The organism is Paenarthrobacter sp. 10L420 (genome assembly GCF_056395385.1).
Genome location: NZ_JBFTJK010000001.1, coordinates 113881 through 228429, shown reverse-complemented (window position 1 = coordinate 228429; position 114549 = coordinate 113881). Strand labels below are relative to the sequence as shown.

Below are 114549 nucleotides of genomic sequence, written 5' to 3'. Positions count from 1 at the left end.
TACCTGGAAATACTCGACGACCAGCCAAATCCTGCCTTCATGGGCATCATCGAACGGAACGCTGAACGTCTGCTGACCCTCGTCAATGATCTGCTTCTTGTCGCTTCCGAAGACCTCGAACTGCGCCGCCGGCCCACCAACGTTTCGGAACTGCTCCAGGAGTCAGTCAAGAACGCCAGGCTTGCGGCAGCCGCAAGAGGTATCACCATTGCACTGCAAATCCACGGAGATGTAGCGGCAGATGTGGACCCTGGCCAATTCGCCAAAGCCATTGACCAATTGCTGTCGAACGCCATCAAGTTCTCGCCCGAAGGCACCCAGGTAGTCATCGGCCTCCGGGGAAATAACGGCGAAGTGGAACTCTCCGTCCGCGATCACGGGATCGGTATGACCGAACAAGAACAAGACGAAGCCTTCACCAAATTCTTCAGGGCCGATCAGGCAATGGAATCGGCAATACCCGGGGCGGGTCTGGGGTTACCCCTCAGCAAAGCCATCATCGAAGCCCACGGTGGAACCATCGGATTGAACAGCCGGCCAGGCTCCGGCACGACTGTCACCGTCACGGTTCCGCGTTAGCCCCAGAGTTGCGCCTGCTCCGCGGGCGCCGGGTGCAGAGGACGTCGGTTGCCGCCAAAGTAGAGGCATGCCTACTACTGAATGATGCTCACCCAGACTGATTGCTTGTTGGATAATCGAGTATGGGCGCTGAGTTGCTGACAATTCCTGAATGTCCCCATACCGCGGCCGCTCAGGAACTCTTCGAGCGGGCACTGGCGCTGGCCGGGATTTCCGGCATGGTGCACGTGGTGGTGGACTCCGACGAGGAAGCAGCCTCGCTCGGATTCCACGGCTCCCCCACGTTCCAGATCGACGGACTGGACCTCTTTCCGGTCCTGGGAGACCCCGCGCTGAGCTGCCGGATCTATCCGACGACGGACGGGCCCCGGAGCCTGCCGTCTCTGGAATCGCTCCGAACAGCGATTCAAGACAAGCTGAAGGGCATTTAGCTTAGGGACGGGTCAGGAACGATTCCACTTTCCCCGGATCCCGCTCGATCACCGGCTCCAAAACCTGGTCAATCCTGCTGAGCAGTTCAGCATCAAGTTTCACTCCCGACGCCGTGGCGTTGTCCACCAATTGCTCTGGCTTGGACGCCCCCACGATCGCTGCCGAGACGTTGCTGTTCTGCAAAACCCAAGCCACCGCCAGCGCGGCCATGGACAGTCCTGCTTCCTTGGCAATGGGCTGCAATTCCTGGACCTTCTCCAACACCTCGGGACGCATGAACTTGTGGTCGTCTTTCAGAGTTCCGTCATCGGTGGTGAAGCGCGAATCGGTTGGCGCCCCCTTGCCGGGAATGTACTTGCCTGTCAGGACGCCCTGGGCCAAAGGGGACCAGCAGATCTGTCCCAGTCCCAGCTCCTCGCTGGTGGGAACGACTTCCTCCTCGATAACCCGCCACAGCATTGAGTATTGGGGTTGGTTCGAAATCAGGCTGATTCCAAGGTCCTTGGCGAGTTTGGCGCCAGCCCGGATCTCGTCCGGAGTCCATTCCGAAACACCGATGTAAAGTGCCTTGCCGGCCCGGACAATGTCCGCAAAAGCCTGCATCGTCTCCTCAAGAGGCGTTTCATAGTCGTAGCGGTGGGCTTGGTAGAGGTCGACGTAATCCGTGCCGAGCCTGCGCAATGAGCCGTTGATCGACTCCATCATGTGTTTTCGCGAGAGCCCGCGATCATTCTTTCCTTCACCGGTGGGAAAGTAGACCTTGGTGAAAATCTCAAGGCCTTCACGCCGAACCCCCTTGAGAGCTTCGCCCAAGGCCGTTTCTGCACGGGTTCCCGCGTAAGCGTCGGCAGTGTCGAAAGTGGTGATTCCAAGATCCAGTGCTTGCCGTACGCAGGATGTTGCCGCCTCCTGGTCGATCTGTTCGCCGTGGGTGACCCAGTTGCCGTAGGCCAGTTCGCTGATGTACATGCCGGAGGCGCCGAGCTTGCGATATTCCATGGGTTAAGTCCCTTTCATACGTGTGGTTGTTAGCTACAAGGTGTGGTTCTTAGGTGCGTGGCGTGGCAGGTCGCCTGCCTCGCAAGGGAAATGGCGGCGCTGTAGTGCCGCGAATAACCAGCTGGGCGGACAGCACCAAATCCGGCTCCGCACCGGCGTCGGGCGTGATCAAAGCAAGCAACCGGCGCGCGGTTTCGGATCCCTGCAGGGCGACCGAGTGGTCCATGGTAGTCAGGTCGAGGATCTCGGAGAGTTCGTGGTTATCGAAGCCAACCACCGACATGTCGCCCGGAACATCAATTCCGCCCGCTTTCAGGGTGCGCAGCACGCCGAAAGCCATCTCGTCGGAGGCCACAAAGACCGCAGTAGGAGCTACTTCCGCACACAACAACCGGGACATGGCCCTTGATCCGCCAGCCGTTGAATTCTCCTCGTGGACCTCAAGGTCTTGACTGGGCTCCAACCCTGCTTCAGTCAGGGCCTCGCGGTAGCCCTTCAAACGGTTGGCCGGCGGGACCCCGCCCAGCGTGCTGTCTGCAGCCTCGCGGATTCCGATGAAGGCGATGCGTTCGTGCCCCAAATTGATGAGGTGCCGTGCTGCTGCCCGCCCGGCCGCGTGGTCGTCCACCCGAACACCAGGCCTGCCAGGCGTTCCCGACCCCAAAAACGCAACAGGTAAGTTCTGGGCTTCGAGCGCGGCTAGTTCCTCCGGAGTCGGTTGCAAGGCAAAGACCAATACTCCGTCGGCTCGACCGGTCAGGCTCGACCCAGCGAAGAAGCGCTCCCGCGCGGCAGTGTCCGCGAGTTCGTACAACAGGACGTCAAAGCCTGCTTGGCGAAGCACACGCCCCGCCGATGCCAGCACCTGCCCGAAGAACCATCTGGAGAGGTTGGGAGTGACAATCGCGATGGCTCCCGTCCGGCCAGTTGCCAAGCGGGAACCAGCCAGCGATGGAACATAGCCCAGCTCTTGCGCAATCCGTTGCACGCGCTTGCGAGTCTCCAACGAAACGCCCGGCATATCCCGCAAGGCACGCGAGACTGTTGACACCGAGACATTCGCGCGTTCCGCGACTGCATCCACTGTTGACGACATGGGAATGACAGTAACGACAACCAAGGATTGACGCAAGCGCTTGCGAAACGAACCAACTGAAGCGGTCTATCGAGATGGGCTTACTGACGGTGAGGAAGTATCACTGCCCTCCGAGGAACTCATGGTTGGTGTGGATGTCGACGTTGACGACGACGGCAAGCTGCTCTTGCTGCTCGGCGAACTGGTCATGCTGCTGGACGAACTGGTCATCATTGAACTGGGAGATTCGCTACCGCCCTTGGCTTTCTCAAGCACCTTGTTGATCAAGTCTTGGAGTTCCTTCTGGTCAGGATCGCCCAGGTTTGGCCCACTCTTCGTGGCGACCACCAGCAACCTCCCGTCGGCCGCGGAGACCTGCATGAGCTTCTTCTGGGTTTCACCGGAACGTGTACTGACGGTTCCGAATGTTTCCTTTGCCTTCGTCTTAGCGTCTAACTTCTCACTGGAGACTTCATACGTCTGACCCACGGCTTTCACGGTGAACTTGGCGCATTTGTCCATTTTGCCGCTGATGTCCTTGAGAACTTTCTCCTCGTCCGGACCCTCTTTACCAGATTGCGCGGACAAGGACCGGGGCTGATCACTGTCAGACAGGGCGACGGCAACATCTCCGTGTTCAACCTTGTCTACCAGCCCCGCCGTGGCGATGTCCTTGCAATCCTGAGGATCGACGCTTGCCGTATTCAAAAGGAGATCGGCGATCTTGCCGCCTTGGCCTACCTGCTCCTTGGAATAGAGCTTGAGCTCGTTGCCATCTCCATCCTTCATACCGGAGATCAGGTCCCGCAATTCGTCCTCGGTGTAGACCTTGTCCTGAGCCGGCATCGAGGTGGAGGCTGACGAGGTGGTGGCAGAAGAAGGACTTGCCGTGCTGCCCCCACCGCCGCTACACGCCGCCAAAGCCACTGCTGCAACTGCAAAAACTGCAAGCGCTGGAACTTTTCGCATCAGATAATGCCTTCCGGTGAACGTCGGGATTTTCTAAAGCTGCCCGCCAGGACCTGTGTCCTCAACTTCACCGCGCCAAGCACCTGTTTCCGTTCCACGGGATTCGATAAAGTCCTTGAATTTCCGTAGATCGGCTTTGACCTGCATCTCGTCGATCTTCAGTGCCGCACCAGCCTTCTCGGTTGCAGTTTCCGGTGCCCACTCGAAATGGACGTTGACTTTGGTGTGGTTATCATCCATCCGGGTGAACCGCACGACGCCGGCATGGGACTTCCCGTCGGTACTGCGCCAGGCGATCCGATCATCAGGCTGTTGGTCGACGATTTCGGTATCGAATTCGCGCTCCACTCCAGCGATTTTGGTGACCCAGTGGTTGGTGGTGTCACTCAGCTGGGTTACGGCCTCCACGCCGGACATGAACTCCGGAAAGGACTCAAACTGGGTCCACTGGTTATAGGCAGTGTGGACTGGGACAGCGACATCAATGGTTTCTTCAACGGTTTCCATTTTTCCTCCTATTGTTGAAGCGGCCCGCAAACAGCGGACAGCGGTAGACCCCCGAGGCGCGCTGGAGTACGCGTCGGTTCAATAGTTGTGATCTCCGGGAAGTGGAGCACCTGAGGATAGTCGAATGGACTTCGTCCGGGCGATGGACAGTCGCCGGGGAGGTAGGGATCAGAGATGATCGACATCGACTGTTTCCTCAAGAAAGGGAGGCTGCTGCCCACCTCTGGACCTGCTCCCGCTCTTAGGCTAGACCTCGATATGTTGTGGGGCAAGCATCCGAGGAGCCCCGGGACGTGGAGGCAAAAGTGCCTTCTTCGGCAGCAATTTTCAGTTGTTTCCGGAGACAGCACTACCAACGTTGTACCGTCTTGCTTCCAACGTTGTACCCTGTGATCAGGGCGATTCCGGCCCTTTGCGCAGGGAAGGGAGCGGCCATGTCTGTCACAATCCGGGACGTCGCCAGGGTCAGCGGTTTTTCCATCAAGACGGTATCGAACGTCATTAATGGCCATCCGCAGCTGCGCGCGGAAACGCGGGCACGGGTCCAGGAAGCCATTGACCAGCTGGGGTACAGGCCCAACCTCTCTGCGAGGAACCTGAGGTCCGGGCGTACTGGAGTCATCGGCCTCATCATTCCGGATCTCACCACGGCCTATTTTGCTGAACTTGCCGACGCCGTCATGCGTGCCGCTGCCGCCAAGGGAATCGCTGTCCTTATTGAACCGATCGGCAGCGGTCGTGAAAATGAGCTGGCCGCACTTCGTGGCCAACACCGGCACATGGTGGACGGCATTATCTATAGCTCGCTTACTTTGGGATCTGCTGACACGGAAATTCTGAAGGGAGTGGACACTCCGCTGGTTGTCCTCGGTGATACATCCTTCGAAGGTCGAGTGGATCGGGTCACGATGGCGAACACGGCCGGAGCAAAGTCCGCCACCGAGCACCTATTGGCAATCGGCCGACGCAAGGTTGTGGCGCTGGGTGCCCATGAGGGCGACATCGTCGCGTCCGCAGAACTTCGCCTGGACGGATACAAGGCCGCACTCGAAGAAGCCGGGCTGCCCTTCGATCCTAAGCTGGTTCGCTACGCGGATTCCTGGCACCGCAGAGGCGGTGCCGCCGCAATGACCCGGATGCTCGCTGACGGACTGGACTTTGACGCGGTGTTCGCCTTCAATGACACCTTGGCGCTGGGCGCCATGCGCGTCCTTCAAGAGGCCGGGCTGCACATCCCGGAAGACGTTGCGATTGTCGGCTTTGATGACCTGGATGAAACGCAATACTCCTTGCCAACTTTGTCCACCATCAATCCACGGCGGGACCAGATCGCCGAGGCAGCCGTTGAGATGCTCCTGCGTCGCATAGAGAGCGGCGACGAGCCGGAGGCGAACGAGATCGAAACGGGCTTCTCCCTCCAAATCCGCGAGTCTTCCGGCGGATCTCAGGACAGCGCATCCTTGGCAACATCTGCCGCTTGAAATAAAAATGCACTGAGGTCTTGACCCCTCTCGAAGCACGGCGCATGCTTGATACAACGTTTACGTACAACGTTTACCTAAATCGTTGACAGCAGGTTTTGGGGACATGGCTGTCCCATTCACGAAAGGGCTGACATGAAAAGGTCGCTCACATTGCTCACCGTCGTCGCAGCAGCGTCGTTAGCGCTAACGTCCTGTTCGGGCGGGGGCGCAAGCGGGGAAAGCAAAGACGGCGCCAAAGCGGAACTCACGTTCTGGCACGGTTACACCGAGGCTGACGGGAAGGTCCTGAACAAGATCGTGGACGACTTCAACGCCTCACAGAATGAAGTCAGCATCAAGGTCCAGACCAATCCCTGGTCGGTCATTGATGACACACTCTTGCCGGCACTCTCCTCCGGGAAGGGCCCGGACATCGTGGCGATGCCGGCCGAACGGCTCCCCGTCTACGCTGACAAAGGGGCCTTCGTTCAACTGGACGACTTCTACAAGAATCCCTCCAGCAACCTCGACAAGCTGATTCCCGCCGCCGCGGACATGGAAACCGTCAACGGCCACAAATACGGCGTTCCATCCGGCTTCGTTCCCTTGGCGATGTTCTACAACAAGTCCCTGTTCGCCAAGGCTGGAATCACTACCCCGCCCACCACCTGGGACGAATGGATCGCCGCCGCCAAGAAGCTGACCGTGGATGAAAACAACGACGGAACTCCAGAACAGTACGGGCTGGGCTTGCCTGACCACGCAACTGTAGCCAACGGCGTCTGGCCTTCCCTCTTCTACGGCAACGGCGGAAACGTCGTCAAGGATGGCAAAGCTGTAGTGGACTCGCCGGAGAATGCCCAGACGCTCAAGACATGGGTGGACGCCATCCGGAACGACAAGATCTCACCAGCCGGCCTGGACGGTATCGCCGGTGACAAGCTCTTCAGCAGCGGCAAGGCAGCGATGTACCTTGGCGGGCCGTGGATGTCTTCCATCGCCACTGAAAACAAGATCGACTACGGCATTGCCGCCGTCCCTGCCGGTCCCAAGGAGCAGGCAGCGTCCGCCATCGGTATTTCGATGGGCATCACAACGCAGAAGGACGAGGCGAAAGCCGCGGCAGCACAGAAGTTCTTCACGTACTTCCTGCAAAAGGAACAAGCCACGGCCTGGTCCCTGGGTTCGGGTTGGCCGCCGCTGCGCTCGGACATCCCCGCATCTGATGTCGCTGCCAACCCCGTAGTAGAAGCCTTGACCAAGCAGTCTGAGTTCGGCCGCCCGCTCCTGCCCGGCGTCGTGAACAGCACGGACGTTCTGACCGCCGTCGACAAGCTCACACAGCGCGCTGTGGCTGGCGAGAACATTCAGGATCTGCTCAAGGAAACCCAGGCGTCAGTCCAGAAGATCGTCGACGCCAAATAGTTGAACGGAACAGGTGCGGCGCCTAATGGGCGCCGCACCCTCCGGAAAGAAGCTCCCAAATGAGCACCACCATGCACAAGAAAACGACGGCGGCACCCCGGTACCGTGCGCCAGCCCCCTTGGGCGGGCGACGCAACCCGGCTATCGGGCAGCGCCGCAAGAACTTCCAGGCCCTGGCCTTCCTGATCCCAGCACTCTTGGTCCTTGGCGCGTTCACCGCGTGGCCCATGGTCTCGGCCCTGCGGCTGTCCTTTACGGACGCCAGCGGCTTCGGCAAGGAAAAGTGGGTGGGCTTCGAGAACTACGCCCGCATCTTCACCGATCCGGTCATCCTCAATGCAGTACTCAACACTGCCCTGTACGCACTGTTGTTTACGCCAATGGCGGTGGCTCTTGCGCTCGTCCTGGCGCTGCTGCTGAACGATCCCCGGCTGCCATTTCGCGGATTCTTCCGAACAGCCTTGTTCCTGCCGTTCATTATCAGCCTCGCTGTTGCCGCGATCGCTTGGTCCTACCTGATCGACCCCCAGGTTGGTTTGTTGAACTACTGGCTGGGGAACGCCGGGATCCGCATCGGAAACGTCCTGCAGGATCCCGTCCTGGCCATGCCCGCGGTTGCCTTCGTTGCCGTGTGGAAAAGCTTCGGCTTCTACATGGTCATCTTTCTCGCCGGGCTGCAGGAAATCCCAGGATCTCTCTACGAGGCCGCCAAGGTTGATGGCGCCGGGCCCTTCATGCGGTTCCGCCATGTCACCATGCCGATGTTGTCCAACACCACGGCTTTCGTCCTCATCTTCGCCCTGATCGCCGCCCTCCAGGCTTTCGACCAGATCTATGTAATGACTGGCGGAGGACCTTACGGCCACACCGAAACCGTGGTCATGCAGATCTACAAGTCCGGGTTCCAGAAACTCGACGTCGGTTTCGCCTCCGCACTCTCCTATGTCCTGCTGGCCGCCACGCTGCTGCTCAGCGTTGTCCAGTTTGTTTTCTTCGGAAAACGAGAACGGGAAGGTGACTGATGTCCACCACGTTAGAACGGCAGCCCACCCCTGCCCGGGCAGGTTCCACATCCCGCAACGCCACGAGATCAAGGCTGAACCGCGCTTTAGTGGTGGTTCTCCTGGGCCTTGCGACGGCCGTGATTCTCTTGCCCATCGCCATCATTATCTTCACGGCCTTCAAACCGGTGGCCGAGGTTAACGCTTTTCCGCCGACCCTCACCCCGGGCACGTGGACCTTGGACAATTTCACCAGGATCTTCCAGGACCTCCCCTTCATCCGGCTGATCGCCAACAGCTTCGTCTTTGCTGGTGGAGTAACACTCTTTGCCCTCCTGTTCGACTCGTTGGCTGCCTATGCACTGGCCAGAATCGATTTCACCGGCAAGAAGTTCCTGCTGATTGCGATCATTGCCAGCCTCATGATTCCCTTCCAAGCCACCCTTGTTCCGGTCTACCAACTGGCAAGCGACCTGGGCTGGGTCAACACCTTCTCTGCGCTGATCATCCCCCGCGCCGCAGACGCTTTCGGAATCTTCTTCCTGCGGCAGTTCTTCCTGTCCCTCCCCAGGGACCTGGACAACGCAGCCCGGATCGACGGCGCCTCAGAGTGGCGCGTTTATTGGAACGTTGTCCTTCCGAATGCCATGCCCGCGATCCTGACGCTGGGAGTGTTCGTCTTCGTGAACAACTGGAACGACCTGCTCTGGCCACTGATCTTCACCACCGACAAGGACATGGGCACTCTGACCTCAGGGCTGACCCTCTTGACGGGACCGGGCGGAATCGTCCCCTACGGCGTGATGATGGCAGGCGCTCTGGTAGCCATCCTGCCCCTCGCCGCCATCTTTATGTTTGTCCAACGCCGCTTCATCGAGAGCGTCGCCACCACAGGATTGAAGTGAGGAAAAATTTGAACTGGCACGAAGACGGGCGCCTGCATTTCGGCCTCGGGATTGAAGACACCTTCATTCCCCAGGAACGCGCCGGAGAGCGGTCCCTGGACGAATACGAACTCACCCAGCACTACCGCTTCTGGCATCAGGATCTGGGGCTTGCCAAGGAGGCGGGCGCAGAGTTCCTGCGTTGGGGTATTCCCTGGTACAAGATCAATCCCGAGCGTGATGTCTGGAAGTGGGACTGGCTGGACCAGGTGATGGAACGGTTCCAGGAACTTGGGCTGAAGCCCTTGGTGGACCTGATGCACTACGGAACCCCCACGTGGCTGGACAACCAGTTCCTGAACTCCAGTTATCCGGAACGCGTGGCTGACTACTCCGCCCGGGTCGCGGCACGCTACGCCGATACGGTGGTGGACTACACACCGGTTAACGAGCCCATGATCCACACCCTGTTTGCCGGAAAGTTTGGGCACTGGCCACCCTACCTGGCGGGCGACGACGGCCTCGTCGCCTTGGTTCGCAACCTCTCCAAGGGATTTGTCCTCGCCCAGCAAAACATGGCTGAGGTGCTTGGTGAGCGGGCCATCTTCACTCACGTCGATGCTGGTTTCCGGTTCGTCAGTGACTCCAACAACGGCGAACACGATGATGAACTCCGTCACCTCAAGGCGCGCTCGTATCTGGTGGAGGACCTGGTGACGGGCAAAGTGGATGCCAATCACGAGCTCACGCCCTGGCTCTCCCGGCACGGAATGACCGACCACGATCTGGCATGGCACCAAGAGAACATCGTGCTCCCTGATGTGATGGGCGTTAACTACTACCCCCTGCACTCCACCGAGCTCCTGGAATCTGCGCGTCCCGTCCGTGGTGACATCAACGATCCCCGTGCTGTCCGCAACGACTGGACGGAGGGATTGGCCGACGTTCTGACCACCTACGGCAAGCGCTATGGTGCTCCGGTTGCGCTCACCGAAACCTGCCTCACAGGCTCCTATGAGAGGCGGATCGAGTGGCTTGATGCCTCCGTACGATGCGTCCAGGAACTCCGCGCGGCAGGGCAGGACATCGTGGGATACACGTGGTGGCCAGTAACGGACATGTACGAGTGGACCTACCGCTACGGGACCGAACCGCTTGAACATTACCGACTCACCATGGGCCTTTGGGATCTCGTCCCGGACGAAATCGGCACCCTGCATCGAGTCAAGAACCCCGTCGCTGATAGGTTCCAGCATTACGCCGACGCAGCTGTGACCCAGCCGGCCGCTGCTGACATAACCAAAGAACCCGCATTCGTCTCCGAACAAGGAAGAAGCCCGTGGCCACAGCACGCCTGACTCTCGACCCACGACGCACCATCGGCACAGTTAACCGCAGGATGTTCGGTTCATTCGTTGAACACCTCGGCCGCTGCGTCTATGACGGCATCTACGAACCCGGCCACCCACTCGCCGACTCCGCCGGATTCCGGAACGACGTCAAGGAACTCGTCAAGGAACTGGGAGTATCGGCAATCCGGTATCCCGGCGGGAACTTCGTCTCCGGATTCAAATGGGAAGACAGCGTTGGCCCGGTGGAACAGCGGCCCAAACGGCTTGACCTCGCATGGCACTCCACCGAAACCAACCAGGTGGGACTCCACGAATTCGCAGGATGGCTGGAGGAAATCGGCAGCGAGCTCATGCTCGCCGTCAATCTCGGAACACGCGGCACGGAAGAGGCCTTGGATCTGCTGGAATACTGCAACCTCCCGTTCGGTACCGCCCTGGCCGAGAAACGGGCAGCCAATGGCCACGACAAAGCGTTCAACATCAAAATGTGGTGTTTGGGCAACGAAATGGACGGTCCATGGCAGATTGGGCATCGCAGCGCTGACGACTACGGCAAGATTGCCTCCCAGACGGCGAAAGCCATGCGCCAACTGGATCCTTCCATCGAACTTGTCGCCTGCGGTTCCTCAAGTGCGGCCATGCCCACTTTCGGCGAATGGGAACGAGTGGTGCTCGGGCATACCTACGACGACGTCGACTTCATCTCCTGCCATGCCTACTACGAGATCAAAGACGGCGACCTGGGAAGCTTCCTGGCCTCGGCGGCAAACATGGACCGGTTCATCGACTCCGTCACCGCAACGGCAGACCACATCAAGGCAGTGAAGGGAAGCGACAAGACCCTGAACATCTCCTTCGATGAGTGGAACGTCTGGTACAACGAACGTTTCGAGACAGTCGATAAGATCACGGGCATAGACAACTGGCCCATCGCGCCCCGGCTTCTCGAGGACAGCTATACCGTGGCGGACGCCGTTGTGGTGGGAAACCTCCTCATTTCGCTGCTCAACCACGCGGACAGGGTCACCTCCGCTTCCCTTGCCCAACTGGTCAACGTCATTGCCCCCATCATGACCGAACCCGGCGGACTTGCCTGGAGGCAGACTACCTTTTTCCCCTTTGCCCTGACCTCCCACAACGCAAACGGCGCTGCTCTGGACACCGGACTCGAAAGCGAAAAATACGACACTGCCGCCCACGGCACCGTCAGGATCGTCGACGCCGCCGCCACCCATAATCCCGACGACGGATCCGCCTCGGTCTTCCTCGTCAACCGCAGCTCAGACCAGGAATCTACCGTCACTATCGACACCAGCCATCTCCGGGACGTGCAAATACTTAGCGCCCTGACGCTGACCGATACCGACGTCTTCGCCGCCAACACCCTGGCCGATCCACACCGCGTTCAGCTCCGTGACCTCGAGGGAACGGAGCAGGGCCCCGGCACCATCACACTTACGCTGCCACCTGTCTCCTGGACAGCGTTGTTCCTGGCCAGCACCCCCGAAAAGGCCTGATACACAGCCAACAAGAAATGGGAGATCCAATGCACGAACAATCTGTGCCTTCAGCCATGCCCAAATTCAGGAGCAGCCCTCCACGCACCAGACCGATCGTCGCCGCCGTCGTGCTTGTCATGCTGGCAGTACTGGCGGGCCAGTTCACTGCGATAGCGCCAGCCGTAGCAGTGACCACCGGGAACGGTTCGCTGGTGTACTCACCGCCGGCGGGATCCTCGTTCAATCCGGAAGGCGGGCGCGCTGCAGGCACCACCTACGCCAAAGTCATCACACTCAAGAACAACGGGACGTCGAACGGCACGCTGCTGGCCACCTTCGACAAATTGGTGCTGACAAACGGCGTCCAGAGCTATCCGATCCACCGCAGCACAGATAACGGCGCAACGTGGACCAAGGTCTCCGAAGTGAATCCGAGCATTGACTTCCCTGCCCTGACGCGGACGGCCCAGCCTTTCCTCTTCGAGCTCCCCCAGCAGGTTGGCAACCTGCCCGCTGGTACCGTTCTGCTCACGGGCATGGTTATGCCCGAAGACCGTTCCAGCAGCAGGCTTGTTGTGTACAAGAGCCTCGACAAGGGCGTTACCTGGTCATACCAGAGCACTATCGACTCCGGTGGGCCCGCAGTCTACGATCCCAGCCCCACCTCCACCACGAGCACTGTTTGGGAACCCTCCCTCGCAATCGACGGCAACGGCGGACTCGCGGCCTATTTCTCCGACGAGCGGCAAAAAGCAAACGGCGTGCTCCAAGCTGTGTCTTACCGACGCTCAACTGATGGCGGCCTCACCTGGGGTGCTCTGGGCAACGTTTCTGCGCCGACAAACAACAGTGACCGCCCGGGCATGATCACAGTGACCAAGATGCAGGATGGCCGCTATCTGGCCACTTTCGAAGTGGTCAACCGGCCCAGCCAGTCGCAGAACACAGCGCCGGTCTACTTCAAGATCTCGCCCGATGGCCTGAACTGGTCGCCCGAAGCGAGCATCGGCACAAAAGTAGCCCTCAAGGACGGCCGAGGCATTGGATCCTCCCCCTTCGTCAAATGGGTTCCCACGGGCGGACCTAAAGGCATGGTCGTCATCGCGTCGAAATGGTCACTTGACACTGCCGGAAACATCGACGGCGGCCAGAACTTCTACGTCAACTACAACCTTGGCGACGGTCCCTGGGAAAGGCTCCCCTACGCCGTCACATATGACGCCTCCGACACTCAAGGCGGATCCTTTACCGGCTTCGCACAAGGCTTCGACACCAGCGTTGACGGCAGGACTCTCTACCAGGCCACCAACGTTGAAAATGCTGCTACTACCTACAACGACGTTCGAGTCGGCTCAATCCCCTTGGACGCCCAACAGTACGAAGCCGAACGCGCAGTCCGGCAGGATGCAGCCCTGGTGAACGATCCGGATGCCTCCAATGGCTCAAAAGTAGGCAACATCAACAATGCCGGCAGCTCGGTCACCTTCACCGTGAGGGTGCCAACTGCAGGAACCTACACACTGAATATGCGGTACGCCAACGGAACCGGAGCTAACAGCTCGCATTCCGTCAAAGTCAACGGGGGCACATCGACTACGTTGAATTACCCGGCGACCGACGACTGGGGACGCTACGGTTGGGTGCAGATGACGGCTACCCTGGCGGCCGGAGCCAACACGGTGTCCTTTACCAAGGGAACCTCCTTCGCCGAACTTGATGTCCTCCAGGTCTTCAACCCTTCCAGCAGCCTGGATCCGCAATTCCGGGTTACCAACCGCAACAGCGGCAAATCTCTGGAAATACTCAGCGCCCTAACCACCGATGGCGCGGGAGCCGGACAATGGGGAGATACTGGCAATGCCACACAGCTGTGGAGCATCAAACAAGCCAGCGGTGGAATCCAGCTCACCAACGTCAACAGTGGCAAGCTCCTCGAAATTGGTTCGGCAGCTACTGCCGATGGAGTCCAGGCGAGCCAGTGGGGACCCACGGGTAGCCCTACACAAGTCTGGTCACCGAGCGTCAGCGGCGGCTGGTGGAAACTCGCCAATGCCAACAGCGGGAAATTGCTGGAAATAGCTGGTGCTTCCACAGCTGATGGCGCCCATGCCCAGCAATACACGGCCAACGGCTTTACCTGCCAGGAATGGAAGCTGAACCGAGAAGGAATTCAGTAACTCAATGAAGGACCCTCTGCCAGCAAAACCGGCAGAGGGTCCTTCATTGCGTGCCGCCGACGCTACCTCAGGGTTGGATGTGACGCTTCAATGCATCCAAAGTCGTCTCTGGCGAGGTGTTGAAGCAGAACGTGATCCCCGGCGATTCGGCGTTGCATGCGTTGAGAACCCGTTCGAAGAGTTCCGTGTACTCCGGGACCATCCTGATGCCACCACCAATCATCACCAGGCCGAATTGATCACGGGCGAACGCTTCACGAACGTCTGATTCGGCCTCGTCAGGCGAGGTGCCGATCAGGCAGGACACTGCATCAAAACCGGCAGCGATGGTCGCCCCGAAGCCAGCCTCGATCCGCTCGGTCATGGTTGCCTCATCGAGTCCCGGCGGCAGTTTGCTGTAGTCAAGCGCCCGGGCATGGATACCGATCATCAGAATTCGAGTCATGGTGCTTACTGTGCCACGCAGTGAAAAATTTGTCTGCTGACTATGACAGGTTTGGATGGCCCCGGTGGGACGGTTATATCTGGCCCCACTTTATGACTCGCCGGGCACCTTGTGACGGTTATTTGTGGCCCCACCTTCAACGTTGGATTCATCAGTGGATGGATGCGGCGAAAGGTTGGTCTGGATGGAGTCGAGAGTGGAGTTGTTCGCGCGGATCCGAAGGGACGCCCGAGTTGAGGGCTTGTCGGTTCGTGCGTTGGCGGTCCTGTACGGGGTTCACAGGCGAACGGTGAGGCAGGCACTGGATTCAGCTGCGCCTCCGGAGCGCAAACCAAGGCAAAGGGTGGCTTGGCGGCTGGAGCCGTTCAAGGGTGCGATCTACGCGATGCTGATCGAGGATACAACCGCGCCGCGGAAGCAGCGTCATACCGCAGGATCCTGGCCCGGCTCATCGAAGAGCACGGTGCGCAGGAGCTCTCGTATTCCACGGTGCGTGATTACGTCAGGGTCCGCCGGGCCCAGATTGACCTAGAGGCAGGACGCCACGTTGAGGTGTTCGTTCCGCAGGAACACGCGCCGGGCGCCGAAGCCGAGGTGGACTTCCGCGAGATCTACGTCGTGCTGAACGGGCTGCCGTGGTGTTCGGGCAAGGCCGGCAGCGCCATGAGAAAGACCGCTGGGTGTTATTCCGTTCGCACTACGGCTTCGATCCCTTTTGATCCGGGACTGGTGCTGAACCCCAGGGTTGATAGGTCCTCGATGGTCACGGTCCGAATGGTGAAGTACTCCGTCCCAGCCCGGCTCATCGGCCGAAGGGTGGTCTCACTGCGGGCCTCCGAGCTCGCGGTCTTCGACGGCCGCACCATGGCCGCCAGACACCAGCGGGTCCCCGCCCGGTCCGGTCCTGGCCCAGGGCATCGCGCGTAAGAGTTCGGAACAGGTGAACATCCCCGATGCAGGAACCCAAGGTCCCCGCGGAGGTGAATCCGACCTCATGCCACGGGCGCCGGCAGGCACTGGGGTAACTCCCCTCGAAACTTTCCCCAAAAATGTCCGATACGGCATCCGCGTGGGGTAATTTGATCGCTATGTTGACCGGATTCAAGAATTTCATCATGAAGGGCAACGTCGTAGACCTTGCCGTCGCCGTCGTGATTGGTGCCGCCTTCGGTGCCGTAGTCACGGCCCTAGTCCAAAGCGTTCTCATGCCGTTCATCGCGGCCTTGGTCGGATCTCCGAACTTCGATAGCTTCGCCGTCGTGACCCTCAACGGAAACGACATCAAATTCGGTGTCCTGCTCACGGCAATTGTTAACTTCGTGCTCGTGGCGGCAGCCATTTACTTCGTCATCGTCGTGCCCATGAACCACATGGTCGAGCGCCGCAACCGGCGCCTCGGCATCAACCCGGACGTCAAGGAAGAAGCTGCCGAAGACCCCCAGATTGCCCTGCTCACGGAAATCAGGGATTCCCTACAGCAAGGCCGCATGCCCTAATCAAGTCGGCGGACCCAAAGCCCACCAAAAATCAGCTGTCAGGCTGAACCGCGGCCCAATTGCTTCGGCACGCTTACGTTTCCACAGACCGACGCTGCGATAGCGTGTCTCTCAGCGGCGCAGGGATAAATCCCGGCGTTCGTGCAGCCGCAGGCTGGCTGTGCTTGTTTTCCGTCATCGATGAAAGGACATGAAAGTGGCTGTTTCGATTGAATTGGGCAAGGCATTGGACAAGGCCTACGAGAACTCGACTCTGGACGAAGTCCTGTCGGCCCCGCCCTCGGCTCTTGCCGGCCTGACCGAAAAGCACGACGAACTGCTTGCCGGTATGGGAATCAAAACCATCCGCGATCTGGGAAGCAACAAATACTTCGCTACGGCCGGTGTTCTGGTCGCACTCTCCGGCAAGGTCGGGTAGTCGGTCTGGACTGTTAGCGCGTCTCACTGAAAAGGTCCGGCCCGGCGCACGCCAAGTCGGACCTTTTCCATTCCAGAATGGATTTCTCCCCACTCAAGAGATCTGACATGCTACCAACGACGGCGCCCCGACTCCATACCCCCGGGCGGCATCTGCCGTTCCCTAGCGGGATACAGGAACCCTTTACCCAACCGGTGCGAAAAGCCCCGAGGTGCCGTGTTGCCGCAGGATCAACAGCCGCGCCCATCCTCATCTGAACCCATAGAACGCCGGCCTCCGACGACCCAGACGCCCCCCGCGCACGAGACCTACGCACCGTACCGCGAGCCCAAGACCCACAACAAGGCTCCGTGAACCTGGGGCCACTTTCAACCGCCCCTTTGGGGCCAAAAATACTTGACACAATCAGTCTGCCTAGTGCATAAAGCCGCGCCCTACGTTCCGCAGAATGTCCGGTAGGGGCCGAAGCTCTCTGGCGCAGGCCCGACAAACTTTTCCAAGCCCGAGCGCTCACTGAATGGCGAAGTTACCGCCGCGAGCAACTGTTCGGTGGGGACCATGTTCCCCTCTGTTGCCGCGGAAAGCGCCTCTTCCACCAAGTGGTTTCGGGGAATGTAGACCGGGTTGACCCGGTCCATGGCATCAGCATCCGGCGTCACAGCCCGCCAGCGTTCCAGCCAGGCATCGAACGCTGCCAGGTCCAGGATCTGGCCACGCGCGGGTTCAACCTCCCCGCAGGCTGCCTTCCCGAGGTTGCGGAAAAACGAGGTGTAGTCCGCGCGTGACTCCTGGACCAGCTCAAGCAGGTCATCCACCAAAGGTGAGGCAACGTCGTCGTCAATTCCCTCAGGCAGCCCAAGTTTGGCCTTCATGCCGTTGAACCAGGTAGCGCTGTATTGCTGGCGGAATCCATTAAGGGCCTCAACGGCAAGGGCGACCGCCTGCTCCTCATCCTCGTGGATCAGGGGTGCGATCGATTCGGCGAAACGTGCAAGGTTCCACTCTGCAACCAACGGCTGGTTGCGATAGGCATACCGTCCGGTTTCATCAATGGAGCTGTAGACCGCTCCGGGATCGAACCCTTCCATGAAGGCGCACGGACCGTAATCGATGGTTTCGCCGGACACAGTCATGTTGTCGGTGTTCATGACACCGTGCACGAATCCGACGAGCATCCACTGGGCCACCAGCTTCGCTTGGACCGCAATGACGCCCTTTAGGAGACCGAGGTAGCGGTTGGCTTCCCCAGCAGCGGACGGGTGGTGGCGTTCGATCGCGTGATCAGCAAGGCGGCGCAACAGATCCATGTCGTTGGTGGCTCTGGCGTATTGGAAACTGCCTACCCGCAGGTGACTGCTGGCAACCCGGGTCAGGACGGCGCCCGGCAGGAGAGTTTCACGCTGAACGGGACGGCCCGTCGCGACCACTGCCAAGGACCTCGTGGTGGGAATGTTCAGAGCATGCATGGCCTCGCTCACGATGTATTCGCGAAGCATGGGACCAACCACCGCCTGGCCGTCACCGTTCCGGGCAAAGGGCGTCCGCCCCGAGCCCTTGAGGTGGACGTCGAGGAGCTTCCCGTCAGCGCCGGCGATCTCACCCAACAGGAGGGCGCGCCCATCCCCCAAACGCGGTGAGTACCAGCCAAACTGGTGACCGGAGTATGCCATCGCCACCGGGGTTGCGTCCTCCGGGAGGGAATTACCGATGAGCAGCCGCACGCCCTCCGGGCTGCGGAGAAAACCGGGATCAAAACCGAGCTCGACGGCGAGCGCCTCGTTGAGAACAAGAAGCTGGGGATCAGGGGCTTCCTCCGCCCGCCAAGGAATAACCATCTCAGGGAAGTCCCGCGCGAAATGGCCCTCAAAGGCGACGGTGGTATGCGCAATTTCGCTCATCATTCAAGGATAGCGATGCGGGAAGGGCCGCCGCAGGCGATGCCTAGATCATTCCACCGCGCGCGCCGATGATGAGTTCCAAGGATCGGAGCACAGCGAACGGGACAACGCCGCTGGTGCGCGGGTTTTGGGGCGATACTTTGTTGCAGATTTCAAAGCGGTAATTCCCGCTGTTTCCTGAAGCCTCAATCAAGTGCGTCGTAAGCTCGGCCGCGGGGTCGGCCCTTACGGAAACGGCCACAGTGTCCCAGTCCTCTACTGCAAGGGCGACGGCGGCTGCCACGTTGAGCGACTTCGGGAACAATTGAGTGGCTCGGGCGGCGGACCCTGCAAAGATCTCAATGGGGCCGGCAGTATTCCGAATGCGATCAACCTCAACCTCGTCCATCCAGGGCTGAATCAGGGAACCCGGGAGCTTGGTTGTGGTTATCCTGACGGCGTCATAGCCCGTTGCGCGGGCGCCCGACGCCAACAGGTCCAGGCCACCAATGGAACCCGGCGTCAAGAAAAGCCTGCCAGGGCCCGCGGCGGACAAGCGTTGGGAGAGGTGTGGGTCCGCAAGCGCCCCAAGCGATGTCGCGAGCAGGTCTACACCCGCAGAAAGCACTGCCTCGCCATGCTCAACCAAGACCTCCTGCCCAGCACATTCAACCAGCAGGTCACAGAGCTCCAACGCTTGGTCCATCTCAAGCTGGGGTGCTGGCGCGTTGTCTACGGCGCTGCGGCAAATGATTCCCTCAAGGATGGCCCCCTTGACTTTTCCAGCGGCAATGTCAGCAGCAACACGAGCCCCAATGGCTCCGTGTCCGATGATTCCGATCCTGCGGGCTCCTGGCTTCATTCGATTCCTTGCTTGATGGAGTGGATGGACGAACCCGCGCCGTGATCGTCTAGACGTTCAGGGTAAGTTCGTCCGCGGAGGAAGCCTTCGGGTCATAGGCGACGATGGAGGCTTCAGTTTTTTTCAGTAGCAGCGCCAGTTGTTCGATCTCCTTGGCGGTCAGGCCGGCGAGCATATTGCGCTGAGTTTCCAGATGTTTTGAAATGACCTCGTCAATGAGCTTCTTGCCGTGGTCCGTCATCTGGGCGTAGACAACACGACGATCCTCCTTCGACCGAACCCGCTCAATAAGGTTTTGTTCCTCCATGCGGTCCAGCCGGAAGGTGATGCCGCCCGTGGTCAGCATGGATGAACTCGCCAATTCACCAGCCGTCTTCCGGTGCGGAGGGCCGGATCGACGCAAGTTCGCCAAAACATCAAAGGATGCCAACGAGAGCCCGTACTTCTCATAGTTCGCATCCTGCACAGCTCGCTGCCGCGCCACCAGGCTCTGCAACCGGCCAAAGACGCCGATGGTCTTGGGATCAAGGTCCGGGCGTTCGCGATGCCAGTCTTCAATAATGGCGTCCACGGCGTCCGTGTCTGTGTTCCGCGATTCGGTGGTCATGCGCACTCTCTCCTTCATTCGGTCTAAGCATCTTAACACTGAGCTTCCCAACGAAGGCAGCAATCGTGAGCACTTTCCACCAGCATCTTGCAGCGTCTCCCATTATATCTTAGTCTTGAGATAGTTAGAGTCGAGGGAGATCGAATCCATGATGACTCTTGCGAAATTTGGCAATTACCAATCCGAGAGAGGTCCATCATGCGCGACGTTATCGAAAGCAAGTTACCGGAACTTGAGGAGCTGATTGATTCGGCCATCGCCTCCCGTGAGAGCCGGGTTGTTGACTTCAATACCCTGAAGTTCCAGACCAAAATGGGTGAAAAGTTCCGCCGGGGTCAGGTCCGCTACATCGGTTCCGGAGCTACCGGAGACCACTCGGACGATGGCAACATCCTCCAGGCGGAACACTTCACCTTCTCCAACATGGTGCTGCCCGCCGGATGCGTAGGTCCTGAGCACACGCACCCGGACGTCGAAGAGGTGTTCTTTGTCCTCGAAGGAGAGGTGGAGTTCAGTGTCCACGACGTCGAAGACGGCAACAAGAAAGCGAGCCGCGTGCTGGGCTACCGCGATCTGATCCGGGTCCCGGCCGGCGTTCCCCGGAGCTTGCGCACTGTCAGCGAAGAAGACGCAATTATTTGCGTGATCATCGGCGCCAAGAAACCGGAGATCCCGTTCTATCCGCCGACGTCGGAGATGTACGGCGTAACCCGCTAAATCTTCAACAACCCGGGTACCGGCCGCTGTGGCCGGTACCCGGGTTTTTATTGTGCCGAATTGTTTGGGACACAACGGAAAGAGCCTGCAGCTCGGAGAGTTTCGAGCTGCAGGCTCTTCAACAGGCTAAGCGGTTCCTTCTGAGAGAATTGCGGCCTGCTTCTGCGCATCGGCATCATGCACCCGGCGGATTCTGGCTACTCCAAGATCGTGCTGATACAAGTGCTCGTCCTTATCTGCATCGGCAGCCAGGGCCTCCAACAGTTCGCGGTCCTGTTCCAGGACCACCCAGTGTTTTTCCTCGAGAGTTGTCTTGTACATGAATCGCCAAACGTCCCGCTCCCAGTCAGAAACGGTACGGGTACGCCAGTGGAACACGGCGGAGGTATGTGCATCGATAGGAGTGGACATTCCTACGATCCCGAACGAACCCCCGGGACCTGCTGAATCGGCGTACGGGATCTCCAGATCCACGTAGTCCATGGATTCACGGCAGTACTCCACCCAGTCAAAGTTCTTGCCGCGCTGATCCGTTTTCTCAAAGAAGAATCCGCGGTCCGTCTCACGGATGCGGAAGCGGGCACTCGTATCACCGCCAAACATCGAATGCGAGTCACGGTGGAGGAACGCACCGTGCATCGGATCCAGCACGTTGTCCATGTAGAAGCGCCACGGACTGTTCCATTCCGCGTAGTTGGAAAACCAGGAAACCTCGGGGTTGTCCAGGCGGTCCGGCAGTTTGAACTCCGTCACCTCTGAGTCCTCCGTCAAAGGCATGAAGGCAAAGATCATGTCAGCGCCTTCCTCCACAGCCAGCGACGCCGTCACCGTCTTGCCCTCAAGCGCGCAGCCCGGCATGCCTGGAACCGAAATCACGGTGCCATCACCGTTGACCTGAACGCCGTGGTACTTGCACGCCACCCGGTCCCCTAGGTGTTGGCCCACGGACAAAGGGGCGCTGCGGTGGGGACAGCGATCCTCCAACATCCGGATTTGCCCCCTGGCATCACGGAAGAGGAGCCAATCCACGCCTAGGCGCCGGACTTTGACCATGTCGCCGGGACCTACAAATCGGGAAGGGTAAATGGGATACCACCGATCCCTCAGACCCGTCGCGGCCAGTTCCGCGGCGTCGAGTTGGCGGCGCGTGCCGACGACAGTTTTGACCTTGGCCCTGCCGGCCCTGGCTCCGGCTGGAGCGCTTGCAGTTGCAGTTGCAGTTGTCATGTCCTACTCTCCCAGTCGTCGCATTTCGGAACGGAATCGGGTTTCATCCCAGGGTTCACCGTCCGGGGCGTTCAGGCCCAAATTGTTCAGGCCCGAGACGATTGCCGGCAGTTCGTGGCTACCACTGGCAAAAATCTCGGACAGGGCTCCGGCGAGCTTGAGCTCATAAGGATTGGGCGGACCCACCCGGGACTGGTTGGCTTCAAGATATTGTTCAGGCACTGTGTTCCTCCGGTGTTTGGGTGACAGTGTGCAGACCTTCAGCGATATTCATGAATGACCTGCTCCACTCGTTAAATGAATGAGATCGGCTCTGGTGTGCTGGAACGGCGGTGTTGTCGATGATGACAAAAACCCCGTTACTGATGCCGCCGGCGATGCTTTGCGGTATGGAGATATCGGTATGGATATCAGGCGCAGCGGCGATGACCAACGACGGCGCTCGCACCCGCCGGAGCGTGGCGACAAATCCCTCAAGAGACATGTCCACCAACGGGTCACCAAGGATGAGGCTCTTGACCTGCTCCGGGTGCAGCGCAGCGAGCATTATTGCGCCGTACGCGGCTGTTCCGCTGGCCAGAATGTGCGCAGGACCTGCCGTTGAGTCGTAAAGCGCGGACGAGGCTGCTTCAACCCACTCATCCATCTGTCCAGGCGGTCCGGCGACGTCCGACGCAACGCCGATTCCGGGTTCCCAGGCACGGGCTCCCAAAGCATCAAGCTGATGGTCAAACCATTCGCCGGCTCCCTCGCCACCGTGCAAGCACACGACGTCATGCTGTGGCATGACATCGCGGAGTGGCATGATGTCGCCGGGCGCATGGCCAAGGCGCGGATCTACTTCCGTACTTGAATTCATGTGCTCTCCTGCTCCTCTACTGATGTGGGGTTGGAATATGCACCGGCGGCACGAAAGCTCCCGGCACGGGGTCCAATGCGGTGACGTCGATCTCGATCACCGCTGGTCCACGCACCGCGAGCGCTTCCACCAAAGCCCCATCAAAGGACCCGGGCCCGTGCACCCGCCAGAATGGCAATTTCAGCGACTGGGCCAGCAAGGCAAAGTCCGGTGTGTGCAAGTTGACTCCTGCCTCCGCAAAGCCGTTGGCCTTCTGCATGTTGCGCAGGACCCCGTAGCCGCCGTCGTTGAAAACGAGCACCACGCACCAGACCCCTGAGCCGGCAAGGGAGGCGAGTTCACCAAGATGAACGGCAAGGCCGCCGTCGCCGGCAATCACTACCGTGGGAACGTCCGGGCGGGCGCAGGCTGCCCCGATGCCCATGGCCAAACCTTGGCCGATGCCGCCTCCCAGCGGAAAGATATTGGTTTCGCGGGAGTACATTTCCAGCAGGCGGTTACCCCACTGGCTGGAGGGTATGGTCACATCACGGGCAACAACGGATTCCCGATCCAGGCGGTCCCTGAGGCTGTGACAGATTTCCGCATAGCCACCGATGTACTCAGTCAGCCCGGCCCGTACCTCAAGGCGTACATTGTGCACCTGTTGCGACCAGCCGGGGTCCACGGAAGGGCTACCCAACTGGCTGACCATCGCCTCCAGAATCGCACGGGAGTCACCCACCAGACCCACAGTGGCCGGATACACCCGGCCCACGGCTTCAGGGTTGAGATCCAGCTGGATGTGGGTGCCGGGCAGTTTGAGTGAATAGTGCTGCGTCTCGTTGGAACGGAAGTGCGTGCCAACACTCAACAACACATCAGACTGTTCGATCAGCCGGACGGCGGCGGGAGTGGTAGCAAAGTTGCCGATGACAAGATGGTCATCTTCCGGAACCACGCCCCGGCCAGAGTTGCTGGTCAGCAGTCCCGCGCCCAGCCCGTGCAGCAGAGCCGCAAGTTCCTTTCCCGCGCCCGCCGCTCCTCCGCCGGCCCAGATCAGGGGTCGCTTGGCACCTGCCAGGAGCAGAACGGCTTCGGCGACAGCATCGGCGTCGTAATCGGGTAAAGGCTTCACCTGCGCATCGATCGGGCGCTGATCCTCCGGGTGGGCAAGGTACTGCAAATCTGTAGGCCATTCGATGCTGGCCGGTGTGTGAGGCGAGGAGAGCAGGTGTGCGATTGCCTCCTCCAGGTCCGCCTCCGCATCCTTGCCATTGAAAATGGTGCGGGCATAGCCAGAGACCGCGTGGAGCATCTGCAACTGGCGCGGGACCTCATGGATCACGCCACGGTTGCTGCCCATGAATTCGCTGTCGATCTGGCCGGTAATGTGCAGCACACGGCTTCCCGCGGTGAGTGCCTCCACCATGGAACCCGCGGCGTTGCCGGCTCCCGTACCGGTGCTCGTCAGGGCAATTCCGACTTTGCCGGAGGCGCGCGCATAAGCGTCAGCCGCGTTGACTGCGGCTGCCTCGTGGCGGACGGCAACAAAGTTCAGCTCCCTGTCCACTGCCTCGACGAGAGGAAGATTGTGGATGCTGATGACCCCGAAAGCCGTATCGATGCCGTGGCGACGCATTACACGGACCAGGACGTCACCGCCGGTTGGCCCCCTTGGGACCGTTGCTTCTTGTGTCACTGACATATCTGGATCTCTTTCGTAATGAAGTTCCGCTGGCTAGACATAGCGCCCAACGCCACCGCCGACGTCGATTGTTGCTCCTGTGGTGTATCCGCTGAGGGGCGAGAGCAGGGAGACAATATGGAAAGCCACCTCCTCAGCCGTGCCGAAACGGCCCAGCTTGATGCCGCGGGTGGCGGCGATTTCTGCACTCCAGGCCTCGTAGTCGAGTTCAGAGCCGGCTTCCTCGAAGCGTCGCCGCCACTGGCCGGTGTCCACCAGGCCGAGCAGGACCGAATTCACCCGGGTTCCCTCTGTTGCCAAATCTTCGGCAAGGGAATGCGTGAGGTTCAGCAGCGCGGCGCGGGCAGCCGAGGTGGCAGCCAGGCGCAACTCAGGTTGCCGGGCGAGGATTGCGTTGACGTTGACCACTGAGCCATGGGCCGATGCAGTCAGGGCTGACCTGGCGGAACGAACCATGTTCAGGACGCCGAAGATCTTCAGGCTGAACTCATCACGCAGCTGCTGGTCCGTGGTGTCCTGAAGTGTGGCCATCAAGGATCGGCCGGCGTTACAGACCAGACCATCGACGGCGCCAAACCGGTCCAAAGTGCCCGCGATAAACCTGTTCGTGGCATGTTGGTCCGTGACGTCGCACGACGCAAGGTAAATCGAGTCCTTGTCCGCCCAGGAAAACTCCTCGAATGCTGCCTCCAAGCGGCCGGTGTCGCGCGCACAGGCAGCAACCTGCGCACCTTCGCTCAGCAAATAGCGGGCGGTGGCAAGCCCGACGCCGGAACTCGCCCCGGTGACAACCACCGTGCGGTCCTTCAATTGCAGGTCCATATGTGGGACTCCTTATTAGTGGTCTTCCGCTGCAGGCGGTTCAGTAATCCATGGCTTCGTTGGCCTGTGGCTCCAATGGCCTGTGACTTCAGTGGCTCATGACGAAGCCGCCGTCCACCACGATCGTCTGGCCAGTGATGAAGCCTGCAGCATCGGACAGCAGGAACTGGACGACGCCGGATACGTCCTTGGGTTGTTGGTCCCTGGGCAGCACGCGGTTCTCTTCGTAGAGACGGTAACGGGAGGCCGGCACTGACTCGGTGGCCTCCACCCGGGTCAGCCCCGGGGCGACGGCGTTGACGCGGACTCCGGCTGGTCCCGCGTCGCGGGCCATTGTTCGGGTCATCGCCAGGACAGCCCCCTTTGATCCGACATAGTGGACCAGCCGTGGAGAGCCGTAGAGCGCTGCGTCTGATGCGATGTTGACAATGGAGCCAGCCTTGCTTTGGGCCAGCTGGGCGTAAAGGTGTTTGCTGACCAGCCAGGTCCCGTAGGCATTGATAGTCATCACCCTTTGGAAGAACTCTTCTTCCAGTTCCCAAAAGGCGTCGCCGCCTACGCCGTCGGCCAATGCCGCGTTGTTGACCAGTGCATCAGCGCCGCCCAGCTGCTGGACCGCCGCGGCCAGATCCGCAACCGAGGTTTTGTCAGCGATGTCAGTGATGATCGCCGTCGCGTCAAGGCCCCGTCCGCGGAGTGTTGCGGCAGCATGCTCAGCGAGGTCTGCGTTCTTCTCGGCAATGACTATTCGGTCTCCGCTGCTTGCCAATCGATCCGCGATGTCGAAGCCAAGTCCCCGCCCGGATCCAGTAACCACTACGAGGCGCGTCACTGGATGCCCTCCCAGAAAGCGAGGATGGCAGCGGACATCTCCATCGGCTTTTCCTGCACTGCGGCGTGCCCTGCACCGGGAATGATGCCCAGCGTGGCACCGGGAATGTTCTCGGCCAAGACCTTGGATTCCGCGACGCCAGTGATCACGTCGTCCTGGCCCACCAAGACCAGTGCCGGGATCCGCAGCCGAGGCAGCAGTTCCGTGGTGTCGCACTGCGCCATCATGGTGGCGGCCGACGAAAAGCCGGACAAGCGGACGGCGGCCATGTCCGCGCGAACAGCTTCGGCCACCCAGGCCGGGGCGGACGGGGAGACAAGTCTTGCCGACCGTCGGGCCGCGAGTATTTCGGGCCCGACGGCGGCCAGTTCCGGAACGCGGGCCAGCATGCGTTGCGCCGCTGTCTTGGTAATTCCCGAACCCCGGGTGCTGTCCGCCAGCACAATGGACCGCACTGCCTCCGGTGCTTGAGCGGCAACCCGGGTGGCAATGACGCCTCCCCATGATGTGCCGATCAGGTGGGCGGGGCCCACATTCAGTGTGGCCAGGATGTCCAGCACTAAAGCAGGATGATCCAAACCTTCCGGTGGTGCTGCCGATTCGCCGTAGCCGGGAGCATCCCAGCAAAACGTCTGGTATCCGTGGGCGCTCAGCAACTGAGCCAGGGCACCACAGGATGATGCGGCTCCCCCGATGCCGTGCATGAGGAAGACCGGGATACCTTCCCCGCGAATAACAAGGGAGACCCCGTGGAGAAATTTCCGGCGTTCGGCAATGGTGCCAGTCAACGCGGTGTCAGTCGGGGCGGTATCACTGGATGCTGTGCCAGTCGACGCGGTTTCCGTGGCGGTCGGCAAGGAGCTGCTACGCATGGGCTTTTTCTGCGGCAGGAGCTTCCAGCATGGAGAAGTAATCATCGCGTCCAGGGACCACCAGGGACCTGTACCCGCTATCCGGAACGCCGGCCATGGCGCTTCGGACCGCGGACGTGGGCGGACCCGCGGTTCCCCATTGGTCGGAGAGTTCCGGTGTCCGCTCCCACGTGCGGCACAGCCAACTGTCCTCGTCCACCTGAGCTACTTCGGAGGTGTATTCGCAAACCAGGCCTGAGGGGTCTGTGAAATACGAAAACGTATTGTCCCCGGGCCCGTGACGGCCCGGCCCCCACTGAGGAGCGATGTTGTGCCGCTTCAGGTTGCCGATGCCGCGCATGAAGTGATCAATGCTCTGCATCTCGTAAGCCACGTGATTGACCGAGGTCCAGGGAGCCTGGTTGAACGCGATGGCATGGTGCTCGCTGTTACACCGCAGGAAGGCCATCTGGTGCTCGGACCAATCCGAAATCCGCATCCCCAGCACCTGCGTATAGAAGGCCGTGGCGCGGTCAATATCCACGGTGTTGAGCACAACGTGGGCGATCTTGCGTGGAAGTGCCCGCCGACCGGCCGGCTCCTGGCTGACTACGGCGTGGACATTGGCGGAGAGTTCCACCAGCCTGCCTTCGGGATCCACCAACTGAAGACCGTAGCCGCCGGCAGCATCATCCAAAGGACCGGGCTCACGGAAAAGCGGTATCCCCAAGGCAGTGAGTTTAGTAGCTGCACGGTCAACGTCCTGCGGTGTGGCCAGGGCGAAGGAGACCCCGCCCAGGGCATTCTGCTCGCCCCTTTCGAGCCTCAGGATGTGATGTTCGGACCCGGTTCCGCGGAGCCAAAATTTATCAGTGTCCTCCTCCACAGTGGAAAGGCCCCAGACTTCATGGTAGAAATCCCTGGCTGGCCGCGTATCGGGCACTTTCAGGGACACAGAACGCAGCGACCGCAGATTGCAGACAGGCTCTGCTGAGAAATAGTTCATGGGAATCAACCTTCAGTCGAGTGGTGTTCGTGCTAGAGATCCAAAATCAGTTCGCGGGACCGGCAACGTGAGACGCAAACAAACATTGATTTGTTCTCTGCCCGTTCGGCCGGGGAGAGGAGGAAATCACGGTGCTCAACGTCCCCCTCTATAACCCCCGTTTCACAGGTTCCGCAGATGCCCTCTGCACATGAGCTGGGAACGTTGATGCCGGCGTCGTTCAGGGCGTCCAGAACTGAAACATCGGGCCCAACGGCGATCCGCTGGCCAGTGCTGTGGCAGATGACATCGAAACTTGTCTCGTCGAGTTCCGGTCCGGGCACGATGTCCGGCGCTTTGAACCGCTCAATCCTCAATCGCGATTCGTCTGCCATGGCGCCGGCCACAGCTTGCATCAAAGACTCAGGGCCGCAGGCATATACCAAGGTTTCAGGCGGGAGCGAGCCGACTGCCTCCGACAGATCCGCGTAGTTGCCGTCGGCTTCGTCGGCAGCGTGGATGCTGATCCTATGCCGGGGCAGGTCTGAAATCTCTGACAGGAAGGCCATGGTGGATCGCGAACGCCCGGTATACAGCAGGGACCAGTCAGCTCCGACTGCTTCCAAGCGCCGCACCATGGAAATGATCGGGGTGATGCCGATGCCGCCAGCTACCAACGCATACCGTTCGGCGTGATCAAGCTCGAAGTTGTTGCGCGGGCCCTCAACCTTGATAAGCGTTCCCACCGGCAGTTCATCATGGATCAGCCTGCTGCCACCGCGGGAATCAGGGGTTCGCAGCACGGCCACAGTCCAACTGGTCGAGTCTTCCGGGTCCGAACACAAAGAGTATTCGCGAGTGAGCCCATTGGGCAGGTGCAGGCTCAAGTGGGCACCTGGAAGCCACTGCGGGAGCGCCGCTCCGGCGGGATCAACAAACATAATCCGGATGACGCCGTCGGCTTCCCAGGTTTTCTGCTGCACCCTGAGCGTCAGCACCTTCGGTTCGGGGACATCAGGGGTCACCGCCGCACGGTTCTGGATTTCCACACTCATGGGTATTCACCTCCTCCGATGCGCGATTGCTTCGATTTCCACCGTGGCTCCATAGGGCAGGGCGGCCACCTCCACAAACGAACGTGCCGGGCGCGGCGAGTCGAACAGCTGTTCGTAGTGCATGTTGGCTTCGTCCCGCAGCGTCACGTCGGTGACGAAGTAGGTGGTTTTTACGACGTCCGCCAAGGACATACCGACGGATCCCAGTCGCTCGGAGAGCCTCGCGGCCGCGGCTACCAGCGCTTCGGAGCGGCCGGGTACGGCATTTCCACTTTCATCCACCGACAATGCGCCGGAGATAAAGCCGAATCCCCCGGCTACAAAGGCGGGGCTGTAGGGGTGAGCATTCATTGACGTACCTTTCGAACGCAAGATGGTGGTGGTCGGTCCAGCTAGTTGCCGGCCCATGGGATGGATGCACCCGAGAGGTCGATGTAGATGCTCTTCTGGTGCATATAGGAGCGAATGCCGTCCCGGCCCTTTTCAGTGCCCAGACCGCTTTCCTTATGCCCGCTGAACGGGGTGGAGATACTGAACTGCTTGTAGGTGTTGACCCACACGGTGCCAGCCGAAACGGCTCGCGCAATTCTCCAGGCGAGGCGGTAGTCAGCTGTCCAGATGCCGCAGGCCAAGCCAAAAACGCTGTCGTTGGCTTGAAGGATGAGATCGGCTTCATCGTCAAACGGCAGGACGACGGCCACCGGCCCGAAAATTTCCTCCTGGCAAATGACGTCCGAGTTGCTCACGCCAGCAATGATGGTGGGCTCGTAGAACGCACCAGCCTGAAGCCGGGGGTCCTTGGGGGCAGTGCCACCGCAGAGGATCTGCGCACCAGCCAGCCGCGCGTCTTCAACCATCCCGGCGACGGCGTCACGGTGGGCATGGGCCACCAGCGGCCCTACCTGGGTGCTTGGGTCCGTTCCTGGTCCGACCCGAAGGGCTTCGGCACCCTTGACGAGTCTTTCGACAACGGCGTCATAGACCGATCGCTGGATGAACACGCGCGAGCCGGCAATGCAGCTCTGACCGCTCGAAGAGAAGATGCCATAAAGCACGCCCGCCACGGCCTGGTCCAGGTCGGCATCAGCAAAAATAATGGTGGGCGATTTTCCGCCCAGCTCCAAGGTGATGGGCATGATCTTCTCGGCGGCGATATGGCCCAGTTGGCGCCCCGTGGAAGTGCCGCCCGTGAAGGAAATCTTGCCTACGTCAGGGTGTCGCGCGATCGCATCACCTACGACGCGGCCGGGGCCTGGAAGTACAGAGAGCAGACCTGCAGGTAGGCCCGCCTCCTCGCAAAGCCGTGCCAACAGCAGCGAAACCCAGGGAGCCCAGACCGGCGGCTTCACCACGACGGCGTTCCCTGCGGCAAGTGCCGGAGCCACCTTTTGTGCGTCGCTGGCAATCGGCGAGTTCCAGGGCGTGATGGCACCCACCACTCCGATCGCTTCATAGGTGGACATGCTGAGGTAGTTCCCGCGAGGGGACGTCAGCGCATCCTCCATGGTCTCCAGAGCAGACGCGGTGAACCGGAAGGTTGCTGCCGCGCTCATGGCGAGCGCCCTGGTTTCCACGAGTGTCTTACCTGTGTCCAGCGTCTGCAGTTCGGCAATGCGATCAGCGTTGATCTCGATGGCTGAGCTGATGCGGTGCAGGACAGCAGCGCGTTCGTGGGGGAGCTTCTTTGCCCATCCGGACTCTTCCACGGCTTTCAGGCCGGCAGCCACCGCGGCGTCCACATCCGCCGTCGTTGCTCCGTGGAGGGTGGCGAAAACCTCAGAGGTAGCGGGATTGACCGATTCGATCAGCGCACCGCTGCCTCGGGTCCAGACGCCGCCCACGTAGATCTCATCCCGCGTATCAGGAGCGACCACCATCTGGGCGTCCAGCTGGGCGTCCGCAGGGCTGGGCCGGGAAGTGTTTCCTACAAGGCTGTCCGTACTCATCTTCAGCTTCCGTTCATCTCTCTGTCATGCCCACGCCGTGAATTCATGTGAACTACGTCATAGGAAAAGAATATCAGCACTAAGATACTTCCTGTCAAGATATTTAGGTTCAAAGTTAATTTGCTGCTTGCAGGCTCCCAGCGTTTGGAGGACTGCTTCAACCGCAGTACGACGGCGGCCGGCCGGCTGGGCGCAGCTGGTAACCTGCCCGCTCCAGCACACCCTTGTGGATCGGTTCGCTGGTGTGCGCCAAGGGCAAACCAGAGGTCTGATTCTTGGCAGCGATAATCTCCGCCATGATGGAAACCGCCGTTTCAGCGGGCGTGGAAGCGGAAAGGTCCAAGCCGATCGGCGAGCGGAGCGGTGCCAGCGACTGGTCGGTGTGGCCCAAACCCATTAGCCTCTCCCGGCGGTCAGCGGCAGTTCGACGTGACCCCATCGCGCCTATGTACGCGAAACCGTGCCTCAGGGCTACATCGAGGACTGGAACATCGAATTTGGCATCATGCGTCAACACACAGATAGCGGCATCAGGGGCAAGCTTTCCCAGAGCGAGTTCTTTCTGCAGGTAGCGCGCCGGTTGATCGATCACGATCTCATGGGCTGAGGGAATTCGCTTGGCCGTCGCGAAGACAGCGCGCGCATCGCAAACAGTGACATGAAAACCAAGGAAAGCCCCCAGTTGGGCCAACGACGCGGAGAAATCGATCGCCCCGAAGACGATCAGCCTGCGGGCCGGACGGTAAACATCGATCAGCAAGGACAGTGGCTTGTCAGTACCCGTGGCCGCCGGAAGAGTGACCGACGTCGTGGTTCCGGAGGCTATTGCCTCCTGGACCGCATCCCCGGCGGCGCGGAGTGCATCGGGAGCAAGGACTATATCTGCAAACATCTCGTCGATTTCCGCATTCTGCATGACCAGTTCGGAGCGACCCACCAGGCTAGGTGCGCCGCCGAAGATGGTGACCAGGGCGCAGGGCAGATTCTCATCCAAGGCCCTCTGCAGTGATGCAAAATCCGGGCAGGAAGCCGGACCGTAGGTTTGGATGAAGATCTCAACGCTGCCGCCGCAGGTCAGCCCGATGCCGAAACCGTCGTCGTCTGAAATGCCAAAACGGTGCAGCTCCGGCACACCACTGGCGAGGACGCCGGCCGCTGCTTCCATCACACTTGCCTCTACGCACCCACCCGAAACTGAGCCGACCGGCAATCCGTCTTCGGTGACCAGCATGGACGTTCCGACTGTTCGTGGTGCGGATCCTTCCGTGCGGACCACCGTAGCCAAGGCGACGCGTCGTTCGGTCAGCAACGACGCCTCCAGCGCCCCCATCACCTCACGCATTGCTGTCAGCCTTGCCTTGGCGCGCACGCGCATGGAGGATGCCGTTGTAAACGCGTTCAGGCGTCATGGGCAACGACGTGAGCTGTGCCCCGGTGGCGTCAGCGATGGCCTGGGCAATCGCTGGCGCAATGGGAAGCATGCCGCCCTCGCCCATCCCCTTGCTCCCAAAAGGTCCGGCGCCATGGCCCTGTTCCTGGGTGATGGAGGAAAAGCGCCGGGGAATGTCCTCAGCCAAAGGCACCCGATAGAGGAGCGCCTCGCCATTAAGCAGCTCACCGTCGTCGTACCGCAGTTCCTCGAAGAGTGCCTGGGCCAATCCGAAGACGGCGGCGCCCTCGTCCTGGCCGCGGCAGCCCAGCTTGTTCACCGCCTTGCCGGCGTCGCCACTGACAACCAGCTGCAAAAGCTCCACCCGGCCGGTTTCCGGATCCACCTCCACTTCCGCAGCTGCCCAACCGATCTCCCAAAACATGCAGGGCGCTTCCAGGGGTGCGCTGCTGGAGGAACGGACCTTAAAGTAGCCGTCCCCGGTGAACTCGAAACCTGTTCCGCCGAATCTGTCCATAATCAACGGCGGGAGCTCATAGGTGGTGCCTTCAGCGTCAACGATGTGCCAGTTGTCCAGACGGATCGATTGGCGGTCCAGTATCAGGTGTTCAGCAGCCATGTCCAACACCGAGCACTTCACTCGCTCAGCCGCCTGAAGGACTGCATGACCCATGACCGCGATGCCCGAAGAGGCGTTGGTGCCTTGGTCGAAGGGGGTGTTGTCTGTGTCAATTGCGGCATACTTCACCCGGCCCGGATCGCAGGCCAGTGTCTCTGCCACAATTTGGCACAGCGCCGAATGACCTCCTTGGCCCATTTCCACCAGGCCACAATTCAGGAAGACATCGCCGTTTGTGGTCACCTTGACCCGGGCTTGGGCAGGTTTGTTGACGCCACCACCATCCTTGATGCCGATGGCAACCCCCATGCCACGGTTACCTGAGCGCTGCCGGTCGCGATAACCGATGGCATCCGCCACCAGGTTCAGGCCGTGCTTGAGATCCGAATCGATGGGAGTTTCTCCTGGAACGAACTCCTCGCCCAAATCCTTGGCGTTCTTGAGCCGAAGCTCCAGGGGATCGAAACCCAGCCGCTCGGCGATCAGATCCACTTGGCGCTCGCTGGCCCAGGTGGCCTGGGTTGCTCCGAAGCCACGGTAGGCGCCGGCAGGGACGGTGTTGGTGATCACCGCTTGGCAGACCGAATCTATCCGTTTCCAGCGGTAGGCTCCGGGCATCCGATACCCGGCTTTCTCCGCCACCAAGGGACTGGCATCGGCATAAGCGCCACCGTTGAGCAGCACACGGGACTGACGCGCCATGAACTCGCCGTCTGCCTTGAGCCCGGATTTAACCGTGAGGATGGCGTCATGCTGGCTCAGCGTCAGGAAGACTTCTTCTGTGCTCATGCAGTAGCGAACCGGTCGCCCAGCCGACAACTGTGAGAGCCGAATGGCGATCGCCTCCGTTTTTGGGCCGTTCTTGGCGCCAAATCCTCCGCCCAGGAGCAGGACGTTGACCCGGATGTCGTTTTCAGGCAGCCCAAACACCCTGGCCAGTTCCTTGCGCATTGGGAAAGGGCTCTGGGTTGAGGTCCACACTTCGATTTCATTCGCCGTGGCCTCGGCAACGGTGGCAAACGGCTCCAGGTGCATGTGGTTCATCCGGGAGAAGGTAAAGGTGTCCTCGAAGATGTGGTCGCAATCGGCCCAGACGCTCTCCTCTCCCGTTTCGTAGCGGAATTCGTAGCTGACGTTGTGTGCGGTGTGTGCCGCTCCCGAGGCGCCATCGCCGTACTCCGGATAGGCGGCGAAGGGCTGGTCGGGAAAAATGGCAGGTGCTGACGGATCCATTGCTGCTCTTGAATCAAAGACCGCTGGCAGCGGTTCGTACTCAACCCGAATCAAATCCAAGGCGGCAAAAGCGGTGCGTTCATCCACGGCAGCCACAGCAGCAACGACGTCGCCGACGTAGCGAACCGCGTCCGTGGCAACGATCGGCTGGTCTTTGACGTAGGTGCCATAGGAATGCAGCCCACGGATTTCCTCGCGGGTGACTACGGCAGTGACTCCTGCCAGGGAGCGGGCGGCCGAAGCATCCACGCTGAGAATCCGGGCGTGCGCGTGTGGGCTGCGCAGGACCTTCGCGTGAAGCATCCCGGGCTTCTGGATGTCCACTGTGTAGAGGGCGCGGCCGGTGACCTTGGCGGTGCTGTCCAGGCGTGGGCGGTCGCGTCCGACGATGGGCGAATCGTGCGGAGTGAAAGGAATCACGATCCCGGTCATTCGGATGCCTGATCCTGCTGCTTGGCCCCAGCCAGTTCTGCGGCGCGCTCCACGGATTCCAGGATCATCTCGTAGCCCGTGCACCGGCAGGTGTTCGAACTTATCCAGTCCCGGATCTCTTCCCTGTTCGGTTGCGGATTTTGCCGCAGCAGCCCTGTGGTCAACATCAGCATGCCGGAGGTGCAGAAGCCGCATTGGAAGCCGCCACATTCCCTGAATGCCTGCTGCTGGGCACTCAAAGTGCCGTCTTGGGCAGCCAAGCCCTCAACCGTTTCAACACGCGCACCCTCAATGTCGAAGGCAAACGTGGAACAGGCAGCTACAGGAAGGTCATCAACCAAAACAGTGCAGGCACCGCAGACACTACGCTCACACGAGGCCCGGACCCCTTGCGTGCCGCAGCTGTTGCGCAGCAAATCCAAGACCGTAGCACTCGTGGGGACACAATGCCGTTCCGGGCTTCCGTTCAGCTCAAATTCAACCTTGTGGGTGAACGTTTCCTGGCTTGATTCCGGTGATTCAAGGCTCATGGCTGCCTATCCTTTCCTTTGGTTACCGGTTGCTTCGGCAAGAAGACGGCGGCAGAGAACGCCCACCAGGTGTCGTCGGTAGTCGATGGACCCCGCGTAGTCGCCCGCCTCATCCGGAAGCTGAGCCGCCAGAACTTCGCCCACAAAGGCCGGGTCTAGCTCGGTGATGGCAGTTGCCTCCGCAGTATGTGACAGCACAAAAGGCTGCCGGTATTCACTGCCACAGACGGCCGAGACCGTAAGGCCGGCCACCGTGTTCTTTCGCACCGCGAGGGACACGGTGCTGAGTGGCCGCATCGACCGCTCGTAACCGAACCACAGCAGCGAGGCAGTGTCGACGGTGACGGCGGTCAGAATACCTGCGTTCCCAAGGGTGCGATCCCACAGCGAGTCCCGATCCCAGAGCGATGAAACTGGCAGGACTGCAATGTCTCCACCTTCAAACTGCATCTGTGCACCGAGTGCCGACAGAATGACAGGCATTTCGTATCGATATCTACGGGCAAGGAGATTGCCTCCGAGGGTGCCGCGATAGCGGATTCGAACTGTGGCAATTGATCCCCAGGCTGCAGCGAGGGCCGGGACCGATGACAGGATTTCCGGGCTTCTGCTGCCTTCAGTGTGGCTAACCAAGGAGCCAATGCGCAGAATCCCGGCCTCATTGGATACTTCACGCAATTCCTTGATTCGCTGCACGGAAATCAGAACCTCCGGCTCCAACCCTTCGCGAAATTGCGCCACCAGATCTGAACAACCCGCCGCAATCACAGCTTTTGGATGGTGCCGGGTAAGAGCTACAGCCTCTCCCAGCGAAGCAGGCCGATGCAAAATAAATGGTGGAAGGGCGGACTGGCTCTGGGCTATCAGCCCCGCCCCTAGTTTCTGGCCTCGCATTGGTCAGCCTTCTTTCGCTTTGGCCCGGCTTTTGTCACGGCACCTTCGCCGGACAAAACGTGAGTTCCATATCACCTGGGCCGGGCGGCCCACACACAAGGGCCACCCGGCAAGGCTCCAACAACCCTTACGCCGGGCGATCGCCCTTCAGCGTGACCCGGTGCATCAGCCTGTAGTGCGGGTGGTAGTCCCCCACCGCGTAATGTTGGGTCGATCGGTTGTCCCAGATCACCAGGGAGTTCGGCTCCCAACGGAAACGAACCTGGTATTCCGGCGTTCTGGCGAGATCGGTGAGCATGTTCCTCAGCGCGTCCCCCAACTGGGTGGAAATGCCCGTGAGCCGGGTGGTGAACAACGCGTTGACGTACACGAGCTTGCGGCCGGTTTCGGGATGCTTACGCACTACAGGGTGGGTCATGGGTGGATATTTACGGCGGGTCTCCTCGTAGCGCGCCTCACCATCGGGACCCTGACGGACAACGCCGGTCAGTTCCTTTTCCCAGTCGTGCACTCCCTCCAGACCGTCAATGACGCTTTTCACGTTCTCCGGCAGGGCGTCATATGCGGCGGTCATACTCGCCCAGAGCGTGTCGCCGCCGCACGGGGGTATTTGCTGGGCGTGGAGGCAAGTAGCCGAATTCGGCGTTGCCTGCCAGGTCAAGTCAGAGTGCCAGACGTCGGTCCCAGCAGCCCGGCCACGTGACTCCAGCACCTCAATGTGCGGATATTCGGGGAGCGAGGGGAAAAACGCACTTACTTCCTGGGGGTCGCCAAACACCTTGGCGAATTTGATCTGATCATCCGGCGTAATGTGCTGATCGCGGAGAAACAGTACTTGGTACTCCAGGAAAGCTTCCCGTAGTTCCTCCCGGCATTCGGGGGTGATCTCTTCTCGTAGGTCCAGTCCATGGATATACGCCCCAATGGTGGGTGTTGCTTGTTCCAGAGTAAATGTCTTGAACTGTTGATCGTTGCCGCTCATGGTAGTTCCTTCCTTTGTTGGCGTGTAATACTGCGCCCGTCTCTGTCATCGGTGACTGATCCAGACGAGCTGTTCCTGTTGGGGAATGCTTGTGTCAACTCACTCCGAGTACGTGGGTGTGGCGACTTCATCAATGCCCGTCGCAGCGCTGGCTTCGCGGGCTCGCGATGCCTTGTTTTGGATGACCCGTCCAAGCGAAAGAGCGCAAATGATTGACACGGTTCCGGCGACGAAGACGTAAAGCGATGTTGAGACAGACGCATTTGTCGCAGCAAACAACGCACCGGCAATAAGGGGTGCAATGGCGCTGCCGAAGAGATTGCCGAGCGTAGTAGCCAAGGACAGTCCGCTATAACGCACCTTTGCGTCAAAGGCGGTGGAGAAGTATGCCGGCGTCAGAGCCCATGGGATGTATACGGCTACCGTTGCCGCAAAGTAGCACACGGCGATGAGGCCATAGGTGCCCCCGTCCAGCGCAAAATACAGCGGGAAGGCAACGATGACGATGAGCGCAAGACCCCACAGGTACACCCGTTGGCCGCCGAATTTGTCCGAGAGAGCACCTGCGAGCGGCGTAACCACGAAGCCAATAGCAGAAGTTACGATCACCAGGACCAACATCGACGTCGAATCCAGCTCGCCTGACTTCCCCGCGTAGACAAAGTTGTACACGGTGATCAGGTAGAAGAAGATTCCCGGTGCCAGGCTGGCGCCAGCCACAAGGAACACTTGTTTGGGGTGTGTCCGGAGTACTTCGACTACAGGTAGACGCACAACGCCGTGGTCAGCCTTGACTCGATTAAACTCCGGACTCTCCGCGACCTTCATGCGAATAACCAGGCCAGTGATAACCAGTACGGCACTGAGGAGGAACGGAACCCGCCACCCCCAGGCCATGAACAGGTCTTCGGACATCGACTCCAGGGGTATGTACAACGTCATGGCCAGGATCAGCCCGACTGCAACGCCTGCCTGCGGCCAGCTACCGAAATAGCCCCGCCGACCCTTGGGTGAATGTTCGGTAGCCATCAGCACGGCGCCACCCCACTCGCCGCCGAGTGCGAACCCTTGAGTCAGCCGCAGCACCACCAGTAGAACGGGGGCGAACACGCCTATCGCGTCATATGTGGGCAACAGTCCAATCGCTACCGTGGCGATGCCCATGATCAGGATGGTGAGGACCATCATTGGCTTTCGGCCCGCCCTGTCACCGAAGTGACCGAAGACGATGGCCCCAATAGGACGGGCGACGAAACCGGCCGCGAAAGTAGAGAACGCAAGCAGGGTCCCGGTTGTAGGGTCGAAGCCAGGGAAGAAGAGCTGGTTGAAAACGAGCACCGCCGCGGTGCTGTAGATAAAGAAGTCGTACCACTCGATAGTCGTGCCGATGAGGCTCGCGAATGCGACCTTCCTCGGAGAACTCGCGCCCGATGGTTGTGCGACCACTGCACTCATATTGTGCCTCCAGGTAATTTTGCGAACATTCGGCCCCGCTGTGCGTGGACCGTGGTGATCAGGGCTGCCTAAGGCACCTGTCTCAGAATGAGCTTTGAAGTGATGCAGATTACTTCAGTAGTAATTATCTTATTACTGAGATGCTTTGTGCGCAAGATCTCATTTTTGATGGATCGATGCGGCTGTGGGTGCCATCAGGCCCCTTGCAATGTGTTCGAGAATTTCCTGGATGCCTCGGATGTCCCGAAGGAATGGAGTGCGGACAACGCTGCTGATCACGTGCAGGGCCGCTTTCACCCTCGTCCTGACCACCTCTTGATCTGCTCCCGGGTAAACGTCCTCCACCAGCGAGGCCAGATCGGTGACGTAGTCGCCCTGCGCCTCCATCAAGTTCTGCAAGTCCCGTTCGGGAAGGTGCGGACGTTCGGACACGGCCAATTGCAGGAATTCCGGGCTGCCCAACGAGAACGAAATGTACGAGGAAACGGTGCGCTGGAGTGCCTCAGCTGCGTCAGCGGCTTCGGAGAGAGCCCGCCACATGTCCATCCACCGCACTTCTTTGGCACGATGCAGTGCTGCGGCAAGCATTTCCGCCTTGCTGTCGAAGTGGCGGTAAATGCTGGGACCTGCGACTCCAATTTCGGCGCCGATGTCGTCAAGACTCACGGCTTCAAACCCAAACGCGGCGAACTGTCGGATTGAGGCAGCCAGCAGTGCCTCACGGCGGCTTCGGGGCATGGCAATCGACGCGCGCCGGTGATTCCCGGACGCTTCAATCGGGGGCAAGGGCATGACGAGTACTGTGCGGGCGAGCGTGGCCAACTCGAATTCTTCATCCACCCGCGAGAGCCGGTTAGGGTTCAACGAAACGCTGATCATCACAGCAAACATGGCCCAAGCCCTCAGGTCGGCCTCGGAAGTGGGCACTGCATCGCTGCCGGACTGCAGTTTGCTGCTGATGGCGAACTTGATGCCGCTGGCAATATCGAAGCGGATGGCAGGCGGGAGATGGCGGGATTCACGCTCCCACAGCACGCCGTTTTCCCGGTGCTCCAGAAGTGCCCGACCCAGAGCCGTGATCAACTGTTCGAGGTCGCCGTCGGGAGTCTGGGTAATGCTATCCAAAAAGGGCTGGAGGCTGGCCACCACTGCCTCGCGAAGCAGCTCGCCCTTGCTCGGGAAATGTCGGTAGAGGGCGGATGGCTGAACCGCCATGGCTTTAGCCACATCGGTCATGCTGACTTGCGCGTATCCCTTCTGCGCGAAGAGGTCACCCGCCGCAGCAAGTATGAGCGCGCGCCGGTTCCTCGGCCTGGTGCCGCGCTCCGGGGCGGTGGAGGACTTATTCATGTTCTTAAGATTAGTCAGATTCACTTATTGCGCAATAGCCCGCGGCGTGCCAGAGTTTAAGAACAACCTGCGAAACACTGCGCTTCACTTACCCATAAGCCAGTTGCCGCAAGATAGCAGTGCCTCACCCTAGCGGGAAACGTGATGGTTCCCGCAAATGCGAGCACCGGCCGGAGCATCCCGGCGGCCGATGCGTATTCACTTACGGGACGCCAACTGTGTGTTAGACCCAGAGAAAATCGGCGCTGGGCCCAGAGAAACACTTCCCGTAACCCAGAGCACCGTCCCTACCAATGCACCGTCCCGTGACAAAGGAGTCCCACATGAAACGACGTGCAATAGTCGCTGTTGCTGCACTTTGCAGCTTCGCAGCCCTGACTGGCTGCAGCACCGGGAATGACGCCCCCAATGCCTACGCCGTTAAGACGGACATTCCGACGGCAGCAGCGATGGATCCGGCAATCCTCGACGCCGCCGTCAAGGAAGGCTCGCTGCTGGTTTACGGCGAGGCGAATGAGGCGTCCATGAAGCCGGTCCTGACTGCTTTCCAAAACCAGTATCCGGATATCAAGACCAGCTACATAAGCCTGGGTGGAACCGAAAGCTTCCAGCGGTACCTCAACGAGAAGGCCACTGGCGGAAAGACCGCGGACGTCATCGTCAGCCTCCAAGGCGCGAACTTCCTGGATCTGGTGAAGCGTGGTGACATCCAGGACTTCACACCACCCGCCGCCGCGCCGCTGCCGGCCTTCGCGAAACTCGCCCCCGGGGTCTTCGCAATGGAACTGAACCCGGTCATGGCACTGATTAACACCACCCTCCTGCCAGAATCGGAACAACCCGATTCCCTTGAAGCACTCGCCAAGATGTCCAGTGACCCTAAACTCACAGGGAAGATCGTCACGTATGACGGCACTACGGAGTTTGGCTACACGGTTAATCACGCCTACATAGCCAAGGCGGGAGAGGCCGGATGGAAAGTCCTGGAGCAACTCGGACAAAACACCAAGGTCGAAGCCAGTGCAGGGCCCATGTACAACAAACTCCTGCAGGGCGAGTACACCATGTCCTATTTCCAGTCCGGCGCGACCCGGCCACTCATCACAGGCGCTGCCGCGAAAGTGCTGAACTATAAGTTCTTCGCAGACGGAACACCCTTCATGCCCCGCGGTGCCGGAGCGACCACCGGAGGCAAGTCACCCAACGCGGCCAAAGTGTTTGTGAATTTCCTGATTGACAAGGCGGGCCAAACGGCCGGTTGCGCCGGCGGGTTCGCACCCTACCTGGACGGGGTGGACTGCCCGGTGAACCTGGCCAAGGTAACTGCGCAGTTGGGTGCGGAGAACATCAACATTGCCAAGTGGGATGAGGCCCTGGTGAACGATGCACCGGCCTTCAAAAATCGCTGGAAAGAAGCATTCGGGCGATGAGCAGCTCCACACTTACCCACCCCAAAACCCCGTCACCGCCGCCCGGTACAGGCAACCTCAAGCGGGCATGGCTGCCGGAGAAAGTCATCCACTACGGTGTCTGGATCCTCGCAGTCCTGCTGATCCTCGGCCCGATCGTGCCGATCCTCTGGTCATCAATCTGGTCCACGCCGCTATACGAGAGCGACGGCAGCGCCACCCTGGACAACTTCCAAAAACTGGCGACTGATCCCCTCTGGTGGTCCGCTGTCGCCAACAGCCTGCAGTTCGCACTTTTCGCCACCCTCGGCTCTGTTGTGGTTGGAACCACGGTGGCCTTGCTGGTAGCCCGCACCGACCTCCCGTTGCGGAGGATCTATTCAGCCTTGATTGTCCTGCCCTTGGTCCTGCCTGGGCTGGTGCTCATCGTTGGGTGGCAGTCGATGTGGTCAAAGAACGGATATGCCACCCATTTGCTTGAAGAGTACTCGCCGTTCACTGTTCCCTTTGACCTCTACAGTGTTGCGGGAATGGTGGTCATGGGTACGGTCCTTGGCTCGCCGGTGGTCTACCTTTTTGCCCGCGGGACGCTGTCCTCAGGCGATTCGACACTCGAGGAAGCCGCACGCTGCGCTGGCGCCAGTCCACTCCGCGCCTTGCTCTCGGTGACTCTGCCGTTGCTGCGCCCGGCATTGCTGAACTCCGGATTGTTGGTCTTCGCGTTGGCGCTGGAAACACTGGGGATCCCCCTCATCCTTGGTACTTCAAAGAACATCAACATGATGTCCACCTACCTGTACAGGCAGTGGACCGGAAGCGCCGACGCCGGTGGAGGAGTCCTGCCCGCTGGCGCCGTCATGTTGTTGCTCGCCGTCACTCTGCTGCTGTTGCTGCGCAATCGCCTGGCCGGCGACCTCGCCGCTTTACCACCACCGGTGGAAAGTCATCCAGACCGGCGAACGTTGTTAAATTGGGCCCCCTCGGCTGGCTGCTCTCCGCTGTCATAGGAGTTGTCCTGGGCTGTGCAACCCTGGTGCCGCTCAGCGGGGTGGTTCTCGCCTCTGTCACCGCCCTTCTGACGCCGGCAATCAACCCGTTCAGCGTTCTGACACTGGACAACTTCTCAGCGATCTTAACCAACCCGCTCTACACCGGAGCGATCGGCAACAGCTTGTTGATTGCCACAGTTGGCGCCGCCATTGCCACCGCTTGCATCGCGGTCATCGCATTGGTTGCCCACCGTTCCAACTTTCGGTTCCGCGGATCCTTGGAGCACATCGTGCTGTATCCCCGGGCCGTCCCGGGCTTGATCACCGGCATGGCCTTCTTCTGGACGTTTGCCATCCTGGACCGCTCCGGAACCTTCAGAGCTACACTTTGGGCGGTCGGAATCGCCTTCGGGGTCCGCGCACTCGCCATGGGCTATGCCGCGTTCTATCCATCGCTTGCCGCGCTGGGTGCGGACCTGGACCGCGCCGCACGCTCGGCCGGGGCGGATTGGTGGACGGCGATGCGCACCATCATTCTCAGCCTGCTGAGGCCTGCCATGGGCATCTCATTCGTCCTGTTGTTTGTAGCAATGCTCAATGAGGCCGACGCCGCAGTTTTCCTGGTAACCCCCGAAACCCAGGTCTTGGGACTGGCAATGCTTCAAATTGCAGCAAATGGCCTCGGCGGCACCGTCGCCGCCCTCGGAGTCATCCAACTCGTCATCACCGCAGCTGTCCTGGGCGCAGGACGCATTCTGTTTGGAGTTCGCCCTCATGCCTGATCTGGTCATTACCAATCTCACCAAGAAGTTTGGCCGTCTGACGGTCCTGGACAACGTGTCGGTGACCGCTTCCGACGGGCAGATCCTGACGTTGCTTGGCCCAAGCGGCTGCGGCAAGTCCACAACGCTTTGGTCCATCGCAGGACTGCTGAAGCCCGACGGCGGCAGCATCGTTGTGGGCGAGCAGACCTTGTTCAACCATGATTCCTCCGCATTCCTGCCGCCGGAACGCCGTGATTGCGGCGTTGTTTTCCAGTCCTACGCTGTGTGGCCGCACATGAAGGTCCGCGACAACGTGGGCTATCCGCTGCGGCTCCGACGCTACAAGTCCGAGGCACTCCGCCGACGTGTGGACGAAGTGCTTGAGCTGGTTGACCTTTCCGATCAGGCAGACCGCTATCCACATCAGCTCTCCGGTGGCCAGCAGCAACGAGTGGCGCTGGCGCGCGCGTTGGCATTCCCTCCGCGCCTGCTGCTCCTGGACGAGCCGTTTTCCAATCTTGATGCCAAGCTGCGCGAACGTACGCGCGACTGGTTGCTTCAGTTACAACGCAAAATCGGCGTCACCACGGTTTTCGTAACGCACGATCAAGACGAAGCACTGGCAATGAGCGACAAGATTGCGGTCATGTCAGCCGGAGCCGTGCGCCAAATTGGTACGCCGGAGCAGATCTACAATGATCCCGCCGATCTCTTCGTTGCTGACTTCGTTGGCACCAGCAACTTGCTGGAGGGGACAGTCATTGGCCGCTCAAAGGGGATCCTGACGATCAAGATCGACGGGTTGGACCAAGCGATCCACGTACCATCCTCAATTACTTCCGACGGCGTCGTGGTTGCCGTTCGTCCTGAAGCGCTGGCGTTGTTGCCTGATGATGCGTCCTCTGACGGCTACGAGATGACTGTCAACGGACCCGTCCTTGAGCGGTCCTATCATGGCCATCACTTCCGCTACACGGTGGGCGTCGGCGAGCAGGCCCTGGTGGTCGAAACCCGCGAGCGCACGGATTCCTCCCATGTACGTGTGGGCATTCCACGGGACGGCTACAAGTTGTTCCAACCCCGGACTGCTACGGCACCCAAGGCCGAACATTGATTCCGGTCGGGTCCAGCTACCCCATCAGGATCGATCTGTTCAGCGACACTATTACCCGGCCAACGGAGGCCATGCGGCAGGCCGTGGCAAACGCCGAGGTTGGGGATGAACAAAAGGGTGAAGACCCCTCCACCAACGAACTGATTGCCCTGACGCGGGAGCTTCTGGGCAAGGAGGAAGCGGTTTTCCTGCCATCAGGAACGATGTGCAACCAGATCGCCTATGCACTGCACTGCCGGCCCGGCGATGCGATTCTTGTTGATGACAGCGCCCATTCGCTGCGCCATGAGGAAACCGGGGCTCCCGCCTTGGCCGGAGCTATGTACAGGCCCATCAAGGCAGATCGTGGCGTCTTCTCTGTTGCCCAGCTTGAAGCGGCGCTCGGCCCGGAGGGAAGGTCATCGGCCCGGAATGCGGTGCTCTCCATTGAACAGCCATCCAACCTCGGAGGTGGCACGTGCTGGTCGCTGGAGGGCATCACATCAGTGACGAAGGTGGCGCGGGCTCATCGGATCAAAACCCACATGGATGGCGCCCGTCTGCTCAATGCGGTGGTGTCCACCGGCGTATCCGCCCACGATTTTTGTGCCCCGTTTGACTCAGTCTGGCTGGACCTCAGCAAAGGCCTGGGCGCTCCCATGGGAGCGGTGCTGGCCGGCGACGCTGATTTCATCAATGAGGCGTGGCGGCTCAAGCAACGGTGGGGTGGTTCCATGCGTCAATCAGGCATTGTGGCAGCAGCGGGTACTTTTGCCCTCCGCAATAACGTGGACAGGCTGGCAGATGATCATGCGAATGCCCGCCTGCTGGCCGAGTTGCTTGCCGTCCACCCTCACATTTCGATCGACCCACTGGCAGTTCAGACAAATATTGTCCTCTTTGACCTGGTCGACTTCCCCGTCACGGCTGCGGTGCTGGTGGACCGCCTGCTTCAGGAGAGCGGGATCCGGATGGGCGCTTTTGGCCCGTCCACGATTCGTGCCGTCACGCATCTCGACGTTGACATGGAAGACGTACGCCTCGCCGCTGGCGCGCTCAGGGAGTTGCTGGACGAAACCTACTCGATGCACGTAAGCACAAGGAGCAACTAACATGACCATCACTTTTGATGTGACGGACCGTCCCGTACCGTACAGCGTCAGCCGGGCCGCCCGGACAGGTGACGACGTCACCGTGCTTCTCAATGCGCGTGTTGTTGATCCCGAGTCGGGTACCTCTGGTTCCCTGAGCGATGTGTGGCTCCAGGCAGGGCAAATCTCCCGTATTAGTCCTGCCGGCAGTGAGCCCGGCATGGGCAGCGTCCTGGATCTTAAGGGCAGCTTTGTGGCTCCCGGGCTGATGGATGCCCATGTTCACCTGGCCTTCGATGGTGGCGATGACCCGAGGGGAACCTATCAGGGCAGCAGCGATGAAGAGATCATTGCGCAGGTTGTGGCGAATGCGCGGATTGCGCTTCGTGCCGGGACAACCACTGTGCGGGACTGTGGGACACCCCGGCACCTGCTGGCCCCCATGAGGGCAGCTCTCGGTATGGTGTCGGACGTCGCCACGGTGGTTCATTGCGGTGCGCCAATCTGCCGAGTGGGCGGGCACGGTCACGACATGGGCGCAGAGGTACGAACCCGTGAGGACATCGAGACCATCATCGCCGAACAGCACGCGGCCGGCGCCACGTGGATCAAGGTCATGGCCAGCGGCGGCGGCTTTACTCCCGGAACCAGTCCGAGCGTCTTTGAATTCGACCCCACGCTGCTCCGTGAAGCAGTGGCCATCGCCGGCTCGTACGGCATGAGGACTGCAGCCCATGCCCATGCCAGTTCCTCGATGGCCGCGTGCATCAAGGCGGGCGTGCACTCGTTGGAACACGCCTCCATGCTGGGGCCGGATGAGCAGTGTGCGCCCGATCGCGAGCTGTTGCACAGGGCGGCCGATGCCGGGATCCACATTGTGCCGACCGTCGTCGTAGCGGACATCGTCTCCCGGCAATTGCGGGAGGGTCACCAAGTCCTGTCCAACCCGCAGGATCGCAATGTGGTGGCGCGATTGGAATCGCGGTTCACAAACGTGACTGAGTTCCTCCACTCCGGCGTGTCGATCGTGGCGGGGACGGACGCAGGCCCTGCGCACGTCACCTTTGATCTCATTGCCCGCGAGTTGGAACGCTATGTCGACGCCGGACTGGCAGCACAGCATGCACTGCAGTCTGCAACGTGTGAAGCCGCCGACATGCTCGGGTTGGAGGCGCAAGCGGGTCGCATCCGGCCCGGCCTGTGGGCCGACCTCATCGTCACGGCGGCGGACCCCATGCAGGACATCAGCACTCTCGCAACGCCGCTTGGAGTCCTCAAGCGCGGACTACTGATCACACAGTAGCCACCCGACACTGACCAACCAACACTCTCCCTAAGGCATGCAATGAACCTGATCCATGTCAGCGATAACCTGGAGGCGAAGACCGCCTCGACCTTCGAAGACCACCCCCAACTGGACGCACTTGCTGCGATCGAACGCCGCGTTCTGTGGCTTGCGACATCCATGATCCACCACGCAAACAAGGTGCGGCCGAACCCGTCCGGCATCAAGGTAGGCGGGCATCAGGCCTCGAGTGCCTCCATTGCCACGATCATGACCTCGCTCTGGTTCGGGCAGCTTCGCGCCGAAGACCGCGTCTCGGTGAAGCCCCACGCCTCGCCGGTGCTCCACAGCATCAACTATCTGCTGGGTAGCCTGGATGAAAAGTACCTCACAACGCTGCGCGAGTTCGGTGGGCTGCAGAGCTACCCCAGCCGCGCAAAGGACCCGGATCCCGTTGACTACTCCACCGGCTCCGTCGGCATCGGGGCCACCGCGCCAATCTGGGGTGCCATTTCGCGGCGATACATCGAGACCGTGAGCGGTACACCGAACCGTGGGCGCCAGTACTCGCTCGTCGGCGACGCTGAACTGGACGAGGGCGCCATCTGGGAGGCCGTGCTGGACTCGAACGTTGCGGATCTTGGTGAGATCGTCTGGATCGTGGACCTGAACAGGCAGTCCCTTGACCGGGTGGTGCCAAACATTGCCGCGGGCAAGATTGAACGTCTCTTCGAGGCAGCTGGCTGGCAGGTCATCACCGTACGGTTTGGGCATCTCCTGGAGAGCCTCATGGCCAGGACAGGAGGCGCCGCGCTCCGGAAGCGCATTGTTGAGATGTCCAACCCGGAATACCAACGGCTGCTGCGCTGCTCCGCCGAAGAACTGCGCAACAGGCTCCCTGGTGAGGGCGCAAGGGGTGCGGCCATCGCGGAACTTATTGCCGGCGTCGAGGACCAGACCCTGACCCGGGCCATCAGGAACCTGGGCGGGCACGATCTTGCCGCGTTGCGCGAGGCCTACTCCCGGATCGATGACACCCGTCCCACGGTCATCATTGCTTACACCGTCAAGGGCAACGGACTGCCCACCGAGGGCCATCCGCAGAACCACTCTTCGCTCCTCACTGTCGATCAATACCGCCAGCTGGCAGAAAAACTGGACGAGAACCCGGACGCACCATGGGCGCGGTTCGATCCCGTAAGCAGCGAGGGTCAGCTGGTACGGACCACAGCGGAAACCCTGCGCCGCACGGTTGAACCTGCGGTTGCCCCGCCCGCAGTACCGGCAGATTTCGGCAGAACGCCCTCGGGAACAGGCACCACACAGGCAGCCCTGGGCCGCACTTTGCTGGACGTCACCCGTGCGGCGCCCGCCGTCGCCCGTCGATTGGTGACGGTCAGCCCGGACGTGAGTTCCAGCACCAACCTCGCCGGTTGGCTGAACAAGGTGGGTGTGTGGTCAGTGGAAGAGCGCCCCGACTGGTTCAGCGACGACACCGAGACCGTCATGCACTGGCGGGAAAAGCCCACGGGGCAGCACATCGAACTTGGCATAGCCGAGGTAAACCTTGTCAGCCTCCTCGGCGAGCTCGGCGCAACCTGGAGCCGCTGGGGCCAGCCGCTGTTCCCGATCGGAGTGCTCTATGACCCGTTCGTTGAGCGAGCCTTGGAACCATGGTCCTACGGCATCTACGCCGGCGGCCAGTCGATCCTGGTAGGTACGCCGTCGGGCGTTACGCTTGCCCCCGAAGGCGGTGCGCACCAGTCCATCAAGACGCCGTCCATCGGCCTGGAACAGCCCGGCTGCACCAGCTACGAACCAGCCTTCGCCATCGACGTCGAGTGGACGCTGCTCGCCTCCGTGTCCCAACTCGGGAGACCGGGCGGCAAATCCGCCTACCTGCGGCTCTCCACAAAACCCATCGACCAACAACTGGCTGCCGTCCCGGAAGATCCAGCCGCGCGTGAGCGTCGCCGTCGCCAAGTGGTCGCGGGTGGCTACATGCTCCGCGCGGCGGCGACACCGTGCGCGACAATCGTCGCCATGGGCGCCATGGTCCCGGAAGCGGTTGTGGCCTCCGAGCGACTCGCCGCCCAAGGCACCCCCGTGGACGTCATATGCGTCACGAGCCCAGGCCTGCTCTACGACGCCCTGCAAGGCCGCAATGGGCAGAACCCGGACGCGCCGTCCTGGATCCTGGACCAAATCCTGCCGTCAGGGCGCGCCGTCCCCATGGTCACCGTGCTCGACGGCCACCCCCACACACTCGCGTTCCTCGCCGGTGTGCATCAAGTCAAAAGCCGCAACCTCGGCGTAGACACTTTCGGCCAGGCTGGAGGCCTCGAGGACGTCTACCGCTACCACGGGATCGACACCGACAGCATCGTCCGCGCTGTCCTGGATTTGGTCCAATGACAGGGGCTCGGGATCACCCCTTGAAAACCGGCGCCCGCTTCTCCTGGAAAGCCCGGAAACCCTCGGCGTAATCCTCGGTCTTGCAGAGGCGGGCCTGCTCAGTGTTTTCCTCGGCCATGGATGCCCAGAGGCCAAGTCGCTGATCGCGGATGTGGGCCACGAGTTCCTTGGAGGCCTTGAAAGCCTCAGTGGCTCCGGTAGCCACCCGTTCGACGATCGCTCGCGTCATGGCAAGCAACGCATCATCGGGCATCGCACGGCTGAACATTCCCCGTTCAACGGCCTCGGAGCCAGAGATCAGATCGGCTGTGTAGATCAGATCCAGTGTGCGATGCATGCCCAGACGCTCAGTGAAGTACCAGTGCCCGCCGGAATCCAGGGTGGCGCCCAGCTTGGCGAAAGGTGAACCAAATTTGGCATTCTCCCCCACGTACACCACGTCCGTGGCCAACAGCAGTCCGAGACCGACACCCAGGCAGGCACCATGCGCAGCGGCAAAAGTGGGTGCCGGGAATGCGGCCATCTTCTTCAGGAGCGGCTCCACCAGCCCACCGAGATACGCCTGCGCGTCATCGGTTTCGGGGGTAACGCCGGCAATGTCGCGGCCGGCGCAGAAGGCTCGCCCCTCTCCGCGAAGCAGCAGCGCCCGCACCTCACCCCGTGAGCCGGCGGCAGCGGCGTCGTCGTACGCCTTATCCAGTTCCGCGAGCGCGTCCTCGTTGAGCGAGTTCAGCTTTTCGGGGGCATTGAGGACAATTTCGGCAATGCCGTTGGCAATGGAGAGCTCGATCATGGGGACTCCTTAGACGTCGAAGTCGACGGTAACTTCTTCGCTCGTGGGGTGGGACTGGCAGGTGAGGACGTAGCCCTTATCCAGCTCGTCCTGCTCGAGGGCGTAGTTCTCATCCATGGACACCGTACCCGTCACCAGCTTGGCGCGGCAGGTGCCGCAGACCCCGCCCGCACACGCGAACGGAACATCGGGGCGGACACGAAGGGCAGCGTTGAGGATGGACTCGCGGGCATGCGTGGGACTCGCCACCTCGCCCGTCAAGCCGTCCAGCTTGAACGTGATCTTGTAGGTTTCCTTCGACTCGTCCTCCACAACGGGACGGCCGGCATTGCCCTCAGGGCGGTCAGGACGACCAGTGGTGAACAGCTCGAAACGAACGTGCTCGGGCTTCACACCACGGGCAGCGAGTGTGTCGCGGCACAGTTGGACCAGCTCGAACGGCCCACACAGGAACCACTCGTCCACATCCTCGGAATGGATGGCACTGCTCAGCAACGCCTGCAGCTTCTCGGAATCGATGCGGCCGGTCATCAGCGGCGCGATCCGCTGCTCGCGGGACAACACGTGGTGCAGCGCCAGGCGCGAAGGGTACTTGTCCTTCAGGTCCGCCAGTTCCTCCAGGAACATGACGTCCATGGCGGCTTTGTTGGCGTAGATCAGGTCAAAAGTGGTCTCAGGGTTGGCGGCCAGCAGTGTCCGGGCAATCGCGATCACGGGCGTGATGCCCGAGCCTGCAGCGATCGCAACGAAGTTCCCGGGCTCTCCCGCCAACTCCTCGGGGTGGTTCATGGAGTTCATGACGTTGTGCTGGACCGCCGAGCCGTCCTTGCCGTGCCGCGAAATGAACGCACCCTGTGGGCTCATCACGTCCAGGATGTCGCCGGCTTTTAGCTCGGCGTTGGCCCACGTGGAGAAAGTGCCGCCAAGGTCCTTTTTGATGGCCACCCGGATCTCGCTGCTGCCGTCCGCGAAACTGCGCGGCTCTGCGCAGATCGAGTAGCTGCGGCGGACCTCGTGCTGCTCACCATTCTCGTCCGGCAGCGTGGTGCGGAGCGCGACGTACTGGCCAGGAAGGTAGTCGTACTGACCGGCCAGCTCGGCGGGAACAGCGAACGTCACCTCGATTGCGTCGTCCGTAAGGCGCCGGACTTCCGAGACGGTCAGGGAATGGAAAGACGCACGACGGCGGCTGGCCGTCTGGGTTTCGGTGGTCATGGAATTCCTTAGAGGACTTTGAAGTAGTCGAACGGTTCCTTGCAGTCCTGGCAGACGAACAACGCCTTGCAGGACGTGGAACCAAAGCGGGTCAGCTCCTTGGTGTTCAACGACGAACACTGCGGGCATTTCACAGCCAGATTCAAACGAACGGGACCGGAGTGGCCGCCGGCTTTTGAATGGCCACTTGGAGGGGCGATCCCGTACTCCTGCAGCTTGGCCTTGCCGGACTCGGTCATCCAGTCCGTAGTCCAGGCCGGGGAGAGCACCAGGTTGACGTGCACACTCGCGTAGCCCTCCTTTTCGAAGGCCTTCCGCACGTCGTCAGCAATCGCGTCCATCGCCGGGCAGCCCGAGTACGTGGGCGTGATGGTGACCTCGACGGCGGTACGTGAGGTGCCGCCGTCGTCCGCCTTGACTGTGTGCTGCTGCGTATCAGTCGCCTCGACGACGTGGACGCCGCGAAGAATGCCGAGGTCCTCGATGGTGAGGACCGGGATCTCCGGATCGCAGACCGTGGACGCAATGTCCCAGGCCCGCTGCTCTTGTGTCCGCATCTGCGTCCCTGACAGGCTCGTCATGGTGGTCACCAGCTCGCGCCGGGGTGTTCGCGGGCCAGGACCTGCATCTCAGCGAGGATGTAACCCAGGAACTCGGAGTGCTTGCCGCGACGGCCGCCACCGAGTGCTTGCGGTACGGCGGGGATGTCCAATTCGGCTTCGGCCATGATCTCGCCGGTGAGCCGATCGAACGCAGCGCGCAGGCTAGAGGGCTGAACAGTCACGCCAGCCTCACCCAGGCGTGTAGTGAGCTCATCGTCCTCGAAGAGTTCGTCCACATAGGGCCATACGAGCGTGAAGCCCTGGATGATGCGGGCGCGGGATTCGTCCGTTCCGCCAGCCAGGCGCAGTACCCACTGGGCGCTGTGGTCGCGGTGGTAATCCACTTCCTTCACGGCCTTCGCGGAGATGGCAGCGAGGGTGGGATCAGTGGACTCCATGAGCTGCGTGTAGAGCTCGTACTGGTAGTAGCTGACGATGAACTGGCGAGCGATGGTCACCGCGAAGTCCCCGTTGGGCTGCTCGAAAAGGTGTGCAGAACGGAATTCGTGCTCGCGGCGGAAGTACGCGAGATCGTCCTCGGACTTGTCCCAGGCGGCACCGGCGTAGGTCAGGAACGAGCGCGCGTGGCCCAACTGGTCCAGCGCAATGTTGCCGAGTGCTATGTCTTCCTCGAGCTCCGGAGCACGGGAAATCCAGTGGCCCAGGCGCTGGGCCAGGATCAGTCCGTCGTCGCCGATCCTCAGGGCAAACTCGGCAACGTCCTCGCTCGGCTTGACCTGTCCACGCCGTACTTCAAGGGCGATGTCCTCCGGACGGAGGGCGTTGCCCGGCGTGATGCGGGTGGCGCTGGCTGAACCGTCGCCGGAAGCTCCCGCTCCGCGGACGCCCACGGAGATATCGCCGTGGCCTTCAATAGCGAAGTCAGTGTCTTTATCAGTCATCACAGGTGCTTCACGCCTTCGCTCTTGGTGTAATACGTTGCGTGGCGGTAGTCCTTGCCCTGCGGCGATTCGAAGAAGGCACCCTTGGAATCCGGATCGCTGGAGGTGATGGCATCGGCTGGGACAACCCAGATGGAGACCCCTTCGTTGCGGCGCGTGTAAAGATCGCGTGCATTCCTGAGGGCCATGGCGGCATCAGGAGCATGCAAAGATCCTGCGTGTACGTGCGACAGGCCCCGACTGGAGCGCACGAACACTTCCCAGAGGGACCACGGGGTCTCGTGGTGCTGTTCAGTGGCGGCTGCGACTTTGGGCGCCTCGCGCTTGATCTCGCTGGCCGAGCTTGCCGGTTCTTCCGGGTTACCGTGGGGAGCCATTATGCTGCGTTCACTTTCTCTGCTTGCTTGCGGGCGTAGGCAACGGCGGCTTCGCGAACCCAGGCACCGTTTTCGTGTGCCTCGCGGCGGCGCTCGACGCGCTGCGAGTTGCAGGGGCCGCGGCCGGCCAGGACTTCCTTGAACTCGTTCCAGTCCAGGGGTCCGTGCTCCCACTTCTTGGTTTCTTCGTTGAAACGGATGTCCTTGTCAGGCAGGGCCAGGCCGAGGACCTTGACCTGCTCCACCATCATGCCGACGAACCGGCTGCGCAGTTCATCGTTGCTGAACCGCTTGATGTTCCAGGCCATGGACTGCTTGGAGTTGGGTGAGTCATCATCCGGCGGGCCGAACATCATCAGCGATGGCGCGTACCACCGGTTCACTGCTTCCTGGGCCATCTGCTTCTGCGCAGGCGTGCCGTTGGAAAGTTCCAGCAGGATCTCAAAACCCTGGCGCTGGTGGAAGGACTCTTCCTTGCAGATGCGCACCATTGCGCGCCCGTAAGGACCGTAGGAGGCGCGGCACAGGGGCACCTGGTTGCAAATGGCGGCGCCATCCACAAGCCAACCGATGGCTCCCATATCCGCCCAGGAAATCGCCGGGTAGTTGAAGATCGACGAGTACCGGGCTTTGCCGGCAATGAGGTCTTCCATCATCTTGTCCCGGGTCTGCCCCAGGGTCTCAGCTGCCGAGTAGAGGTACAGGCCGTGGCCTGCCTCGTCCTGGACCTTGGCCATGAGGATGGACTTGCGCTTCAGGCTCGGAGCGCGGGTGATCCAGTTGGCTTCCGGCTGCATGCCGATGATTTCCGAGTGCGCGTGCTGCGAGATCTGACGCAGCAAAGTCTTGCGGTAAGCCTCCGGCATCCAGTCGCGCGGTTCGATGCGCGAGTCTTCCGAGATGATGCGATCAAAGTATGCCTTCCCGGCTGCCTCCCGCTCCTGCTCTTCCGGGGACAGCTCAGCGGGCACTGATTGCAGATTCTGCGATGCCATGGTTGCTCCTAATAAATTACCGACCGTTCGTTCAGAATATGCGGAGCGGGCGTTTTCAGTCAAGCGTTCGGTTCTCGTTGAAGACCCGTTGAGCAGCATGGGTGCAGCTGGGCGTTGTGACAAGGTGGTCTTTGCTGCCCGTGTTAACTTGGGATGGGACCTGAGCCGTCCAAAGCCCCCGCAAGAAAAGAGCCTCACGTGGAATCGCCCCAGCCCTTTAGGATCCTCACCGTCTGCACAGGGAACATTTGCCGCTCCCCTGTGGCAGAACGGCTGCTGCAGGCGGGGCTGAACCACGCAAGCCCAGGATCATTCGAGGTTCGCAGCGCCGGCACCCGCGCCATGGTCGGAGAGCCGATTCAGCCCCTGTCGGCCAAGATGATCAGCACCTTCCGTGGCAGCCCCGACAACTTCGCTGCCAGGCAGCTCAACCAGAAGATCCTGCGGGAAACCGACCTCGTGCTTGCCATGACGTCCAGGCACCGGGGCGAAGTTCTTCAGCTGGATGCTTCTCTGCTAAAGCGAACGTTCACTATCCGTGAATTTGCCAGGATGCTTGCCGTCCTGGAGGCCCGTGGCGATCTTGTTCCGGAGGGCGACATCGTGGAATTCTGGCGGGCTCTTCCGGCCCGGGCCGCTTCCGTACGCCATCTGGCCCTGCCAGCCGATCCCACCGATAACGACGTCGTAGACCCCTACCGACGAGCGGAAGAGGTCTACAACCAGATGGAGGATGAGCTGGCCCCGGCCATCCTGGGCATACTCCGGTTTGCGCGTCTGACGGCCCCGGCCTAGTTAGCTGTCTTTCCAGTTAGGTCGGACTAGTTAAGCCCAATCACTAACATCTGGCTCGTGCCGGGGATGCACGTCTGCAGGACAACTGCCGGGAAGCCGCCGAAGACAGCCGCTACGTTGTTGGTTGTTCCGGGATTGGGCACTTGTCCCCTTCCGGTCACTGTGTACGTGCCGTAGCCCGGGATGTTAACCGTTTGTCCCACACCGATGCCGGAGAAGCGTGCCCAACCTCCACAGAAGTCGTGCTCGGTGATGAACAATGCGTAGCCATCCGTGGGAGTGAAGTGGATGGGCCCAATGCAAGCGTCCACCAGGCTCTGGCCTCCGGATCCAGCCACGTAGATCGTCCAACCTGCGGCTACTGGAGCAGCAGCTTGCGCTGGAGCAGCCTGCGCAGGGGCCGCCTGGGCGGGGGCGGCAGCGGGTGCTGGTGCCGGCGCCGGATTGATGAGCGGAACAGCTGGTCCAGTAAGTTTCAGCACTTGCCCGGGCACGATGACCGAGTAGCCGCTCAGGCCATTGGCAGCCAGCATGTCATTCATGTTCACGCCGAACCGTGCAGCTATGGAGCCCACGGTATCTCCGCTGGCAACCGTATAAAGGTTGGTATCCACAGCTGGCGGCGCTGGTTCGGCCGGCGCAGCCGGTGCAGGTTCTGCAGGCGGCGCCGCCGCTGGCACCGCCGGTTCGACGGCGGGAACCTTGGCTTCGGCTGCAGGCGCCACTGCTGCTTCACTCGCGGCGGCCGTGGCCGGGTTGGAGTCTGTGGCCTGGTTGGAGTCAGTGGCCTGGGGAGCCGCCAGTTGTTCATTGGACACCGTTTGGCCCATATCAGCGGCGGGGTTGTTTGCCTGTGAAAGAACCCCAAAAATCAAAGGGATTAGCCCTATGACAACAATGATGGCAATTGCGATCAGAAGGACTTTATTCTTGCGAGACCCAAGCAGCAGGGTACCGCCGGGCGCGCTCTTTGACAGAGTCGTTTGAAGCTCGTCATGATAAATGTTCATTGGGTATCCCAGAATCCAAGGCGTCGGTCTGAGCACGCAGAAGTCCCATGGGAGGGGCGTATGCGATAGCGCAGAAATGTTGTGGGGAGCACCACTCGTCACGTGCGAGGGAGCGAACCACCGCTGAGCCGGCGGAACAGAATTTCAGAAACCCTAGGGAACTTAATGCTAGGAATTGGCCATTGGCACCGCACGAGTAACAGATACTCGTCTTTTTCTCCGGAGTCCGGGAATTGCACTAAGTAGTACGCATCTTTTCCGGAACACACCACTTGCCTTGATCTTTTCCTGAGCAAGTGCTGATGGATTGCAGGAGTGGTTCTTGATCCTGGCCCGGCACAGTGTTTCTTGTCAGCCACTCAGGGCCGGCACATGAAACGGCCGGCCGGCAGCGGTGGCCTCCCGAAAGGACACCGATTCCCATGGCCATCAGCCTCAAGACCACCTCCGGCAAGGTCCTCGCTTCCGTCGCACTGCTCGGCACCGCAGCCGCGGTCGCCGGCATGGGAACCTACGGCGCGTTCACTTCCTCCACCTCGGCCAGCCAGCAAGTCACCGCCGGCACCGTCACCATCGCCCTGGGCACCGGAGCGAACAACACCCTCAACGTCCCCGTCGCGGGCCTGCTGCCCGGAGACAAAGTCGAAAAGCTCGTCACCTTGGCAAACACCGGCAACTCGGACCTGAACAACGTCACCCTCACCACCTCCGCCGGGGCCACCGCCTCACTGCTCACCACAGATGTGACCAACGGCCTGCAGCTGACCATCGAGAACTGCTCGGTCGCCTGGACCGGCGCCGCAGCCCCCTACACCTGCTCCGGGACCAAGACCACGGTCATGGCCGCCGCCCCGGTGATCACCGCGAACAAGGTCCTGAACAACCTGACCGCCCTCACCTCGGCCAAAACCGACTACCTCAAGGTCACCACCGCGTTCCCCACCACGGCCAACGACACCTTCCAAGGCGCCACCAGCACCATCGCCTTCGCCTTCACCGGCACCCAGCGCACCGAAACCATCAAGTAGCACCAGGCCTTGTAACACGAGGCCTGTAACACCAGAGCAAGCATCACCACCTCAAGCACCACCACAGAGCCCCGCCGGGCCTGGTCGGGCGCCCCCCTGCCCGATCAGGCCCGCCGGCATGCCTGGCTCGTCTGCTGCTCAAATTGTGTTGGATCATTCGAACCTTGATCAGCAGCCAGTCCGCGCCGTACCGGGGCGGGAGTTGTGTGGACTTGTCTGCCAGTCGGGATGATCCAGCAGAATCCTTCACCTCAGGCTCACCCGCTGTTCACGACGCCCCGAAACAGTGGAACCATGACTGATCTCTCGCGCCGCACCCTCGTCAAAACATCTTTAACCGGCTTGGCATTGGCTGGCCTCGCAACCGGTACCGCTGCACCTGCACCCGCCGCCATCCCCCTGGTCCGCAAACGCCTCACACTCCCCACAGGAATCGCCACCGGCGATGTCACCGCGGATTCGGCAGTCCTCTGGTCACGCGCCTCGGGCCCAGGGCGACTCACCGCCCGCCTGCAAGCAGTGGACAGCGCGGGCGAAATCCTGCGGGGACGATATGGATTCAGCCGAACCATCCAGGGACCGCTCGCTACTGAAGCCAGCGACTTCACCGCCAAGATCCACGCCAAAGGACTTCCTGCGGGAACCCGCTTCGCCCTTGAACTTAACTTCGAGGACGAGAACGGACTTGGCGAGGCAGTCACGGGGACGTTCACCACAGCGCCCGGCTCATCGGTAAACAACAGTGCCGGGAACGGCGATCCTGAAGACGAGCGCGAAGGCCGCAAGCCGTCGTCGTCATCGCAGTCCTTCGTGTGGACCGGCGACACCGCCGGGCAGGGCTGGGGCATCAATGAGGAAATCGGCGGCATGCGCGGCTACAAAGCAATGCACGCAACGCGCCCGGACTTCTTCATCCACTCGGGGGACACCATCTACGCCGACGGCCCCATCGCCACCACGGTCACCGAGAAGGACGGTCACGTATGGCGGAATATCGTCACCGAAGAAGTCTCCAAGGTTGCCGAAACCCTTAAGGAATACCGGGGCCGGCACCGTTACAACTCCCTGGATGCCAACATGCGGGCCATGTTCGCCGAGGTCCCCGTGATCGCCCAATGGGATGACCACGAGACACACAACAACTGGTATCCCGGCCAGATCCTGGACGACGCCCGCTACACCGAACGCAACGTCAACGTCCTCGCCGCCCGCGGCCGGCAGGCCTGGCAGGAGAACATGCCGATCTCAGACTCCGCGGCGTTATGGCGCCCGGGAACGTTCGACGCCGGCCAGTACCAACCTGCGCGCATCTACCGGAAGATTTCGCGCGGCCCGCAGCTGGACATCTTCTGCCTGGACATGAGGACCTACAAGTCCCCCAACACCGATGGCAAAGAACCGTACGACACCAACATCCTCGGCCAGGAGCAGGTGGATTGGCTGATCAAGGAAGTACGCCAGTCAAAGGCAACGTGGAAGGTGATCGCAGCTGACCTGCCACTGGGCATCATCGTGCCCGATGGTCCGGTGAACCAAGAGAGCCTCTCCAACCGGGATAACGGTGCTCCGCTGGGACGCGAACTGGAAATCGCCGGCGTGCTGAGCGCTTTCAAGCGGGACGGCGTCAAGAACACTGTGTGGCTGACGGCGGACGTGCACTACTGCGCAGCCCATCACTACTCCCCCGAACGAGCGTCTTTCACCGATTTCGATCCCTTCTGGGAGTTCGTGGCTGGCCCCATCAACGCTGGCTCGTTCGGACCCAACGACATGGATGGAACGTTTGGGCCGGAAGTGGTGTTCGCCAAGGCTGGTCGCTTCCCGGGCGAATCTCCGCGCGATGGCGAGAACCAATATTTCGGGCACGTGGATCTTGCCGCCGACAGCACCTTCACCGTAAGCCTCCGCAACGCCAATGGGGCTGTGCTGTTCTCGAAGACCCTCATCCCTCAGCGCTGACCCATGTGAGTCGCAGCAGAGCGCGTTATGAGCTCTCAAAACGCGCACTGCTGCGACTTAGATGGGGTCTCACAGGACGATAGAGTCTCACGGGACGTCACCTTTGTGTGTTGCCGGTCACTTTAGCACACTTTCGGCGTATGCTCTCCTCAGCGCAAAGGCAAGATGCGTTGTTCGCTTTTGGTGGGGCCACTTTCGAAGGCAGGGGTTCAGTGGCAGGAGTGAAGCACGAGGTTCTTCCGGTGCGCTCGTGGGCGCGCCAGGGCATGCCGCTTTACCTGGTTGCAGTCGGATTGTGCACCGTCCTTTTGGCCGTGGGGTTCGGAAGCGGTATCGGCACACCCACAGCTCAGCTGGCAGGCGACTTTGCGATCCTTATCGCCGCCCTGACTGCGCTGATGACACACACACGCGCGGCTCTACAGGGACACGGCAATACAAAAGCCCGTTGGTTCGTGGTTGCCGGTTTGGCTCTCTGGTCCTGCGGGCAAGCACTCTGGACCTTCAACGGCATAGTGCTGGACCACGCCTACCCCTTCCCCTCGGCCTCGGACATCGGATTCGTCGGCTATGCGCTGCCGGTCGCCGTCGGGCTTGTCCTGCTTTCCAAGGGCGACAGTGTCCGCATGTCGGTTGTGCGCACTGTCCTGGATGTCGGAACGGTGGCCAGCGCGGTTCTCTTCATGGCTTGGGGTGCAGTCCTGGGGCCACTGATTCAGACAGGCAATGAGGACGCCCTGGCTTTCCTCACCACGCTGGCCTACCCTTTCGCGGACGTGGTAATGGTCTCGCTGGTGATCGTGCTGACCATGCGTGCCGCCCGTGGGCGGCGCCTTCCGTGGCTGTGCCTGGGCTTGGGCTTCCTGGTGCTCGCGTTGACTGACCTGACCTACGTCCGGCTTACCGCCGAAGGCGTCACAGGTGTGACCGGATCCCCCTTGGCACTTGGCTGGGTAGCAGCTTTCCTGCTCGTCGGGTTCAGCCCCCTGGCTCCAGAGGCCAGCAGCAGCAAAAAAGACGGACGCACATACGCTGCGGCCTTGGAACTCCTCCCCTATATTCCCGTTTTCTCCGCCGTCCTTTTCAACCGCAGCCGGGCCGTCAACCTGGGAGACCCGATCCTGCTGATCACGGGCATTTTGGTCCTGGTGTTTGTCATCGTGCGGCAGGTACTGATCGTCGTCGAGAATGTGAGCCTTACGCGGGACCTGGAGTCCAAGGTGGCTGCCCGTACAGCCGAGCTTGAGGGCTTGGGAGCGATCGTGAACTCCTCCGGTGACGCCATCATTGGCAAGACGCCTGAGGGCGAGATCCTCAGTTGGAACCCGGGGGCTGAGCGGATTTTCGGCTACACGGCAGAGCAGGCCATAGGCAAGAACAGCGACTTCTTTATCCCCGGGGAATTGCGGGAAGCAGAACACGAGGCCCTGCGGACAACTGCCGAAAGCGGTGCAGTTCAGAACTTTGAGACGCTCCGCAAGCGAGGTGACGGCGCCATCATTCCCGTTTCCGTGACGCTCTCCCCTGTACGCAACGAGTCCGGTATCTGGGGCGTGGCCACTATTTCCCGGGACATCACGGAACGGAAAGCTGCTGAAGCCGAGCTCCTGGCTGCCCGGGAAGCGGCCTTGGAATCGAGCAGGCTCAAGTCCGAGTTCCTGGCCACCATGAGCCACGAGATCAGGACTCCCCTGAACGCCGTGATCGGCCTGACGTCGCTCATGTTGGACACGCGCCTGAACGAGGTCCAACGGCAGTACGCCCAGGGAGTTAAAGGCGCCGGCGAGGTTCTGCTGACGCTGATCAATGACATCCTGGACTTCTCCAAGCTGGAAGCCGGGAAGGTGGATCTGGACATCACGGCCTTCGATCCGCGGGCGTTGGTGGAGGAGGTTGCCGGGCTGGTTGCCGAACAAGCCCAAAGCAAGGATCTTGAGCTGATCTCCTACTGCCACCCCAACGTGCCGGAACGGCTCATGGGCGACTCCGGGCGGATCCGCCAGATCCTGCTGAATCTGTCATCCAACGCAGTCAAGTTCACCCCATCCGGCGAGGTGGAGATCCAGGTCTCCGTGGTCAACCAGGATTCAAACAAAGCCTCCCTGCGGTTTGAAGTCCGCGACACGGGAATCGGCATCAGCGCCGAAGACCACCACCGGTTGTTCGAATCCTTCGCCCAGGCAGATGCCTCCACCACCCGCCGTTACGGCGGCACGGGCCTCGGCTTGGCCATCTCGCGGCGACTGACCGAAGTCATGGGCGGCGAAATCGGACTCGACAGCGAAATGGGAGTAGGCAGCAAATTCTGGTTTGTCCTGGAACTGCCTGTCGGCCCACCCGCCACGGACACCGGGCTCCTGCCCGCCTCGCTCGCGGGCCAAAAGGTCCTGGTGGTGGACGACAACGCCACCAACCGCTTGGTACTGGAGACACAGCTCGCAAGCTGGGGAATGCAGCCGGTGGCAGTCGCAGATGCGCGCACCGCCATGGACGAATACCGGCTGGCTGTTTCCGACCACCACCCTTACGACATCGCCGTCGTGGACATGTGCATGCCCGACGTCGACGGCCTGGAACTGGCCCGCCAAATCAAGGAAGAAAGCAACGGCTCGGGCGGCCCGGGGATCATTCTCCTGACCTCCACCATGCAAGTGGACAAGGCCGATCTCACGTCCGCGGGAATCCGCGAGTACCTCACCAAGCCCGTACGGAGCTCCGAGTTCTACAACCGGCTCCTGCGGCTCCTGGCCACGAAAACAATGGGCAAGCCAGCGCCCCTTGGAACGCAGCCCGAGCTGCCGCCCCGGGACCCGGAACTCCGCCTCGGCAAACTCCTGGTGGCTGAAGACAATGAGGTCAATCAGCTGGTGGCCCGCGGGATGGCGAACAGGCTCGGCTACGAAGTAGACATCGTCGACGACGGCGCGCAAGCCGTTGCTGCGACACTCACCGGAAACTACGCTGCCGTTCTTATGGACTGCCACATGCCGGTGATGGATGGTTTTGAGGCGACAAAGACGATTCGTTCCCGGGATGCCAAAACCGTGAGGATCCCCATCATTGCCATGACGGCCGGGGCCCTGAACGAGGACCGCGAGCGCTGTTTTGCCGCCGGCATGGACGATTACATCAGTAAACCTGTGGATCTGGACAAGCTCCGCGACATCTTGGCCCGGTGGGTGCCGCAGGAACGGTTGGAGCCCCAGCTGCAGGTGGCGGAAGCACCGCCGTCGACCGCTGTTGTTTTGGACGCTTCCGAGTCCGGCCACGCTGCCGAGCCCGACGACGCCGGCAGTACCGTCCTGGACGAGGACAGGCTGCAGATTCTGCGTGAACTTGGGCCGGCGGACGGTATGGGCCTGCTGCCCGAAGCCATCAGGGCCTTCCGCGAGGAAGCCCAGCGTTCCCAGGAGACGCTGCGTTCGGCCTTGGAGAGCGGGCAGGCCAACGCGGTGGAGGCCGCAGCCCACAAACTCGCGGGGGCCGCGGCCAACATCGGCGCTACAGGCGCCGCCACCTTGGCCAAGGACTTGGAACGGCTGGGCCGTGAGGCGGGCCCGGATGTTGCAGCAGATGGAACGCCCGTACTTGATCAACTGAATTCGGAACTCGCACGGGTGGATGGGGCACTCGCGCGCACACTATTGGGAGCCCCATGAAAGTATTAATCGCCGACGACGACCAGATTTCCCGGATGATCACCAAGGCCGCCGTCGAGCAATCCGGTCATGACTGCATCGTGGCAGTGGATGGCGACTCGGCCTGGGATCTTTACCAAGCCCATGCTCCCTCGGCCGTGGTGACGGACCTGATGATGCCGGGCCTGAACGGCTTGGATCTTTGCCGGGCGATCCGCGAGCGCGAGCAGGACACCTACACGTACGTGATCCTGGTGACCTCCCATGGTTCGCGAAAGGACGTCCTCGCGGGCATGGAGGCCGGCGCAGACGATTACGTCACCAAACCGCTGGACCCCTTCAACCTGCACATTCGTCTGCTTGCCGCGCAACGCATCACCTCGCTGCACGCAGACCTCGCAAAGTATCGAACGGCGCTGACAAAACAGGCCCGCACCGACCCCCTGACCAAGCTGAACAACAGGCTCAAGCTGACCGAAGACCTGGGACAACTGCACAGCAGAAGTGACCGCTACTCGCGGGATTATTGTCTGGCGATGGTGGATGTGGACAACTTCAAGAGCTACAACGATATTTACGGCCACCAGGCAGGAGACGCCGCACTGGTGGCCATCGCTTCGACCCTTGCTGGCGAGGTCCGTCAGTCCGACGGCGTGTACAGGTTCGGCGGCGAGGAGTTCCTCCTGGTCCTTCGGGAGCAGACGGCCACTGGCGCCGAAGTGGTCATGGAGCGGATTCGGGCAGCTGTTCATGCGCTTCAGATCGAGCACTCCGGGGACCCCGACGGCATACTCACCATCAGCGCGGGTGTCTCGGCATTCGCTGATGGGCACCGCGCCGGGACGGAGCAGTTGCTGCGCGAAGCGGACCTTGCTCTGTACGCGGCAAAGGCATCCGGCCGGAACCGCGTCACGTTGGCCAGCACGCTTTCGCAGGGCGTGGACTAAGCATCTGGGCGCTCTGAGCGAAATCGCTGGTTCCTTGTCAGAGGCCGTCTATAGAGTTGCCGTATGAGCCACACTTCCTCCGCGCCTGCCGCTGTCCCTGCCTACGGTTCAGCGCCGCAGCCGCCTGTTGCCAAACGTGTCCCCAGCCGCCGCGAACATCACGGCGACGTCTTTGTGGACAACTACGAGTGGCTCCGGGACAAGGAATCTGCCGAGGTAGTGGAGCACCTCAAGGCAGAGAACGCCTATCAGGAGGCTGTCACCGCGCATCAGGCACCGCTCCGGGAAGCAATCTTCCAGGAGATCAAGGGCCGCACCCAGGAAACTGATCTGTCCGTACCCAGCCGCAAGGATGGCTGGTGGTATTACAGCCGTTCAGTGGAGGGCAAGGAATACAGCATCCATTGCCGCGTGGTGGCGCGGAACACTGGTGACCCCGTAACTGACTGGACTCCGCCATCCGTTGAGCCGGGCGTGGAGATCCCGGGCGAGCAGGTGCTTTTGGACGGAAACGTGGAAGCCGAGGGCCAGCCTTTCTTCAGCATCGGTGGCGCTGCCGTGACCATCGACGGCAACCTTTACGCATACGCGGTGGATAACTCCGGCGACGAACGATTCACACTGCGGATCAAGGACCTCCGGACGGGCGAACTCCTGCCGGACGTCATCGAGAACATCTTCTATGGCGTGGCGTTCTCCCCCGACGGCACCCGTATCTTCTACACCGTGGTGGACGATTCCTGGCGTCCCTACCAGGTCAAGTCACACGTCTTGGGCACGCCGGTTGCCGAAGATGAGGTTCTTTACCAGGAGGACGACGCCGCGATGTGGTTGGGCTTCGATCTCGCCTCTGACCGCCGCCACCTTGTGCTGAGCATCGGCTGCTCCGAGTTCAGCGAGACCCGGCTGCTCCGTTTTGATGATTACGACGCCGGGCTCAGCACGGTCATTCCCCGCGAGGAACACATTCTTTATGAGGCCGAGCCCTTCCTCCTGGCTGGCAAGGAGACCCTGCTCCTGACCCACAACAAGGACGCCATCAACTCGATGGTGAGCCTGGTTGACCCGTTCGAGCTCACCAAGCCGCTGGCAGAGCAGCACTGGCGGACAGTCGTCGAGCATTCCGACGACGTCCGCGTCAACGGCGCGGGCGTCACGTCCACGCACCTCGTGCTGTCCATCCGGAAGGACACCATTGAGCGTGTTCAGGTGCTGCCACTCGCAGGCCTGGGCACCCCGGAGCAGGCCGCGCCCGTGGAGCCGGCCTTCGACGAAGAGCTCTATACGGCCGGCGTTTCCAGCTCCGACTACGAGGCCCCCGTGATCCGCATGGGCTACACCTCCTACTTCACACCGTCGCGCGTCTATGACTTCGTTCTGCCCACTCCTGAGCTGTCATCAGGCCAGCTGCTGCTGCGCAAGGAAAGTCCCGTCCTGGGCGGTTACTCCGGCGAGGATTACGTGGCCACCCGTGAGTGGGCAACCGCCGACGACGGCACCCGGATTCCGCTGTCAGTGCTGCGCCACAGTTCGGTACAGCAGGACGGCACGGCGGCTGGCTTGGTGTACGGCTATGGCTCCTATGAGATGAGCATGGACCCGGGCTTCGGCGTTGCCCGTTTGTCACTGTTGGACCGCGGGATCGTCATGGTCATTGCGCACATCCGCGGCGGTGGTGAGCTGGGCCGTCACTGGTACGACGACGGGAAGAAGTTCAGCAAGAAGAACACTTTCACGGACTTCATCGCGGCCACCGACTGGCTGGCTGGCTCCGGCTGGGTGGACCCCTCCCGGATTGCTGCCATGGGTGGTTCCGCCGGCGGCCTGCTCATGGGTGCCATCGCCAACATGGCTCCGGAAAAGTACGCGGCAGTGGTGGCTCAGGTGCCGTTTGTGGATCCATTGACCAGCATCCTGGATCCCGAGCTTCCCTTGTCGGCCTTGGAATGGGAAGAGTGGGGCAACCCCATCACCGATCCCGCGGCCTATGCCTACATGAAGTCCTACACTCCATACGAGAACGTACGGAGCGTGCCCTACCCCAAGATCGCAGCCGTGACTTCCTTCAACGACACCCGGGTTCTGTACGTGGAACCGGCCAAGTGGGTGCAGGCACTGCGTTCGGCAACCACGGGCTCCGAACCGATCGTCATGAAGATCGAGATGGACGGCGGCCACGGCGGAGCGTCCGGTCGGTACGTGCAGTGGCGCGAGAGGGCTTGGGACTACGCGTTTGTTGCCGACTCGCTGGGTGCCACGGAATTGCTTCCAGGAGCGGGGCTCAAGTAGCGGTGGAACGGGAACATGAGGCGCTGCGCTTGGCCGCGGGTCTCGTTGCCGCATCGCTTGCTCCTGGCGCTTTGAGTTTCGCTGAAAGGCTTCTCGTTCCGTTCCCTTGGCTGGGTTTCCTTCCGCATAGCCGCTTCCGGATACACACCCGATGACCAGCTTGACTGGCTGGACGAGACAGAAGCCGTCGACGATCCCCGAGCCAGCGAGTGACGCCGAGGAAGGAAGCAGTCCCTCGCCCACTGCGCCGCTCCGAACAAGAAATCATCTTTGGAACGACAAACGCCCGAAAGGGCTGGATTGACGTTCTCGCTGTGCAACGAAACATCGTCGCACAGGCTTGGGAACGGCTTACTTCCGACCGCGTGAATCGTTTGCTGCTGAGGATGGAGTAGGCGTCGAGGTAGTCACGGGCGTAGCCGCGGGAGTAGACGGCGAGCAGTTTCGATGCGACTGAATCTTTCAGTGACAGCACGGGTCCGACGTCCACGATTGCGGGTTTGTTCTCCCACCAGTCCAAACCGAGATCAATCACGACCGTCGCATCGTCCTTGGCCACCGTCAGGCTGGCGAACTCCTCGTATTGGCGGGTGATCTCCACTGAGTATCCAGCACCGACAAGTGCGTAGGTGATTTTGTCCACGGCGGCCGCGAAGGTCTCGGGAGTATGCCAGCGGTGCTGGGCGAACAGTCAATGTCCTCTGACATTCTGTCGATCACGCCGTGTTCGACAAGTGCCTGTGCACCGGCGAGGATGAACCCGTCCGTGGCAAGAACAGAGAAGGCTATTTCCGTTGCTACGCGTTGAGCGTCGTCCATCCAGGATGTTCCTTGCTTTCGCGGTGTATGGGCAGCTGGGGAAAGGCGTCATTCCATAGCTGCCGGCACCGAGCGGGCAATCGCATGGAAGGCCACAAAGCAACCAGCCTGTCGGGGTTGATGATCCGGGCCATCTCTTCAGCGGATCCTGAGTTCTGCAGTGTCAGCTGGTAGAGCGTCCTGCAGCTGGCGTCATCGCCGACGTCATAGCGACGCTCTGGGCCCCAGTCCAAGTGGATGGGCAGTACCACATCACCGGATGCTGGCCCTTTCAGGTCTTCCAGTGAATCAGGGACGAGGTAGACCAGGGAGTCGGCGATAGTGTGTCTGACCTCCGGTCCATATACGTACTCTCGCAGTCCGGCACGGACACGTTCAGCGACTGTGGTCCCTTCCCGGGCCGCTTTGGCGTGTGCCTGGTTCCATAGCTCGTCCTCAACACGGACCGAACGCCTGGGCGTGCCTGCCGACATTGTTGACCTTCTTCCAAGGGGCTTCCGTCCCATCTTACAAGGTGTCATGACACCTTGTAAGCCCATGAGCCCTCCAACGTTGTGCAGATAGCTGGCATAGTTGGCCGGGCTCAAGTAGCGGTTAGTGCCGGACGAGCATGCTGATCCACATCCCGGCGAGCCAGTCCGAGAACCGTTCGTCGCTCCATCCGCGCTGGCCCACGAACCGGGTCCAGAGTGTGCCGTCCATGGTCGCGAACAGCACGTCGCGACATTCCTCCTCTGTGACGCCAAGCTGCCCGGTGGCGCCGGCGGCCTGTGCGTAACGCGTCGCCACATCCAAACGACGGTCGGCCCATTCGTTGAGCATGGCGACGGCGTCGGGCTCGCTCGCGGCTGCTCCTGTGAGCGCCTCAAGGAGAGGGGCAATCCGCCGATTGCTCGCGCTCACGAATGCGGCGTGGCGTCGGATCCTGGCTGGCAGGTCCGGTTCGGTCAGGATGGCCTGCATTTCGGCCCTGTCATAGAGGGTCACGTCCGCCTCGTCGCCGCGGAAATCGACATACCAAACGTGCCGGAGCAGCGCGGCTTTCGTGCGGAACGTCGCGTAGACAGTTTCGACGGCGACGCCGGCCCGTTCAGCGACCTGCTTGACCGTGGTTTGCCCGTATCCCTGCGAGATAAACAGCTCGTTCGCCGCCGCGATGATGCTTCGCCGTGTTTCCGCAGCCTGCTGTTGGCGGCGGGTGGAATCGTACGACCTCTTGATTTTTGCGCCCATTGGGTACAGTATAACAGTATTCAAAACAGTCTCACTGTAATGGAGTTGGTCATGTCTACTGAGACCGATGCTTTCCTCACTGAAATAGTTCCCCAACAACAGGCCGCGGACAGTGCAATCCACGACGGCGACGCCGGCCCGCGCCTCGCGCTGTGGTCCAAGAAGGACCCGCTGACGCTCTTCGGTGCGAGCCTCAGCGGCAGCGGCCGGGCAGAGCTTGAGCCCATGTTCCACAACGTCGCCTCGTGGTTTTCGCACTCGGATTCGTTCGATCTTGAGATCATCGCGGCCGGAGTAAGCGAGGACCTCGCCTACACGGTCGGCTACGAGCACAGCATCACCACCGTTGAGGGCACTCCCCGGAAATACAGTTTGCGGGTGACCCACGTCTACCGTCGTGAAGACGGCGCCTGGCGGATAGTGCATCGTCACGCGGATTTTCCAACGGCAGAGGCCAGCGTTCCGTTGCCCCTTGGTCGGGCTGATCCAATGACGGGCGAGCGGCCGGTCATGGTTAAGGAGACCGAGGCCTTCCTCGCAGAGATCCTGCCGAAGCAGCGGGACATGACTGTGGCCCTGCACAAGGGCGACGTAACATCCCGCATCGCTTTGTGGTCGCACACTGACCCCACCACCCTGTTCGGTGCGCACATCTCCGGAGTGGGTTGGAACGATCTGGAGCCCAAGTTTCGCCAGGAAGCCCGACGGTTCGAAGGCGCCACCGGGTTCGAGTTCGAGGTTGTCGCGGCCGCTGCCAGCGGAAGCCTCGCATACATCGTTGGGTTGGAGCACAGCCACGCCGTTGTTGATGGGGTCCCGGCCGACTACACGATGCGAACAACGCACGTCTACCGCCGCGAGGACGGCGCCTGGCGGATCGTTCACCGGCACTCGGACCTTATCCCAGTTCAACGGTCCCGGTGACCACAGTGCCACTCCTGGTGTTCACGGGCGCGGAACCTGGTGCTGGCGGCGCGGACCTTAGTCCTGGCTGGCGCTGACCTTAGAGTTAGCGGGCGCGGAGCAAGGCGAAGTATCCCGGAATGAGATCCGGGTCGGACGGGTTGCTCAGCGGCCGGGTCTCGATACTCGTCGCACCCTCCTCCAAAAGGTTCCACTCCGCCGTCGGGAACGCCTTGGCGCGCTGGGCGGCGCCGAAGCGGCCCGGCATCGGCAAGCCCTTGATGGCCCACTCCAACGGGGCAGGAATGGAGTCGCGGGTGGCTCCGAGGTGGCTGACGTAATCCACGGGGGTGCCCGGAAAGTTGGTTTCGGCCAGGAAAACGCTGCCGCGGGTCCCGACGACGGGCAGCAGGTTTGCGGCCAGAGCTGCCCTTCCTTTGGAATCGAGGACGTGCAGTACGCCCCGGATGAACACGTTGGCATCGCCTGCCCAGCCCGCAGCTTCAAGGGCCGTCACGACAGTCCGCGCGGCGTCAGGTGCCGTCATATCGCACACGGCGAATGACGCCGTCGTGACGTCCGCTGACTCTTGCCGGGCGCGATCTACGGCGTTCGCGGAGTAATCGAGCCCTAGCGCGTGCGGGAAATGATCGGCCAGCAGACGGGTGAAGCTGCCGTTGCCACACCCCACGTCCACCACGGGAAGGGACTGATCCATCCGGGCGAATTTGGGCAGGTAACCCTCAAGTTCATGAGAGCTGCCCGAATCCCACAACACATCCCCGGCGGCCCCGGTGGTCCGGACGCTGCCCCAATAGCGATCCCACGCCGTAAGCGGGTCCTTGGGCGCGGCCGAGGAAAGCCTGATCAGGCGGGGAATCAGCAGATATTTCCGGAGCGCGGAGAGCATGCTCCAAATATATGTGGCGCTATTGCTCTTTCAGCCAAAGCAGGGCTTCTGTTTCTGAAGTAAAGAACCTCGTGGGGCATGGGGGTTTCATGATGCCAATGAAGAAGTTGGCGATGACCCGGTCCACGGGGGACGAACCCCAGAGGGCGATACTTGAGGCCTGGCAGGGTTTGGCGAACACTGAACGGGCGCCCCGGGTGACGTCAGCCGTGGTAGCCATATCCACGATCATCGGGTGGCGCGCTTCGCCGCAGATCTCGTTGACCCGATCCATCGCCCTTTGCGCGTCCGCCTCCTGGATCCTGGATCCGCGCGGCCACGTTAGCCGTAGGATTCCTGTGTCTTCGAGTTCCAGCTCGAACGTCACCTCTTGGTGGTCCTGCGGTGTGGCTGGCTGGTTCACAGATCTCCTTGGCATTTCCATACGGACGGCAGGAGGACCAAGCCTCCCCCTGGGCTTTCACCCTCTAGGCTGTCGAATCGGGCGCCGAATGTAAAGGCTATCTTCCCCGACGCAATGCCTTCCCCGGCGACGCAAATGAGCATCAAATGCCCCTGCAGGGCCGAAGCCCGCGGTGGCGCTGATAGTGTGTTGCCAAATCTGGAATTACGGTGGAACGAACGTTGTAACGGAGGGGGCTCAGTGGGTAAGAACGGGGCCGATGTGCAGCACGTTTCCCGCTCCGCCTTCGTGGCGGATTCAGACGCTGATCGTTTGGCCTTAACAAAGGCTGCGCTCAAGGCCGCAGGGTTCGAAGTTTTCGCCGCTGCAGACACCGCTTCCATGGCCGCGCGGCTGGAAGCCGGTATTCCCGCTGTAGTGGTGTTGGAAAACTCCCTGGCACATGGTCTTCGCAGTCCTGGTGTTCCTGTGTTGCTGCTCCTCAACGCCGGTGAATCCGTGGACCTGGAAGAAGCCCAAGCGTGGGGCGTCGTGGACTATGTGATCAACCCGGTGCGTGCCGATGAACTTGTTTACCGCGTTGAAACCTTGATCGGCAGGTCCCGGGAGCGTGCACGGTCCCGGGGAGAGGTAGAAGCCCTCAGGGAGAGCCTCCGGAACGTCTCATCCGCCATCCGGCAAACCAACGATCCCCAACTGATTGCCGACCACGTGGTGAGAGGTTTCGGCGAAGCCCTCGGCATGGACCACGTTTGGTTTGCTACCTTCCGGGACGAACGCGTTCCCTCAATCCGTGCCCAATGGAACCGCCCGGGCACGCCGATGCTTCCCGCCAGGTTGGGCGAGAGCGAGAACCTGATCGTAGAGGCAGCCAACAGGCTATGGGCCGAAGCTGACGTTCTTGCTGTGACCGATCACCGAACGCAACCGGAATCCAGGATTACCCAAGCGCTGAAGGACTGGTCCTGCGAGCTCAACCCGGTCTCGTCAGTTTTGCTGCCTGTCGGCGAAGGTGGTGCGGCCTTAGGCATCATCCTCCTCAGCACGGTGGAGGAACGGCACGATTGGACCCGGCCTGAGATCGCATTGATGCAGCACGTGGCCGGCAATGTGGCGCACGGACTCATTCAGGGCCACCTCATCAGCGCCCAGCAACGGGTACTGCACCAGCTCAGGCAGTTGGACAAGGCCAAAACTGACTTCCTGGCAACCGTCAACCATGAACTCCGGACCCCCCTGACCTCGATCACGGCCTACCTGGACATGATCAGGGATGGTTCGGGCGGCCCGGTTCCTGAGGGCATCAGCAAGATGCTGGACGTGATCGCAAGGAACTCCGACAGGCTCCGCCGGCTCATCGAGGACATGTTGACGGTGTCCATGCAGGACGGAAGCAACCTGGACCTCAAACCTGTGGACATCGCCAAGCTTCTCCAAGTAGTGGTGGCCACGCTGCGGCCTTTGGCCGAGTCACGGCACGTCGCTGTGTCCTTCACTGAGGGAACCGAGGACGTGGAGGTCACCGCCGATGAAGCCAAGCTGGAACAGGTCTTCACCAACATCGTGGCCAATGCCATCAAGTTCACCCCGGCAGGTGGACGGGTGGGCATCACGAGTTCGATGTTCGCATCGGCAGACGGTGGCCGTGCAGCACTGGTCAAAGTGGCGGACACAGGCTTGGGCATCCCCGAACACGATCTTCCCCACATCTTCACGCGGTTCTACCGTGCCTCCAACGCCACGGCAGCTGCTGTTCCCGGAAGCGGTCTGGGGCTGGCGATCGCCCAGGACATCATCAGCCGCCATATGGGACGGATGATCTTCGACTCAAAGCTGGGGTCCGGGACTACGGTGTCCGTTGAATTGCCGGTTGGTGGTCCGTAACGGCGGCTTTGGTGGCCCCCGAAGGGCCCCGTTTAGTGGTCGGTAGCGGCCACTTGACGCCCCCAAATAATCAGTTGACTGCCCCCTCCTTGGCACTTGACGCCCTCATGGCGTCCTGTCCCCGTCCATGACACGCTGGTCAATGGCTGCCCTGAAAGCTGACCCGCAAAGTCACTAATCTGCGACACAATCCGCAACAAAACTGATGCCCCGAGCAAAAGCCCAGGGCATCAGTTTGAGTCATCTGGCCTTGAGAGGCGCTCCCCCAATTTAGTTCGGCCACCAACCTATGGTGGTGGTATTCGTTTTGGTGGTTGTGCTGTTCGGCCACCAGCCGATTGCCGTACTGTTGGTATCCTGCGAAGGCTCGGCGTTAGCCGGAGCAGCCAGCCCCGTTACTGCCAGAACTGCTGCCATGAGCAGTGTTGCCGCAAATTTCTTCATCCGCTGTGCCCTTTCATACTGATGCGAATTACCGGTGTGACTTGAAAAAGGTCACGAGGCAAACTATACGAGCTTTTCTTCGCTATGGACATGGATAATGGGCACATGCAGAGTCCACAATTAACGCCTCATCTTGTAGCCGGACTCAATGCGCGCGCCAAATGGAAAGAACGTCACTTTGACGAGGCCTTTCGGTTAGCCGGTGAAGCTGCACATCTTGCCATTGATGCCGGCGATGAACTGTCTTGGTGGAACATGCGTTACTTGCAGGCGGAATGCCTCCGGGACCAAGGCCGGATCGAGGAATATCTGGCATTGGCACGGGAACTGAATGATCACGAACTCACGGCCTCCTCGCCTGAGCTTGGCGCCAAAGCCGGGACCATGGTTGCCGTTGCCCTCCAGGGTCTGGGGCGTCTGGCCGAGGCCGCCGCCATGGCTGCGGATGCCGCCAAACTGGCTGCCCGGGACGCGGACTTGGTGTATGTGCAGATCCTGGCGCAGCGTGCGCTCATTGCCTCCCTTGCCGAAAGCCGGCTGCTGGACGATGCCTGGCGTGAATGCTTGGAGCTGGAATCCCTGCTTACCGAAGACATCGACGAAGACACAGCGGGCAAGGGCTATTGGGTGATCGGGAACGTTGCCTTCCTGGCAAACCGGGTTGAAGATGGCAGCCGGTACCACGATCTTGCTTCCGAACGGCTGTCCCCATCCAAGGACGTGGACTTGTGGGCACGCTTCAATCGCGCCTCGGCGGAAATGCGGCTTCAGGCCCGGCTGAGTGATGCCGCTACCCTGCGATGCATCGAGAGGGCCGAGCTCGCCACAGACATCGTGGGCGGTTCCGAGCGGGACCATTTGGAAATGTCCCTGGTCCGCGCCCACTGGAACTATCTCAACGGCGATATGCAGGAAGCCCTCACCATCCTTGAGCCCTTGTGTGCCCGGTCTTCCATCCTCGCCACCCAAACCTCTGCAGAGTCGCACTTCCTCTTGGCCAGGACTTTGCTCGCACTGGGCCGGCGGGAAGAAGCCGTCGCGACTTTCAGCGAAACCGCAAACCTTTTCGATCAGGCCGCCCTCCCTGATCGCAGCTCGGCCGTTCGTGCGTACCTCCGGGATATGGTTGATCAGCGAGGCGAACCGCACGGGGAGTGACCATGTCCGAGGAAAACTCGAATGCCGCACCAGATCCACGTCTGGGATTGCTGCTGGACGGCATCGTCAGGCTTGCCGCGGGAGACCTGAACACCAGGATTGAAATCTCCGATGCCCGCGACGAGATCGACGCCGTGATCATGGGCACCAACCTCCTTGCCGAGGACCTCCAGATTATCTATGAAGAGCTGGAGCAGCGCGTGGCAGACCGCACACGGCAGCTGCACGAGGCCCACCGCGAAATGCAGCACATGGCCATGACGGATCCCCTCACAGGCCTTCACAACCGCTCTGCCTTCTCCACCGCGCTCGCGGAATCCCAGGCCAGGGGCCCCAATGGCAATCAACGGCCGGCCATCCTGCTGATGGACATGAACGGCTTCAAGGGCGTCAATGACTCCCTGGGCCACACCATCGGAGACAAAGTGCTGGAAACGGTGGCAGCCCGCATCAGTGCTGCCGTCCGCGAGGAGGACATGGTTGCCCGCATGGGCGGCGACGAATTCGCAATCCTGCTGCAGGAAGTTACCCCGGCGAAGGCGGCGTCCATCGGTAATCGGATCCTGGCTGCATTGGACGGGACCATGGAGATCGACGGCCAACACGTACGGTGCGGCGCCAGCATGGGCCTTCGGATGGCAGATCCCGGCAAGAGTGCCGAGGAACTGATGATGGAAGCGGACATCGCCATGTACGAATCCAAGGCTGATGGTCGCGGCAAATTGAAGGTCTTTGATACCGACATGCTCCTTGCCCGGCAGTTGCGCAACCAACTCGTGGGTGAGCTCAAAGAAGCGATCGCCGGTTCGCAGCTGGTGCTCTACTACCAGCCCATCATTCGCTTGGACACCCGCGGAATTGAAGGCGTCGAGGCCCTGGTCCGTTGGAAACACCCCACCCGCGGCATGATCATGCCGGATGAGTTCATTCCCATTGCCGAGGAAACGGGAATGATCTCCGATCTGGGCGGGTGGGTGCTGCGCACCGCCGTCGAGCAATTGCAGCGATGGCGCAGCGACCCCCTCACGGGGCGCCACGACTTCAACATGCGCATCAACGTGTCCGCCGCTGACCTCCAGCGTTTGGAGTTCGTGGAGGACGTACGCGAAGCCCTGACTTCGGCCGGGCTGGACCCGTCGCTGCTGGTTCTGGAGCTGACCGAAAGCGCCGTCATTCAAGGGAACGACCTTGACCGGTACACGCTGAACAGTCTTCGGCGGCTGGGTGTCGAGATGGAGATCGACGATTTCGGCACCGGATACTCCTCCATCGATTACCTCCGCCGCTTGCCCGTGCACGCCGTCAAGGTGGACAGAACGCTCCTCACGGCCCTCGGCAGCGATCCCGCACAGCCCGCCCTCCTCGCGGCAGTCCTGCAGCTCATACGTGCGTGCGGCCTCGGTGCTGTGTGGGAGGGAATCGAAACAGCGGAGCAGGCAGACTTCCTGCTCAGCATTGGGTGCACCAGCGGGCAGGGCTACTACTTCAGCCGGCCACTGCCGGAGGCACAACTGACCGAACAGCTGAGGCACCACAAGACCTGGCCGATCCAGGATTAAACGCGCGACGGCGGTGGGCTGGCTTTGGCGTGCACCACGAGTTGGCCGGGACGTCAAGATCCCGCTTGGCGCGCCCGCCATTCGGAGTCGAGGATCGCATAAATGTTCTCGGTGGCCCACTGGCCTTTGTAGTGCCAGTTGTCCACCAGGGTAGCCTCCAAGCGCATGCCTAGGCGTTTGCATATACCGGCGGAGCCAGTGTTGAGCGCATCGAGTTTCGCGTCTATGCGGTGGAAGTTCAACTGGCCGAATGCCAATTTCATGACAGCCTCAGCCGCCTCCGTCGCTATTCCCTGGCCCCTGCCCTCGGGGTGGAGGATCCAGCCAAGCTCAGCCTGGCCTGTTCCCTCCAGCCATTTCAGGACGATCTCACCCATAAGTCCCGGACGGTCCTGGCGTTCAATGGCGAGGCAGGCCCAGTCGCCTTCATGCTTGAAGTGTGCATTCGCATAGCGGCCCAGAACCTCCATGGACTGCGTCTTGGTCAGTTCATTGCGGAACAGATATCGGGCGGTCTCCGGCAGCGACTGATAAGCGTGGAACCGGTCCAGGTCCTCGGCCTCGAAACGCCGCAGTATGAGTCGTTCGGTCATGATCGGAAGCTCAATTTCGGGCATGTCTTCGAGGCTACTAGGCGCGTCCAAATCCTCGCCCAAGCTTTGTCCAGTCTTGACAGTTGGCCCGATCTGGGATTACCTAATGAACATTCGGTAAATAAAGCTGGAGGCAATGACGCATGGTTGAAACAACCCTCTCCGGTGCAACGCACCACATCCTGACGAACGACTACGCGTCTGAATGGATGGGCATTGAGGTCCTTAAGATCGACGACGGCCATGCCACCATCCGCATGCACCTCCGCCAGGAAATGCTCAATGGATTCGGAATGGCCCATGGCGGAATGATCTTCGCCTTCGCGGACACCGCCTTCGCACTGGCCTGCAACCCGGCCAACCCCACGCCAAAGCAAGCTGCCAACATCACGGTGGCGTCCGGCGTCGACATCAACTTCATCAAGCCGGCGTTCGAAGGCCAGGTGATTACCGCCGTCGCAAACCGTCGCGCGAGTACCGGCCGCAGCGGCCTCTACGACATCCAGATCTACGCGGCTTCACCAGGCGCCGCGGGCGCCACCCCCGATCCAGATCCCGGAGAACTCATTGCAGAGTTCCGGGGCCGCAGCCGCACCATCTCCAAGAAGTAGGAACTCCAGATGACCCAGAACACCGTCGCCGCGCCCGCGTCGTCCACCTCCGAGGCAACCGCGCCCGTCCTGGACCGCGAAGAAACGATGTCCCGCGACGAGCTTGAAGCACTCCAGCTCAACCGTCTGCAGCACACCGTGGCTTATGCCTACGATCGCGTGCCGCTGTACAAGCGCAAGTTCGATGAAGCAGGCGTGCACCCGACCGACCTCCGCGAGTTGAGCGACCTCGGCAAGTTCCCGTACACCACCAAGGAAGACCTCCGGCTGGAGTATCCGTTTGGCATGTTCGCGGTCCCGCAGCACGAGGTTGCCCGCATCCACGCGAGCTCCGGCACCACCGGCCGCCCCACCGTGGTGGGCTACACCAAGAACGACCTCGCCAACTGGGCAACCCTGGTGGCCCGTTGCCTGCGCGCCTCCGGCGTCCGTCCTGGAATGAAGGTCCACAACGCCTATGGTTATGGTCTCTTTACCGGCGGCCTCGGCGCCCATGCCGGCGCCGAAGCGCTGGGCTGCACGGTCATCCCGATGTCCGGCGGCCAGACCGAACGCCAGATCCAGCTCATCCAGGACTTCAAGCCGGACGCCATCCTGGCCACGCCCACGTACCTGCTGACGATCGCCGACGCCATGGCCCACCAGGGCATCGACCCCACGTCCACCTCGCTGAAGTACGCCGTGCTTGGCGCCGAGCCGTGGACCGAAGAGATGCGCCACGAACTCGAAACCACCATGAACATCAAGGCCTGCGACATCTACGGGCTCTCCGAAGTCATGGGCCCGGGCGTCGCTGGCGAAGCTGTTGAAACGCAAGACGGCTGCCACATCTGGGAAGACCATTTCCGGCCCGAAATCATCGATCCCTTTGATCACTCGACAGTCCTCGGCGACGGTGAACCGGGTGAATTGGTCTTCACGTCGCTGACCAAGGAAGCACTGCCGATCATCCGCTACCGCACCAAGGACCTGACCCGCCTGCTCCCTGGAACCGCTCGCCCGGCACACCGCCGGATGGGCCGCATCACCGGCCGAAGCGACGACATGATCATCCTGCGCGGCGTCAACCTCTTCCCCTCCCAGATCGAGGAAATCGCCCTGCGCATCCCCGAACTCAGCCCGCACTTCCAGCTCGAAATCACCCGCCCCGAGGGCAAGCGCATGGATTCGCTGACCGTGAAAATCGAACGGCGGGAAAACGTCCCCGCAGAGTCAAGCACGACGGCGGCCCGTACTTTGCGCGAGCAGATCAAGATTCACGTGGGGTCTTCTTGCGTAGTTGACGTTGTGGAGCCCGGTTCCCTCGAGCGTTCCAACGGGAAGCTCCGCCGGATCTACGACATGCGGCCGAAGGGCTGACATGCGGCGTCGCTGAACGGCAGCCCGTCTAGAGATCGTGAGAAAATGCCACCATGCCTACTGAGACAACCACCAAGCGCGGACGGCCCGGTTACGACCAGCAGTCGGTGCTCCGCATCGCCGTCGACGTCTTCAACCGCCACGGGTACGATGCTACGTCCATGGGCATCCTGGCCGAGAACCTCGGGATCTCCAAGTCAGCCATCTACCACCACGTGCCGTCCAAGGGCGATCTGCTGAAGCTCGCCCTGGACCACGCCCTCGGCGGCTTGGAGGCCATCCTGGACGAGCCTGCCGCCACCTCCGGGGCGGCAGATGCTCGGCTGGAGTTCGTGCTTCGGCAAACCATTGCGGTGCTGGTGGACAGGCTGCCATTCGTCACATTGCTGTTGCGCCTGCGCGGAAATACCGAGATCGAACGCGACGCGCTGGAACGTCGCCGCGCCTTCGACCACAAGGTTGCCGCGCTCATCGCCGCTGCCCGGCAGGACGGCTCCCTGCGCCAGGACATCGATCCCCGCACGGTCACACGGCTCCTGTTCGGCACCATCAACTCGATCGTGGAGTGGTACAAGCCAGGCGGCTCCCTCTCCCCCGAGAAACTTGCCGACGACGTCATCACCATGGCCTTCGACGGCCTCCACACCGCCGCCTGACCCTCTCTCACTTCCTGACCGGTTTCCCCTGGATGCTCTCTCACATCCGGACCGGTTTCCCCGTTTCCTCTCTCGCCCTTTGTCGCCGGGCCGTGGCGGCGAGGCGGAAAAACACTGCGATTGATTTCGCCGCGACCAGCACAACGGCAGTCGTCACGATCGCGAGCACTCCAATCGTCATAGCCTCCCAGGCAGCCGGTCTGCCCAAGTGCAACCACGTGATGGCAAGTGCGGCAACACTTGCCAAGGGGAACGTGAACGACCAGAAGCCCAGCGAGAACGGCAAGGCCCGATAGCGCCGCAATAGTGTGAGCTGGATCAAAACCATTAACACCGTTATGGCCGTCAACCCCTCGAACATATAGTCTGGTCGACCCCCCGAAATGGCAAGCCACGCGGCCGCCGCAACCGCCGGCGGAGCGATCATGATTGCCAAGGTCGGAGTAAGCGAGTCCGGCATCGTAGGCCGAAGCGCGAGTCGCAGGAAGAAAAACACAGAGATCACGAGCCAGAAGAAGAGGCCGACGGCGAAACTTCCGACGGCGAGCCAGTCAAGTCCCGTCTGTCTTGCGGTGAGCGCACCCACAAAACCTGCCGCGCTGGTGGGGAGGAAGTAGCCGCCATGTACGGATTCAAGTGGCAACTCGCCGCGCATCCAGAAGTTCAAAATCCATGCGGCGAACGCGGCTGCAACGGCAATGGAAACACCGGTCACAATGGTTCCGGCTAAAGGAATGGTGCGGTGCAGCCCCGCCCCAATCAACATGGCTGCAATCGGAAGCAAGGCGGCGAGCGGGCCCTGCGCGAAGTGCTTGAGCTGATCAGAGAGCGACTGTTCCGTGCGCCTCCCGCGATGGACGTGCACCGCGATGGTCCAAAGCCAGGCAATGGCGGCGATCACCCAGAATGCTTGCGCAAGTTCGATCGGGGCTTGGAAGGACGAGGTCGCCGCCGACCAAACCTGTGCGAGGCCAGCCAAACCAAGCGGTATAGCGAGCGTATTCAGGGGGACGCGGGTACGAGGGGAAGGCGCTGAGGCGGTCTTCTCCAAGGGCGGATGTATAGACAATGGGTTCCCGTTTCTAACAACGTAGAGGGTCGGACAAGTGCTCAACAGCGGTTTTTGACCTAGAAGTACAATATCATGGGCGCTACGCTGTTCCCATGGGTAGACCGATGCAATTTGAGGCTGGTGAGGCTGTCAACAGAGCGATGGACTTGTTCTGGCGCCAAGGGTATGCCGGCACAACGCCGCAGGAGTTGGCCACCGAGCTGGGAATCGGCAAGGGCAGCCTGTACAACACGTTTGAGAGCAAACATGCCTTGTTTCTGCGTGCCCTTCGGCGCTACAGCGAGGCCAGAGTCGAGTACCTAACGGGCATGTTTGTAGCTCCCGGACCAATCCGACCGCGTCTCAAACAGGCACTCATGGCACTGGCCGGCGTGGGCGAGCATCAACGCGGTTGTGTCATGGTCAATGCTGCGGCGGAGCTCGGCGCAGCCGACGCCGAGGTGAATCAGATTGCGAACGAGATGTTCTCTCAGATCGAAGCTGTGTTCAGGCAGGCAATCGTGCAAGGACAAGCGTCTGGAGAATTCCGCACCGGTCAGGTCCCCGAAACTGTCGCCAGCCAACTCGTTGCTTCCGTCATCGGGCTAAGCGTCTTGGTCAAAACAGGCGGGCCCGCCGAGAGGTTCAGCAACATTATCGACGGACTCATTGACGGACTGTGACGACTACCGGAAGGTTTCCGACTGGCGTTTGCTATGCCGGATCTGCAAGGGGTTCGATGCCAGCCGCAACAGCGACTTCACGGTAGGCGTCGGCGAGATCAGCAAGGCTCGCGTGCCTGTTCAAGCCACTTGGATTCGGGAGCACCCAAACCGGGGCACCTCCAAGCGAATCGGGCTGTCGTCCCCAGGGCGCCCGCGGCCGGGCGAAAGCAGTCCGGTAGGCGCTGATTCCCAAAACCGCCACCATTGCTGGGGCGATAAGTTCAACTCGCGCAGATAGTGCCTTGGCTCCGGCAAGGAGTTGCTCGGGCGTGAGTTCATCCGCGCGCGCCGAAGCTCCCGCAACTATGGACGTGATTCCAACGCCCCGGTCCAGCAGATGGTTGAGGTCTTCGCGACGGAAACCTGCCGAGGCATCTATCCGGCGATCGACGATGCCGGCACGGAATAGCGCTGGATAGAATCGATTGCTGCCGCCACCGAAATGCGCCTGTACTGCAACAGCACGCAGGCCAGGATTGATGCCGACGAACAGGAGCCTCGTCTGGTCCGAAACCAAATCGGGCAGGGTTCGGCCCCGAAACGCATCAAGCGCAGACCTGCTAAATCCCATCGTTCAACCTTAGGACATGATTCGTAGGATCCTTCCGGAGCCGCCCAGCGTAAAATTTTCAGCGTAGGAGGTGGCCAAATGCATCTAGCCCTTAACACAGCCACAACCGTCCTGCCTGTCGATGACCTGAGCCGCGCACGAGAGTTCTACGCTGAAAAGCTCGGCCTTCCGCATCGCGGCAGGACCTGGGATGGAAATGATCTATTTGGCAACGACGGCGGCCCCATGCTGCAGTTGTTGCCGGTCACGGACGGTAAGCACTCTGGTCATACCGCCCTGAGCTTTGAGGTCGAGAACATCGAGCGAACTGTTGCGGAGATGGAGGCCCAAGGCGTCAAGTTCCAGGACTACGACGAGCCTGATCTCAAGACCGATAACCACATTTGCACCACGGACGCCGAGAAGTGCGCTTGGTTCATGGATACCGAGAACAATGTTCTGTGCATCCACGAGACCCTTGGCCAACAGGCCGAATACCAGCTGTAACCGTCCCCTTAAGGCAAAGCGCGTCCCCCTGGTGGGGACGCGCTTCGTTGTTATGTGAGAGAACAACCGGCCCAGGGCACGATGATGTGAGAGAAGATCCGGTAAAAACGGTCGGGATGTGAGAGAAGGTTACTTCTCCACGAGGGTCAGAACATCGTAGGTGGCTACGATTTCGTCGTTCTGGTTGGTGAGAACCGCGTCCCAGGCAACCTCGCCATATTCGTCAGTCTCACGCGGTGTGATCTTCTTGGCGGTCAACGTGACGCGGATGGAGTCGCCGGCTGCCACGGGCGTGATGAAACGCAGGTTCTCCAAGCCGTAGTTGGCCAGCACAGGACCCGGCGCGGGCTCCACGAATAACCCGGCAGCCCAGCTCAGGAGCAGGTAGCCGTGCGCGACGATGCCCGGGAAGAACGGGTTGGCCTCGGCTGCTTCCTGATTGGTGTGTGCATAGAACGTATCGCCAGTGGAGTTAGCGAAGGCCGTGATGTCCTCGAGGGTCACCTGGCGCAGATCGGAGCGAACGGCGTCGCCGATCCTCAGCGTCGAGAGGTGCTTCCGGAAGGGGTGCTCACCTTCGGTTTCCACGGTGAAATTGCGGTCGGCGCCCGTGTGCCACTGACCGGTAACGGCGGTGAGCATGTTCGGCGAGCCCTGGATGGCGGTGCGCTGCATGTGGTGCAGGACCGAGCGGATACCGCCCAGCTCCTCGCCGCCACCTGCGCGGCCAGGACCACCGTGGACCAGGTGAGGTACGGGTGAGCCGTGTCCGGTGGAGGACCGCGCGTCCTCGCGGTTGAGTATGTGGACGCGGCCGTGATGCGCTGCGATTCCGAGCACCAGCTCCTGCGCCACCGAAGGATCGTTGGTGCACACGGACGCCACCAATGAACCCGAGCCTCGGGCTGCGAGGCGGATGGCATCGGCAAGATCCGAGTATCCGATCACCGAGGAGACGGGGCCGAAAGCTTCAAGGGAGTGGACTTCTTCGGCTTCCGCGTCGGCCCAGTTGAGGAGTACGGGAGACATGAAAGCCCCGTCTTCCACGACACCCACGGTGCCCCCGACCGAGGTGACCGACGGCGAATCGAGGGACCCGTACGCAAGCTCACCACCGGCGTCGAGCATTGACTGGACGGCCGCGCGGACGTCGGCGAGCTGCTCCAGCGAAGCCAGGGCGCCCATGGTGACGCCCTCGGCGCGAGGATCACCAACCACCACACGCTCGTTAATGCGCGCACCAATGGCCGCAGAGACGTCGGAAATCAACTCCTGCGGGACGATCACACGGCGGATGGCGGTGCACTTCTGGCCGGCTTTGACAGTCATTTCGGTGACGACGGCCCGGACAAACGCGTCGAATTCCGGAGTGCCGGGAACAGCGTCCGGTCCAAGGATCGCGGCGTTCAGGGAGTCGGTCTCACAGGTGAAGCGAACGCCACCCTGGACCACGTTGTGGTGGGCCTTCAGCGAATTCGCGGTAGACGCCGAACCCGTGAAGGAGACGAGGTCGCGGAAATCCAGTTCGTCCAGGATGGTCCGGGCGGAGCCGGAAATCAGCTGAAGGGAGCCCGCGGGCAGGATGCCGGACTCGACGATCGCCTTGACCGCGGCGGCCGCAACGTAGCCCGTGGGCGTGGCCGGCTTGACGATGGTGGGAACGCCCGCGAGGAATGCGGGCGCGAACTTCTCCAGCATGCCCCAGACCGGGAAGTTGAAGGCGTTGATCTGCACCGCGACGCCGGGGATGCGGGTGTAGATGTGCTCGCCGGCAAACGAACCATCCTTGGACAGCACCTCCATCGGCCCATCCACCACAACCTGCGAGTTGGGCAGTTCACGGCGACCCTTGGACCCAAACGTGAAGAGAACGCCGATGCCGCCGTCGATGTCGATCATGTTGTCGATCTTGGTGGCGCCGGACTGCGACGAGGACTCGTACAGCTCTTCACGTCGGCCGTTGAGGTACATGGCAAGCTCTTTGAGCTTGAGCGCACGCTGGTGGAAGGTCAGCTTTCCAAGTTCCGTTTGGCCTGTGGTGCGGCCGTAATTTACGACGGCGGCAAAGTCCAGTCCGTCAGTGCTGACGTTGGCCAGGACTTCTCCGGTGCTGGCATCACGGACCGGGACGGTTTTGGCGTCAGGAGCCGGCGTCCACCAGGCATCCTGGACGTAGCTGGGGACGGTTGCAACGGCTGTGGTTTCCGGGGCGACTGCGGTAGTGGTCATCGTCGACGGGTCCTTCCAAGGCACGTGAAATCGGCTCGGTCATTGGGTCTGCGGGACCGCAAACATTACTGACCGGCCGTTCGGTAATATATACAGGGTACATGAATGCCCGGAGGAGTGCAGCAGCAATTTCGTCGTTCTCTCACATCCCACCCGATTCCCACCGATCCTCTCTCACATCCCGCCCGATTCCGGCCATCGTTCTCTCACATCACCGCAGCTTGGCGCGGATCGCCTCCACTTCCGCGCCCGTGACACCATTCCGCGCCAGGAAGGACTCGACGTCCAGAGAACCAAGGAACACCTTCACGCCTGCCCGCTTCTGCTCCAGCCAGGCCTCAAACTCCGCGTCGGAAAGGTAGGGATCATGCGCATGCGGTGCCCCGTGGGTGCGGTGTCGCTCATTGATCCCCCGTGCCGCAAGTTCGTAGCCGCGCAGGATTTCGTCGTCGCCAAGACCGGCCAAGCGTTGCAACATGAGTGCGATCACCCCGCTGCGATCCCGGCCCGCCGAGCAGTGAATCACAACCTTGCCTGGCGAGGCGGCAATAGCCTTGAAGACGGCCGCAATCTTCTCCCCAAATAGCCTCACATAGTCGCCGTACCGCGACGGGTCCTTCAGGTACGGGCCGAAGAGCTCGCCGAAATCGCTATGGTCGGGGTCCTCCGTGGGGCAATGCACGACGTCGATGCTGGCCTTCACGTCGTCCGGCACCTTGGGATCGGTGTCGCGTTGCCGCCGCTCGCCCGAGGCGCGCAAATCGATGATAGTGCGGATGCCGTCGTCGTACATTTGGTGCCAACCGGCTGCGGTTACCCACTCGTGGCGACCCATTCTGTACACGTCCCCCGCGACCCGCCAGGCGTTCACGGCGCCATCCCAGTGGACGCCTAACTGCGGTGCTGTCCCGTCCATAGGAGCCAGCTAAGCACATTCGCCTGCAGTGATGTGAGAGAACATCCGCCCAAAGGCGACAGGAAATGAGAGAAGATCGGCCGAAAGGGCGGTGGATGTGAGAGCGGATCAGAAGGGGGTATTGCGCGGGGCGAGTGACTCATGTCATACTCGTTCTCGATGCGCATCGACGATACGTATCGACGACAAGCAAACCGTTCAGCAGAGAGCGCGAGGAGGCCAGGACATGCCCACCAGCAAGGACGTTGCCCAGGCCGCCGGCGTTGCACAGAGCACGGTTTCCTATGTTCTTAGTGGCAAGCGACCCATCTCCGAGAAAACGCGGAAAAAGGTGGAAGACGCCATCCAGCAGCTGACCTACCAGCCAAATGCCGGAGCCCGAGCGCTTGCCAGCCGCAGGACCCGCGTGATCGGCCTCGTCATCCCTTTCATCCCTGAGTTGCACATGGCTTCGATCATGGAGTTCGTCTCCGTGATCGCCAACACCGCCCGCCTCTATGACCACGACATCCTGCTGGTCACCGAGGATGAGGGGGCACCCGGACTGCAGCGTGTGGTGGGCCAGCAGATCTGCGACGGCCTGATCCTGATGCAGGTGGAAGGCGACGACGAACGGCTCCCGGTAGTCCGCAGCCTCCACGTCCCCGTGGTGCTGATCGGCATCCCACATGATCCTTCCGGATTGGTTTGCATTGACGCGGACTTCGAAATGGCCGGCGAACAATGCGTCCAGGACCTTGCGGCAGCAGGACATGCGGTGATCTCAGTGATCGACTGGCAGCCGGAGGTTGTCGATCGCCACGTGAACTACGTGGAACGCTTCATGTCCGGCACCAACAAGGCCGCGGAGACCCTCGGCGTCAAGGTGCTGCACCTTCCCGGAGGAACGGACCGCGAGGTGATCGCGGAATCCGTGGACAAAGCCTTGGCGGAGACCACTGGAATACCTGCGTTTATCGCTCCGGACGGCACCGTTCAGGACGTTCTTCGACGGGTTCTGACCAGTCGGGGCCTGACTCCCGGGAAGGATGTCTCCGTCATCGGCAGCGCCTCCCCCACCCTGGCTGAGCTTCAGCCCATCCCGCTTTCCACCATTGACCTCCGCCCGGCCGAAGTATCCCGCCGTACGGTGAAGATTATTTGCGATCTCCTCGAAGCCGAAAACCAGGGACCAACCGAATCCCTGGAATTGGTACCCACGGTCATTACGCACCGTGCCAGCACGCTCCGTCCACCCCACGGCAGCTAGACCCTCTCCGCAGCACCTGCATCCCATCCGTTTCCGAATTCATCGATACGCATCGTCGATACGTATCGACAATCTCGTCCCCGATAAAAGCCACTCCCAGAAAAAAGGAACAGACAATGAAGTCAGCACAAAGGACAACCCGTCGTCCTCTTGCCCTCGCCGTCGCTGCGTTGGTCGGCCTGCCCCTGGCCCTCTCAGCCTGCGGGACCTCCCCCGCAGCTTCGTCGTCGGAGGCCGTCAAAGAAATCTCCGTGATGGACTACTACAACAACGAGCCGGACAAGTCCTTCATCGGCGACGCCCTGACCAAGTGCGGCACCCAGGCAGGTGTGACCATCAAGCGGGAGACCGTCCCGGGCAAGTCCCTGATCTCCAAGGTGCTCCAGCAGTCCTCCTCCAAAACGCTTCCGGACGTGCTCATGCTGGACAATCCGGACCTGCAGCAGGTTGCCGCCACGGGCGCTTTGGCTCCCTTGTCAGACTTCAAGATCAGCACGGATAACTTCGCAGAGGGTGTCCTGAGCGCAGGCACCTACAAGGACAAGGTCTATGGCCTGGCTCCCACCGTGAACACCATTGCCCTGTTCTACAACAAGGACATCCTGGACAAGGCTGGAGTAACCCCGCCCACCACCTGGGATGAGCTGAAGGCAGCCTCCGCCAAGCTCACCGCCGGCGACCAGTACGGGCTCGCGTTCAACGCCAACCCCACTTATGAAGGCACCTGGCAGTTCCTCCCGGTCATGTGGTCCAACGGCGGTGACGAGAAGAAGATCGACACCAAGGAGACCGAGCAGGCACTCCAGCTCTGGACAGACCTGGTCAAGAGCGGCTCCGTCTCTTCCTCCGCCCTGAACTGGACCCAGGCCGATGTAAAGGACCAGTTCATGGCCGGCAAAGCAGCCATGATGGTCAACGGCCCGTGGCAGATCCCGGCCCTGGATAAGCAGCCCACTCTGCAGTACGGCGTCGTAAAGATCCCCGTCCGTGAAGCCGGCCAGACGTCCGTTGCGCCGCTGGGTGGCGAAGTTTGGACGGTCCCCCAGACCGGCAACAAGGCACGCCAGGCCAAGGCCGCGGAAGTGGTTGCCTGCCTGAACAGTGACGAGAACCAGATGGCGATGGCCAAGGTCCGCAACACGATTCCTTCCAAAACCACGTTGGCGGAGAAGTTCGCCACCGAAAACCCCAAGCTCGCTACGTTCACTGAGCTGATCAAGACTGCCCGCGCCCGCACCGGCGAGCTGGGTGCAGAATGGCCGGCACAGGCAACCAAGATCTACACCGCCATCCAGACAGCCCTGACCGGTAACGCCTCGCCGGCAGATGCCCTCAAGCAAGCGCAAGGCCAGTAAGCAGCCAGCCATGTCATTGACAACAGATTTGTCGCAAACAGCGGCAGGTTCCACCGGAAAGGCCGCGGGAAAGGCCACGCGCAAGCATGGCCGCCCGGCAGGCTCGCCTACAGAAGCGCAGACACCACGACGGCGCACCCGCCAACGCCGCGAGCGCATCTTCCAGTGGCTCTTCTTGGTTCCTGCCGTGGTCTACATGGCACTGTTCTTCGGCTACCCCGTGGTCAAGAACGTCGTCATGAGTTTCCAGGACTACACCACGGCTACGTTCTTCACCGGAGAAGCCCCGTGGGTAGGGCTGGCCAACTACGTAACTGTATTGTCGTCGTCGTTGTTTTCCACCTCACTGCTGAACACCGCGCTGTTCACGGTGGGTTCCATCCTGGGCCAGTTCGTGATCGGGCTGGCGTTGGCGATCTTCTTCCAACGCAAGTTCCCGCTCAACGGAATCCTGCGCTCGCTGCTCCTGCTGCCTTGGCTACTGCCGCTGATTGTCTCGAGTGCCGTGTGGCGTTGGATCCTGGACAAGGACAGCGGAGCTCTCAACCGTTTCCTGGGCGATCTGGGCGTCATCAACACGGGCGTTCCGTGGCTGACCAGTACCTCGTTGGCTTTGATCGCTGTGGTGGGAGTGAACATCTGGATTGGCATCCCGTTCAATCTGACCATCCTCTACGGGGGCCTGCAGGAGATCCCGGACGAGCTTTACGAGGCCGGGTCCCTGGATGGCGCCACAGGTTGGAAGGCGTTCCGGCATATCACCTGGCCAATGCTCCGTCCCGTGGTGAGCGTGGTGCTGGTGCTCGGCGTCGTCTACACGCTGAAGGTGCTGGACATCATCCTGGGCCTGACCAACGGTGGCCCGGCGAACTCGACCCAGACCATCGCTACCCAGTCCTACGACCTCTCCTTCCACGAATTCAAATTCGGCGAAGGCGCGGCCCTGGGCAACGTGCTGGTGATCATTTCCCTGGTGTTCGCGGTCCTGTACCTGCGGGCAAGCCGACGTGCTGTGGATGAGTGAGGAAACCATGACAACCGTACTGAAAGCACCCACACTCCGGCCCAGCAGGGCAAAGGCGCCGGCAGGAAACCGCAAGAACTGGGGCTACACGGCGCTGGCCATCTTCTTCCTGGCCATCATGCTGTTCCCGGTCTACTGGATGATCAACGCCTCCCTGCAGCCCAACGGCACTACCTTGGAAACCTCGTGGCTGCCCTTGAAGCCCGACTTCACCGGCTATGCCACAGCCATCAGTGAGCAAGCCGGGAACCTCGGCACGAGCCTGATCATCTCTCTGGGCAGTGTGGCATTGAGCCTGGCAATCGCTGCCCCGGCGGCCTACGCGCTGGCCTATTTCAAGGTTCGCGGCGCAGGAGTTGTCCTCTTCGCGATCCTCATCAGCCAGATGATCCCGGGCATCGTGGTGGCCAACGCCCTCTACACGGCCTACAACGATCTTGGGCTGCTCAACTCCATTCCAGGCCTGATCCTCGCGGACTCGGCACACGGAATTCCGTTCGCCATCCTCATCATCCGGGCGTTCATGAACGGCATGCCGTCGTCCGTGATCGAGGCAGCGCGGGTGGACGGTGCGGGGCACGTCCGGGCGTTCTGGTCGATCGTGATTCCGCTGAGTCGGAACTCGCTGATCACCGCGGGCCTCTTTACGTTCCTGTTCGCCTGGAGCGACTTCCTGTTCGCCCTGACCCTGACCACCACGGAAGCGGTCCGCCCCGTCACCCTGGGCATCTTCCAGTACATCGGCGCCTACGTGAACGACTGGAGTTCAGTGATGGCGACGGCGGTACTCGCCTCCATCCCGGCCATCGTCTTGTTGGTCGCGGCCCAAAAATACATCGCCGCTGGCACCACCGGCGGCGCGGTCAAGTAGACCCTCACTCATCAGAAGGAAAAATCATGCCTGAAACAAGCAAGCCCATCCGCGTCACCGTTTGGAGCGAAAACCGTCACGAGAAGCGGGACGAACTCGTGGCACGCCTGTACCCGGAAGGAATGCACGGCGCAGTTAAGGCGGGCATCGAGGAGAACCTGGGTTCCGGCGTCGAGGTTCGCACCGCGACCCTGGACGAACCCGAGCATGGCCTCACGGAGGAAGTCCTCGCCAACACGGACGTCCTCACCTGGTGGGGGCACATGTCCCACGCCGACGTTGAGGACGAAATCGTGGAGCGCGTCCACCGCCACGTGCTCGCGGGCATGGGCCTGATTGTGCTGCACTCCGGGCACTGGTCCAAGATCTTCACCAAGCTCATGGGCACTAGCTGCACCCTGCGCTGGCGCTCCGAACACGACCGCGAACTCGTCTGGACAGTGGACCCGACCCACCCCATCGCCAAGGGCGTGCCGCACCCCATCGTGATCCCTGAGCAGGAAATGTACGGCGAATTCTTCGATATCCCCACGCCGGAGGAACTGGTGTTCATCAGCTCGTTCAGCGGAGGCGAAGTGTTCCGTTCGGGCTGCACGTTCCGGCGCGGACACGGCAAGATCTTCTTCTTCAGCCCCGGCGACCAGGACTACCCCGTCTATCAGCACAAAGACATCCGCCGGGTCATCGCCAACGCCGTCGAATGGGCCGTCACTGACCGTCCCGAGCGCGCCGTCCCTGAGCTGCTTCGCTACGAAACCAACGACTTCTTCAACGGCAAGAGCTACCAAGGAGCAAACGCGTGAGCACGCCTTTCGCCATCATCCCCGACGACGGCACTCCCCTTCGCGTCGTAGTGGTCGGCGCCGGGGGCATGGGCCGCGCCTGGCTTCGAACCGTTGAGTCGTCACCGTTGGTGGAACTTGTGGGCATCGTGGATCTGGATCTCGCCACCGCCGCCGAGGCTGCAGCTTCGCTCGGCCGTCCAGACCTTCCGGTGGGTGCCGGCACAGCGGCGCTGGCGTCCGACGTCGGAGCCCAGGCGATCATCAACGTCACCGTTCCTGCCGCGCATCATCCGGTCACTACCGAGGCACTCGCTGCGGGCCTGCCGGTCCTTGGCGAAAAGCCCGTGGCCTCCACAGTGTCGCAAGGGCTTTCCCTGGCAGCCGCGGCTGAGCTTCACGGCCAGCTGTTCATGGTCAGCCAGTCCAGGCGCTACAACCGGCAGCTCTTCGAAGCCAAGCGGCTATCTTCAGCGGTGGGTGCTGTTGGCATCGTCTCTGCCGAGTTCTTCAAGGCGCCGCACTTTGGCGGATTCCGCGATGCCATGGACCACCCCCTGCTGCTGGACATGGCGATCCATCAATTCGACATGGCCCGATTCCTGCTCGACGCCGATCCCGTCTCTGTTTTCTGCGAGGAGTACAACCCCTCGTGGAGTTGGTACCGCGGTGATGCCGGGGCCACGGCCGTTTTCGAAATGACCGGCGGCGAGCGCTTCGTGTTCAACGGAAGCTGGTGCAGCCCGGGCCAGGAAACCTCGTGGAACGCCTCGTGGCGGATCAGCGGCGAGCACGGCACCGTCTTGTGGGATGGCGACAATGAGCCTGTTTCCTCTGTTCCTGTTTCCGGCGATGCTGGCAGTTCTGAGGATCCTGGCCAGGAAATTGCTGGTTCCCTGCGCGACTTTGTATCTGCAGTCCGCACGGGAAGCACCCCGATGGGGCAGGTGCACCAAAACATCATGAGCCTGGCCATGGTGGAGGCGGCCATCCTGAGTGCGGCCAACGGCACCCGGGTTTCCGTGGACACGCTGCTTGAGGACTCGTACCAACAGGCACTCCTTGCCGAGCGGGACCCGGCCGTGTTGGAAGTTTTGAAGTCCTGGACCTCGGTTCGGAGTGCGCTTGCGGGGGGCAGTGCGCTTGCGGGGGAAGGCGTTCGGCTGTGACTCGGAAGCTGCGGGTGGGCATGGTGGGCTACTCCTTCATGGGTGCCGTCCACTCGCATGCCTGGCGAACGGCGCCGCGCTTCTTCGATCTCCCACTTGCGCCCAAGCTGACGGCGCTGGCTGGCCGAAATGCTTCTGCTGCTCAGGCGGCTGCGGCCAAGCTCGGTTGGGATTCCGTGGAGAGCGACTGGCGTCGCCTGATCGAGCGCGGTGACATTGACCTGATCGACATCTGTTCCCCGGGCAACACGCACGCCGAGATTGCGATCGCTGCCCTGGAAGCCGGCAAACACGTGCTGTGCGAGAAACCCTTGGCCAACAGTGTGGCTGAGGCTGAGAAGATGACTGCTGTGGCATCCTCGGCCGCCGAGCGGGGCGTGTACTCGATGTGCGGGTTCACATACCGGCGAACTCCTGCACTGGCCCTTGCCAAGCGGATGGTGGACGACGGCCGGTTGGGCGAGCTCCGCCACGTCAGGGCACAGTATCTCCAGGATTGGTTGGCGGATGCGGACGCGCCCCTGACATGGCGGCTGGACAAGTCAAAGTCCGGCTCTGGCTCACTCGGTGATATCGGCGCCCACAGTATCGACGCCGCACAGTGGATCACCGGGTCCAACATCACAGGGGTTTCAGCCCTTATGGAGACGTTCGTGAAGGAGCGGCCAATCGGCGGTGACTTCGTTGGGCTCGGCGGGCACGGTGGTGCAGGCGGTCCGCGCGGTCCGGTAACTGTCGACGACGCCGCGATCTTTACGGCCCGTTTCGGCGGAAAGACGCGCGACGGCGGTGACCCCGCCATAGCGGGTGGCAGCACGACCGCCGTCGAGCGTTCCACCCTCGGCGGCCCGATCGGCGTGTTCGAGGCGACGCGGTTTGCCCTGGGACGGAAGAACGCGATGCGGCTGGAACTCAACGGCACGCTCGGCTCGTTGGCTTTCGACTTCGAGGACATGAACTCACTGTCCTTCTACGATGCCTCCGACGAGGACGCCGGTTTCCGGCGGGTCATCGTGACGGAGCCATCGCACCCCTACGTCGGGAACTGGTGGCCCACCGGGCATGGCCTGGGCTACGAGCACGGATTCATACATCAGGTGGTGGACCTCGTGAACGCCATCGCTGAGGATCGCGAGCCGGAGCCATCGTTCGCAGATGCTTTGCAGGTCCAGAAGGTGCTGGCCGCAGTGGAGGCCAGCGCGGAGGCCGAGAGCCGCTGGCAGAAGGTTTGAGATTGCGTCCGGCCTGCATGAACGTTGCAAACCCGCTGTTTCGTTGTTGGGCAACAACGAAACAGCGGGCCGGCAACGTCCTAGTGGTCTAACGCTTGGCGAGTTGAGCGGGTTTGACGGCGGACAGCAGGGCTGCAGCGTATGCCAGATGCCCTGCTACGTTCGGATGGAAGTTGGCGTCGGGCAGCCGATCAAACGGGGGCACGGGAGCCAGGACCATCACAAGCCACGGATCTGCAGAATTCGCTGCATGCCCGAGGAACTTCTTGGTGACATCGATGAACACGGCGTTCGTTTGGCTCTCGGCGGCCGCCTTGGCAATAGTCGCGTTGAGCGCATCAATGGCCCTGTTCACTTGGACTTGGTTCGCCGGTGGGATCACTGGGAGGCCGTTGACGGGATCAAAGAGCCGTGGATAGCCCAAGACAGCGATGGTCGCCCCAGGCGCAGAGGCTCGGATCATCTGGTAGATGATCTCAAGTCCGGCCTCGGTCGCAGGAAGATTGGCGATGATCGCGTTGACCGTGGCCTCACAAAGCTGTGTATCCGGCGTAGAGCAGTTCTGAAGCGCGAGGAGGCTGCCAGCATCGACAGCACCAGCAGTAATGCTCACCAGGCCGGCATTACCCAACGCAGATTGCCCTTCAGCGCTGGTGATCTGCTGAAATACGGACGGCGTCATTCCGTCATAGAGGGGTGGCACCGGGAACAGCACGGCTCCGTGACACGCCAAGTTCGCCAACAAGGTGACCCGCCCTGTCGCGGCGACATCGTCGACGTAACCCGGATGACTCTGCCAACAAGCTACCGGTGGACGGTACAAGTCCCCCGCACCAGTCCCCGCCGTGTATGAATCACCGAGCGCCACATACGTGACAGGTGGCGGCGGTGCGGCGGTGGCCGGACTGGCCGTGAATCCCAGGGTGAGTGCCAGGGCGGCGAGTCCGCCTGCAAAAGCCAAGTGCCGGCGTCGTGCTCGATGAGTTGCCATGATGCTTCCCCTTCATACTGCTCTTTTGGGGCTCCGGTGGTCCGACAAACAGGATCACTTCGCGGCACGCCCACCCGTCGGCCGCGTACGGGGCAATGTGTTGGCCAGATTACGCCCGGCAGGCAACGCGGTACAGACCTTGTGGCTAGCCTATTTTTCGGCTTCCACGTTCTTGAGCAGCTATATGCCGTACCTTGCCAGCCTGAACTCCAAGCCGTTCCGCACCGCCGGCCATTCGTGTTCCAGTATGGAGAACACCACGGTGTCGCGGAGGGTGCCGTCCTTGCTGCGCGAGTGATTCCGGAGCACACCGTCCTGCTTTGCGCCGAGGCGGGCGATCGCGTCGCGGGACTGGTGGTTGAGCCAGTGCGTGCGGAACTCGACGGCGGGGCAGCCAAGGGTCTCAAAGGCATGCCGAAGGAGCAGCAGTTTGGAGTCGGGGTTGGTGCCCGTGCCGTGGACGGACGCCGCGTTCCAAGTCGAGCCGATCTCAACGCGCGGGGTGGCGGCGTCGATGTTCATGTACGTCGTCATCCCGATGACCTTGCCCGTGCTGTTGAGCCTGGTAGCGAAGGGCACCATGGAACCTTCGGTTTGCAGGCCCAGCCGCCGCTCAATCTCGGCAGCCATACCGTCCGGGGCGGGTACGGAGGTGTACCAGAGCTTCCAGAGTTCACCGTCCTTGGCCGCCTCCACAAGGTCGTCGTGGTGATCTGGCCGCAAGGGTTCAAGGGTCACGAATTTGCCGGTCAGGGTAACGGGTTCAATCGAGTTCACCCGGTTAGCCTAACCCGCCCCGGGCTTCAGTCGTTCCAGTCGAAGAAGCCCTTGCCCGTTTTGCGGCCAAGCTCCCCGCGGGCCACCTTGTCCCTCAGGATTTGCGGCGGAGCGAAGCGGTCACCCAGCGTGGAATGCAAGTACTCCGCGATACCCAGACGAACATCCAAGCCCACGATATCCGTGGTCTTGAGCGGCCCGGTAGGGTGCTTGTACCCAAGGACCATCGCGGCGTCGATGTCCTCCGCTGAAGCCACGCCCTCTTCAACCATGCGCATCGCCTCCAAGGCAATAGCGACGCCCAGCCTTGAAGACGCAAAGCCCGGCGCGTCATTAACGACGACGGCGGTCTTGCCGAGTACCTCGGTCCAGTTCTTCGCCGCTTGGGCGAGTTCGGGCGAGGTCTCTTTGGCCAGCACCACTTCGATGAGGGTGGAGGCGGGCACCGGGTTAAAGAAGTGCAGGCCGATGAAGTTGGCTGGCCTGCGGAGTTCATTCGCCAATCCCGTGACGGACAACGACGACGTGTTCGAGGCCAGGAACGCATCAGCGGAAAGGTGGTCTTCCACCGCTTTCAACGCGGCGACCTTGAGATCGTAATCCTCGGGCACAGCTTCTACCACCAGGCCGCAGTGAATGAAGGATTCGTAGTCCGTCGACGTGCTGAACCGGGCCATGGCTTCGGCAGGGGTTTCGCCCAGGGTGCCGCGGGCAGCGGACTTGACAACCGCATCAGCTACCCGGCCCTGCGCTCCGGCGGCTGCCTCATGATCCCGCTCCACCACGATCACGGTAGCGCCATTGGTCAGGAACGCGTGCGCGATGCCTGCACCCATCCGGCCACCACCAAGAACTCCAACAACGTGGGGAATCGCGGGAACTGCTGTCATTTCTGGGTCCTGTCGTCGTTGGCAGTCGTGGATGAGCTGGCGGCCTTCGCCGATTTCTTATCCAGGAAAGCCTGCATCCTGTCGAATTTGGCCTGGGATTCGAAGAGAATCCCCTGGGCAAGGGTGTCGATCAGTGGGTGTGCTTCGGCAGGAGCGTGGAACACCGACTTGGTAATGCGGACCGCAAGGGGGTCCTGGCGGCCGATCCTGTCAGCGAGGTTGTGCGCGGCCTCCATGAGCTCAGGGGCCTCGTGAATCTCGGTGATCAAGCTGATTCGCAGCGCTTCCTCGGCCCGCAACACGGCGCCGGCGAGGAGAATTTCCTTGGCCTTCGGCTCCCCCACCAGCTCCCTGAGCCGCCAACTGGCGCCGGCTGCAGCAAGGATTCCCAGCCCTGTTTCGGGGTTGCCAATCCGGACACTGGGGGTCCCGATGCGGAAGTCTGCCGCATAGGCAAGCTCCGCACCGCCACCCAGGCAATAGCCGTCCAGCGCTGCGATGACGGGCATGGGCAGCTTGGCGATGCGTATGAAGATGGTTGAGTTGATCCCCCGCAGTGCGTCGTCGCGGCGGCGTTCCCGGAGCTGTCCAATATCCGCGCCCGAGGCGAAGACGCCGTCCGTGCCCGCGATGATCAGGACCTTGGGGTTGCGCTCCAGTTCGGCGCAGATGAGGTGAAGCTCGTCCACCATGGTTTGGTCGATCGCGTTGCGTACTTCGGGACGGTTGAGAAGAACAGTGAGCCTGTCGTCGCGTTCCTCGAGGAGAAGGGTGCTGAAGTCTTCCTGGTTCAGTGCCATTTACACGCCTTCCAGCAGCATTGCCGTGCCCTGGCCGACACCGATGCACATCGTGGCGAGGCCAAGTTTCGGTCCGTTGTTGCTGGCAAGCTCGCGCTCCATGCGGCCAAGAAGGGTAATGGCCAGACGTGACCCGCTGGAACCCAGCGGGTGCCCCAAACTGATGGCACCGCCGTCGTTGTTGACGATTCCCGGGTCCAGCCCCAGGCGCCGCATGCTGGCAAGGGACTGTGTGGCAAAAGCTTCGTTGAGTTCCACTGCACCGAGCTGGTCCACGGAAAGGCCGGTGCGGGCAAGGACCTTCTGCGTTGCAGGGACAGGACCGATGCCCATGATTTCCGGCTCACAGCCCGCGGAAGCACCGTCGATGATGCGGGCGCGAGGCGTGAGGCCGAACTTCTTGATGGCGGCCTCGGAGGCGACGATGATCGCGGAGGCGCCGTCGTTGAGGCTGGAGGAGTTGCCTGCCGTGACCACGGAGCCACCGGGGACTACCGGCCGAAGCCCAGCCAGCACATCCATGGTGGTGCCTTCGCGGGGACCTTCATCCGTGTCCACCACGGTCTCGGACTTGCGGGTCTTGACGGTGACCGGAACGATTTCGTCCTTGAACCGGCCGCCTGCAATGGCTGCCAACGCTAGCTCGTGCGAGCGGACAGCGAAAGCGTCTGCGTCCTCGCGGGAGATGTTGTCCACACGGCCCACTTCCTCGGCCGTTTCAGGCATGGAGTAGGTCATCTTGCCGCCACGGGAGAGCTCGCCCTTGGTGAAGAGTGGGTTGACGAAGCGCCAGCCGATGGACGTATCGAAGATCTGGCCCGGCTTGGCGAATGCAGCGGTGGGCTTCTCCTGGACCCAGGGTGCCCGGCTCATGGATTCGACGCCGCCGGCCACCACGATGTCCGCGGCGCCGGACTTGATCATCTGGCTGGCCATGATGATGGCGCTCAGGCCCGAGGCACAAAGCCTGTTCACGGTGATGCCCGGAATGTGGAGGGGAAGTCCCGCGAGGATGGTCGCCATGCGTGCGACGTTGCGGTTCTCCTCTCCAGCGCCGTTGGCGTTGCCGAGGATTACCTCATCAATGGAGTCAGGATCGACGCCGGCACGCGCCACTGCTTCACGGACCACCAGCGCGGCGAGGTCGTCAGGACGGACGGAGGACAATGCCCCGCCGTAACGACCAACCGGCGTCCGTGCGCCGCCAACAAGAAAAGCCTCGACCATGAGAACATCCTTCGCGAAGTGAAAGGGACCGGTGCGGAATAATATACCGACCGTTCGTTCTATAAAGATTACACGGCCTGCCCTCCGGGTCAACAGATGAAGTCATCTCCGCGCCGTCCAGTCAGTGCTTCAGACCACCCGGATACCCAAATGACCAGCCAATAGGGGGGCCATGAGACTCAACTGGTAATCGTCGATAACAACTCCGGCGAGTCCCGCCAACCCGTTGATACTCCGGAACTCCGAGCTCCGCAGGTCCACGTCCTTGAGCTTGGCGCCGGTGACATCCAAGGTGCCGATAGTGCAGTTCTTCAACGACACCCGTGTCCCGGTGCAGCCGCCAAGATCGAGCTCGTTGATGATGCAATCTGAAATCTGGACGTCCATCAGCTTTGAACCCCGCAGGTTCACGTAGTCCAACTTGCCGCCCTCGATCCGCACCGAACGCCACGTGCCCTCGTACAGCTCGGCTGATCCCCACCTGGGATTGCTGATCTCCACGTCCTGCCAGGAAGTCCGGGCGGCTGTGAAGACTGGAGCATATGGCTCGGCCAGGATGCACTCCCGGAACGTGGCGCCGCGCAGCTGAGCCTCGTTGAAGGAGACTCCCGTGAACTCACACTCGATAAAGTCAGCACCGCTCAGCTCCTCCCCATCGGCGGAAACGCGGGTAAACCTGATGCCGTCATAGCGTTCGCCACGCTGGAAGTCCGGGGCGTCGTCGTCGCGCAGTTCTTCCAACCGCACTGGCGAGATCTTGGGGGCCGCCACCTTTGCAGCCGCCATCAGAGGGATTCCGCCTTTGCAGCGATCTCGGCAAGGTCCTTGCCCAGGGCTTTCCGGGTGATGCTCATGCCGATCTTGCCGAACAAGGCCATGGCGACTTTGCTGAGGAGCGTGGGTTTGAGGACCTCGGCGCCGAATGTCAGCGTAAGGTCAGTGCCGGCGTCGCGCCCTGCCAGGTTAAAGCGCGTGGTGTAATCGGCGCCGCCCTGAAGTGCTTTGACCGTGGTACTGCGGGGTGGATCCACCTCCAACACCCACATCTCCACGGTTTCCTGCCTGCCCATCATGGTCCGTGTTTCCTTCCAGCGTGTGCCTTCCCCATAGGGACCCTCGCTGAGCATCTGGATTGCGTTGATACCCGATAGGGTCCCGGCCGAGCCTGGAATGTCCGAGAGGACCGCCCAAACTTTCTCCGGGCTGGCGTTGATGTGCTGCGTCAGGGTGGTGGTGTGATCCATACATCGAGCCTAGTCCGGGGCACTGACACTCCCAACTGACTGGCGCTGTGTGGGGCCTGCTCTGCGGCCCACATGCGCCAAAAACACGACCAACGGGCCCCACAACGCGAACGGCGGGCGCCCCGCAAAGGAGGCACCCGCCGTCGAGCGTTACGAGTGAAGCGTTAGCTGAACAGCTCGCTCTTCGGCTCGTTGTTCTTGACCTTCTGCCAGCCAAGCCACAGGACCAGGGCGAAGAACGGGATGGTCGCCAGGGTCCAGAGACCCAGGAGGAAGACCTCGCCGGTTGCCTTATCCGTCATGGTGTCGAAGCCGATCAGAATGGTGATGGCCAGCAGCGCAATGAGGCCCAACCAGCTGGTCCACGGTGAACCGGGCATCGGCAGGCTGGAGACGTTGCCGCGCTTCTTCCGCAGGGCAATCTGGCTCGCGAAGATGGAACCCCAGGTGAAGATCACACCAATGGAGGCCGTGTTCAGCGCGAGGTCGAACGCGTGCGAGCCGCCCAGCCAGATGTTGAGCAGGATGCCCACCAGGTAGACGCCGCCGATCGCCAGGATGGCTGCATACGGCACGTGGCGGGAGGACATTTTGGTAAGCCACTGCGGGGCGTGACCGTTGTTTGCCATGGTCCGGAAGATGCGGCCGATCGAGTACAGGCCCGAGTTGCAGGAGGACAGCGCGGCGGTGATGACGATCATGTTCATGACGTCGCCCATCCAGCCGAGGCCCATCTGGCCGAACACGGTTACGAACGGCGAGGTGCCCGCCTTGTACTGGTCCGACGGCAGCAGCATCGCAAGGAGCATCACGGAACCGACGTAGAAGACAATAATGCGGATCACGACGGCGCGGATCGCCTTGGGAACTTCACGTTCCGGGTTCTGCATCTCACCAGCGGTAATACCGACGAGTTCGATCGCGTTGTAGGCGAAGATCACTGCGTTGAGGACCAGGATCATGACCAGGCCGCCCTTGGGGAACATGCCGCCGTCGTCGTGGAACAGGTTGCCTACCGAAGCGTGGCCGGTGCCCACCTGCGCGTTGGTGACAACCATGAAGGTGCCAACTGCCAGGAAGATCAGGATGGCTGCGACCTTGAGGCAGGAGGCCCAGAATTCGAACTCGCCGAAGGCCTTGACGCTGAACAGGTTCACGGCCACCAGCAGCACCAGCGCTGCAATGGCGGAGAGTTCAACGGGAACGTTGGGGAAGAAGAACTGGAAGTACAGGCCGATCGCGATGAGCTCGGCAATGCCTGTCATGGCCCAGTTGATGAAGTACATCCAGCCTGAAAGGAAGGCGCCCTTCTTGCCGAACATTTCGCCGGCGTAGCTCACGAACGAGCCCGAGGTCTGGCGGTACATGATGAGTTCGCCGAGGGCGCGCATCAGCAGGTAAGCGATGACGCCGGCGATTGCGTAGGAGAAGATCAGGGCCGGGCCGGTGGAGGCCAGGCGGCCGCCGGCGCCCATGAACAGGCCGACGCCGATTGCGCCACCCATGGCGATCATGGTGACGTGGCGCCGACTCAGGGTCTTCTGGTATCCCTCAGCGCTGAGGGTTGAATCGACGGCGGTGGGTGTGGCCGTCGGGTTCTGGAGATCTGTGGGGGTACTTTGCGGCACAGCTATTCCTTGTGGGTTGGGGTATTGCTGTAGGTGTTTTGCGCCCATGCCGGAACATGGGCACCTTTGCCACACAAAATTCGAGCTTTCCTCGTTGGAGGACCCCGAAGTGTGACAAAGAACGCAGAACGCCGAACGTTCGCGCAACCCGTCTATCTTACGGGATTAACGGGAATGCCCGTGACGCAGGCAACAGCACCCACCCTGAACAGACCAACGCGGAGTCACTTATGGCCCATGTTGGCCGCCCAAAGGGGCCATAAGTGACCACGCGTTGCTTTAAGGAATGACGACGATGTTTTGCCCCTCATCTGCGAAAACTTCGTACGTCCGCAGAGGCTTCGCACCCGTGGTGGAACATCCGGTTTCCAGCTCAAACGAGTGCTGGTGGAGTGGGCACATCACCACACGCTGATCAATGGTTCCGTCCGCGAGGGGGCCTCCTTTGTGGGGGCACACCGCAGAGACAGCCCGCAAAGTCCCATCCCGTAGCCGGAAAACCGCAACCTGCTCGCCGTCGATCCCGAACGCCCTGCCTTCGCCGAACGGAATTTGGTCCACCGGCCCTACGACGTGTGGAATCTTCATCGGACCGGCACCTGCGGGAGCACCGTCAAGGGCAGCGAGGTCCGGAACTGTCCGGGCGTGAGCGGATCATCGCGCTCACTCCACGGATCCACGTAGTTGTCCACGGACTCCTGCATCGCCGCATCCAGGCGGGCGGCGATGCCCTCGGAGTCATCCAGGATGACGCTGCGAAGATGCTCAATCCCTACCCGGGGAACAAACGCGTATGTCCGTTCCAACCAGTTCGCGTTTTCCCGGTAGTACTGCATGAAACGACCCGCCAGGAGCGTGACTTCCTCGGGCGTATCCACCGTGACCAGTAGATCGCCCTTACGGATGTGGGCGCCGGCCGCTCCCCCAATGTAGATCTCCCAGCGGCCGCCCTCCACCGCCACGACCCCAACGTCCTTCACCAAGGATTCTGCACAGTTCCGTGGACATCCGGAGACCGCGAGTTTCAGTTTTGCCGGCGACTCAATTCCCTGGAATCGAGACTCAAGGGAGATCCCCAAACCAGTGGAATCACCCGTCCCAAAGCGGCAGTAGTCCTTTCCCACGCAGGTCTTCACAGTGCGGAAACTCTTGCCGTACGCATAGCCGGACGGCATGTCCAGATCAGCCCAGACTGTGGGGAGGTCTTCCTTGGCCACGCCCAGGAGGTCAATGCGTTGCCCACCGGTCAGCTTGATCATGGGAATGTTGTGCTTCTCCGCGACGTCGGCGATCCTCCGGAGCTGCTGCACGGATGTCACGCCGCCCTTCATTTGGGGCACCACGGAGAATGTGCCATCGCGCTGGATGTTGGCATGCACGCGGTCATTGATGAAGCGGGCGTCGCGCTCGTCAATGTACTTCTCTGCCAACATCATTTTCATGAGCGAGGCCAGACCCATCTTGGACTTGGCGTCCTCGGCGCTGTCTGGAGCCAAGGCCGCGAAAACCTGTGAAACCGAGCGCAGCCCAAGCTCCCGGATCCGGGACATCAACGTAGCTTTGTCCAAGGGAATCCCGGGGACGTAGTAGCTGGCTGCGGGGTCTTCTTCTACGGCACCGTCGGCCGCCCACTCCACCACCTGTGCGACCAGCAACTTGCACGAACCACACCCCTTGCCGGCCCGGGTGGCGTCCATGGCGGCTGGTACGGAGCGGCACCCACCCTGTACAGCCGAGACGAGTGCCCCTTTGGAGACTCCATTGCAGTTGCAGACCTGGGCAGAGTCAGCCAGTTCCGCAACACCTTCCTCCTCCGAAGGCGAACCGAGATCGAACATCAGCGAGAGCCGCTCCTCCGGCAAGGGCAGTCCCTGGTCAAAAGCCTGGGTCAAGTAAGCAACCTTGCGGCTGTCACCAAGGAGGGTAGCGCCCACCATCTTGTTGTCCCGGATGACGATCGACTTGAACACGCCCCGGCTCGGTTCCGAGAAAACAATGTGCTCATCCGTGTCGAGTTCCGGGCCCGGCAGGCCCATGGAAGCGACGTCGACGCCGGCCACCTTCAGTTTTGTGGCGGTCCGGGAGCCAAGATAGACCGATGAACGATCCACGCCGGTGAGCTGGTCCGCCAGAACGGCAGCCTGCTCCCACAGCGGAGCCACCAGCCCATAAACCTCGCCCCGGTGCTGCACGCACTCCCCCACGGCATAAATGTCTTCTTCGTCCATGACACGCAGGTGGTCGTCCACCACGATGGCCCGTTCCACCGCCAGCCCACTCACCACGGCGACATCCACGTTTGGCCGGATGCCGGCTGTAACAACCACCATGTCGCAGCCCAGCTCAGTCTCATCGCGAAGTCGCACCCCGGTGATCCGGTCCTTGCCCAGCACGGCGGTGGTCCGGCTTCCGGTGTGGACCTCGATGCCCAGCGCCTGGACGCTTCGCCGCAGTATTGCGCCGCCGTCGGGCCCTAATTGAGCATTCATGAGGTGGCCGCCCGAGTGGACCACCGCCACGTCAAGGCCGTAGGCCTGCAACCCGCGGGCCGCCTCCAGCCCGAGCAATCCACCGCCAATTACTACGGCTCGGCGATGATGCTCATGCTGGGCGAACTGGACCATCTTGCGCGTATCGTCCATGGTCCGGAACGTGAAGACCCCGTGGCGCACTGATCCGCTGGGTGTGTACAGGCCATCCATCGGCGGAAGGAACGAGTGGCTTCCGGTGGCGATGATCAGGACATCGTACGGAACCACCCTGCCATCGGCCGCGAAGACGTGTTTGCTGTACTTATCTATGCGCTCCACCCGCACCCCGGCGTGCAGGGTGATGTTGTTTTCCTGGTACCAAGAAAGGGCGTTGAGGAAGATGTCCGCCTCGCTTTCCTCACCGGACAGCACGTGGCTCAGCATGATGCGGTTGTAGTTCCCATACGGCTCATCGCCGAACATAGTGATCTCGAAAGCGTCTCCACCGGCGCGGGCGAGGATTTCCTCAACAGTGCGGGCACCGGCCATGCCGTTGCCGATGACCACCAGTCGCCTGGCCATCAGTGCTCCACCATGCCCAGGTCCACCACCACGGAACCGCGGACACCAGCTGGCGCGGCGATGAACAACTCGATCATCGAGCCGCCCTCGATATCTTCCACAACCCTTAGCGGGACGTGTACATCGCCTTTTGCTCCGATGGGGAAGTACCGCATCGGAACGCCGTCCCGCATGAGGACAACCGCGATGAGTTCGGAACTGGAGTTGCCGCCGCGGAAGTAGAGAGTCTGGTTCACGACGCCGTCCGGGACAAAGTGCGCGAGCTCGCTGTGGAGGGGAACCGGCTTTTCCATACCGATGCCGTCAAACGGGAAAATGCCCTGGAGGAAGAGGTTCTTGGAAATCACGGAAAGATCCTTTCGGCCGGCTTCCTTCCATGGTGCTCCAGCGTTGTTTCAGGACGCTTGATACCGTGTTTCCAAATTCAGGACAGAGCGTAACGATCCCTTTGCGAACAACTCACCCCGGCGGCAACGACCTACAGCAACTCGCCATCCTGCATTCCATAACGGACCCAGCTACCCACCGAGCCCGCCGCGGCGCACCGGTCGAACCACTCCCCCAGCGCGCGGTCGTGGCTCACGATGACCAGTGTCCCTGAGAAGTCTGCGAGCGCGGCTTCCAACTGTTCCACGAGCACCGGCGCGAGGTGGTTGGTGGGTTCGTCCACGATCATGGTCTCGTAGCTTCCCAGAAGCAGCCTGGCCAGGGCGAGCCGGCGTTGCTGCCCGGCCGAGAGGCTACCCACGGGAACGTGAAATTCAGCAGGCCGGAACAAGCCCAGGCGGAGCAGGGCCTCGGCGTGTTCGTCAATGCTTCCGCCCAGTCCAGCGGCAAACGCCGGAAGCAGCCGGAGGCCTGGACGGGGCGGAACGTCGAGTTCCTGCTGCAAATACCCCACAGTGCCCTGAACGGCCAAGGTGCCGCTGGCGGGCTCAAGCGTCCCGGCGAGCACCGAGACCAGGGTTGATTTTCCTGCTCCGTTGGGTCCGGTGATGAGGATCTTTTCCCCGGTTTCAACGCGCAGGTCAGTCGCTTTGAGGCGACCGGGCACGCTGATGCCGCGTGCTTCGATGGCCGGTCCAGCGGTCTCCTCCACGTGAAGGTCCAGCTGTGCGGCGAGCTTGAGCGGCACGGGTGGCCGGTCAATGGGATTCTCTTCGAGCCGGCGCAGGCGTTCCTGGGCGTTCCGCACTTTGCTGGTGGCTGCGCCCTGCCAGGTGCCCTTTTTGAAGCCGGTTGCAAATTTGTCGTTGTCGCGCACCCGCCCGTAGCCCATGCCGCCCGAAACCGTGGCGGCCTGGAACCGCTCGGCGGCCATGGCGTCGAGCCATTCGTCGTATTGCTGCACCCAACGGGCACGCTGTGCGGCTTTCTCACGCAAGTAGCCTTCATAGCCGTTGCCGTAGCGATTGACGGACCGGCGTTCGGCATCGACTTCGATGACTGTGCTGGCTACCTTCCGCAGCAGGACACGGTCGTGCGAAACCACCACCACGGTGCCTCGGTGCGCAGCCAATCTCGATTCGAGCCAGGCCGTGCCGTTCGCGTCGAGGTGGTTGGTGGGCTCGTCCAGGAGCAGGGCTTCGGCAGGATCGGCCAGCAGGCACGCGAGGGCAACGCGCTCCTGCTCGCCGCCGGACAAAGATCCAAGCGTTCGACGTCGGTCCAAGCCTCCCAGCCCCAGGCGATCAAGCGCTGCTTCCACCCGGGATTCGGCAGCATACCCTTCACGGAGTTGGTACTGGGTCTGCAGGCTTCCGTAGAGCTCCAGGGTTTCGGGGTCGGCATCCGCCAAGTCCCGCTCCAGTTCAGTGATGCCGGCCTCGAGCGAACGCAACGCGGTAAGCGACGCGTCAATGGCGTCCCCCACAGTGAGCGAGGCCGGAAGTCCGTGTGTCTGGGCGAGGTAACCCACGCGGTAGCCGGAACTCCCTGCCAAACCTGCCGTGCCGTCGTCGGGCGTTTCCACGCCGGCCAGCAGGCGAAGAAGGGTCGATTTCCCCGCCCCGTTTTCTCCCACAATGGCTACGTGTTCGCCGTGATCGATAGTGAGGTCAACGCCGTGGAAAAGTTCTCGGTCCCCATAACCGTGGGAAACGCCGGAAAGGTGAAGGTTGTCAGTCAAGAGGTGTCCTCGCAAAGTCCGCAGTGAATGGCAGGGAACCGCTGAGGGCACTGCCGTAGTGGGTACTGGGGATGCAGCCGGATGGAAGGGCTGCGCTCAAGACTTCATCGGTCCAGACTGCCCGGGGAACGAGGGCGCGTCAAGTTTCAGGCTGGAGCGATTGCCCGCTTCCTCAGGCCCCCTGGCACGCGCGCACCATTCCACCCGCAAAGATAGTCTGGTCATATGGGCACCATTTCGACGCGGACGAGGCTTTACCGGTTCAATGCCCTGGACGCCGTGGCCGTCGCTGCCTATCTGGGATTCACGATCTACTTCACGTTTGCGGGCGAATCCGTGGAGCGAATGATGCTCCAGCTTTTTTCAGACCCTGCCACAGCCTCGTATGCCGTTAACGCACTCTTCTATGCCGTCGTCGGGGTTTTCGCCCTGGCATCCGCCTGGCGCATAGTCGGCCGTGACGTCAAGATCCTGGGCACCCGCCCTTGGTTCACTCTTGGCATGGTCCCCCTTGCCGTGGTGGTCATGCTGATCGTCACGGCACTCCTGGTTGCGGCTACCGGTACTGCGCAGACTTCCGAAAACCAGTTGGGCATCCAAGGCCTCCTTCAGCGTGTGCCGGCCTGGCTCATGGTGCCGCTGCTGGTGGTCCTGGGGCCGTTCGTAGAGGAGTACTTGTTCCGGCACCTGCTGATCGGCAAGCTGTCGCAGTACGTGAACATCTGGATTTGCTGTGCCATTTCGGTGGGAGTTTTCGCATCGATCCACGTGGTGGGCAGGGAGGGTCTGGTGTTGCCGGCCCTTGCGCCTTATCTCGGCATGGCCCTGGTGCTGGTGGCGGTCTATGTGTGGACGGGAAAGAACCTGATGTTCTCCTACTTCGTCCACGCCGCCAAGAACCTGCTGGCCGTGGTGCTCATCTATGCGATCCCGCCGGACTTCCTCCCCCACTAGCAACAGGGGCATGCGGAGACACGAGTTCTGCATCAGGCAAGGCCATTACTAGACTCGGACTGTGAACAACCAACTCCCTGCCAAGGTTTCCGACATCTTTGACCCCTCGCGCTGGCGCACCGTTTCCGGCTTCGAGGACTTCAAGGACATGACGTACCACCGGCAGGTTGAGCGTTCCACGGACGGGACGGTCAAGGATCTCCCCACTGTCCGCATCGCGTTTAACCGCCCCGAAGTGCGCAACGCGTTCCGTCCGGGCACTGTGGACGAGCTTTACCGGGCCATGGACCACGCCCGCATGACCCCTGATGTCGCCACCGTGCTGCTCACGGGCAACGGACCGTCGGAAAAGGATGGCGGGCACTCGTTCTGTTCGGGCGGCGACCAGCGGATCCGAGGCCGGGACGGCTACCGCTACGCCGAGGGTGATACCCAGGAGACCATCGACCCCGCCCGCGCCGGCCGGCTTCACATCCTGGAAGTCCAGCGCCTGATGCGGACCATGCCCAAGGTGGTCATCGCCGTCGTCAATGGTTGGGCAGCGGGCGGCGGACATTCCCTCCACGTGGTCAGCGACCTCACCATCGCCTCGCGCGAGCACGGCAAGTTCAAGCAGACCGATGCCACGGTGGGAAGTTTCGACGCCGGATACGGGTCTGCGCTGCTGGCCCGCCAGATAGGGCAGAAAGCCGCGCGGGAGATCTTCTTCCTGGCCCGCGAATACTCGGCTGAGGACATGGTCCGGATGGGAGCCGTGAACGAGGCCGTGGACCACGCGCGGTTGGAGGAAGTCGCGCTGGAGTACGCGGCTGATATCGCCCGCCAGTCCCCCCAGGCCATCCGCATGCTGAAGTTCGCCTTCAACCTGGCCGACGACGGCCTGGCCGGGCAGCAGGTCTTCGCCGGTGAAGCCACGCGGCTGGCCTACATGACGGACGAGGCCGTGGAGGGCAAGGAAGCCTTCCTCCAGAAACGCGACCCCGACTGGTCCAACTTCCCCTACTACTTCTAGGACATCCCTGTGGACATCGATCCCGTACTCAAAGCACTGGCCGCTGCCCTGCATGGCGAGGGTCCCGCCGTCGAAATTGTGGTTCACGAGGACGGACGGCCGGAAGCCGTTCCGGTAGAGACCGGCGTGGAAGAGGCTGCAGTGGTGGTCCGCACCTCCGGCTCCACCGGGACGCCCAAGGCGACTGTCCTCACTGTGGATGCCCTGGCTGCGTCCTCTGTGGCCACGGCCATGGCATTGCGCGGCGAAGGCCAGTGGCTGCTCGCGCTCCCCCTTCAGTACGTGGCTGGCGTGCAGGTCCTGGTTCGCTCCCTCTACGCCGGGACGCGGCCCTGGGTGATGGATCAGTCGAACGGCTTCACGCCTGAGGCATTCACGGCTGCCGCCGAGGAACTGACGGACAAGATCCGCTTCACCTCGCTGGTACCCACCCAGCTGCAGCGGCTCCTGGACTCACCCGCCCCGGAAACCCTTGCCGTGCTGCGCCGCTTCAATGCCATCCTGCTGGGCGGCGCGCCGGCTTCGTCCGAGCTGCTGGCGCAGGCCCACGCGGAGGGACTCCACGTTGTCACCACGTACGGCTCGGCCGAGACGTGCGGCGGGTGCGTGTACGACGGCGAACCGCTGGACGGCGTCGAGGTCCGCATTGGCGATGGTGAGCTGGAAGGACGCATCCTGCTAGGTGGCGAGACGGTGGCGGCAGGCTACCTTGACGCGCCGCGCGCCACGAAGGCCGCGTTCTTCGAGGAGGACGGCATGCGCTGGTACGTCACCGGCGACCTCGGTGAAGTTACCGGCGACGGCAAGCTCACCGTTCTGGGCCGTGCCGACGACGTCATCATCACCGGCGGCGTCAAAGCCTCCGCCGCGTACATCCAAAGCAAGCTGGAAGAGCTCGACGGCGTCAGCGCGGCTTTCGTTGCAGGCGTCCCGTCTCGTGAATGGGGCCAGGCCGTGGCAGCTTACGTGGCCATGACCGATCCATCGCCGGAAGGCCTGAAGGGGTTCACGGCCCGTCGCGAAGCGGCGTTGGGGGTTTTGGCCCCCAAGACTGTGGTTGCCGATAAGGAATTGCCGATGCTGCCCAACGGAAAACCGGACAGGCTGGCCATGATCGACCAGCTATCCGCCGCGCATCAGGGACAATAGAGAGGTTCTGTCCTCATGACTCCGACTAAAGATCAACGCGAAACACACGAGGTACTGCACGTGGCGACAGCTGCACAATGGATTCAAGGAGCCCGGCTCCGCACACTGCCCGCGGCAATCGCGCCGGTACTGATCGGTTCGGCAGCGGCGTTTGAGCTCCATGCTTTCCGGCTGCCGAATGCGATCCTCGCGGCGCTCGTGGCGCTCCTTCTCCAAGTCGGCGTCAATTACGCCAATGACTACTCGGACGGCATCCGTGGGACCGACGAGGACCGCGTGGGGCCGCTGCGCCTGGTTGGTTCGGGACTCGCCAAGCCGGAGCAAGTGAAGTGGGCGGCCTTCGGATTGTTCGGCGCCGCCATGGTGTGCGGGCTGATCCTGGTCATCATTACCCAGACCTGGTGGCTGATCCTGGTGGGCCTTGGTTGCGTCCTGGCAGCCTGGGGCTACACGGGCGGCAAGAATCCTTACGGCTACCTTGGCCTGGGCGACGTCTTCGTCTTCGTGTTCTTCGGGCTGGTGGCAACGCTTGGCACCACGTACACCCAAGCCGGGCAGGTCAGCCTTGCTGCCGTCATTGGCGCGATCGGTACGGGACTCATCGCCTGCGCCCTGCTCATGGCCAACAACGTCCGGGACATTCCCACGGACACGGCCGCAGGAAAACGCACTTTGGCCGTGCGGCTTGGAGACAGGCACGCCCGCGAGAGCTACGTGTTGATGCTGGCCGTCGCCATCCTGCTGGTGATTGTGCTGGCGCCCACCAAGCCTTGGATGTTGATCGTTCTCCTGCTGATTCCGGCGTGCCTGATGCCTGCCTGGCTCATGGTCAACGGCAAGAAGCGCAAGAGCCTCATTCCCGTGCTCAAGCAGACCGGCCTGATCAACCTCGGCTACAGCCTGCTGTTCTCGCTCGGCCTGATTCTGAGCCGCGGCTTCTAGGTTCCCTACTTGGAACCTTGTCCTACTTGGAACCCGGGCGTTTGTCGTTGTTGACGGCGATATCCGGGTTCTGCTCCACGAGGCTATCCTCTGCCTCGGCGTCCTCAACCTCGCCAGCGGTGCGGATGGGCTTGGCCCGTCCGGAAAAGCGTTCCCGCATGGCCGCAGTGGCGGCGTCGCGTTGTTTCTGGAAGAAGAGGTAACTGATGGCGAACGCGATCAGTCCCGCGAAGACCACGGCCAGGATCCAGCCCACCTGCAAAAAGGCGAACAGGATGAACAGCGGCACGAACAGCGCCAAACGGATGAGGGAATACTTCAGGAAAGCCACTATCCAAGTTTAGCCGTCCGGATGGTTGCACTCTGATCACAGCCGGAACGGGGCGTCCAGTGAATGCCTTCCGGCGACTAGACTTGGTGCATGCTCCGGGTTGTTGGCGTCGTCGTCGTCCTTGTTATCTTCGTCTACGCCCTCGTGGACGTGATACGTACCGATGGCAGGTTCACACGCGGCATCTCCAAGCCCGCTTGGATCGTCGTCATGATCCTCCTGCCCCTCTTGGGTGCCGTCCTCTGGTTCATCTTCGGGCGGCCCTACGGCAAGCCCTCTGCGCAGCCCATCCGCCGCCACCCTACCGCCCCGGATGATGATCCCGAGTTCCTCCGCAACCTGGAAACCCGCCGCCGGAACACCGCCGAAGAAGAGCGCCTCAAGAAGCTCAAGGCAGAGCTCGAAGCCAAGGAACGGAAGCTCAAAGGTGCTGATGGCGCCGAGGGCAGCCAGGGTAATAAGGCCCCCGGGTACAAGTCCGGCGATGCCAAACGCGGGGAGCCGGATACCCATGGCACCGACGAACTGAAGTAGGGAACATGGCCCAGCAAGCTGATGGATCACGGCAGTCATTTACTTCCGCATCCCCCAGCGGCGGGCCACCGATTCTTGCACATCCACCCATTGACGACGTCGTGCGGCCACCAGGTCCAGCACTGCTGTCCAGAATCTTGTGGGTAGCCAGCTTTGTCGCAGGAGTCGCAGTAGTCATCACCAGTCTCCTCGCCCGCGACTCGCACCTGGACCGCCTGAAGGGTGTTATCGCAGGCAAGCTCCCCGATGGTGACGCCCTGGCAGTCGAGGGTGCAACCGCCGTCGTGTTCCTCGGAAGCCTGGCCATGCTTGCCCTGGTGGTCGCGATGGAAGCGGTCCTGCTGGCTGTGGCCTTCAAGCGCCGCAGCTGGGCGCGGTGGCTGCTTGCACCGCTGATCCTCCTGCACGCCGTGGTCACCGTAATCACCGCAGATTACGTCGTAGCCCCGGGAGGCGCGGGCGTCCTGTCCACCGTGCTGCTTGCCGTCCAGTACGTCTTGGCTGCGGCCGGCCTGATCCTTTTGTTTCTGCCCTCCACCACGGCATGGTTGCTCAGCGGACGCCGACGCGCGACGGAAATCTAACCGCGCCCACTGTGGCTGAACGCCAGCGAGGGGGTCGGCCTCGAAAGTGTCGTGCTCAGAGCCCGGAGTATGAGTGCAGGCCGTTGAAAACGGTGTTGACGAGTGTGAAGTTGATGATCACGCACGCGTAGCCAACGATCGACAACCACGCTGCGCGGGTTCCCGTCCAACCGCGTGTAGCCCGTGCGTGAAGGTAGCCTGCGTAGACCACCCAAATAACGAACGTCCACACTTCCTTGGGGTCCCAGCCCCAGAACCTGCCCCAGGCCTTCTCAGCCCAGATGGCACCGAACATGAGGGTGAACGTCCAGCCGATGAAAGCGATCGCGTTGATGCGGTAGGACAGGTTTTCCAGGCTCAGCGCGTTTGGAACCACCCGCATGAAGCCAAGCTTGTCAGCGCGGCCGGCGGCCAGGTTCTTCTGCCGGTACGACTGGACCAACTGCAGCGCGGACATGGCGAACGTCAAGGTAAACAGGGCCGAAGAGAGCACCGCGATGGAAACGTGGATGATCAGCCAGTAACTCTGGAGAGCCGGAACGAGGTGGCCCACCGGCGTCCAGAAGGACACCGAGGCAGCCACCAGCATGATGATGGCCAACCCGATGACGAACGTACCCAGGAACCGCAGGTCACGGCGGATGAGCACGATGAGGAAAACGGCCACGGCTACGAATGCGCCGGTGGTGAGGAACTCGTACATATTGCCCCACGGCACCCGGCCTGCGCCCAGTGCACGCGTCACAACGCCCGCGCCATGAATGAGCACGGCCAGTACTGTGAGTGCCACAGCCACCCGCGCGGGCACACGGCGTTCGGCGCCGTACTTCATGTCGCCTGCCGCGGTGCCACCCTCAACGGTGAGGCCCGACGTCGGACGCTCGGCGCGGCCAGCCGGCCCACCGGCGTCGGGCCCTCCCAGGCTTCCGTTGGCACGACCAGCCGCCACCGCGACCTTCTGCGCTGGAGCGCTGGCAGCCGCCTTCGCGTCGATGGCACGCAGCGCCTTGCTGCTCTTGGCGAGGTCCCAGGCAAACGCAATGAACGCCACGGTGTACGTGCCGGCGGCCAACAGCATGAACAGCTCGCTGTACTGGCCCAGGGTTTCGTTGATGACGGGCATTACTGGTCCTTCGAGGTTGGGGAAGAGACTGTGGGGGTTGGTGCCGGCGTATCGGAGTCAGTGGGGATCTGCCATTCCCGGGCAAAGAGCTCGCGGAGGGCTGCTGCTTCGCCCGCGAGTCGGTGGTCTTCGCCTCGGGCCAGCAGGCCGTATTCCACCATGGTGCGACCGTCCTGGTGCGTTCCGGTGCGGACCCAGACGCGGCGGCGGTTAACGTAGAGCGAAGTGACCAGGCCGGCAACGGCCAGGAGGCCGAAAATCAAGGCGTACAGCTGCCCTGGGTTGTGGTGGACGTCCACGCCAATGTACTTCTTCACGCCGTCGAAGCTGATGCTGCCTTTGCCGTCCGGGAGTGTTTTCGTCATCCCTGGGGCCAGCGTGATTCCGCCGGCTTCAAGCTTTCGGCCGTTGAGCTGTTGGAGGTCCCTGACGTCCAGCTCGAACACGTTCTGGGGAACGCCCTTGTCCAGGCCGAGGTCACCGTAGTAGGAATCCAGGCTCAATTGAGGGTTGAAGAGTTCGGGACTTGCGCTGAAGGAGATGCCATTTTCGGACTTGAAGGCCGTGGGCAGGAAGAACCCTTGGAACGCCAGCTGGTCCGGTTTGCCATCCGGCACCTTGATGACCACGGATGAGTAGTAGTTATCGCCCTGGACCTTGGCCGTGACCGGCCCCTGGAAAGCAATGTTGCCCTCGCCGTCGCGGACAGTCACCACGGGTGCGTAGCCGTTTCCGGTGAGGTAGAGGCTGGTGCCACCCAGTGAAATGGGATCGTTGACCTTGAGGGTTTCCTTCTTCGCCGGCGAATCCGGATTTTCCTTGGTGGTGACCTCGGCCGTGTAGTCGATGGGCTGGCCGATCTTTTTGGGCGACTCGCGATCGAAGGTGGCCTCAAACTTGTCCAACTGAATGGAGTAGGGCTGGAGCCAGCTGCTTTGGAAGTTGGTGCCCGGGGTGAATTGGTCGTAACCCACCAGGGTGTTAACGAACGTCTCACCTTCCACAAGGATCCGCTGGCCGCTGTACCCGAAAAGGCCGCCGATCGCCACGGAAACCAACACGCCGATCAGCGAAGTGTGGAACACCAGGTTCCCGACTTCCTTCAGGAAGCCGCGCTCGGCACCCAAGGACGGGAGGTCGCCGTCGACGTCCCTGACCTCCACGCGGTAGCCGCGCTTCTTGAGCAGTCCAGCGGCGTCGTTGATAGCCTTCGACGCCGGGATCCCGGCGTCGGCGGGCAGCGCCAGCGTGCCGTACTCCGGCAAGCGCGAAAGGCGCTTGGGCGTGCGCGGTGGCTGCGACTTCATCGCTTTGTAATGGGCGATGGCACGTGGGGTGACGCAGCCAATCAGGGAGATGAACAGCAGGATGTAGATGGCCGAGAACCAGGCCGACGAGTAGACGTCGTAGAGCTGGAGGGCATCGAGAAGCTGCCCGTAGGAGGGGTTGTCCTTGATGTACTGGGTGACAACCGCAGGATTCGCTGCGCGCTGCGGGAACAGGGACCCCGGCACCGCGCCCACAGCCAACAGGAGGAGCAGGAACAACGCCGTCCGCATGCTCGTCAACTGGGTCCAGGCCCACCGAAGCATGCCCAGGATACCGAGGGACGGCAGCGCGACCTCGGACTTGGCCTTTTGCAGTTTCCCTTCCGCTGTGGTCGTGCCTTCAGCGGCTGGTGACTTCTTCTTGGCTTTCACGGACTCGCTCATCAGATTGGCAACTTCACATCGGTTTGGAACCAGTACTGCAACTCGGTCACCCAGGTTCCCCACACGCCGGTGGCCATCAGGATGCCGAGCAAAATCAGGATGCCTCCGCCAAACCGCTGGATCGCCAGACGGTGTGTCCGGAAGAAGGACATAACGCCCATGCCCCGCCGGACGGCAAGTGCGATCAGGAGGAACGGGATACCCAGGCCAAGGCTGTAAACGAAGGCCAAAAGCGCACCCTTTGCCGCCGACGATCCGCCGGACAAGCTCAGCAACTGTACCGCGGAGTATGTGGGCCCGATACATGGAGCCCAACCCAGGCCGAACGTCAGCCCCAGGAGCGGCGCGCCCCAAAGACCGGCAGGAGGCTTGGCATGAATTTTGGCGTCCCGCTGCAGCCAACCAAAGCCACCCATGAAGACGATGCCCATGAGGATGACCAGAATGCCCAGCAGTTGGGTGATCCAGGCGTTTTGCGGGCCAGTCAGGAGGGTCCCGAGCTGGCCAAACGCACCGCCCAGGAGGACGAAGATTACCGAGAAGCCCAAGACGAACAGTCCAATACCTGCCAGCATGCGGCCCCGGCGCTGCTTTTGGAGGTCGACGCCGGTCAGTCCAGTGACGTAGCCAAGGTAACCGGGGACCAGCGGCAGGACGCACGGCGAAAGGAACGAGACGAGTCCGGCCAGCAGCGCAACCGGCACGGCAAGCAGTAAGGATCCATTCAGGATCGTCTCGGCGAAAGGACTGTTCATCGGTACTACTCAGCCACTGCGGACGTAATGAGGGCCTTCAAAGTGCTCTTCTCAATTTCACCGAGGACACGGGAGGCAACTTTGCCCTCCTTGTCCAAGACCAGCGTGGTGGGCACGGCACCCGGAGGAACGATTCCGGACACGGACAGGAGCACGGCACCGTCTTTGTCGTTGAAGCTCGGGTAGGTGAGGTTGAAGGTCTTGTCGAAGGCCTCCGCAGTCGCTTTCTCGTCACGCAGGTTAACGCCGAAGAATTGAACGCCTTGGTCCTTGAACTCCTGGTGCAGGGCCTCAAGCTGGGGAGCTTCGACGCGACAGGGGGCACAGGCCGCGAACCAGAAGTTCAAGACCGTGACCTTGCCCTTGAGGTCTTCGGGCTTGACCGTGTCTCCGTTGAAGAGTGTGCCCTTGAGTGCCACGGGTGCAGCGCGGTCCGCTTTGGCGAATTCGGTGACGGAGCCATCCCCGGCTACATAGTTCTTGTTATCGCCTTTTCGGGCTTGCTCTGCGAGGGAGTCCTTCTGGGCGCAGGCTGACAGGCCCATGGTAAGTCCTGCCAACAGGACACCACCGGCTGTGAGCACGCCGCGGCGCGAGAGGTTGTTATCCATCTATCTACGCCCCCGGGGTGCTTGCTGCACCGGGAAGGAGCACCGCAGCAGGTTCGCTGTATTCGACCCGCACAATCTTGCCGTCGCCGTCCAGGGTCAGGGATGTCAGGGAGGTCAAGGTGCATTCACGCTTACGGGGGTCGTGCGCCAGCCGGCGGCCCTCGGCGGACAGACGGGTGGACCAGATGGGAAGCTGATGGCTGACAAGGATCGCCTCAGCGCCGTCGCCACCCAGTTCGATCGCCTTGACGCGCGCGTCCTCAACGGCAGCCAGGACCCGCGCGGCTTGCTCTTTATAGGGCTCGCCCCAGGACGGGCGCAGGGGGTTCCGGAAATAGAACCAGTGCTTGGGCTTCAAGAATTCGCTGCGGGTGGGGTGGAGT

General features: G+C 61.6%; 108 protein-coding genes and 1 pseudogene (2 of these 109 cut by a window edge). 48 read left to right on the top strand and 61 right to left on the bottom strand.

The genetic code is table 11. From position 1 onward, the window contains the following. A protein-coding gene (locus AC1DD5_RS01060) for a sensor histidine kinase (protein WP_442003590.1) crosses the window boundary here: on the top strand, positions 1–579 show its 3' end. Its footprint begins 930 nt before the window's first position; only the last 579 of its 1509 coding nucleotides appear in the window; its start codon lies off the left edge, out of view; it ends in the stop codon at positions 577–579. A gap of 122 nt (positions 580–701) precedes the next feature. Continuing rightward, the gene (locus tag AC1DD5_RS01055; RefSeq protein WP_442003589.1) at positions 702–1010 is read left to right on the top strand and encodes a hypothetical protein; all 309 of its coding nucleotides are present in this window, start codon (positions 702–704) and stop codon (positions 1008–1010) included. 1 nt (position 1011) lies between these two features. On the opposite strand, the gene AC1DD5_RS01050 is transcribed toward AC1DD5_RS01055, so the two are convergent. The 4 genes from AC1DD5_RS01050 to AC1DD5_RS01035 form a co-directional block, all read right to left on the bottom strand. Beyond that, complete coding sequence (locus tag AC1DD5_RS01050) at positions 1012–2010, bottom strand: aldo/keto reductase family protein (RefSeq protein ID WP_442003588.1); 999 nt, start codon at positions 2008–2010, stop codon at positions 1012–1014. A 49-nt stretch (positions 2011–2059) separates the two neighbouring features. Continuing rightward, on the bottom strand, positions 2060–3106 hold the full coding sequence (locus tag AC1DD5_RS01045; RefSeq protein ID WP_442003587.1) for a LacI family DNA-binding transcriptional regulator: 1047 nt from the start codon (positions 3104–3106) through the stop codon (positions 2060–2062). Positions 3107–3172: 66 nt separating this feature from the next. Beyond that, the gene (locus AC1DD5_RS01040) at positions 3173–4054 is read right to left on the bottom strand and encodes a hypothetical protein (protein ID WP_477519374.1); all 882 of its coding nucleotides are present in this window, start codon (positions 4052–4054) and stop codon (positions 3173–3175) included. Positions 4055–4087: 33 nt separating this feature from the next. Next, on the bottom strand, positions 4088–4561 hold the full coding sequence (locus AC1DD5_RS01035) for an SRPBCC family protein (RefSeq protein WP_442003585.1): 474 nt from the start codon (positions 4559–4561) through the stop codon (positions 4088–4090). A gap of 434 nt (positions 4562–4995) precedes the next feature. Here AC1DD5_RS01035 and AC1DD5_RS01030 point away from each other — a divergent pair, with 434 nt between their 5' ends. The 7 genes from AC1DD5_RS01030 to AC1DD5_RS01000 all read left to right on the top strand — a co-directional run bounded on the left by AC1DD5_RS01030 (position 4996) and on the right by AC1DD5_RS01000 (position 14362). Beyond that, positions 4996–6042 (top strand): LacI family DNA-binding transcriptional regulator, encoded by a 1047-nt coding sequence (locus AC1DD5_RS01030; RefSeq protein ID WP_442003584.1) that lies wholly within the window; start codon positions 4996–4998, stop codon positions 6040–6042. Between the two features lie 135 nt (positions 6043–6177). Beyond that, positions 6178–7449 (top strand): ABC transporter substrate-binding protein, encoded by a 1272-nt coding sequence (locus AC1DD5_RS01025; protein ID WP_442003583.1) that lies wholly within the window; start codon positions 6178–6180, stop codon positions 7447–7449. A gap of 59 nt (positions 7450–7508) precedes the next feature. Then, positions 7509–8471 (top strand): carbohydrate ABC transporter permease, encoded by a 963-nt coding sequence (locus AC1DD5_RS01020; RefSeq protein WP_442003582.1) that lies wholly within the window; start codon positions 7509–7511, stop codon positions 8469–8471. Then, entirely contained in the window at positions 8471–9355 is an 885-nt protein-coding gene (locus AC1DD5_RS01015) for a carbohydrate ABC transporter permease (protein ID WP_442003581.1), read from the top strand. Before AC1DD5_RS01020 ends, AC1DD5_RS01015 begins: the two co-directional genes overlap by 1 nt. Continuing rightward, positions 9352–10692 (top strand): family 1 glycosylhydrolase, encoded by a 1341-nt coding sequence (locus AC1DD5_RS01010; protein ID WP_477519373.1) that lies wholly within the window; start codon positions 9352–9354, stop codon positions 10690–10692. The genes AC1DD5_RS01015 and AC1DD5_RS01010 overlap by 4 nt, the downstream gene beginning before the upstream one ends. Beyond that, on the top strand, positions 10674–12203 hold the full coding sequence (gene arfA / locus AC1DD5_RS01005) for an arabinosylfuranosidase ArfA (protein ID WP_477519372.1): 1530 nt from the start codon (positions 10674–10676) through the stop codon (positions 12201–12203). The genes AC1DD5_RS01010 and arfA overlap by 19 nt, the downstream gene beginning before the upstream one ends. A 29-nt stretch (positions 12204–12232) precedes the next feature. After that, positions 12233–14362: an RICIN domain-containing protein gene (locus tag AC1DD5_RS01000; protein WP_477519371.1), complete on the top strand. Its 2130-nt coding sequence runs from the start codon at positions 12233–12235 to the stop codon at positions 14360–14362. 67 nt (positions 14363–14429) lie between these two features. Here AC1DD5_RS01000 and AC1DD5_RS00995 read toward each other — a convergent pair whose 3' ends face one another. Next, positions 14430–14807 carry a hypothetical protein gene (locus AC1DD5_RS00995; protein WP_442003577.1) on the bottom strand — a complete coding sequence of 126 codons (378 nt, stop codon included), beginning with the start codon at positions 14805–14807 and terminating at the stop codon, positions 14430–14432. 184 nt (positions 14808–14991) lie between these two features. Here AC1DD5_RS00995 and AC1DD5_RS00990 point away from each other — a divergent pair. The 3 genes and pseudogenes from AC1DD5_RS00990 to AC1DD5_RS00980 all read left to right on the top strand — a co-directional run. Next, positions 14992–15710, top strand: a pseudogene (locus AC1DD5_RS00990) (Mu transposase domain-containing protein); the annotation flags it as partial. Positions 15711–15895: 185 nt separating this feature from the next. Further along, on the top strand, positions 15896–16303 hold the full coding sequence (gene mscL, locus AC1DD5_RS00985) for a large conductance mechanosensitive channel protein MscL (RefSeq protein WP_442003576.1): 408 nt from the start codon (positions 15896–15898) through the stop codon (positions 16301–16303). 196 nt (positions 16304–16499) lie between these two features. Continuing rightward, positions 16500–16721: a hypothetical protein gene (locus AC1DD5_RS00980; protein WP_442003575.1), complete on the top strand. Its 222-nt coding sequence runs from the start codon at positions 16500–16502 to the stop codon at positions 16719–16721. A 434-nt stretch (positions 16722–17155) separates the two neighbouring features. Here AC1DD5_RS00980 and AC1DD5_RS00975 read toward each other — a convergent pair whose 3' ends face one another. The 3 genes from AC1DD5_RS00975 to AC1DD5_RS00965 are packed head-to-tail and all read right to left on the bottom strand — an operon-like array spanning position 17156 to position 20067. After that, positions 17156–18619: a protein adenylyltransferase SelO gene (locus tag AC1DD5_RS00975; protein WP_477519407.1), complete on the bottom strand. Its 1464-nt coding sequence runs from the start codon at positions 18617–18619 to the stop codon at positions 17156–17158. Positions 18620–18662: 43 nt separating this feature from the next. After that, positions 18663–19460 carry an aspartate dehydrogenase domain-containing protein gene (locus AC1DD5_RS00970; protein WP_477519370.1) on the bottom strand — a complete coding sequence of 266 codons (798 nt, stop codon included), beginning with the start codon at positions 19458–19460 and terminating at the stop codon, positions 18663–18665. Positions 19461–19509: 49 nt separating this feature from the next. Beyond that, a complete protein-coding gene (locus AC1DD5_RS00965) occupies positions 19510–20067 on the bottom strand; it encodes a MarR family winged helix-turn-helix transcriptional regulator (protein WP_477514835.1) in 558 nt (185 codons plus the stop codon). A 198-nt stretch (positions 20068–20265) separates the two neighbouring features. On the opposite strand from AC1DD5_RS00965, the gene AC1DD5_RS00960 reads away from it, so the two are divergent. After that, positions 20266–20784 carry a cupin domain-containing protein gene (locus AC1DD5_RS00960; RefSeq protein WP_442003571.1) on the top strand — a complete coding sequence of 173 codons (519 nt, stop codon included), beginning with the start codon at positions 20266–20268 and terminating at the stop codon, positions 20782–20784. A gap of 126 nt (positions 20785–20910) precedes the next feature. On the opposite strand, the gene AC1DD5_RS00955 is transcribed toward AC1DD5_RS00960, so the two are convergent. The 18 genes from AC1DD5_RS00955 to AC1DD5_RS00870 form a co-directional block, all read right to left on the bottom strand. Continuing rightward, the gene (locus AC1DD5_RS00955) at positions 20911–22011 is read right to left on the bottom strand and encodes a Rieske 2Fe-2S domain-containing protein (protein WP_477519369.1); all 1101 of its coding nucleotides are present in this window, start codon (positions 22009–22011) and stop codon (positions 20911–20913) included. A 3-nt stretch (positions 22012–22014) separates the two neighbouring features. Continuing rightward, on the bottom strand, positions 22015–22233 hold the full coding sequence (locus AC1DD5_RS00950) for a recombinase-like helix-turn-helix domain-containing protein (protein WP_011774623.1): 219 nt from the start codon (positions 22231–22233) through the stop codon (positions 22015–22017). Then, positions 22226–22870, bottom strand: coding sequence for an alpha/beta fold hydrolase (locus tag AC1DD5_RS00945; protein WP_477519368.1), 645 nt, complete (start codon positions 22868–22870; stop codon positions 22226–22228). The genes AC1DD5_RS00950 and AC1DD5_RS00945 overlap by 8 nt, the downstream gene beginning before the upstream one ends. A gap of 16 nt (positions 22871–22886) precedes the next feature. Further along, positions 22887–24557 (bottom strand): thiamine pyrophosphate-binding protein, encoded by a 1671-nt coding sequence (locus AC1DD5_RS00940; RefSeq protein WP_477519367.1) that lies wholly within the window; start codon positions 24555–24557, stop codon positions 22887–22889. A 33-nt stretch (positions 24558–24590) separates the two neighbouring features. Then, complete coding sequence (locus AC1DD5_RS00935; RefSeq protein WP_477519366.1) at positions 24591–25379, bottom strand: SDR family oxidoreductase; 789 nt, start codon at positions 25377–25379, stop codon at positions 24591–24593. 88 nt (positions 25380–25467) lie between these two features. Continuing rightward, entirely contained in the window at positions 25468–26211 is a 744-nt protein-coding gene (locus tag AC1DD5_RS00930) for an SDR family oxidoreductase (protein WP_477519365.1), read from the bottom strand. Beyond that, positions 26208–27083: an alpha/beta fold hydrolase gene (locus AC1DD5_RS00925; protein ID WP_477519364.1), complete on the bottom strand. Its 876-nt coding sequence runs from the start codon at positions 27081–27083 to the stop codon at positions 26208–26210. Before AC1DD5_RS00925 ends, AC1DD5_RS00930 begins: the two co-directional genes overlap by 4 nt. Further along, positions 27076–28068, bottom strand: coding sequence for a VOC family protein (locus AC1DD5_RS00920; protein WP_431116277.1), 993 nt, complete (start codon positions 28066–28068; stop codon positions 27076–27078). The genes AC1DD5_RS00925 and AC1DD5_RS00920 overlap by 8 nt, the downstream gene beginning before the upstream one ends. 32 nt (positions 28069–28100) lie before the next feature. Beyond that, positions 28101–29102 (bottom strand): PDR/VanB family oxidoreductase, encoded by a 1002-nt coding sequence (locus AC1DD5_RS00915; RefSeq protein ID WP_477519363.1) that lies wholly within the window; start codon positions 29100–29102, stop codon positions 28101–28103. 6 nt (positions 29103–29108) lie between these two features. Continuing rightward, positions 29109–29453 carry a RidA family protein gene (locus AC1DD5_RS00910; RefSeq protein WP_477519362.1) on the bottom strand — a complete coding sequence of 115 codons (345 nt, stop codon included), beginning with the start codon at positions 29451–29453 and terminating at the stop codon, positions 29109–29111. Positions 29454–29494: 41 nt separating this feature from the next. Further along, complete coding sequence (locus tag AC1DD5_RS00905; protein ID WP_477519361.1) at positions 29495–31048, bottom strand: aldehyde dehydrogenase; 1554 nt, start codon at positions 31046–31048, stop codon at positions 29495–29497. 157 nt (positions 31049–31205) lie between these two features. Next, entirely contained in the window at positions 31206–32390 is a 1185-nt protein-coding gene (locus tag AC1DD5_RS00900; RefSeq protein WP_477519360.1) for an XdhC family protein, read from the bottom strand. After that, entirely contained in the window at positions 32383–34722 is a 2340-nt protein-coding gene (locus tag AC1DD5_RS00895; protein WP_477519359.1) for a xanthine dehydrogenase family protein molybdopterin-binding subunit, read from the bottom strand. The genes AC1DD5_RS00900 and AC1DD5_RS00895 overlap by 8 nt, the downstream gene beginning before the upstream one ends. Beyond that, a complete protein-coding gene (locus tag AC1DD5_RS00890) occupies positions 34719–35252 on the bottom strand; it encodes a (2Fe-2S)-binding protein (RefSeq protein WP_442016643.1) in 534 nt (177 codons plus the stop codon). The genes AC1DD5_RS00895 and AC1DD5_RS00890 overlap by 4 nt, the downstream gene beginning before the upstream one ends. Positions 35253–35258: 6 nt before the next feature. Beyond that, on the bottom strand, positions 35259–36146 hold the full coding sequence (locus tag AC1DD5_RS00885) for an FAD binding domain-containing protein (protein WP_477519358.1): 888 nt from the start codon (positions 36144–36146) through the stop codon (positions 35259–35261). A 127-nt stretch (positions 36147–36273) separates the two neighbouring features. Continuing rightward, complete coding sequence (locus tag AC1DD5_RS00880) at positions 36274–37128, bottom strand: TauD/TfdA dioxygenase family protein (protein ID WP_442016645.1); 855 nt, start codon at positions 37126–37128, stop codon at positions 36274–36276. Between the two features lie 99 nt (positions 37129–37227). Next, complete coding sequence (locus AC1DD5_RS00875; protein ID WP_477519357.1) at positions 37228–38583, bottom strand: MFS transporter; 1356 nt, start codon at positions 38581–38583, stop codon at positions 37228–37230. A gap of 159 nt (positions 38584–38742) precedes the next feature. Further along, positions 38743–39933 carry a TetR/AcrR family transcriptional regulator gene (locus tag AC1DD5_RS00870; RefSeq protein ID WP_477520407.1) on the bottom strand — a complete coding sequence of 397 codons (1191 nt, stop codon included), beginning with the start codon at positions 39931–39933 and terminating at the stop codon, positions 38743–38745. 323 nt (positions 39934–40256) lie between these two features. On the opposite strand from AC1DD5_RS00870, the gene AC1DD5_RS00865 reads away from it, so the two are divergent. The 7 genes from AC1DD5_RS00865 to AC1DD5_RS00835 are packed head-to-tail and all read left to right on the top strand — an operon-like array spanning position 40257 to position 48979. Beyond that, positions 40257–41363, top strand: coding sequence for an ABC transporter substrate-binding protein (locus AC1DD5_RS00865; protein WP_477514853.1), 1107 nt, complete (start codon positions 40257–40259; stop codon positions 41361–41363). After that, positions 41360–42349 (top strand): ABC transporter permease, encoded by a 990-nt coding sequence (locus tag AC1DD5_RS00860; RefSeq protein WP_477520406.1) that lies wholly within the window; start codon positions 41360–41362, stop codon positions 42347–42349. Before AC1DD5_RS00865 ends, AC1DD5_RS00860 begins: the two co-directional genes overlap by 4 nt. After that, positions 42313–43113 carry an ABC transporter permease gene (locus tag AC1DD5_RS00855; RefSeq protein ID WP_477520405.1) on the top strand — a complete coding sequence of 267 codons (801 nt, stop codon included), beginning with the start codon at positions 42313–42315 and terminating at the stop codon, positions 43111–43113. Before AC1DD5_RS00860 ends, AC1DD5_RS00855 begins: the two co-directional genes overlap by 37 nt. Then, entirely contained in the window at positions 43106–44209 is a 1104-nt protein-coding gene (locus AC1DD5_RS00850) for an ABC transporter ATP-binding protein (protein ID WP_477519354.1), read from the top strand. Before AC1DD5_RS00855 ends, AC1DD5_RS00850 begins: the two co-directional genes overlap by 8 nt. After that, the gene (locus AC1DD5_RS00845) at positions 44206–45300 is read left to right on the top strand and encodes a threonine aldolase family protein (RefSeq protein WP_477519353.1); all 1095 of its coding nucleotides are present in this window, start codon (positions 44206–44208) and stop codon (positions 45298–45300) included. The genes AC1DD5_RS00850 and AC1DD5_RS00845 overlap by 4 nt, the downstream gene beginning before the upstream one ends. A gap of 1 nt (position 45301) precedes the next feature. After that, positions 45302–46582, top strand: a complete 1281-nt coding sequence (locus tag AC1DD5_RS00840; protein WP_477519352.1) for an amidohydrolase family protein — start codon at positions 45302–45304, stop codon at positions 46580–46582. A gap of 42 nt (positions 46583–46624) precedes the next feature. Then, positions 46625–48979, top strand: coding sequence for a transketolase-like TK C-terminal-containing protein (locus tag AC1DD5_RS00835; RefSeq protein ID WP_477519351.1), 2355 nt, complete (start codon positions 46625–46627; stop codon positions 48977–48979). A 13-nt stretch (positions 48980–48992) separates the two neighbouring features. Here the strand turns inward: AC1DD5_RS00835 and AC1DD5_RS00830 are convergent, their stop codons facing one another. The 6 genes from AC1DD5_RS00830 to paaA are packed head-to-tail and all read right to left on the bottom strand — an operon-like array spanning position 48993 to position 53863. Then, complete coding sequence (locus AC1DD5_RS00830) at positions 48993–49772, bottom strand: enoyl-CoA hydratase/isomerase family protein (protein ID WP_477519350.1); 780 nt, start codon at positions 49770–49772, stop codon at positions 48993–48995. A 9-nt stretch (positions 49773–49781) separates the two neighbouring features. Then, the gene (gene paaE, locus AC1DD5_RS00825; protein ID WP_477519349.1) at positions 49782–50987 is read right to left on the bottom strand and encodes a 1,2-phenylacetyl-CoA epoxidase subunit PaaE; all 1206 of its coding nucleotides are present in this window, start codon (positions 50985–50987) and stop codon (positions 49782–49784) included. A gap of 8 nt (positions 50988–50995) precedes the next feature. Beyond that, a complete protein-coding gene (gene paaD, locus AC1DD5_RS00820) occupies positions 50996–51568 on the bottom strand; it encodes a 1,2-phenylacetyl-CoA epoxidase subunit PaaD (RefSeq protein WP_477519348.1) in 573 nt (190 codons plus the stop codon). A gap of 5 nt (positions 51569–51573) precedes the next feature. After that, positions 51574–52491 (bottom strand): 1,2-phenylacetyl-CoA epoxidase subunit PaaC, encoded by a 918-nt coding sequence (gene paaC / locus AC1DD5_RS00815; RefSeq protein WP_477520404.1) that lies wholly within the window; start codon positions 52489–52491, stop codon positions 51574–51576. Beyond that, positions 52491–52868: a 1,2-phenylacetyl-CoA epoxidase subunit PaaB gene (gene paaB / locus AC1DD5_RS00810; protein WP_442016656.1), complete on the bottom strand. Its 378-nt coding sequence runs from the start codon at positions 52866–52868 to the stop codon at positions 52491–52493. The genes paaC and paaB overlap by 1 nt, the downstream gene beginning before the upstream one ends. Then, positions 52868–53863: a 1,2-phenylacetyl-CoA epoxidase subunit PaaA gene (gene paaA, locus AC1DD5_RS00805; RefSeq protein ID WP_442016657.1), complete on the bottom strand. Its 996-nt coding sequence runs from the start codon at positions 53861–53863 to the stop codon at positions 52868–52870. The genes paaB and paaA overlap by 1 nt, the downstream gene beginning before the upstream one ends. A gap of 198 nt (positions 53864–54061) precedes the next feature. Between paaA and AC1DD5_RS00800 the strand changes: the two genes are divergently transcribed. Continuing rightward, entirely contained in the window at positions 54062–54658 is a 597-nt protein-coding gene (locus tag AC1DD5_RS00800; RefSeq protein ID WP_442016658.1) for an arsenate reductase/protein-tyrosine-phosphatase family protein, read from the top strand. Between the two features lie 26 nt (positions 54659–54684). Here the strand turns inward: AC1DD5_RS00800 and AC1DD5_RS00795 are convergent, their stop codons facing one another. Next, the gene (locus AC1DD5_RS00795) at positions 54685–55668 is read right to left on the bottom strand and encodes a LysM peptidoglycan-binding domain-containing protein (protein WP_442016659.1); all 984 of its coding nucleotides are present in this window, start codon (positions 55666–55668) and stop codon (positions 54685–54687) included. A 422-nt stretch (positions 55669–56090) separates the two neighbouring features. Between AC1DD5_RS00795 and AC1DD5_RS00790 the strand changes: the two genes are divergently transcribed. From AC1DD5_RS00790 to AC1DD5_RS00770, 5 genes are all read left to right on the top strand, one after another. Beyond that, a complete protein-coding gene (locus AC1DD5_RS00790; protein ID WP_477520403.1) occupies positions 56091–56696 on the top strand; it encodes a TasA family protein in 606 nt (201 codons plus the stop codon). 294 nt (positions 56697–56990) lie between these two features. Further along, positions 56991–58655, top strand: a complete 1665-nt coding sequence (locus AC1DD5_RS00785) for an alkaline phosphatase D family protein (RefSeq protein ID WP_442019036.1) — start codon at positions 56991–56993, stop codon at positions 58653–58655. A 212-nt stretch (positions 58656–58867) separates the two neighbouring features. After that, positions 58868–62314: a PAS domain-containing hybrid sensor histidine kinase/response regulator gene (locus AC1DD5_RS00780; protein WP_442019037.1), complete on the top strand. Its 3447-nt coding sequence runs from the start codon at positions 58868–58870 to the stop codon at positions 62312–62314. Further along, on the top strand, positions 62311–63240 hold the full coding sequence (locus tag AC1DD5_RS00775; protein ID WP_442019038.1) for a GGDEF domain-containing protein: 930 nt from the start codon (positions 62311–62313) through the stop codon (positions 63238–63240). The genes AC1DD5_RS00780 and AC1DD5_RS00775 overlap by 4 nt, the downstream gene beginning before the upstream one ends. 63 nt (positions 63241–63303) lie before the next feature. Beyond that, on the top strand, positions 63304–65529 hold the full coding sequence (locus AC1DD5_RS00770) for a S9 family peptidase (RefSeq protein ID WP_442019039.1): 2226 nt from the start codon (positions 63304–63306) through the stop codon (positions 65527–65529). Positions 65530–66326: 797 nt separating this feature from the next. Here AC1DD5_RS00770 and AC1DD5_RS00765 read toward each other — a convergent pair. Both AC1DD5_RS00765 and AC1DD5_RS00760 read right to left on the bottom strand, forming a co-directional pair. Beyond that, entirely contained in the window at positions 66327–66821 is a 495-nt protein-coding gene (locus tag AC1DD5_RS00765; RefSeq protein ID WP_442003535.1) for a hypothetical protein, read from the bottom strand. Positions 66822–66942: 121 nt separating this feature from the next. After that, entirely contained in the window at positions 66943–67581 is a 639-nt protein-coding gene (locus AC1DD5_RS00760; protein ID WP_442019040.1) for a TetR/AcrR family transcriptional regulator, read from the bottom strand. Between the two features lie 51 nt (positions 67582–67632). Here AC1DD5_RS00760 and AC1DD5_RS00755 point away from each other — a divergent pair, with 51 nt between their 5' ends. After that, entirely contained in the window at positions 67633–68505 is an 873-nt protein-coding gene (locus AC1DD5_RS00755; RefSeq protein WP_442019041.1) for a nuclear transport factor 2 family protein, read from the top strand. Positions 68506–68590: 85 nt separating this feature from the next. Here AC1DD5_RS00755 and AC1DD5_RS00750 read toward each other — a convergent pair whose 3' ends face one another. Further along, positions 68591–69394, bottom strand: coding sequence for a class I SAM-dependent methyltransferase (locus tag AC1DD5_RS00750; protein ID WP_442019042.1), 804 nt, complete (start codon positions 69392–69394; stop codon positions 68591–68593). A gap of 19 nt (positions 69395–69413) precedes the next feature. Then, on the bottom strand, positions 69414–69797 hold the full coding sequence (locus AC1DD5_RS00745) for a DUF7793 family protein (RefSeq protein ID WP_442003531.1): 384 nt from the start codon (positions 69795–69797) through the stop codon (positions 69414–69416). 240 nt (positions 69798–70037) lie between these two features. On the opposite strand from AC1DD5_RS00745, the gene AC1DD5_RS00740 reads away from it, so the two are divergent. Further along, entirely contained in the window at positions 70038–71681 is a 1644-nt protein-coding gene (locus AC1DD5_RS00740) for an ATP-binding protein (RefSeq protein ID WP_442003530.1), read from the top strand. 270 nt (positions 71682–71951) lie between these two features. Here the strand turns inward: AC1DD5_RS00740 and AC1DD5_RS00735 are convergent, their stop codons facing one another. After that, entirely contained in the window at positions 71952–72125 is a 174-nt protein-coding gene (locus tag AC1DD5_RS00735) for a hypothetical protein (protein WP_442019043.1), read from the bottom strand. A 105-nt stretch (positions 72126–72230) separates the two neighbouring features. On the opposite strand from AC1DD5_RS00735, the gene AC1DD5_RS00730 reads away from it, so the two are divergent. Beyond that, positions 72231–73283 carry a hypothetical protein gene (locus tag AC1DD5_RS00730; RefSeq protein ID WP_442019044.1) on the top strand — a complete coding sequence of 351 codons (1053 nt, stop codon included), beginning with the start codon at positions 72231–72233 and terminating at the stop codon, positions 73281–73283. Between the two features lie 2 nt (positions 73284–73285). Next, positions 73286–74842, top strand: coding sequence for a putative bifunctional diguanylate cyclase/phosphodiesterase (locus AC1DD5_RS00725; protein WP_442019045.1), 1557 nt, complete (start codon positions 73286–73288; stop codon positions 74840–74842). A 53-nt stretch (positions 74843–74895) separates the two neighbouring features. On the opposite strand, the gene AC1DD5_RS00720 is transcribed toward AC1DD5_RS00725, so the two are convergent. After that, the gene (locus AC1DD5_RS00720) at positions 74896–75459 is read right to left on the bottom strand and encodes a GNAT family N-acetyltransferase (protein ID WP_442019046.1); all 564 of its coding nucleotides are present in this window, start codon (positions 75457–75459) and stop codon (positions 74896–74898) included. Between the two features lie 119 nt (positions 75460–75578). Between AC1DD5_RS00720 and AC1DD5_RS00715 the strand changes: the two genes are divergently transcribed. From AC1DD5_RS00715 to AC1DD5_RS00705, 3 genes are read left to right on the top strand one after another with little or no spacing between them, the layout of a single operon-like run. Beyond that, a complete protein-coding gene (locus AC1DD5_RS00715; protein WP_224088717.1) occupies positions 75579–76046 on the top strand; it encodes a hotdog fold thioesterase in 468 nt (155 codons plus the stop codon). A 9-nt stretch (positions 76047–76055) separates the two neighbouring features. After that, entirely contained in the window at positions 76056–77405 is a 1350-nt protein-coding gene (gene paaK, locus AC1DD5_RS00710; protein ID WP_442019047.1) for a phenylacetate--CoA ligase PaaK, read from the top strand. A 53-nt stretch (positions 77406–77458) separates the two neighbouring features. Next, positions 77459–78061: a TetR/AcrR family transcriptional regulator gene (locus AC1DD5_RS00705; RefSeq protein ID WP_442003525.1), complete on the top strand. Its 603-nt coding sequence runs from the start codon at positions 77459–77461 to the stop codon at positions 78059–78061. Between the two features lie 40 nt (positions 78062–78101). Here the strand turns inward: AC1DD5_RS00705 and AC1DD5_RS00700 are convergent, their stop codons facing one another. After that, the gene (locus tag AC1DD5_RS00700) at positions 78102–79112 is read right to left on the bottom strand and encodes an SLAC1 family transporter (RefSeq protein WP_477520402.1); all 1011 of its coding nucleotides are present in this window, start codon (positions 79110–79112) and stop codon (positions 78102–78104) included. A gap of 113 nt (positions 79113–79225) precedes the next feature. Here AC1DD5_RS00700 and AC1DD5_RS00695 point away from each other — a divergent pair, with 113 nt between their 5' ends. Beyond that, positions 79226–79795: a TetR/AcrR family transcriptional regulator gene (locus AC1DD5_RS00695; RefSeq protein ID WP_442019049.1), complete on the top strand. Its 570-nt coding sequence runs from the start codon at positions 79226–79228 to the stop codon at positions 79793–79795. A gap of 31 nt (positions 79796–79826) precedes the next feature. Here AC1DD5_RS00695 and AC1DD5_RS00690 read toward each other — a convergent pair whose 3' ends face one another. Then, the gene (locus AC1DD5_RS00690; protein ID WP_442019050.1) at positions 79827–80408 is read right to left on the bottom strand and encodes a mismatch-specific DNA-glycosylase; all 582 of its coding nucleotides are present in this window, start codon (positions 80406–80408) and stop codon (positions 79827–79829) included. A gap of 78 nt (positions 80409–80486) precedes the next feature. Between AC1DD5_RS00690 and AC1DD5_RS00685 the strand changes: the two genes are divergently transcribed. Then, a complete protein-coding gene (locus tag AC1DD5_RS00685; RefSeq protein WP_442003521.1) occupies positions 80487–80894 on the top strand; it encodes a VOC family protein in 408 nt (135 codons plus the stop codon). Positions 80895–81023: 129 nt separating this feature from the next. Here the strand turns inward: AC1DD5_RS00685 and paaZ are convergent, their stop codons facing one another. Then, on the bottom strand, positions 81024–83123 hold the full coding sequence (gene paaZ, locus AC1DD5_RS00680; protein ID WP_477520401.1) for a phenylacetic acid degradation bifunctional protein PaaZ: 2100 nt from the start codon (positions 83121–83123) through the stop codon (positions 81024–81026). A 211-nt stretch (positions 83124–83334) separates the two neighbouring features. Next, positions 83335–84039 carry a tyrosine-protein phosphatase gene (locus tag AC1DD5_RS00675; protein WP_477520400.1) on the bottom strand — a complete coding sequence of 235 codons (705 nt, stop codon included), beginning with the start codon at positions 84037–84039 and terminating at the stop codon, positions 83335–83337. Between the two features lie 226 nt (positions 84040–84265). Here AC1DD5_RS00675 and AC1DD5_RS00670 point away from each other — a divergent pair, with 226 nt between their 5' ends. From AC1DD5_RS00670 to AC1DD5_RS00640, 7 genes are all read left to right on the top strand, one after another. Further along, positions 84266–85288, top strand: coding sequence for a LacI family DNA-binding transcriptional regulator (locus AC1DD5_RS00670; RefSeq protein ID WP_477520399.1), 1023 nt, complete (start codon positions 84266–84268; stop codon positions 85286–85288). A 116-nt stretch (positions 85289–85404) separates the two neighbouring features. Next, positions 85405–86643, top strand: coding sequence for a sugar ABC transporter substrate-binding protein (locus AC1DD5_RS00665; protein WP_442019054.1), 1239 nt, complete (start codon positions 85405–85407; stop codon positions 86641–86643). A gap of 10 nt (positions 86644–86653) precedes the next feature. Next, the gene (locus AC1DD5_RS00660) at positions 86654–87667 is read left to right on the top strand and encodes a carbohydrate ABC transporter permease (RefSeq protein ID WP_442019055.1); all 1014 of its coding nucleotides are present in this window, start codon (positions 86654–86656) and stop codon (positions 87665–87667) included. 7 nt (positions 87668–87674) lie between these two features. Further along, positions 87675–88538, top strand: a complete 864-nt coding sequence (locus AC1DD5_RS00655; RefSeq protein WP_442003515.1) for a carbohydrate ABC transporter permease — start codon at positions 87675–87677, stop codon at positions 88536–88538. A 26-nt stretch (positions 88539–88564) separates the two neighbouring features. Beyond that, positions 88565–89341 (top strand): ThuA domain-containing protein, encoded by a 777-nt coding sequence (locus tag AC1DD5_RS00650; protein WP_442019056.1) that lies wholly within the window; start codon positions 88565–88567, stop codon positions 89339–89341. After that, positions 89338–90489 carry a Gfo/Idh/MocA family protein gene (locus AC1DD5_RS00645; RefSeq protein WP_477520398.1) on the top strand — a complete coding sequence of 384 codons (1152 nt, stop codon included), beginning with the start codon at positions 89338–89340 and terminating at the stop codon, positions 90487–90489. The genes AC1DD5_RS00650 and AC1DD5_RS00645 overlap by 4 nt, the downstream gene beginning before the upstream one ends. A 20-nt stretch (positions 90490–90509) precedes the next feature. Then, complete coding sequence (locus AC1DD5_RS00640) at positions 90510–91721, top strand: Gfo/Idh/MocA family protein (protein WP_477520732.1); 1212 nt, start codon at positions 90510–90512, stop codon at positions 91719–91721. Between the two features lie 88 nt (positions 91722–91809). Here AC1DD5_RS00640 and AC1DD5_RS00635 read toward each other — a convergent pair whose 3' ends face one another. The 12 genes from AC1DD5_RS00635 to AC1DD5_RS00580 all read right to left on the bottom strand — a co-directional run bounded on the left by AC1DD5_RS00635 (position 91810) and on the right by AC1DD5_RS00580 (position 104459). Further along, the gene (locus AC1DD5_RS00635; protein ID WP_477520397.1) at positions 91810–92712 is read right to left on the bottom strand and encodes an SGNH/GDSL hydrolase family protein; all 903 of its coding nucleotides are present in this window, start codon (positions 92710–92712) and stop codon (positions 91810–91812) included. Positions 92713–92892: 180 nt separating this feature from the next. After that, positions 92893–93489: a GNAT family N-acetyltransferase gene (locus AC1DD5_RS00630; RefSeq protein WP_477520396.1), complete on the bottom strand. Its 597-nt coding sequence runs from the start codon at positions 93487–93489 to the stop codon at positions 92893–92895. Positions 93490–93515: 26 nt separating this feature from the next. Then, the gene (locus AC1DD5_RS00625) at positions 93516–94379 is read right to left on the bottom strand and encodes a 3-hydroxyacyl-CoA dehydrogenase family protein (RefSeq protein ID WP_477520395.1); all 864 of its coding nucleotides are present in this window, start codon (positions 94377–94379) and stop codon (positions 93516–93518) included. Beyond that, positions 94376–95179 carry an enoyl-CoA hydratase/isomerase family protein gene (locus AC1DD5_RS00620; protein WP_477520394.1) on the bottom strand — a complete coding sequence of 268 codons (804 nt, stop codon included), beginning with the start codon at positions 95177–95179 and terminating at the stop codon, positions 94376–94378. The genes AC1DD5_RS00625 and AC1DD5_RS00620 overlap by 4 nt, the downstream gene beginning before the upstream one ends. Next, positions 95180–96406, bottom strand: a complete 1227-nt coding sequence (locus AC1DD5_RS00615) for a thiolase family protein (protein WP_477520393.1) — start codon at positions 96404–96406, stop codon at positions 95180–95182. It abuts the gene before it with no gap. Positions 96407–96535: 129 nt separating this feature from the next. Beyond that, complete coding sequence (locus AC1DD5_RS00610; RefSeq protein WP_477520392.1) at positions 96536–97192, bottom strand: pentapeptide repeat-containing protein; 657 nt, start codon at positions 97190–97192, stop codon at positions 96536–96538. Then, positions 97192–97650 carry an SRPBCC family protein gene (locus AC1DD5_RS00605; protein WP_477520079.1) on the bottom strand — a complete coding sequence of 153 codons (459 nt, stop codon included), beginning with the start codon at positions 97648–97650 and terminating at the stop codon, positions 97192–97194. Before AC1DD5_RS00605 ends, AC1DD5_RS00610 begins: the two co-directional genes overlap by 1 nt. A 164-nt stretch (positions 97651–97814) precedes the next feature. Then, positions 97815–99278, bottom strand: a complete 1464-nt coding sequence (locus AC1DD5_RS00600; protein ID WP_442003503.1) for an amino acid permease — start codon at positions 99276–99278, stop codon at positions 97815–97817. A 279-nt stretch (positions 99279–99557) separates the two neighbouring features. After that, positions 99558–99866, bottom strand: coding sequence for a Rieske (2Fe-2S) protein (locus AC1DD5_RS00595; protein ID WP_477520391.1), 309 nt, complete (start codon positions 99864–99866; stop codon positions 99558–99560). Next, positions 99863–102331 carry a nitrite reductase large subunit NirB gene (gene nirB / locus AC1DD5_RS00590; RefSeq protein ID WP_477520390.1) on the bottom strand — a complete coding sequence of 823 codons (2469 nt, stop codon included), beginning with the start codon at positions 102329–102331 and terminating at the stop codon, positions 99863–99865. Before nirB ends, AC1DD5_RS00595 begins: the two co-directional genes overlap by 4 nt. Continuing rightward, a complete protein-coding gene (locus tag AC1DD5_RS00585) occupies positions 102331–102678 on the bottom strand; it encodes a molybdopterin oxidoreductase (RefSeq protein WP_431116373.1) in 348 nt (115 codons plus the stop codon). Before AC1DD5_RS00585 ends, nirB begins: the two co-directional genes overlap by 1 nt. A gap of 131 nt (positions 102679–102809) precedes the next feature. Then, positions 102810–104459, bottom strand: a complete 1650-nt coding sequence (locus AC1DD5_RS00580) for an ABC-F family ATP-binding cassette domain-containing protein (protein WP_477520389.1) — start codon at positions 104457–104459, stop codon at positions 102810–102812. A 225-nt stretch (positions 104460–104684) separates the two neighbouring features. Between AC1DD5_RS00580 and AC1DD5_RS00575 the strand changes: the two genes are divergently transcribed. The 4 genes from AC1DD5_RS00575 to AC1DD5_RS00560 all read left to right on the top strand — a co-directional run bounded on the left by AC1DD5_RS00575 (position 104685) and on the right by AC1DD5_RS00560 (position 108516). Continuing rightward, on the top strand, positions 104685–105413 hold the full coding sequence (locus AC1DD5_RS00575; RefSeq protein WP_477520388.1) for a lysostaphin resistance A-like protein: 729 nt from the start codon (positions 104685–104687) through the stop codon (positions 105411–105413). Positions 105414–105474: 61 nt separating this feature from the next. After that, entirely contained in the window at positions 105475–106425 is a 951-nt protein-coding gene (locus AC1DD5_RS00570) for a 1,4-dihydroxy-2-naphthoyl-CoA synthase (RefSeq protein ID WP_442003498.1), read from the top strand. A 9-nt stretch (positions 106426–106434) separates the two neighbouring features. Next, positions 106435–107574, top strand: coding sequence for an AMP-binding protein (locus tag AC1DD5_RS00565; RefSeq protein WP_477520387.1), 1140 nt, complete (start codon positions 106435–106437; stop codon positions 107572–107574). Between the two features lie 60 nt (positions 107575–107634). Then, on the top strand, positions 107635–108516 hold the full coding sequence (locus tag AC1DD5_RS00560; protein ID WP_431120303.1) for a 1,4-dihydroxy-2-naphthoate polyprenyltransferase: 882 nt from the start codon (positions 107635–107637) through the stop codon (positions 108514–108516). A gap of 22 nt (positions 108517–108538) precedes the next feature. On the opposite strand, the gene AC1DD5_RS00555 is transcribed toward AC1DD5_RS00560, so the two are convergent. Continuing rightward, positions 108539–108850: a DUF4229 domain-containing protein gene (locus tag AC1DD5_RS00555; protein ID WP_442003607.1), complete on the bottom strand. Its 312-nt coding sequence runs from the start codon at positions 108848–108850 to the stop codon at positions 108539–108541. A gap of 87 nt (positions 108851–108937) precedes the next feature. Here AC1DD5_RS00555 and AC1DD5_RS00550 point away from each other — a divergent pair, with 87 nt between their 5' ends. Both AC1DD5_RS00550 and AC1DD5_RS00545 read left to right on the top strand, forming a co-directional pair. Then, complete coding sequence (locus tag AC1DD5_RS00550) at positions 108938–109381, top strand: PLD nuclease N-terminal domain-containing protein (protein ID WP_442018876.1); 444 nt, start codon at positions 108938–108940, stop codon at positions 109379–109381. A 5-nt stretch (positions 109382–109386) separates the two neighbouring features. After that, on the top strand, positions 109387–109965 hold the full coding sequence (locus tag AC1DD5_RS00545; RefSeq protein WP_477520386.1) for a hypothetical protein: 579 nt from the start codon (positions 109387–109389) through the stop codon (positions 109963–109965). A gap of 55 nt (positions 109966–110020) precedes the next feature. Here AC1DD5_RS00545 and ccsB read toward each other — a convergent pair whose 3' ends face one another. The 5 genes in view from ccsB to AC1DD5_RS00520 are tightly spaced (at most 5 nt apart) and all read right to left on the bottom strand, a layout consistent with a single transcriptional unit that may run on beyond the window. Beyond that, on the bottom strand, positions 110021–111088 hold the full coding sequence (ccsB, locus tag AC1DD5_RS00540) for a c-type cytochrome biogenesis protein CcsB (protein ID WP_477520385.1): 1068 nt from the start codon (positions 111086–111088) through the stop codon (positions 110021–110023). Then, positions 111088–112800, bottom strand: a complete 1713-nt coding sequence (resB, locus tag AC1DD5_RS00535) for a cytochrome c biogenesis protein ResB (RefSeq protein ID WP_477520384.1) — start codon at positions 112798–112800, stop codon at positions 111088–111090. The genes ccsB and resB overlap by 1 nt, the downstream gene beginning before the upstream one ends. Then, complete coding sequence (locus tag AC1DD5_RS00530; protein WP_442018880.1) at positions 112800–113555, bottom strand: cytochrome c biogenesis CcdA family protein; 756 nt, start codon at positions 113553–113555, stop codon at positions 112800–112802. Before AC1DD5_RS00530 ends, resB begins: the two co-directional genes overlap by 1 nt. A gap of 5 nt (positions 113556–113560) precedes the next feature. Beyond that, positions 113561–114166 carry a TlpA family protein disulfide reductase gene (locus AC1DD5_RS00525; protein ID WP_442003492.1) on the bottom strand — a complete coding sequence of 202 codons (606 nt, stop codon included), beginning with the start codon at positions 114164–114166 and terminating at the stop codon, positions 113561–113563. A gap of 4 nt (positions 114167–114170) precedes the next feature. Next, positions 114171–114549 carry the 3' portion of a histidine phosphatase family protein gene (locus AC1DD5_RS00520; protein WP_442018881.1) on the bottom strand. The gene runs 287 nt beyond the window's last position, so 379 of the gene's 666 nt are visible here — the last part of the coding sequence; the start codon falls outside the window, past its right edge; it ends in the stop codon at positions 114171–114173.

Bases quoted from the DNA above. Each gene is read 5' to 3' on its own strand.
- AC1DD5_RS01015 (WP_442003581.1), top strand. From the start codon at position 8,471: ATGTCCACCACGTTAGAACGGCAGCCCACCCCTGCCCGGGCAGGTTCC.
- AC1DD5_RS00750 (WP_442019042.1), bottom strand. From the start codon at position 69,394: ATGCTCTCCGCGCTCCGGAAATATCTGCTGATTCCCCGCCTGATCAGG.
- paaK (WP_442019047.1), top strand. From the start codon at position 76,056: ATGACCCAGAACACCGTCGCCGCGCCCGCGTCGTCCACCTCCGAGGCA.
- AC1DD5_RS00945 (WP_477519368.1), bottom strand. From the start codon at position 22,870: ATGAATTCAAGTACGGAAGTAGATCCGCGCCTTGGCCATGCGCCCGGC.
- AC1DD5_RS00575 (WP_477520388.1), top strand. From the start codon at position 104,685: ATGGGCACCATTTCGACGCGGACGAGGCTTTACCGGTTCAATGCCCTG.
- paaE (WP_477519349.1), bottom strand. From the start codon at position 50,987: ATGACCACCGAAACCCAGACGGCCAGCCGCCGTCGTGCGTCTTTCCAT.
- AC1DD5_RS00955 (WP_477519369.1), bottom strand. From the start codon at position 22,011: ATGACAACTGCAACTGCAACTGCAAGCGCTCCAGCCGGAGCCAGGGCC.
- AC1DD5_RS00530 (WP_442018880.1), bottom strand. From the start codon at position 113,555: ATGAACAGTCCTTTCGCCGAGACGATCCTGAATGGATCCTTACTGCTT.
- AC1DD5_RS00660 (WP_442019055.1), top strand. From the start codon at position 86,654: ATGTCATTGACAACAGATTTGTCGCAAACAGCGGCAGGTTCCACCGGA.
- AC1DD5_RS00940 (WP_477519367.1), bottom strand. From the start codon at position 24,557: ATGTCAGTGACACAAGAAGCAACGGTCCCAAGGGGGCCAACCGGCGGT.
- AC1DD5_RS00595 (WP_477520391.1), bottom strand. From the start codon at position 99,866: ATGAAGATTCCACACGTCGTAGGGCCGGTGGACCAAATTCCGTTCGGC.
- AC1DD5_RS00550 (WP_442018876.1), top strand. From the start codon at position 108,938: ATGCTCCGGGTTGTTGGCGTCGTCGTCGTCCTTGTTATCTTCGTCTAC.
- AC1DD5_RS00735 (WP_442019043.1), bottom strand. From the start codon at position 72,125: ATGAAGAAATTTGCGGCAACACTGCTCATGGCAGCAGTTCTGGCAGTA.
- paaA (WP_442016657.1), bottom strand. From the start codon at position 53,863: ATGGCATCGCAGAATCTGCAATCAGTGCCCGCTGAGCTGTCCCCGGAA.
- AC1DD5_RS01020 (WP_442003582.1), top strand. From the start codon at position 7,509: ATGAGCACCACCATGCACAAGAAAACGACGGCGGCACCCCGGTACCGT.
- AC1DD5_RS00920 (WP_431116277.1), bottom strand. From the start codon at position 28,068: ATGAACTATTTCTCAGCAGAGCCTGTCTGCAATCTGCGGTCGCTGCGT.
- AC1DD5_RS00975 (WP_477519407.1), bottom strand. From the start codon at position 18,619: ATGAGCGAAATTGCGCATACCACCGTCGCCTTTGAGGGCCATTTCGCG.
- AC1DD5_RS00705 (WP_442003525.1), top strand. From the start codon at position 77,459: ATGCCTACTGAGACAACCACCAAGCGCGGACGGCCCGGTTACGACCAG.
- AC1DD5_RS00770 (WP_442019039.1), top strand. From the start codon at position 63,304: ATGAGCCACACTTCCTCCGCGCCTGCCGCTGTCCCTGCCTACGGTTCA.
- AC1DD5_RS00870 (WP_477520407.1), bottom strand. From the start codon at position 39,933: ATGAATAAGTCCTCCACCGCCCCGGAGCGCGGCACCAGGCCGAGGAAC.
- AC1DD5_RS00545 (WP_477520386.1), top strand. From the start codon at position 109,387: ATGGCCCAGCAAGCTGATGGATCACGGCAGTCATTTACTTCCGCATCC.
- ccsB (WP_477520385.1), bottom strand. From the start codon at position 111,088: ATGCCCGTCATCAACGAAACCCTGGGCCAGTACAGCGAGCTGTTCATG.
- AC1DD5_RS00995 (WP_442003577.1), bottom strand. From the start codon at position 14,807: ATGACTCGAATTCTGATGATCGGTATCCATGCCCGGGCGCTTGACTAC.
- AC1DD5_RS00840 (WP_477519352.1), top strand. From the start codon at position 45,302: ATGACCATCACTTTTGATGTGACGGACCGTCCCGTACCGTACAGCGTC.
- AC1DD5_RS00755 (WP_442019041.1), top strand. From the start codon at position 67,633: ATGTCTACTGAGACCGATGCTTTCCTCACTGAAATAGTTCCCCAACAA.
- AC1DD5_RS00670 (WP_477520399.1), top strand. From the start codon at position 84,266: ATGCCCACCAGCAAGGACGTTGCCCAGGCCGCCGGCGTTGCACAGAGC.
- nirB (WP_477520390.1), bottom strand. From the start codon at position 102,331: ATGGCCAGGCGACTGGTGGTCATCGGCAACGGCATGGCCGGTGCCCGC.
- AC1DD5_RS00605 (WP_477520079.1), bottom strand. From the start codon at position 97,650: ATGGATCACACCACCACCCTGACGCAGCACATCAACGCCAGCCCGGAG.
- AC1DD5_RS00905 (WP_477519361.1), bottom strand. From the start codon at position 31,048: ATGAGTACGGACAGCCTTGTAGGAAACACTTCCCGGCCCAGCCCTGCG.
- AC1DD5_RS01040 (WP_477519374.1), bottom strand. From the start codon at position 4,054: ATGCGAAAAGTTCCAGCGCTTGCAGTTTTTGCAGTTGCAGCAGTGGCT.
- AC1DD5_RS00730 (WP_442019044.1), top strand. From the start codon at position 72,231: ATGCAGAGTCCACAATTAACGCCTCATCTTGTAGCCGGACTCAATGCG.
- AC1DD5_RS01025 (WP_442003583.1), top strand. From the start codon at position 6,178: ATGAAAAGGTCGCTCACATTGCTCACCGTCGTCGCAGCAGCGTCGTTA.
- AC1DD5_RS00880 (WP_442016645.1), bottom strand. From the start codon at position 37,128: ATGAGCGGCAACGATCAACAGTTCAAGACATTTACTCTGGAACAAGCA.
- AC1DD5_RS00620 (WP_477520394.1), bottom strand. From the start codon at position 95,179: ATGGCACTGAACCAGGAAGACTTCAGCACCCTTCTCCTCGAGGAACGC.
- AC1DD5_RS00675 (WP_477520400.1), bottom strand. From the start codon at position 84,039: ATGGACGGGACAGCACCGCAGTTAGGCGTCCACTGGGATGGCGCCGTG.
- AC1DD5_RS00900 (WP_477519360.1), bottom strand. From the start codon at position 32,390: ATGCGTGAGGTGATGGGGGCGCTGGAGGCGTCGTTGCTGACCGAACGA.
- AC1DD5_RS01045 (WP_442003587.1), bottom strand. From the start codon at position 3,106: ATGTCGTCAACAGTGGATGCAGTCGCGGAACGCGCGAATGTCTCGGTG.
- mscL (WP_442003576.1), top strand. From the start codon at position 15,896: ATGTTGACCGGATTCAAGAATTTCATCATGAAGGGCAACGTCGTAGAC.
- AC1DD5_RS00860 (WP_477520406.1), top strand. From the start codon at position 41,360: ATGAGCAGCTCCACACTTACCCACCCCAAAACCCCGTCACCGCCGCCC.
- AC1DD5_RS01055 (WP_442003589.1), top strand. From the start codon at position 702: ATGGGCGCTGAGTTGCTGACAATTCCTGAATGTCCCCATACCGCGGCC.
- AC1DD5_RS00610 (WP_477520392.1), bottom strand. From the start codon at position 97,192: ATGGCGGCTGCAAAGGTGGCGGCCCCCAAGATCTCGCCAGTGCGGTTG.
- AC1DD5_RS00795 (WP_442016659.1), bottom strand. From the start codon at position 55,668: ATGAACATTTATCATGACGAGCTTCAAACGACTCTGTCAAAGAGCGCG.
- AC1DD5_RS00785 (WP_442019036.1), top strand. From the start codon at position 56,991: ATGACTGATCTCTCGCGCCGCACCCTCGTCAAAACATCTTTAACCGGC.
- AC1DD5_RS00835 (WP_477519351.1), top strand. From the start codon at position 46,625: ATGAACCTGATCCATGTCAGCGATAACCTGGAGGCGAAGACCGCCTCG.
- AC1DD5_RS00875 (WP_477519357.1), bottom strand. From the start codon at position 38,583: ATGAGTGCAGTGGTCGCACAACCATCGGGCGCGAGTTCTCCGAGGAAG.
- AC1DD5_RS00790 (WP_477520403.1), top strand. From the start codon at position 56,091: ATGGCCATCAGCCTCAAGACCACCTCCGGCAAGGTCCTCGCTTCCGTC.
- AC1DD5_RS01030 (WP_442003584.1), top strand. From the start codon at position 4,996: ATGTCTGTCACAATCCGGGACGTCGCCAGGGTCAGCGGTTTTTCCATC.
- AC1DD5_RS00715 (WP_224088717.1), top strand. From the start codon at position 75,579: ATGGTTGAAACAACCCTCTCCGGTGCAACGCACCACATCCTGACGAAC.
- paaB (WP_442016656.1), bottom strand. From the start codon at position 52,868: ATGGCTCCCCACGGTAACCCGGAAGAACCGGCAAGCTCGGCCAGCGAG.
- paaZ (WP_477520401.1), bottom strand. From the start codon at position 83,123: ATGACCACTACCGCAGTCGCCCCGGAAACCACAGCCGTTGCAACCGTC.
- AC1DD5_RS00665 (WP_442019054.1), top strand. From the start codon at position 85,405: ATGAAGTCAGCACAAAGGACAACCCGTCGTCCTCTTGCCCTCGCCGTC.
- AC1DD5_RS00640 (WP_477520732.1), top strand. From the start codon at position 90,510: ATGGTGGGCTACTCCTTCATGGGTGCCGTCCACTCGCATGCCTGGCGA.
- AC1DD5_RS00915 (WP_477519363.1), bottom strand. From the start codon at position 29,102: ATGAGTGTGGAAATCCAGAACCGTGCGGCGGTGACCCCTGATGTCCCC.
- AC1DD5_RS00850 (WP_477519354.1), top strand. From the start codon at position 43,106: ATGCCTGATCTGGTCATTACCAATCTCACCAAGAAGTTTGGCCGTCTG.
- AC1DD5_RS00720 (WP_442019046.1), bottom strand. From the start codon at position 75,459: ATGCCCGAAATTGAGCTTCCGATCATGACCGAACGACTCATACTGCGG.
- AC1DD5_RS00910 (WP_477519362.1), bottom strand. From the start codon at position 29,453: ATGAATGCTCACCCCTACAGCCCCGCCTTTGTAGCCGGGGGATTCGGC.
- AC1DD5_RS00525 (WP_442003492.1), bottom strand. From the start codon at position 114,166: ATGGATAACAACCTCTCGCGCCGCGGCGTGCTCACAGCCGGTGGTGTC.
- AC1DD5_RS00625 (WP_477520395.1), bottom strand. From the start codon at position 94,379: ATGACAGCAGTTCCCGCGATTCCCCACGTTGTTGGAGTTCTTGGTGGT.
- AC1DD5_RS00650 (WP_442019056.1), top strand. From the start codon at position 88,565: ATGCCTGAAACAAGCAAGCCCATCCGCGTCACCGTTTGGAGCGAAAAC.
- AC1DD5_RS00725 (WP_442019045.1), top strand. From the start codon at position 73,286: ATGTCCGAGGAAAACTCGAATGCCGCACCAGATCCACGTCTGGGATTG.
- AC1DD5_RS01000 (WP_477519371.1), top strand. From the start codon at position 12,233: ATGCACGAACAATCTGTGCCTTCAGCCATGCCCAAATTCAGGAGCAGC.
- AC1DD5_RS00865 (WP_477514853.1), top strand. From the start codon at position 40,257: ATGAAACGACGTGCAATAGTCGCTGTTGCTGCACTTTGCAGCTTCGCA.
- AC1DD5_RS00615 (WP_477520393.1), bottom strand. From the start codon at position 96,406: ATGGTCGAGGCTTTTCTTGTTGGCGGCGCACGGACGCCGGTTGGTCGT.
- AC1DD5_RS00935 (WP_477519366.1), bottom strand. From the start codon at position 25,379: ATGGACCTGCAATTGAAGGACCGCACGGTGGTTGTCACCGGGGCGAGT.
- AC1DD5_RS01050 (WP_442003588.1), bottom strand. From the start codon at position 2,010: ATGGAATATCGCAAGCTCGGCGCCTCCGGCATGTACATCAGCGAACTG.
- AC1DD5_RS00695 (WP_442019049.1), top strand. From the start codon at position 79,226: ATGGGTAGACCGATGCAATTTGAGGCTGGTGAGGCTGTCAACAGAGCG.
- AC1DD5_RS00925 (WP_477519364.1), bottom strand. From the start codon at position 27,083: ATGCGTAGCAGCTCCTTGCCGACCGCCACGGAAACCGCGTCGACTGGC.
- AC1DD5_RS01035 (WP_442003585.1), bottom strand. From the start codon at position 4,561: ATGGAAACCGTTGAAGAAACCATTGATGTCGCTGTCCCAGTCCACACT.
- paaD (WP_477519348.1), bottom strand. From the start codon at position 51,568: ATGACGAGCCTGTCAGGGACGCAGATGCGGACACAAGAGCAGCGGGCC.
- AC1DD5_RS00760 (WP_442019040.1), bottom strand. From the start codon at position 67,581: ATGGGCGCAAAAATCAAGAGGTCGTACGATTCCACCCGCCGCCAACAG.
- AC1DD5_RS00775 (WP_442019038.1), top strand. From the start codon at position 62,311: ATGAAAGTATTAATCGCCGACGACGACCAGATTTCCCGGATGATCACC.
- AC1DD5_RS00690 (WP_442019050.1), bottom strand. From the start codon at position 80,408: ATGGGATTTAGCAGGTCTGCGCTTGATGCGTTTCGGGGCCGAACCCTG.
- AC1DD5_RS00685 (WP_442003521.1), top strand. From the start codon at position 80,487: ATGCATCTAGCCCTTAACACAGCCACAACCGTCCTGCCTGTCGATGAC.
- AC1DD5_RS00960 (WP_442003571.1), top strand. From the start codon at position 20,266: ATGCGCGACGTTATCGAAAGCAAGTTACCGGAACTTGAGGAGCTGATT.
- AC1DD5_RS00655 (WP_442003515.1), top strand. From the start codon at position 87,675: ATGACAACCGTACTGAAAGCACCCACACTCCGGCCCAGCAGGGCAAAG.
- AC1DD5_RS00765 (WP_442003535.1), bottom strand. From the start codon at position 66,821: ATGTCGGCAGGCACGCCCAGGCGTTCGGTCCGTGTTGAGGACGAGCTA.
- resB (WP_477520384.1), bottom strand. From the start codon at position 112,800: ATGAGCGAGTCCGTGAAAGCCAAGAAGAAGTCACCAGCCGCTGAAGGC.
- AC1DD5_RS00970 (WP_477519370.1), bottom strand. From the start codon at position 19,460: ATGAAGCCAGGAGCCCGCAGGATCGGAATCATCGGACACGGAGCCATT.
- paaC (WP_477520404.1), bottom strand. From the start codon at position 52,491: ATGACTGATAAAGACACTGACTTCGCTATTGAAGGCCACGGCGATATC.
- AC1DD5_RS00890 (WP_442016643.1), bottom strand. From the start codon at position 35,252: ATGAGCCTTGAATCACCGGAATCAAGCCAGGAAACGTTCACCCACAAG.
- AC1DD5_RS00635 (WP_477520397.1), bottom strand. From the start codon at position 92,712: ATGGCAACTCATCGAGCACGACGCCGGCACTTGGCTTTTGCAGGCGGA.
- AC1DD5_RS00895 (WP_477519359.1), bottom strand. From the start codon at position 34,722: ATGACCGGGATCGTGATTCCTTTCACTCCGCACGATTCGCCCATCGTC.
- AC1DD5_RS00830 (WP_477519350.1), bottom strand. From the start codon at position 49,772: ATGATCGAGCTCTCCATTGCCAACGGCATTGCCGAAATTGTCCTCAAT.
- AC1DD5_RS00965 (WP_477514835.1), bottom strand. From the start codon at position 20,067: ATGACCACCGAATCGCGGAACACAGACACGGACGCCGTGGACGCCATT.
- AC1DD5_RS00885 (WP_477519358.1), bottom strand. From the start codon at position 36,146: ATGCGAGGCCAGAAACTAGGGGCGGGGCTGATAGCCCAGAGCCAGTCC.